The organism is Sphingomonas suaedae (assembly GCF_007833215.1).
GTDB lineage: Bacteria > Pseudomonadota > Alphaproteobacteria > Sphingomonadales > Sphingomonadaceae > Sphingomonas > Sphingomonas suaedae.
This window is the reverse complement of sequence record NZ_CP042239.1, coordinates 3,217,398-3,329,504: the sequence shown is the minus strand read 5'-3', so window position 1 is coordinate 3,329,504 and position 112,107 is coordinate 3,217,398. Positions and strand designations below refer to the sequence as shown.

The 112,107-nt window shown below is 66.7% G+C and carries 106 protein-coding genes and 3 tRNA genes (2 of these 109 running past the window's edge); 59 read left to right on the top strand and 50 right to left on the bottom strand.

Going from position 1 to position 112,107, the window contains the following annotated elements; genetic code table 11:
* The 3 genes in view from paoA to paoC are tightly spaced (at most 3 nt apart) and all read left to right on the top strand, a layout consistent with a single transcriptional unit that may run on beyond the window.
* A protein-coding gene (paoA, locus tag FPZ54_RS15845; RefSeq protein WP_145848769.1) for an aldehyde dehydrogenase iron-sulfur subunit PaoA crosses the window boundary here: on the top strand, positions 1-31 show its 3' end. 602 nt of this gene lie to the left of the window's left edge; only the last 31 of its 633 coding nucleotides appear in the window; the start codon falls outside the window, past its left edge; it ends in the stop codon at positions 29-31.
* Positions 28-978, top strand: coding sequence for an FAD binding domain-containing protein (locus tag FPZ54_RS15840; RefSeq protein ID WP_145848768.1), 951 nt, complete (start codon positions 28-30; stop codon positions 976-978). The genes paoA and FPZ54_RS15840 overlap by 4 nt, the downstream gene beginning before the upstream one ends.
* Positions 979-981: 3 nt before the next feature.
* Positions 982-3,180: an aldehyde oxidoreductase molybdenum-binding subunit PaoC gene (paoC, locus tag FPZ54_RS15835; RefSeq protein ID WP_145848766.1), complete on the top strand. Its 2,199-nt coding sequence runs from the start codon at positions 982-984 to the stop codon at positions 3,178-3,180.
* A gap of 38 nt (positions 3,181-3,218) precedes the next feature.
* Here the strand turns inward: paoC and dapF are convergent, their stop codons facing one another.
* Positions 3,219-4,157, bottom strand: a complete 939-nt coding sequence (dapF, locus tag FPZ54_RS15830) for a diaminopimelate epimerase (RefSeq protein ID WP_145848764.1) — start codon at positions 4,155-4,157, stop codon at positions 3,219-3,221.
* Between the two features lie 104 nt (positions 4,158-4,261).
* Here dapF and FPZ54_RS15825 point away from each other — a divergent pair, with 104 nt between their 5' ends.
* From FPZ54_RS15825 to FPZ54_RS15815, 3 genes are read left to right on the top strand one after another with little or no spacing between them, the layout of a single operon-like run.
* Positions 4,262-6,781: a DUF2339 domain-containing protein gene (locus FPZ54_RS15825; protein ID WP_145848762.1), complete on the top strand. Its 2,520-nt coding sequence runs from the start codon at positions 4,262-4,264 to the stop codon at positions 6,779-6,781.
* Between the two features lie 43 nt (positions 6,782-6,824).
* Positions 6,825-7,247: a hypothetical protein gene (locus FPZ54_RS15820; protein ID WP_145848760.1), complete on the top strand. Its 423-nt coding sequence runs from the start codon at positions 6,825-6,827 to the stop codon at positions 7,245-7,247.
* Positions 7,248-7,250: 3 nt separating this feature from the next.
* Positions 7,251-7,721 carry a hypothetical protein gene (locus FPZ54_RS15815; RefSeq protein ID WP_145848758.1) on the top strand — a complete coding sequence of 157 codons (471 nt, stop codon included), beginning with the start codon at positions 7,251-7,253 and terminating at the stop codon, positions 7,719-7,721.
* Between the two features lie 4 nt (positions 7,722-7,725).
* Here FPZ54_RS15815 and FPZ54_RS15810 read toward each other — a convergent pair whose 3' ends face one another.
* Entirely contained in the window at positions 7,726-8,205 is a 480-nt protein-coding gene (locus FPZ54_RS15810) for a DUF6456 domain-containing protein (RefSeq protein WP_145848756.1), read from the bottom strand.
* A 90-nt stretch (positions 8,206-8,295) separates the two neighbouring features.
* Between FPZ54_RS15810 and FPZ54_RS15805 the strand changes: the two genes are divergently transcribed.
* Together FPZ54_RS15805 and FPZ54_RS15800 are read left to right on the top strand one after the other, a co-directional pair.
* Positions 8,296-8,865 carry a helix-turn-helix domain-containing protein gene (locus FPZ54_RS15805; RefSeq protein WP_145848754.1) on the top strand — a complete coding sequence of 190 codons (570 nt, stop codon included), beginning with the start codon at positions 8,296-8,298 and terminating at the stop codon, positions 8,863-8,865.
* Positions 8,866-8,949: 84 nt separating this feature from the next.
* Entirely contained in the window at positions 8,950-9,309 is a 360-nt protein-coding gene (locus FPZ54_RS15800; RefSeq protein WP_145848753.1) for a hypothetical protein, read from the top strand.
* 12 nt (positions 9,310-9,321) lie between these two features.
* Here the strand turns inward: FPZ54_RS15800 and FPZ54_RS15795 are convergent.
* Positions 9,322-9,397, bottom strand: a tRNA-Val gene (locus tag FPZ54_RS15795).
* 95 nt (positions 9,398-9,492) lie between these two features.
* Between FPZ54_RS15795 and gltX the strand changes: the two genes are divergently transcribed.
* The 9 genes from gltX (at position 9,493) to FPZ54_RS15750 (ending at position 16,240) form a co-directional block, all read left to right on the top strand.
* Positions 9,493-10,830, top strand: a complete 1,338-nt coding sequence (gene gltX / locus FPZ54_RS15790) for a glutamate--tRNA ligase (RefSeq protein ID WP_145848751.1) — start codon at positions 9,493-9,495, stop codon at positions 10,828-10,830.
* Between the two features lie 112 nt (positions 10,831-10,942).
* A complete protein-coding gene (locus tag FPZ54_RS15785; RefSeq protein WP_145848749.1) occupies positions 10,943-11,611 on the top strand; it encodes an energy transducer TonB in 669 nt (222 codons plus the stop codon).
* Between the two features lie 144 nt (positions 11,612-11,755).
* Positions 11,756-12,112, top strand: a complete 357-nt coding sequence (locus FPZ54_RS15780; RefSeq protein ID WP_145848746.1) for a hypothetical protein — start codon at positions 11,756-11,758, stop codon at positions 12,110-12,112.
* Between the two features lie 14 nt (positions 12,113-12,126).
* Entirely contained in the window at positions 12,127-13,089 is a 963-nt protein-coding gene (gene ribD, locus FPZ54_RS15775; protein ID WP_145849938.1) for a bifunctional diaminohydroxyphosphoribosylaminopyrimidine deaminase/5-amino-6-(5-phosphoribosylamino)uracil reductase RibD, read from the top strand.
* Between the two features lie 3 nt (positions 13,090-13,092).
* Positions 13,093-13,701: a riboflavin synthase gene (locus FPZ54_RS15770; RefSeq protein ID WP_145848744.1), complete on the top strand. Its 609-nt coding sequence runs from the start codon at positions 13,093-13,095 to the stop codon at positions 13,699-13,701.
* A complete protein-coding gene (ribB, locus tag FPZ54_RS15765; protein ID WP_145848742.1) occupies positions 13,688-14,827 on the top strand; it encodes a 3,4-dihydroxy-2-butanone-4-phosphate synthase in 1,140 nt (379 codons plus the stop codon). The genes FPZ54_RS15770 and ribB overlap by 14 nt, the downstream gene beginning before the upstream one ends.
* Positions 14,827-15,243 carry a 6,7-dimethyl-8-ribityllumazine synthase gene (gene ribH, locus FPZ54_RS15760; RefSeq protein ID WP_145849936.1) on the top strand — a complete coding sequence of 139 codons (417 nt, stop codon included), beginning with the start codon at positions 14,827-14,829 and terminating at the stop codon, positions 15,241-15,243. The genes ribB and ribH overlap by 1 nt, the downstream gene beginning before the upstream one ends.
* Entirely contained in the window at positions 15,240-15,782 is a 543-nt protein-coding gene (locus FPZ54_RS15755) for a GNAT family N-acetyltransferase (protein WP_145848741.1), read from the top strand. Before ribH ends, FPZ54_RS15755 begins: the two co-directional genes overlap by 4 nt.
* On the top strand, positions 15,779-16,240 hold the full coding sequence (locus FPZ54_RS15750; RefSeq protein ID WP_145848740.1) for a hypothetical protein: 462 nt from the start codon (positions 15,779-15,781) through the stop codon (positions 16,238-16,240). Before FPZ54_RS15755 ends, FPZ54_RS15750 begins: the two co-directional genes overlap by 4 nt.
* Here FPZ54_RS15750 and FPZ54_RS15745 read toward each other — a convergent pair.
* Positions 16,225-17,316 carry an alkene reductase gene (locus FPZ54_RS15745; RefSeq protein ID WP_145848739.1) on the bottom strand — a complete coding sequence of 364 codons (1,092 nt, stop codon included), beginning with the start codon at positions 17,314-17,316 and terminating at the stop codon, positions 16,225-16,227. The genes FPZ54_RS15750 and FPZ54_RS15745 overlap by 16 nt on opposite strands.
* A 55-nt stretch (positions 17,317-17,371) precedes the next feature.
* Between FPZ54_RS15745 and FPZ54_RS15740 the strand changes: the two genes are divergently transcribed.
* Genes FPZ54_RS15740 through FPZ54_RS15725 form a run of 4 tightly spaced genes read left to right on the top strand, consistent with a single transcriptional unit; the run spans position 17,372 to position 22,222 of the window.
* A complete protein-coding gene (locus FPZ54_RS15740; RefSeq protein ID WP_145848737.1) occupies positions 17,372-18,313 on the top strand; it encodes a DMT family transporter in 942 nt (313 codons plus the stop codon).
* Positions 18,310-18,969 carry a COQ9 family protein gene (locus FPZ54_RS15735; RefSeq protein WP_145848736.1) on the top strand — a complete coding sequence of 220 codons (660 nt, stop codon included), beginning with the start codon at positions 18,310-18,312 and terminating at the stop codon, positions 18,967-18,969. Before FPZ54_RS15740 ends, FPZ54_RS15735 begins: the two co-directional genes overlap by 4 nt.
* On the top strand, positions 18,966-21,686 hold the full coding sequence (locus FPZ54_RS15730; RefSeq protein WP_145848735.1) for an ATP-dependent DNA helicase: 2,721 nt from the start codon (positions 18,966-18,968) through the stop codon (positions 21,684-21,686). The genes FPZ54_RS15735 and FPZ54_RS15730 overlap by 4 nt, the downstream gene beginning before the upstream one ends.
* Positions 21,683-22,222: a SixA phosphatase family protein gene (locus FPZ54_RS15725; RefSeq protein ID WP_145848734.1), complete on the top strand. Its 540-nt coding sequence runs from the start codon at positions 21,683-21,685 to the stop codon at positions 22,220-22,222. The genes FPZ54_RS15730 and FPZ54_RS15725 overlap by 4 nt, the downstream gene beginning before the upstream one ends.
* 7 nt (positions 22,223-22,229) lie before the next feature.
* On the opposite strand, the gene FPZ54_RS15720 is transcribed toward FPZ54_RS15725, so the two are convergent.
* The 5 genes from FPZ54_RS15720 to rpmF form a co-directional block, all read right to left on the bottom strand.
* Complete coding sequence (locus tag FPZ54_RS15720; protein ID WP_145848733.1) at positions 22,230-22,559, bottom strand: MerR family transcriptional regulator; 330 nt, start codon at positions 22,557-22,559, stop codon at positions 22,230-22,232.
* A 1-nt stretch (position 22,560) separates the two neighbouring features.
* Positions 22,561-22,860 (bottom strand): integration host factor subunit alpha, encoded by a 300-nt coding sequence (locus FPZ54_RS15715; protein ID WP_145848732.1) that lies wholly within the window; start codon positions 22,858-22,860, stop codon positions 22,561-22,563.
* Between the two features lie 97 nt (positions 22,861-22,957).
* A complete protein-coding gene (locus tag FPZ54_RS15710) occupies positions 22,958-23,953 on the bottom strand; it encodes a beta-ketoacyl-ACP synthase III (RefSeq protein ID WP_145848730.1) in 996 nt (331 codons plus the stop codon).
* A complete protein-coding gene (gene plsX, locus FPZ54_RS15705; RefSeq protein WP_145848729.1) occupies positions 23,950-24,981 on the bottom strand; it encodes a phosphate acyltransferase PlsX in 1,032 nt (343 codons plus the stop codon). Before plsX ends, FPZ54_RS15710 begins: the two co-directional genes overlap by 4 nt.
* A 41-nt stretch (positions 24,982-25,022) precedes the next feature.
* Positions 25,023-25,202 (bottom strand): 50S ribosomal protein L32, encoded by a 180-nt coding sequence (gene rpmF / locus FPZ54_RS15700; protein ID WP_145848728.1) that lies wholly within the window; start codon positions 25,200-25,202, stop codon positions 25,023-25,025.
* A gap of 209 nt (positions 25,203-25,411) precedes the next feature.
* Between rpmF and FPZ54_RS15695 the strand changes: the two genes are divergently transcribed.
* Complete coding sequence (locus tag FPZ54_RS15695) at positions 25,412-25,834, top strand: MAPEG family protein (protein WP_145848727.1); 423 nt, start codon at positions 25,412-25,414, stop codon at positions 25,832-25,834.
* Between the two features lie 106 nt (positions 25,835-25,940).
* Here the strand turns inward: FPZ54_RS15695 and FPZ54_RS15690 are convergent, their stop codons facing one another.
* The 4 genes from FPZ54_RS15690 to FPZ54_RS15675 all read right to left on the bottom strand — a co-directional run bounded on the left by FPZ54_RS15690 (position 25,941) and on the right by FPZ54_RS15675 (position 29,284).
* Positions 25,941-26,375, bottom strand: coding sequence for a protein tyrosine phosphatase family protein (locus tag FPZ54_RS15690; RefSeq protein WP_145848726.1), 435 nt, complete (start codon positions 26,373-26,375; stop codon positions 25,941-25,943).
* A 100-nt stretch (positions 26,376-26,475) separates the two neighbouring features.
* Positions 26,476-27,750, bottom strand: coding sequence for a TolC family protein (locus FPZ54_RS15685; RefSeq protein ID WP_145848725.1), 1,275 nt, complete (start codon positions 27,748-27,750; stop codon positions 26,476-26,478).
* An 8-nt stretch (positions 27,751-27,758) separates the two neighbouring features.
* Positions 27,759-27,962, bottom strand: coding sequence for a YgaP family membrane protein (locus FPZ54_RS15680; RefSeq protein ID WP_145848724.1), 204 nt, complete (start codon positions 27,960-27,962; stop codon positions 27,759-27,761).
* Positions 27,959-29,284 carry an NAD(P)/FAD-dependent oxidoreductase gene (locus FPZ54_RS15675; RefSeq protein WP_145848723.1) on the bottom strand — a complete coding sequence of 442 codons (1,326 nt, stop codon included), beginning with the start codon at positions 29,282-29,284 and terminating at the stop codon, positions 27,959-27,961. Before FPZ54_RS15675 ends, FPZ54_RS15680 begins: the two co-directional genes overlap by 4 nt.
* 243 nt (positions 29,285-29,527) lie before the next feature.
* Here FPZ54_RS15675 and FPZ54_RS15670 point away from each other — a divergent pair, with 243 nt between their 5' ends.
* Genes FPZ54_RS15670 through FPZ54_RS15660 form a run of 3 tightly spaced genes read left to right on the top strand, consistent with a single transcriptional unit; the run spans position 29,528 to position 34,072 of the window.
* Complete coding sequence (locus FPZ54_RS15670; protein ID WP_145848721.1) at positions 29,528-30,547, top strand: efflux RND transporter periplasmic adaptor subunit; 1,020 nt, start codon at positions 29,528-29,530, stop codon at positions 30,545-30,547.
* A complete protein-coding gene (locus FPZ54_RS15665) occupies positions 30,544-33,765 on the top strand; it encodes an efflux RND transporter permease subunit (RefSeq protein WP_145848720.1) in 3,222 nt (1,073 codons plus the stop codon). Before FPZ54_RS15670 ends, FPZ54_RS15665 begins: the two co-directional genes overlap by 4 nt.
* Before the next feature lie 10 nt (positions 33,766-33,775).
* Positions 33,776-34,072, top strand: a complete 297-nt coding sequence (locus FPZ54_RS15660; RefSeq protein ID WP_145848719.1) for an ArsR/SmtB family transcription factor — start codon at positions 33,776-33,778, stop codon at positions 34,070-34,072.
* A 32-nt stretch (positions 34,073-34,104) separates the two neighbouring features.
* On the opposite strand, the gene FPZ54_RS20255 is transcribed toward FPZ54_RS15660, so the two are convergent.
* The 5 genes from FPZ54_RS20255 to mutY form a co-directional block, all read right to left on the bottom strand.
* Positions 34,105-34,680, bottom strand: a complete 576-nt coding sequence (locus tag FPZ54_RS20255) for a hypothetical protein (RefSeq protein ID WP_239019602.1) — start codon at positions 34,678-34,680, stop codon at positions 34,105-34,107.
* Positions 34,653-34,727 (bottom strand) — tRNA-Thr (locus FPZ54_RS15650). Before FPZ54_RS15650 ends, FPZ54_RS20255 begins: the two co-directional genes overlap by 28 nt.
* Positions 34,728-35,004: 277 nt before the next feature.
* On the bottom strand, positions 35,005-35,916 hold the full coding sequence (gene nudC / locus FPZ54_RS15645) for an NAD(+) diphosphatase (RefSeq protein ID WP_145848718.1): 912 nt from the start codon (positions 35,914-35,916) through the stop codon (positions 35,005-35,007).
* Positions 35,916-37,223, bottom strand: a complete 1,308-nt coding sequence (locus tag FPZ54_RS15640; RefSeq protein ID WP_145848717.1) for a serine hydrolase domain-containing protein — start codon at positions 37,221-37,223, stop codon at positions 35,916-35,918. The genes nudC and FPZ54_RS15640 overlap by 1 nt, the downstream gene beginning before the upstream one ends.
* Complete coding sequence (gene mutY / locus FPZ54_RS15635; RefSeq protein ID WP_422396542.1) at positions 37,220-38,296, bottom strand: A/G-specific adenine glycosylase; 1,077 nt, start codon at positions 38,294-38,296, stop codon at positions 37,220-37,222. Before mutY ends, FPZ54_RS15640 begins: the two co-directional genes overlap by 4 nt.
* A 27-nt stretch (positions 38,297-38,323) precedes the next feature.
* Here mutY and FPZ54_RS15630 point away from each other — a divergent pair, with 27 nt between their 5' ends.
* From FPZ54_RS15630 to FPZ54_RS15610, 5 genes are all read left to right on the top strand, one after another.
* The gene (locus FPZ54_RS15630) at positions 38,324-38,836 is read left to right on the top strand and encodes a DUF721 domain-containing protein (RefSeq protein WP_145848716.1); all 513 of its coding nucleotides are present in this window, start codon (positions 38,324-38,326) and stop codon (positions 38,834-38,836) included.
* Positions 38,836-39,522 carry a DsbA family protein gene (locus FPZ54_RS15625; RefSeq protein ID WP_145848715.1) on the top strand — a complete coding sequence of 229 codons (687 nt, stop codon included), beginning with the start codon at positions 38,836-38,838 and terminating at the stop codon, positions 39,520-39,522. Before FPZ54_RS15630 ends, FPZ54_RS15625 begins: the two co-directional genes overlap by 1 nt.
* 26 nt (positions 39,523-39,548) lie before the next feature.
* Positions 39,549-40,298: a thioredoxin domain-containing protein gene (locus FPZ54_RS15620; protein ID WP_145848713.1), complete on the top strand. Its 750-nt coding sequence runs from the start codon at positions 39,549-39,551 to the stop codon at positions 40,296-40,298.
* A 27-nt stretch (positions 40,299-40,325) separates the two neighbouring features.
* Positions 40,326-43,739, top strand: coding sequence for a chromosome segregation protein SMC (gene smc, locus FPZ54_RS15615; RefSeq protein WP_145848712.1), 3,414 nt, complete (start codon positions 40,326-40,328; stop codon positions 43,737-43,739).
* An 84-nt stretch (positions 43,740-43,823) separates the two neighbouring features.
* Positions 43,824-44,093, top strand: coding sequence for a hypothetical protein (locus tag FPZ54_RS15610; protein WP_145848711.1), 270 nt, complete (start codon positions 43,824-43,826; stop codon positions 44,091-44,093).
* Positions 44,094-44,483: 390 nt separating this feature from the next.
* Here FPZ54_RS15610 and FPZ54_RS15605 read toward each other — a convergent pair whose 3' ends face one another.
* Positions 44,484-44,657 carry a DUF4169 family protein gene (locus FPZ54_RS15605; RefSeq protein WP_145848710.1) on the bottom strand — a complete coding sequence of 58 codons (174 nt, stop codon included), beginning with the start codon at positions 44,655-44,657 and terminating at the stop codon, positions 44,484-44,486.
* 35 nt (positions 44,658-44,692) lie between these two features.
* On the opposite strand from FPZ54_RS15605, the gene ssb reads away from it, so the two are divergent.
* Positions 44,693-45,238 (top strand): single-stranded DNA-binding protein, encoded by a 546-nt coding sequence (gene ssb, locus FPZ54_RS15600; RefSeq protein WP_145848709.1) that lies wholly within the window; start codon positions 44,693-44,695, stop codon positions 45,236-45,238.
* 95 nt (positions 45,239-45,333) lie between these two features.
* Here the strand turns inward: ssb and FPZ54_RS15595 are convergent, their stop codons facing one another.
* On the bottom strand, positions 45,334-46,836 hold the full coding sequence (locus FPZ54_RS15595; RefSeq protein ID WP_145848708.1) for a tryptophan halogenase family protein: 1,503 nt from the start codon (positions 46,834-46,836) through the stop codon (positions 45,334-45,336).
* A gap of 226 nt (positions 46,837-47,062) precedes the next feature.
* On the opposite strand from FPZ54_RS15595, the gene FPZ54_RS15590 reads away from it, so the two are divergent.
* Entirely contained in the window at positions 47,063-47,692 is a 630-nt protein-coding gene (locus FPZ54_RS15590; RefSeq protein WP_239019826.1) for a PilZ domain-containing protein, read from the top strand.
* 430 nt (positions 47,693-48,122) lie between these two features.
* Here the strand turns inward: FPZ54_RS15590 and FPZ54_RS15585 are convergent.
* Positions 48,123-48,209: transfer RNA gene (locus tag FPZ54_RS15585), tRNA-Leu, on the bottom strand.
* 118 nt (positions 48,210-48,327) lie between these two features.
* Here FPZ54_RS15585 and FPZ54_RS15580 point away from each other — a divergent pair.
* Complete coding sequence (locus tag FPZ54_RS15580; RefSeq protein WP_145848704.1) at positions 48,328-49,686, top strand: MATE family efflux transporter; 1,359 nt, start codon at positions 48,328-48,330, stop codon at positions 49,684-49,686.
* Here the strand turns inward: FPZ54_RS15580 and FPZ54_RS15575 are convergent.
* Positions 49,658-50,332, bottom strand: a complete 675-nt coding sequence (locus FPZ54_RS15575; RefSeq protein ID WP_145848703.1) for an MJ0042-type zinc finger domain-containing protein — start codon at positions 50,330-50,332, stop codon at positions 49,658-49,660. The genes FPZ54_RS15580 and FPZ54_RS15575 overlap by 29 nt on opposite strands.
* Before the next feature lie 164 nt (positions 50,333-50,496).
* On the opposite strand from FPZ54_RS15575, the gene ftsE reads away from it, so the two are divergent.
* From ftsE to FPZ54_RS15555, 4 genes are read left to right on the top strand one after another with little or no spacing between them, the layout of a single operon-like run.
* Positions 50,497-51,204, top strand: a complete 708-nt coding sequence (ftsE, locus tag FPZ54_RS15570) for a cell division ATP-binding protein FtsE (protein ID WP_145848701.1) — start codon at positions 50,497-50,499, stop codon at positions 51,202-51,204.
* Positions 51,201-52,094: a cell division protein FtsX gene (locus tag FPZ54_RS15565; protein ID WP_145848700.1), complete on the top strand. Its 894-nt coding sequence runs from the start codon at positions 51,201-51,203 to the stop codon at positions 52,092-52,094. Before ftsE ends, FPZ54_RS15565 begins: the two co-directional genes overlap by 4 nt.
* Positions 52,091-52,633: a YdcF family protein gene (locus FPZ54_RS15560; protein WP_239019601.1), complete on the top strand. Its 543-nt coding sequence runs from the start codon at positions 52,091-52,093 to the stop codon at positions 52,631-52,633. The genes FPZ54_RS15565 and FPZ54_RS15560 overlap by 4 nt, the downstream gene beginning before the upstream one ends.
* The gene (locus FPZ54_RS15555; RefSeq protein WP_145848699.1) at positions 52,626-53,330 is read left to right on the top strand and encodes a lysophospholipid acyltransferase family protein; all 705 of its coding nucleotides are present in this window, start codon (positions 52,626-52,628) and stop codon (positions 53,328-53,330) included. Before FPZ54_RS15560 ends, FPZ54_RS15555 begins: the two co-directional genes overlap by 8 nt.
* Here FPZ54_RS15555 and FPZ54_RS15550 read toward each other — a convergent pair.
* Entirely contained in the window at positions 53,327-54,082 is a 756-nt protein-coding gene (locus FPZ54_RS15550) for a prephenate dehydrogenase/arogenate dehydrogenase family protein (protein WP_145848697.1), read from the bottom strand. The two genes, FPZ54_RS15555 and FPZ54_RS15550, sit on opposite strands and share 4 nt — an antisense overlap.
* Positions 54,079-55,191 (bottom strand): histidinol-phosphate transaminase, encoded by a 1,113-nt coding sequence (gene hisC, locus FPZ54_RS15545; protein ID WP_145848696.1) that lies wholly within the window; start codon positions 55,189-55,191, stop codon positions 54,079-54,081. Before hisC ends, FPZ54_RS15550 begins: the two co-directional genes overlap by 4 nt.
* A 77-nt stretch (positions 55,192-55,268) precedes the next feature.
* Here hisC and FPZ54_RS15540 point away from each other — a divergent pair, with 77 nt between their 5' ends.
* The 7 genes from FPZ54_RS15540 to FPZ54_RS15510 all read left to right on the top strand — a co-directional run bounded on the left by FPZ54_RS15540 (position 55,269) and on the right by FPZ54_RS15510 (position 67,635).
* Positions 55,269-56,846 (top strand): flavin monoamine oxidase family protein, encoded by a 1,578-nt coding sequence (locus FPZ54_RS15540; RefSeq protein ID WP_145848694.1) that lies wholly within the window; start codon positions 55,269-55,271, stop codon positions 56,844-56,846.
* Between the two features lie 32 nt (positions 56,847-56,878).
* Positions 56,879-57,997 carry a homoserine O-acetyltransferase MetX gene (gene metX / locus FPZ54_RS15535; RefSeq protein ID WP_145848692.1) on the top strand — a complete coding sequence of 373 codons (1,119 nt, stop codon included), beginning with the start codon at positions 56,879-56,881 and terminating at the stop codon, positions 57,995-57,997.
* Positions 57,994-58,620: a methionine biosynthesis protein MetW gene (metW, locus tag FPZ54_RS15530; RefSeq protein ID WP_145848690.1), complete on the top strand. Its 627-nt coding sequence runs from the start codon at positions 57,994-57,996 to the stop codon at positions 58,618-58,620. The genes metX and metW overlap by 4 nt, the downstream gene beginning before the upstream one ends.
* A 79-nt stretch (positions 58,621-58,699) precedes the next feature.
* The gene (locus tag FPZ54_RS15525; RefSeq protein WP_145848688.1) at positions 58,700-61,897 is read left to right on the top strand and encodes an amidohydrolase family protein; all 3,198 of its coding nucleotides are present in this window, start codon (positions 58,700-58,702) and stop codon (positions 61,895-61,897) included.
* 183 nt (positions 61,898-62,080) lie between these two features.
* Positions 62,081-65,056: a TonB-dependent receptor gene (locus FPZ54_RS15520; protein WP_239019600.1), complete on the top strand. Its 2,976-nt coding sequence runs from the start codon at positions 62,081-62,083 to the stop codon at positions 65,054-65,056.
* A 68-nt stretch (positions 65,057-65,124) separates the two neighbouring features.
* A complete protein-coding gene (locus tag FPZ54_RS15515) occupies positions 65,125-65,799 on the top strand; it encodes a DUF6445 family protein (protein ID WP_145848685.1) in 675 nt (224 codons plus the stop codon).
* A gap of 9 nt (positions 65,800-65,808) precedes the next feature.
* Positions 65,809-67,635, top strand: a complete 1,827-nt coding sequence (locus FPZ54_RS15510) for a family 43 glycosylhydrolase (protein WP_145848683.1) — start codon at positions 65,809-65,811, stop codon at positions 67,633-67,635.
* Positions 67,636-67,677: 42 nt separating this feature from the next.
* On the opposite strand, the gene FPZ54_RS15505 is transcribed toward FPZ54_RS15510, so the two are convergent.
* Positions 67,678-69,123 carry a glucoamylase family protein gene (locus FPZ54_RS15505; protein ID WP_239019599.1) on the bottom strand — a complete coding sequence of 482 codons (1,446 nt, stop codon included), beginning with the start codon at positions 69,121-69,123 and terminating at the stop codon, positions 67,678-67,680.
* A gap of 30 nt (positions 69,124-69,153) precedes the next feature.
* Positions 69,154-70,152, bottom strand: coding sequence for a LacI family DNA-binding transcriptional regulator (locus FPZ54_RS15500; protein WP_145848681.1), 999 nt, complete (start codon positions 70,150-70,152; stop codon positions 69,154-69,156).
* A gap of 182 nt (positions 70,153-70,334) precedes the next feature.
* Here FPZ54_RS15500 and FPZ54_RS15495 point away from each other — a divergent pair, with 182 nt between their 5' ends.
* Positions 70,335-72,626, top strand: coding sequence for a glycoside hydrolase family 3 N-terminal domain-containing protein (locus FPZ54_RS15495; protein WP_145848679.1), 2,292 nt, complete (start codon positions 70,335-70,337; stop codon positions 72,624-72,626).
* A gap of 142 nt (positions 72,627-72,768) precedes the next feature.
* Here FPZ54_RS15495 and FPZ54_RS15490 read toward each other — a convergent pair whose 3' ends face one another.
* The 4 genes from FPZ54_RS15490 to FPZ54_RS15475 form a co-directional block, all read right to left on the bottom strand.
* The gene (locus FPZ54_RS15490; RefSeq protein WP_239019598.1) at positions 72,769-74,124 is read right to left on the bottom strand and encodes an MFS transporter; all 1,356 of its coding nucleotides are present in this window, start codon (positions 74,122-74,124) and stop codon (positions 72,769-72,771) included.
* A 46-nt stretch (positions 74,125-74,170) separates the two neighbouring features.
* Positions 74,171-74,560 carry a hypothetical protein gene (locus tag FPZ54_RS15485; protein WP_145848675.1) on the bottom strand — a complete coding sequence of 130 codons (390 nt, stop codon included), beginning with the start codon at positions 74,558-74,560 and terminating at the stop codon, positions 74,171-74,173.
* A 525-nt stretch (positions 74,561-75,085) separates the two neighbouring features.
* On the bottom strand, positions 75,086-76,933 hold the full coding sequence (gene feoB / locus FPZ54_RS15480) for a ferrous iron transporter B (RefSeq protein ID WP_145848673.1): 1,848 nt from the start codon (positions 76,931-76,933) through the stop codon (positions 75,086-75,088).
* Positions 76,930-77,178, bottom strand: coding sequence for a FeoA family protein (locus FPZ54_RS15475; protein ID WP_145848671.1), 249 nt, complete (start codon positions 77,176-77,178; stop codon positions 76,930-76,932). The genes feoB and FPZ54_RS15475 overlap by 4 nt, the downstream gene beginning before the upstream one ends.
* A gap of 286 nt (positions 77,179-77,464) precedes the next feature.
* On the opposite strand from FPZ54_RS15475, the gene FPZ54_RS15470 reads away from it, so the two are divergent.
* Positions 77,465-79,045: a lysine--tRNA ligase gene (locus FPZ54_RS15470; RefSeq protein WP_145848669.1), complete on the top strand. Its 1,581-nt coding sequence runs from the start codon at positions 77,465-77,467 to the stop codon at positions 79,043-79,045.
* Between the two features lie 40 nt (positions 79,046-79,085).
* Here FPZ54_RS15470 and FPZ54_RS15465 read toward each other — a convergent pair whose 3' ends face one another.
* A complete protein-coding gene (locus FPZ54_RS15465; RefSeq protein WP_145848668.1) occupies positions 79,086-80,558 on the bottom strand; it encodes a DUF389 domain-containing protein in 1,473 nt (490 codons plus the stop codon).
* Positions 80,559-80,648: 90 nt separating this feature from the next.
* Here FPZ54_RS15465 and nhaA point away from each other — a divergent pair, with 90 nt between their 5' ends.
* Both nhaA and FPZ54_RS15455 read left to right on the top strand, forming a co-directional pair.
* Complete coding sequence (nhaA, locus tag FPZ54_RS15460; RefSeq protein ID WP_145848666.1) at positions 80,649-81,902, top strand: Na+/H+ antiporter NhaA; 1,254 nt, start codon at positions 80,649-80,651, stop codon at positions 81,900-81,902.
* Positions 81,902-82,906: a histone deacetylase family protein gene (locus FPZ54_RS15455; protein ID WP_145848664.1), complete on the top strand. Its 1,005-nt coding sequence runs from the start codon at positions 81,902-81,904 to the stop codon at positions 82,904-82,906. Before nhaA ends, FPZ54_RS15455 begins: the two co-directional genes overlap by 1 nt.
* A gap of 163 nt (positions 82,907-83,069) precedes the next feature.
* Here FPZ54_RS15455 and FPZ54_RS15450 read toward each other — a convergent pair whose 3' ends face one another.
* The 4 genes from FPZ54_RS15450 to sucC form a co-directional block, all read right to left on the bottom strand.
* A complete protein-coding gene (locus tag FPZ54_RS15450) occupies positions 83,070-83,606 on the bottom strand; it encodes a hypothetical protein (protein ID WP_145848662.1) in 537 nt (178 codons plus the stop codon).
* A 109-nt stretch (positions 83,607-83,715) separates the two neighbouring features.
* Positions 83,716-84,642, bottom strand: a complete 927-nt coding sequence (locus FPZ54_RS15445; RefSeq protein WP_145848660.1) for an electron transfer flavoprotein subunit alpha/FixB family protein — start codon at positions 84,640-84,642, stop codon at positions 83,716-83,718.
* 112 nt (positions 84,643-84,754) lie between these two features.
* Positions 84,755-85,504, bottom strand: coding sequence for an electron transfer flavoprotein subunit beta/FixA family protein (locus tag FPZ54_RS15440; protein ID WP_145848658.1), 750 nt, complete (start codon positions 85,502-85,504; stop codon positions 84,755-84,757).
* A gap of 188 nt (positions 85,505-85,692) precedes the next feature.
* A complete protein-coding gene (sucC, locus tag FPZ54_RS15435; protein ID WP_145848656.1) occupies positions 85,693-86,892 on the bottom strand; it encodes an ADP-forming succinate--CoA ligase subunit beta in 1,200 nt (399 codons plus the stop codon).
* A 252-nt stretch (positions 86,893-87,144) separates the two neighbouring features.
* Between sucC and FPZ54_RS15430 the strand changes: the two genes are divergently transcribed.
* Both FPZ54_RS15430 and FPZ54_RS15425 read left to right on the top strand, forming a co-directional pair.
* On the top strand, positions 87,145-87,648 hold the full coding sequence (locus FPZ54_RS15430; RefSeq protein WP_145848655.1) for a sterol desaturase family protein: 504 nt from the start codon (positions 87,145-87,147) through the stop codon (positions 87,646-87,648).
* A 47-nt stretch (positions 87,649-87,695) separates the two neighbouring features.
* A complete protein-coding gene (locus FPZ54_RS15425) occupies positions 87,696-88,391 on the top strand; it encodes a sulfite exporter TauE/SafE family protein (protein ID WP_422396575.1) in 696 nt (231 codons plus the stop codon).
* A 300-nt stretch (positions 88,392-88,691) separates the two neighbouring features.
* Here FPZ54_RS15425 and FPZ54_RS15415 read toward each other — a convergent pair whose 3' ends face one another.
* Positions 88,692-89,627 carry a ribose-phosphate pyrophosphokinase gene (locus FPZ54_RS15415; protein WP_145848651.1) on the bottom strand — a complete coding sequence of 312 codons (936 nt, stop codon included), beginning with the start codon at positions 89,625-89,627 and terminating at the stop codon, positions 88,692-88,694.
* A 405-nt stretch (positions 89,628-90,032) separates the two neighbouring features.
* Between FPZ54_RS15415 and FPZ54_RS15410 the strand changes: the two genes are divergently transcribed.
* The 3 genes from FPZ54_RS15410 to FPZ54_RS15400 all read left to right on the top strand — a co-directional run bounded on the left by FPZ54_RS15410 (position 90,033) and on the right by FPZ54_RS15400 (position 93,833).
* A complete protein-coding gene (locus FPZ54_RS15410; RefSeq protein ID WP_145848649.1) occupies positions 90,033-91,322 on the top strand; it encodes a 3-methyl-2-oxobutanoate dehydrogenase (2-methylpropanoyl-transferring) subunit alpha in 1,290 nt (429 codons plus the stop codon).
* Positions 91,323-91,497: 175 nt separating this feature from the next.
* Positions 91,498-92,502 (top strand): alpha-ketoacid dehydrogenase subunit beta, encoded by a 1,005-nt coding sequence (locus FPZ54_RS15405; RefSeq protein ID WP_145849922.1) that lies wholly within the window; start codon positions 91,498-91,500, stop codon positions 92,500-92,502.
* Between the two features lie 5 nt (positions 92,503-92,507).
* Entirely contained in the window at positions 92,508-93,833 is a 1,326-nt protein-coding gene (locus FPZ54_RS15400) for a dihydrolipoamide acetyltransferase family protein (protein ID WP_145848647.1), read from the top strand.
* Between the two features lie 194 nt (positions 93,834-94,027).
* On the opposite strand, the gene FPZ54_RS15395 is transcribed toward FPZ54_RS15400, so the two are convergent.
* Positions 94,028-95,308, bottom strand: a complete 1,281-nt coding sequence (locus tag FPZ54_RS15395) for a spinster family MFS transporter (protein WP_145848645.1) — start codon at positions 95,306-95,308, stop codon at positions 94,028-94,030.
* Between the two features lie 88 nt (positions 95,309-95,396).
* A complete protein-coding gene (locus tag FPZ54_RS15390) occupies positions 95,397-97,625 on the bottom strand; it encodes a TonB-dependent receptor (protein WP_145848644.1) in 2,229 nt (742 codons plus the stop codon).
* Positions 97,626-97,732: 107 nt separating this feature from the next.
* Between FPZ54_RS15390 and FPZ54_RS15385 the strand changes: the two genes are divergently transcribed.
* Positions 97,733-98,401: a TetR/AcrR family transcriptional regulator gene (locus FPZ54_RS15385; protein WP_145848641.1), complete on the top strand. Its 669-nt coding sequence runs from the start codon at positions 97,733-97,735 to the stop codon at positions 98,399-98,401.
* Positions 98,402-98,524: 123 nt separating this feature from the next.
* Here FPZ54_RS15385 and aguB read toward each other — a convergent pair whose 3' ends face one another.
* The 10 genes from aguB to rpiB all read right to left on the bottom strand — a co-directional run bounded on the left by aguB (position 98,525) and on the right by rpiB (position 107,025).
* Complete coding sequence (gene aguB, locus FPZ54_RS15380; protein WP_145848639.1) at positions 98,525-99,379, bottom strand: N-carbamoylputrescine amidase; 855 nt, start codon at positions 99,377-99,379, stop codon at positions 98,525-98,527.
* 389 nt (positions 99,380-99,768) lie between these two features.
* Positions 99,769-100,737: an agmatine deiminase family protein gene (locus FPZ54_RS15375; RefSeq protein WP_145848637.1), complete on the bottom strand. Its 969-nt coding sequence runs from the start codon at positions 100,735-100,737 to the stop codon at positions 99,769-99,771.
* 4 nt (positions 100,738-100,741) lie between these two features.
* Positions 100,742-102,400 (bottom strand): M28 family metallopeptidase, encoded by a 1,659-nt coding sequence (locus FPZ54_RS15370; protein WP_145848635.1) that lies wholly within the window; start codon positions 102,398-102,400, stop codon positions 100,742-100,744.
* Positions 102,401-102,512: 112 nt separating this feature from the next.
* Positions 102,513-103,127 (bottom strand): 30S ribosomal protein S4, encoded by a 615-nt coding sequence (gene rpsD, locus FPZ54_RS15365; RefSeq protein WP_145848632.1) that lies wholly within the window; start codon positions 103,125-103,127, stop codon positions 102,513-102,515.
* Between the two features lie 168 nt (positions 103,128-103,295).
* A complete protein-coding gene (locus tag FPZ54_RS15360; protein ID WP_145848630.1) occupies positions 103,296-103,541 on the bottom strand; it encodes a hypothetical protein in 246 nt (81 codons plus the stop codon).
* 91 nt (positions 103,542-103,632) lie between these two features.
* Positions 103,633-103,872 carry a hypothetical protein gene (locus FPZ54_RS15355; protein WP_145848628.1) on the bottom strand — a complete coding sequence of 80 codons (240 nt, stop codon included), beginning with the start codon at positions 103,870-103,872 and terminating at the stop codon, positions 103,633-103,635.
* 77 nt (positions 103,873-103,949) lie between these two features.
* Entirely contained in the window at positions 103,950-104,666 is a 717-nt protein-coding gene (locus FPZ54_RS15350; protein ID WP_186456790.1) for an RNA methyltransferase, read from the bottom strand.
* Positions 104,663-105,124, bottom strand: a complete 462-nt coding sequence (gene nrdR / locus FPZ54_RS15345) for a transcriptional regulator NrdR (RefSeq protein WP_145848625.1) — start codon at positions 105,122-105,124, stop codon at positions 104,663-104,665. Before nrdR ends, FPZ54_RS15350 begins: the two co-directional genes overlap by 4 nt.
* A gap of 130 nt (positions 105,125-105,254) precedes the next feature.
* Positions 105,255-106,562, bottom strand: coding sequence for a serine hydroxymethyltransferase (gene glyA / locus FPZ54_RS15340; protein WP_145848623.1), 1,308 nt, complete (start codon positions 106,560-106,562; stop codon positions 105,255-105,257).
* A gap of 25 nt (positions 106,563-106,587) precedes the next feature.
* On the bottom strand, positions 106,588-107,025 hold the full coding sequence (rpiB, locus tag FPZ54_RS15335; protein WP_145848622.1) for a ribose 5-phosphate isomerase B: 438 nt from the start codon (positions 107,023-107,025) through the stop codon (positions 106,588-106,590).
* A gap of 106 nt (positions 107,026-107,131) precedes the next feature.
* On the opposite strand from rpiB, the gene FPZ54_RS15330 reads away from it, so the two are divergent.
* The 3 genes from FPZ54_RS15330 (at position 107,132) to FPZ54_RS15320 (ending at position 109,567) form a co-directional block, all read left to right on the top strand.
* A complete protein-coding gene (locus FPZ54_RS15330; RefSeq protein WP_145848619.1) occupies positions 107,132-107,590 on the top strand; it encodes a hypothetical protein in 459 nt (152 codons plus the stop codon).
* Positions 107,591-107,684: 94 nt separating this feature from the next.
* A complete protein-coding gene (locus FPZ54_RS15325) occupies positions 107,685-108,920 on the top strand; it encodes a BtaA family protein (RefSeq protein ID WP_145848618.1) in 1,236 nt (411 codons plus the stop codon).
* 26 nt (positions 108,921-108,946) lie between these two features.
* Positions 108,947-109,567 carry a class I SAM-dependent methyltransferase gene (locus FPZ54_RS15320; protein WP_145849917.1) on the top strand — a complete coding sequence of 207 codons (621 nt, stop codon included), beginning with the start codon at positions 108,947-108,949 and terminating at the stop codon, positions 109,565-109,567.
* On the opposite strand, the gene FPZ54_RS15315 is transcribed toward FPZ54_RS15320, so the two are convergent.
* Positions 109,564-110,058: a hypothetical protein gene (locus tag FPZ54_RS15315; RefSeq protein WP_186456789.1), complete on the bottom strand. Its 495-nt coding sequence runs from the start codon at positions 110,056-110,058 to the stop codon at positions 109,564-109,566. The two genes, FPZ54_RS15320 and FPZ54_RS15315, sit on opposite strands and share 4 nt — an antisense overlap.
* 83 nt (positions 110,059-110,141) lie before the next feature.
* Entirely contained in the window at positions 110,142-110,915 is a 774-nt protein-coding gene (locus FPZ54_RS15310) for an SDR family oxidoreductase (protein WP_145848616.1), read from the bottom strand.
* A 54-nt stretch (positions 110,916-110,969) separates the two neighbouring features.
* Between FPZ54_RS15310 and FPZ54_RS15305 the strand changes: the two genes are divergently transcribed.
* A complete protein-coding gene (locus tag FPZ54_RS15305) occupies positions 110,970-111,737 on the top strand; it encodes an ATP-binding cassette domain-containing protein (protein ID WP_145848614.1) in 768 nt (255 codons plus the stop codon).
* A protein-coding gene (locus tag FPZ54_RS15300; RefSeq protein ID WP_145848612.1) for an ABC transporter permease/substrate-binding protein crosses the window boundary here: on the top strand, positions 111,734-112,107 show its 5' portion. 1,153 nt of this gene lie beyond the right edge of the window; 374 of the gene's 1,527 nt are visible here — the first part of the coding sequence; the start codon lies at positions 111,734-111,736; its stop codon lies beyond the right edge, outside the window. Before FPZ54_RS15305 ends, FPZ54_RS15300 begins: the two co-directional genes overlap by 4 nt.

The window sequence follows — 112,107 nt, the reverse complement described above, 5'->3', positions numbered from 1 at the left end:
GATGGCCGAAGTGGCGGGAGCCAAGGCATGAAGGCGTTCACCTACGCCCGCGCCGGCTCGCCCGCAGAGGCCACGGCGATGGCGTCGCGGGTTCAGGGCGCGCGCTTCATCGCGGGCGGCACCAATCTGCTCGACCTGATGAAGCTGGAGATCGAAGCGCCGACCCAGCTGATCGATATCAACCGGCTCGGTCTCGACACGATCGAGGAGACGGACGCGGGCGGGCTGCGCATCGGTGCGATGGTCCGCAACACCGCGCTCGCCGCCGACAAGCGCGTACGGCGCGACTATGCGGTGCTCACCCGCGCGATCATGGCGGGCGCATCGGGCCAGCTGCGCAACAAGGCGACGACGGGCGGAAACCTGCTGCAGCGCACCCGCTGCCCCTATTTCTACGACCCCAACATGCCCTGCAACAAGCGCAAGCCGGGCAGCGGCTGCGCAGCGATCGGCGGTTTCTCCCGCCAGCTCGGCGTGATCGGCACCTCGGACGCCTGCATCGCCACCTATCCCGGCGACATGGCAGTCGCGCTCCGCCTACTCGATGCGGTGGTCGAGACCGTCAAGCCGGATGGCGAAACCCGGGCGATTCCGATCGCCGACTTCCACCGCCTGTGGGGCGACACGCCGCAGATCGAGACCGCGCTCGAGCCCGGCGAGCTGATCACGGCGGTGACCCTGCCCAAGCCGCTGGGCGGCGCGCATGTGTATCACAAGGTGCGCGACCGCAGCTCCTATGCCTTCGCGCTCGTGTCGGTGGCGGCCGTGCTGCACAAGGACGGGACCGGCCGGGTCGCGTTCGGCGGTGTCGCGCCGAAGCCGTGGCGGGTCGAGGCGGCCGAGCCGCTGTTACCGAAAGGCGCCAGCGCGGTCGTCGCGCGCGCCTTCGCCGATGCGCGCCCGACCGAAGAGAACAAGTTCAAGATCACGCTGGCCGAGCGGACGCTCGCCGGCGTGCTCGCCGAAGCGAGGAGCTGACCGATGGAATTCGACGCCCCCGCCGGGACCAATGTGTTCGACTCCGCCAGGATCGTCGGCAAGTCCACGCCGCGCATCGATGGCCCGCTCAAGACCACCGGCACCGCGCCCTATGCCGCCGAACGCCACGATGTCGCCGCCAACCAGGCCTATGGCTTCATCGTCGGATCGGCGATCGCCAAGGGGCGGATCGTTTCGATGGATACCGCCGCTGCCAGGGCAGCGCCCGGCGTCCTCGCGGTCGTTGCTGCGCCGGAAACAAAGCCCGTCGGCAAACCGCAATTCAACAATGCGCCGCTGTTCGGCGGCAGCGAGATTTCGCACTATCACCAGGCGATCGCCTGTGTCGTGGCCGAAACCTTCGAACAGGCGCGCGCCGCCGCAGCGCTGATCCAGACCCGCTATGAGCGCACCGACGGCGCGTTCGATCTCGCCAAGGCCGCGCCGGACGCGCCGCTCGCCAAGGGCAGCGGGGACAAGCCGGATCGCAAGACGCTGGGCGATTTCGACGCCGCCTTCGCGGCCGCGCCGGTCAAGATCGACACACGCTATCACACTGCGGACGAAAGCCATGCGATGATGGAGCCGTTCGCGACCATCGCCGCGTGGGAGGGCGAGCGGCTGACGATCTGGACCTCGAACCAGATGATCAACTGGGCCAAGCGGTCGATGAGCCAGATCCTGGGCATCCCGGCCGAGAATATCCGCGTCGATTCCCCCTATATCGGCGGAGGGTTCGGCGGAAAACTGTTCGTCCGCGCCGACGCCGTGCTCGCGGCGCTGGGCGCGAAGGCGGCCGGGCGGCCGGTCAAGATCGCGATGCAGCGCCCGCTGATGGCGAACAATGCCACCCATCGCCATGCGACGATCCAGCGGCTGCGGATCGGCGCCGGACAGGATGGTCGCATCACCGCGATCGCGCACGAAAACTGGTCGGGCAATCTCAATGGCGAGGATGGCGAGAATGGGACGCTGCAGACGCCCAAACTCTATGCCGGAGCCAACCGGCTCACCGCCAACTATATCGCGACGCTCGACCTGCCCGAGGGCAATGCGATGCGCGCGCCGGGCGAGGCACCGGGGCATCTCGCGCTCGAAGTCGCGATGGACGAACTGGCCGAACAGCTCGGCATCGATCCGATCGAACTGCGAATCCGCAACGAGCCGGACATGGTCCCGGGCGATCCGAAGAAGCGTTTTTCCGACCGCCACCTGACCCGCTGCCTGCGCGAAGGGGCCGACCGGTTCGGCTGGAGCAAGCGCAACCCGAAAGCGGGGGCGACCCGCGACGGGCGCTGGCTGGTCGGCATGGGCGTTGCGGCGGGCTATCGCGGCGCGCCGACGATGAAGTCCGCCGCGCGGATCAAGCTGGGAGCCGACGGGCGCCTCACCGTCCAGACCGATATGACCGATATCGGTACCGGCAGCTACACGATCATCGCGCAGACCGCCGCCGAGACGATGGGCGTACCGCTCGATCATGTTTCGGTGGAACTCGGTGATTCCGACTTTCCGGTCGCGGCCGGTTCTGGCGGTCAATGGGGTGCGGCAAGTTCGACGGCCGGCGTCTATGCTGCCTGCCTCGCGCTGCGCCGGGCGATCGGCGAAAAGCTCGGCTTCGACGGCGACGCCGCGCAGTTCCAGGACGGCAAGATCAGGCTCGGCAACCGCACGCTCGCGCTGACCGATGCGGGGGCAATGTCGGCCGAAGGAGACATGAGCTTCGGCGCGTTCAAGCGCGACTATGACGTGGGTACCTATGCCGCCCATTTCGCTGAGGTTGCGGTCGACGCCTATACCGGCGAGACGCGCATTCGCCGGATGCTGGCGGTGTGCGATGCGGGCCGCATCCTCAACCCGCTCTCGGCGCGCAGTCAGGTGATCGGCGCGATGGTGATGTCTGCGGGCGCCGCGCTGATGGAGGAGCTGGCGGTGGACAAGCGGTTCGGCCTGTTCGTCAACCACGACCTCGCCGGCTATGAAGTGCCGGTCCATGCCGATATTCCGCATCAGGATTGCGTGTTTCTCGATACGCTCGATCCGGTGATCTCGCCGCTCAAGGCAAAGGGCGTCGGCGAACTCGGCATCTGCGGGCCGGGCGCGGCGGTTGCCAACGCCGTGTACAATGCGACCGGTGTCCGCGTGCGCGACTATCCACTGACGCTGGACAAATATCTCGACAAGCTGCCCGCGCTTAGCTGAAGATAAAGCGAGACAGAGCGCTCTGGAGACAGGGCGCTCTAGGCGCGGGCAGCTTCCCACGCGGCGACTTCATCGTCGCGCCGCCGCACGATCCTCAACTCCCCGGCGGCGCCGGTCGCCGGGTCCAGCTCGACCACCCCGTCCCACTCGAACGTTGCATTGCCCGCGATCGTCACCGCGTCGCCGCCCACCGGTCCTTCGGCGCGCGCGCGCACCCGACCGCCGGGGTTGAATACCGTCAGCCATTGCCCGAACGGCAACCGCCCGGTCAGCCCCGCCGCATGGGCCGACGCCGCCATCGCGCTGCCGCACGCATCGGTCAGCCCCACCCCGCGCTCGAATGTCTGTACGAACAGGTCGCTGCCCCGCACCTCGACAAAGCTCACATTGGCGCGATCGACCAGCAGTTCCGGTCCCGCCTCGCACCACTGGCCCAGCGCGACCAGTTCATCGACATCGACCCGGTCGACGAACGCGATCAGATGCGGGTTGGGCATCGCCAGCGCGGTAAAGGCGCGGTCGCTCGGCACGCCCGCGATCGCCGCGTCCACCACCGGCCCCGCGACGCGCACCCCCACCGCCGCGGGGTCGATCGCCACCGGCCCCACCGTCTCCCGCACGGTATAAACGCCCTTCGCCAGATCGGCTTCGCGCGCCACCTGCGCGTCGCTGGTCTTCAACCGCACCCGCGCCGCATCCACGCCCAAAGCCTCAAAGCCGGCGCGCGCCACGCAACGCAGTCCGTTCAGACAGGTCTCCGGCTCGGACCCGTCGCTGTTGAACACCCGGAATCCAAACGCAGACAACTCATCACCGCGCGTCAGCAACAAGATGCCATCCGCTCCCACCGGCCCGGCCCGATCGCTCAATATCTGCGCGATCCGCCCCCAGCTGGCATCGTCGAGATGCAGGTCGCCGGCATCGATCAGGCAGAAGTCGTTTCCCGACCCGTGGCATTTGGTGAAGTGCAGTTCCATGTCGCCACCTCTACGCCACCGCCACCCCGGCGCAACCGCAGTTCGGCTTGGCGCGCGCAAACCCGCGCTGGCACCGCGACGGTCAACCTGCCACAAGACGCGCGATGGACGGCATTCTGTTCCTCGCCGTAGTGGCGCTCGGCATTGTCGCGATTGCGCAGGGCCAGCGGGTGCGTGCGCTGACGCGGCGAATCGAATGGCTCGAGCACAGCCCGCGCGCGCAGGTGCCGCCGGTTCGCGCGGCCGATCCGGCGCCGACTCCGGCCACCACTGTCGATCCCGGGCTGGCGACCGACCCCGCACTCGCAGCCGCCCGCGCCGCGCCTGCGCTCGGCACCCCCGCGGCCCGGCGCGCCGATGCTCCGCCCCCGGTCTCGCCTGCATCCGCCCCGAAACCCGACCGCCCCAGCCTCGAATCGCTGATCGGCGCGCGGCTGCCGGTCTGGATCGGCGCGGTCGCGCTGGTGGTCGCGGGCTTCTTCCTCGTGCGCCATTCGATCGAGATCGGCCTGCTTGGCCCTGGCGTCCGCACGCTCCTCGCCGCGCTGTTCGCCGCTGCGCTCGTCGCGGCAAGCGAGGCGGCGCGCCGCCTCCCTGCACTGCGCGATGACTCGCGTATCGGCCAGGCGCTTGCGGGCGCAGGCATCGCAAGCAGCTATGCGACGCTATACATCGCGGCGGCGATCTACCGGTTCATCGGGCCGCTGCCTGCGTTCGGTCTGATGCTCGCGGTCACCGCGCTCGGCCTTGCCCTTGCGCTCCGCCATGGCCCGCCCACCGCCATACTCGCGCTGGCCGGGGGCTTTGTTGCCCCGCTCGTCGCGGGCTATGACGCCGCCGGAATCGGCCCGCTGCTCACCTATCTCGCCTTGTTCACGGCCGCGCTGTTCCTGCTCGCAATCCACCGCCGCTGGGCCTGGCTGGCCATCGCCGCAACGGTCGCGGCGTTCGCCTGGGTCAATTTCCTGCTGTTCGCATTGGGCAGCAGCAGCCTCGCCGCCCCGGCGGCATTCGTCGTGCTCCTCGCCATCGCCGCCACCATCGCGCTTCCGCGGGCCGGAGCCACCGCGCGCTGGCTACATATCGGGCCGCTGTTCGCCGGGCTGATCCAGCTCTTCGCCTTCGCCCCCGCGCTGGCGTTCGACGCGCTCCTCTGGGGCTTCTATCTCGTCCTGGCCGCGGCGACGCTGCTCCTCGCCTGGCGCGACGCGCGCTATCTTTCGGGATCGCTCGCGGCACTCGGCCTCGCGCTCGTCCTGCTCGGCACCAGTCTGATCGCGCCGGAGCGCGGCGCAACGCTGGCCGCAGCCCCGCTGCTCGCCGCCCTGTTCGCCGTTCCCGGACTGCTCCTGCTCGATCGCGGGCGCAGCTGGGCCATCCTCGCGATCGGCGGGCTCGCCGGGCCGGTCCTGCTCGCCAATCTGTTCGCGCCGGGCCAGCTCGCTTCCTGGCAATGGGCTGTGCTCGAACTCGCCGCTGCGGCGCTCGCCGCCTGGACCAGCTGGCGCCGCCGCGCCGCGATCGACCAGCGCGATCCCGGCCTCATCGGCGGAGCGCTCGCCGCCGCCATTCTCGCAGCAACGGGGATCGGACAGCTGCTTCCGTTCGACTGGATCGCGGTCCCGCTGGCGCTGGCGACGCTCGCGCTCGGCCTGTGGGCGCGTCGCACCGGCGATCGAACCCTGTTCGCCCTCCCCGTGATCGGCGTCGCCGCGATGGTTGCCGCCGCTGTGGTGCCGCTCGGCGGCTACGTCCTGCTCATCGCCGAGTCCATCATAGGGGAAACGCTGCCCGCCCGCGCCCTCCCGGCGCTCGCCGATGCGCTGCGTACCCTGTTGCCTCCGGTTATCGCCGTCGCACTTCTCGCGCCCGACAGGCGCCAGTTCGCCCCGATGCGCGCCGCGACACTCGGGCTCGCCATCGCGATCATGCTGATGCTGGTCTATCATTTCGCCAAGCTCCCGCTTGCCGTCCTCACCGAGGCGCGGTTCCTCACCTGGGGGTTCGTTGAGCGGATGCTCGTCACCCAGGCGCTGTTCGCCGCTGCGTGGCTCCTGCGCCGCCGCACCGATCTTGTCACGCTCGCGACCGCCCTGTTCGCGCTTGCGGCTGCGCGGTTCCTCTGGTTCGACCTGGTGATCTTCAACCCGGTCTTGGTCGAGCAGCACGTCGGCAGCATCCCCCTGCTCAACGCCGCAGTGTTCCACGTCGCGCTTGCCGCCTTCTGGGCCCACGCCCTCCTCCCCCGGCCAACCGGCCCGCGCGCGGCGATGGTGCTCACCTTCCTCGCGGTACTCGCCCTGGTCCGCCAGGCCGCCCACGGCTCCCTCCTCACCGGCCCCATCGGCACCGGCGAAACCTATGGCTATTCCGCGGCCCTCCTCATTCTCGCGCTTGTCTGGCTCGCCCTCGGCATCCGGCGCGGCGGCCGTGACCTGCGCCTCGCCGGGCTCGCCCTGTTGACGGGCGTGACGCTCAAGGTCTTCCTGATCGATGCCGCCGCGCTCGACGGGCTGCTGCGCATCCTCTCCTTCCTCGGCCTTGGCATCGCGCTGATCGGGATCGGGTGGGTCTATACCCGTTTCCTCGCCGCGCGACCGAAAGCGTCAGTGGCGGGCGACTGAGCCGGCGGGCACCAACGGGACACACCGAATAGGGAGTGAGCCAATGACCCGCACCGTCCATATCGCCGACCCCGCCCAGATCGACATCGACGCCGCCCGCAACATCGCGCTGTCGGGTGAACTCGCCAGCTATGCCCGCGCCGCCGCCGATCCGCTCGCGATGATCGAGGCTGCCAAGCTGCTCGCCGCACTTCCGCGCGAAACCTTTACCCCCGGCGCCACGACCCCCGCCGCCCTTTACGCCGAAGCCCGGCTCCTCGCGCGCGGCGACCGGGCGATGCTGGGCGAGATCAACGCCGTCCAATATGGCTTCTCCCGCCCGTCGACCGGCAGCTATGCCGCCGAAAGCTGGGTCGTCGCCTATCGCGGCAACGGCATCGGCCTCACCGCTACGCCGCGTCCGCAGATGCGCTTCCGCGTCGGCGCACCGGTCTGGACCGGCCCGGTCGCCGCCAAGGTCGCCTGAACCATGCGCGCCGTGTCCCATATCCTCGCCGCCGGTCTCGTCGTCGTTGCTGCGCCCCTCGCTGCTCAGCACGCCCCGCGGCCGGTGACCGGCGCCGAAATGCGGGCGGAGGCACGCGCCATCGCCGCGGGAGATCCGAAGCTTCTGGCCGAGGTCGAAGCCGCGCAAGCCGAAGCGACACGCGGCATTCTCGGCAACGGCCCCACCTCGATCCGCCAGAGCGTTCCGGCGGGCGGCACCTGGTCGCTGCCGCTGACGCGCAGCGCCGATGCCGCGGCGACCATCGCCGTGCGTCGCATCGGCACAGCACCCGTCGCGCTTACCATCATGGACGCGGCAGGCCGCCAGCTTTGTGCCGATTCCAGCGGGAGCACGTTGCTGACCTGCCGCATCGCGCCGGGCGACGGCCCGCTCATCGCCCGGGTGGCGAACACGGGCGCGGCCGCCGCCGACATATTGCTGCTGATGAACTGAGCGGTCAGGGCAGGCGGTAGTGATCCGCCAGCCGGTCCAGCGCCAGCGTCAGCACCACGCGCCCGGCGCGTGCAGGCCAGGCCAGGCCCTTTTCGGCCACTGCCATGCTCTCCCCCGCGCAGATCACCCGCCAGGCGATATCGGACAGCCCCGGCCCCAACGCAGCCACCGCCGCGTCGAACCGACGCTTGGCGGAAATCTGCGCCAGCGTCGGATCGAGTCCCACCGGGGGCGCACCACTGCGTCGCGCCGCGGGTGCGACATCCCACCGCATCGTGACGCGCGGTCCCAGCGCCGCCACTTCGTAGTCGGCGCGCAGCCGTTCCCCCGCCTCGAACTCGCGTGCATCGATCAGGCCCCGGGAGCGTAGCCAGCCCAAGGGAGATTCGGCGTCGTTGACGCTCACCCGCCGCCCCCCGCGCCGTGCGGGCGCGTGCCGCACCACATGACCGTTCTCGATCGTCCGCTCGACCAGTTCCCGCATCCGCTTATTCTCCTGCCTACCGAATCGGGCTTGCCACAACGTCACGCTTGTAGGAAAATGATTTAACCGTATCGGTTATCAGGAGCACGCATGATTTCCGCGATTCGCGAAGTCCGCCGCGCCAAGGGATTGACGCTGGAAGAGGTGGCGGAGCGGTGTTCGCCGCCAACCACCGCGCAAACGATCGGGCGGCTGGAGACGGGAACACGCACCGTATCGGTCGCCTGGCTCAACCGTATCGCCGCCGCGCTGGGGGTCGATGCCGCCGATCTCGTCCGCTTGCCCGACCGCCCGGACATCGCGGTGGCCGCGTCGCTCGACGCCGCCGGGGCGCATCCGCTCCGCCGCCCCGCCACCATAGTGCCGCCCGTTGCCGAAGCCGATCTGGTCGCAGTCACGGTCGCTGGCAGTATCGGCGATTATCGTGCGGGCGATCAGATCTGGTGCCGACGCCTCGGCCCCGACGCCTTTGCGCACGCGCTCAATCGCGACGTGCTCATTCCCCGCCCGGCGGGCCGATTTCTGTTCGGTCGCCTGATTGCCTATGAAGGCGAAGGCGGGCGGCTCAACATCCTCCCGCTCGGTCCCGGCGCGCGGCAACAGGTGATCGCCGACCCGCCCTGGATCGCTTGCGCGACGCGCCTTATCCGGCAGCTATAGGATGCAATAGGCTATTTCCCCGTCTTGCGCCGGCGGCGGCACAGGCGCATGTTCCCGGCACGTCCTTTTTAGGGGAGGGATGCCATGCGAATTGCGATCGGCCTTGTGGCCGCGATGCTCGTTGCCGCGCCCGCGCTGGCGGAGCCCTGGGATTTCGTGCTCATCAACGAAACCGGCAAACCGATCAAACTGATCGAGGTGGCGCCGACCGGCTCGACCGACTGGAAGGCCGGGCTGGAGGAAGAGGGACGGCGCGAACCCGTGCTGAAACCCAAGGCGCGGACCACCGTGCGGCTCGATCGTCCATCCAGCCAGTGCCGCTACGATGTCCGTGCGACCTTCGAAGACGGGGGAACCGAGACATTTTCGAGCGCGAACATCTGCGACAACAGCTATGTCACGATCAAGCTGACGGGCGGGAAGCCGACACTCTCCGCCAATTGACCGGCGGGGAAATGGTGGGCGCTGACGGGCTCGAACCGCCGACCCTCTCGGTGTAAACGAGATGCTCTACCAACTGAGCTAAGCGCCCGCAGGCGCCCCGATAGTGCCAAGCGCGGCCCGCGTAAACAGGCTGTATCGCAGCCGCACTTTCCATCGCGGCTGCAAATCGGCTAGCGCGCGGGGATGAGCAGCCTGCCGTCCGTCATCACCCGCTTCGCGCCCAGCCCCACCGGGCGGCTGCATATCGGCAATATCCGCACCGCGCTTCACAACTGGATGTGGGCGCGTAAGGCGGGGGGGCGGTTTTTGTTGCGGATCGACGATACCGATGCGGAGCGGTCGAAAGAGGAACATGTCGCGGCGATCCGCGCCGATCTTGCCTGGCTGAGCCTGACATTCGACGGCGAAGCGCGGCAGTCGCAGCGATTCGATCTGTATGAGCGCCGGTTCGCCGAACTCATCGCTTCGGGCCGGGTCTATCGCGCGTATGAAAGCCAGCAGGAACTTGAACTCAGGCGCAAGGTACAGCTCGGTCGCGGGCTGCCGCCGATCTACGATCGCGCCGCACTCGCGCTGACCGATGCCGACCACGCCCGGCTGGAGGCGGACGGGATCAAGCCGCACTGGCGGTTCAAGCTCGACCATGGCGCACCGATCGAATGGAACGACCTGATCCGCGGGCCCCAGCGCTTCGATCCGGCGACGATGAGCGATCCGGTGGTGCGTCGCGCCGACGGGTCGTGGCTCTATCTGCTCCCTTCGGTGATCGACGATATCGACCTGAACATCACCCATGTGGTGCGCGGCGAGGACCATGTGTCGAACACCGCGGCCCAGCTCCAGATGTTCGATGCGCTCGGCGCCGCGCCGCCAGCGTTCGCACATGAGGCGCTGCTGACCGGGAGCGAGGGCAAGCTGTCCAAACGCATGGGCTCGCTCGGCGCGGATCATTTCCGCGATGCGGGGATCGAGCCGCAGGCGATCGTCGCCCTGCTCGCGCGGCTGGGCACCAGCGACCCGGTCGAACCGGTCGCCGACGTCGCGCCGCTGATCGAAAGCTTCGACTTTGCCCGGTTCGGCCGTGCGCCCGCCCGATTCGATGAGGGCGAGCTCGCCCAGATCAACGCCCGCATCGTCCACCAACTGCCCTTCGACGCGGTCGCCGACCGTCTGCCCTCCGGGCTGGACGCCGCCGCCTGGGAGGCGATCCGCCCCAATCTCGAGACGGTCGCCGGTGCATCCTTGTGGTGGCAGGTGATCGAAGGGCCGGTGGCGCACAACCCCGAACCGGAAGACGGCGATTTCCTGATCGCTGCTGCCACGCTCGCCGAGACGATCGACTGGTCGGCCGATCCCTGGCGCGCGCTGACCGGCGCGCTCAAGGATGCGACGGGACGCAAGGGCCGCGCCCTGTTCCTGCCGCTGCGCCGCGCGCTTACCGGTCGCGATTCGGGTCCCGACATGGCCACACTGCTTCCGCTGATCGGTCGCGAGCGGGCGATTGCGCGCCTGCGCGGCTGACTGACCCATTCCGGTCAGAGATAAGTCCTTGAACGAAACGATTTTGCACGGATTGCGTGATGGTATATCATTCTTCAAACCGGCAGAGACCGGGAAGGATGGAGAGCCTGTCATGCACACCAATCGCTATCAGCCATCCGCCCACCGCCCGGCCAGCGCCGGTGCCTCGCTGCTCGTCCTTGCCACCCTCGCCTTCGGCGCCACGCTGGTCGGTCCGAAGATCGTTCCCGATATCTTCAAGCCCGAGCCACTGATTATCACAAACTACCCGGTGCCAAAGCCGCCCCCCGAGCCGGTCGAGCCTGTTCGGGATCAAAGGCCGGTAACCGTGCGCACGAGTCCCAAGCCCCACCAGCCCGAGCAGCTGGTCAAGACGCCGAGCGACGCCGGAACCATCGCCTCGACGACCGACTTCAGTCCCATCACCCTCGACGCGCCCGCCGACCCCGGCCCGCCCAGCACCGGAGTCACGATCGACCCGCCCCGCGCCCCGGTGATGGTCGGCGCCAGCGTCGATCCGCGCTACGCCGATTCGCTCCAGCCGCCCTATCCAGGCTCCGAAATCCGCGCCCAGACCGAAGGAAAGCTGACCGCCCGGGTGCTGGTCGGCGTCGACGGACGGGTGAAGGCAATCGAAGTCACCCGGTCGCCCAGCAAGGGCCTGACCGAGGCAACCCGCCGCCACGCGCTCGCCAAATGGCGGTTCAAACCCGCGACGCGCGACGGCGTCCCCTATGAAAGCTGGATGACGATGACGCTCAATTTCCGCCTGGTGGATTAGGGTCTGTCGGCGCCGACCCGCTCCCCCGCCCGCCCCCCCGGCGACAGCATTCTCTTGGTGGCCGGATGGGGAGCGGGCCGGTGCCGTCCGCCGACGCAAAGCCGGGGCTGGCCCATGGGCGGCATAATCCCTATCTTGCCGCGCATGAGGTTCTTCAAACCCGATCGTCCGATATCGCCGGTCGGCGCTTTGGCGGATTTGCGCAACGCGCTGCGCATCCGCCATGCCTATCAATGGTGGTTCCTGCTCGCCGCTGCGATCGTCACCGGGCTGATCCTGTTCGGATTCTACCAGGATTCGGCGTTCAAGGCGCCGTACAAGCGCGAGATCATCTATTTCGAGAACTGGCGCGCCGACCGGACGCTGGACGAGATCATTGCGCAGCAGAAGATCGACGAACCGATCCGCCAGAAGCGGCTGGCCGAAGAAAAGGCCAGGGCGGAAAAGCGGCGTCAGGAATATAAGAAGATCGACGACAAGCTGAAAGAACTGGGCATTTGAATGACGGCGCGTGGATGGGCGCGGCGCTCGCGCTTGCCGAACGCGCGCGTGGTCGAACCGCGCCCAACCCCAATGTCGGCTGCGTCATCGTGCAGCCTGCCCCCGCCAAGGCGGGGGGTCGCGTCGTCGGGCGCGGCTGGACCCAGCCAGGCGGCCGCCCCCATGCCGAAGCGATGGCGCTGGCGCAGGCAGGGGAGGCCGCGCGCGGCGCGACCGCCTACACGACACTGGAACCCTGTGCGCATGAGTCGCCGCGCGGCCCGGCCTGTACCGACTCGCTGATCGCTGCCGGGGTCGCGCGCGTCGTTATCGCGCTGGGCGATCCCGATCCCCGCACCGACGGGCAGGGCATCGGTCGGCTGCGTGCAGCGGGAATCGACGTCATCACGGACATCCGCGCCGATGCAGCACGGCGCAGCATGGCGGGCTTCCTCACGCGACGTGAACAGGAGCGCCCGCATGTCACGCTCAAGCTCGCCACCTCGCTCGACGGCTGTATCGCGCTGGCCAATGGGACAAGCCGCTGGATCACCGGCCCCCGCGCACGGACCCATGCGCATGTCGAGCGGTCGCGGCATGAGGCGATCCTGGTCGGTCGCGGCACGCTCGCTGCCGACGACCCGAAACTCGATGTCCGCGTGCCGGGGCTTGAGGATCGGGCGCCACGCCGCATCCTGCTGTCCACCCGGCCCGAGCCTGGTTGGGAGCAGATCGGCGCGCCGGAAGCAATCGCGTCGCTGACGGGCGTCGACCACCTGCTGGTCGAAGGCGGCGCGCAGGCCGCCGCATCCTTCCTGCGCGCCGACTTTGTCGACCGGCTGCTGCTCTACCGCGCGCCCATCCTGCTCGGCGGCAAGCGGGGTCTCGCCGATCTCGGCCTTGCCGACCTCGATTCGGCCCATGGCCGCTGGGGCCTGATCGACGCGCGGATGCTTGGCAGCGACCAGATCGAGGTTTACGAGCGCGTCAAAGGATAAGACATGTTCACCGGAATCATCACCGATGTCGGCGCGATCGAAACGGTCGAGGACCGCGGCGACCTGCGTATCCGCATCGCCACCGCCTATGACACCGCAACCGTCGATCTGGGCGCGTCGATCGCCTGTTCGGGCGTGTGCCTGACCGTGGTCGACAAGGGGACAGGCTGGTTCGCGGTCGATGTCAGCCACGAAACCGTGTCGCGCACCGCCGACCAATGGGTCGCCGGGCGCCAGCTCAATCTCGAGCGCGCGCTCAAGGTCGGCGACGAACTGGGCGGCCATATCGTCACCGGTCATGTTGACGGTGTCGGCACCGTGCTCGGCATTTGCCCGGACGGCGACTCGAAGCGGATCGGCATCGCCGTTCCCGCCGCGCTCGCCCCGTTCATCGCCGCCAAGGGGTCGATCACTCTCGACGGCGTCTCGCTGACCGTGAACGAGGTTTCGGACCAGTCCGACGGCAGCGCGCATTTCGCGATCAACCTCATCCCGCATACCCAGGCCGTTACCACCCTGGGTGCCCTGACCCAGGGCCAGGCCGTCAATCTCGAGATCGACGTGCTCGCCCGCTATCTCCAACGCATGGAGGCCGTCCGTGGCCAAAGCTGAACTCTCCCGCCTTCCCCACGCCTTCCTCTCCTCACCCGAGGAGATCATCGACGAGGCACGCAACGGCCGCATGTTCATCCTGGTCGATGACGAGGATCGCGAGAATGAGGGCGATCTGATCATCCCGGGCCAGATGGCGACCCCCGACGCGGTCAATTTCATGGCGCGCCACGGCCGGGGGCTGATCTGCCTCGCCATCACGCAGTCGCGCGCCGACCAGCTGGGGCTGGAGCCGATGTCGCGGCGCAACGGGACGAGCATGGGCACCGCCTTCACCGTCTCGATCGAGGCGAAGGAAGGTGTCACCACCGGCATCTCCGCCGCCGATCGCGCGCGGACCATCGCCGTCGCCACCGACGCGACCAAGAGCGCCGCGGATATCGTCTCCCCCGGACATGTCTTCCCGCTTGTCGCGCGGGAGGGCGGCGTCCTCGTCCGTGCCGGTCATACCGAAGCGGCAGTGGATGTCGCGCGGCTGGCCGGGCTCAACCCGTCGGGCGTGATCTGCGAGATCATGAAGGACGACGGGACGATGGCGCGGCTCGACGACCTCGTTTCCTTCGCGCAGTTCCATAACCTGAAGATCGGCACGATCCGCGACCTGATCGCCTATCGCCGCCGCTACGACCATCTGGTCGAGCGGCGGGCGGAAACGGTGTTCCCCAGCCGCTGGGGTGGCGACTGGCGCGCGATCACCTTCTGGAACAAGGCGACCGGGACCGAGCAGATCGCCCTGCTCAAGGGGCGGATCGACCCCGCCCGGCCGACACTGGTGCGCATGCACGCGCTCTCGCCCTTTGGCGACCTGTTCGGGGAGGCGGGTGCGCGCGGACAGCTGCTCCAGCGGTCGATGGAGATCATCGGCGAGGAAGGCGCCGGCGTGGTCGTCGTGATCAACAAGCCGCGCGCGGACGCCTTCACCATGGCGGTCGAGCGCCGGGCCGGCAAGCGGACCGAGGCGGATATGGAGGAGTTGCGCGACTATGGCGTCGGCGCGATGATCCTGACCGAATTGGGGGTCGAGGAAATGGTGCTGCTTACCAACACCCACCACACGCTGGTCGGTCTCGACGGCTATGGCTTGCGCATCGTGGGCGAGCGCGCGATCGATCTGGGAGGCGAATGATGGCGCATATCCTGATCGTCGAAGCGCGGTTCTATGACCATCTGAACGACATGCTCCTCGCCGGTGCGCGCGCCGCGATCGAGGCGGCGGGGCATTCGCACGAGACGATTACCGTTCCGGGCGCGCTCGAATTGCCCGGGGCGATCGTGCTGGCCGAAGATACGCAGCGCTTCGACGCCTATGTCGCGCTGGGCGTGGTGATCCGCGGCGAGACCTACCATTTCGAGATCGTCTCGAACGAGAGCGCGCGGGGCATCATGGCGCTGACGATGGACGGCATTCCGATCGGCAACGGCGTCCTCACCACCGAGGACGAGGCGCAGGCGGTCCGCCGCGCCGATCCCGCGCAGTTCGACAAGGGTGGCGGTGCGGCGGAAGCGGCCATCGCGATGCTGGCGCTCAAGCAAAGACTATGACCCATCCGATCCTTTTCACCGAGCGGCTGATCCTGCGCCGTCCGGCGGCGGAGGATCTCGACGGCTGGGCCGGGTTCGCCGCCGATCCCGTGGCGACCGAGCATCTCGGCGGTCCCGTCGATCGCGCGACGGCGTGGCGCCAGCTGTGCACCATGGCGGGCGCGTGGGAGATCAACGGTTTCGCGATGTTCAGCGTGATCGAGCGCGCGACTGGCAAATGGGTCGGGCGGCTGGGGCCATGGCAGCCTGAGGGCTGGCCGGGGACCGAGGTCGGCTGGGGCGTCGCGGCGGAGTTCGCGGGCCGGGGCTATGCCTATGAAGGCGCGGTCGCGGCGATGGATTATGCGGTCGACGTCCTCGGCTGGGCCCGCATCATCCATACGATCGCGCCCGAAAATACGCGCTCGATCCGGCTCGCCCAGCGGCTGGGATCCACCAATGGCGGGCCAGTCCGCCTGCCCTCACCCCATGCCGACGTCACCGTCGATGCGTGGGGCCAGAGTGCGGACCAGTGGCGCGCGGGGCGGCCCTCCCGATGACCGCGATCCCGCCCAGCCGCTACAAGGTGGTCGAGCGCGGACGGCGACTGGTGGTAATCGACACGCTGACGGGGAAACCCGCCAGTCCGGAACATGGCCAGGTCGGATCGACGCTGCCGCACACGCCGAACGCGCCGCGGCGGACGACAGAGCGCCCTGTGGCGGACGCCGCACCCCGCCGGGTCGATGATCGCAGCGGCGCTGCGATCCTCACCACCTCGCCCTTCTACGACCTCAAGGCACCGCGCCAGATCGTGATGGACGACCGGTTCAACGACAGGATCGGCAAGGCGATCGGCGGGTGGTTGATCGGCCTGTTCTTCGCCATCTCGATCGCCTTTTTGTTTTTCCCCTGGCTGATCGTCCTGCCCTTCATCCTCGCCTTCCAGCCCAAGGTCCGCGCGGCGATCCGGCAATGGATCACCGCGCGGCTCGACGAGGTTCAGGCTGCCTCCTGATCGGCAAGCGCCGGATAATCCACATAGCCTTCCGGCCCCTGGCTGTACCAGGTCGCCATGTTCGACTCATTGAGCGGCGCGCCGGTGCGCAGCCGTTCGGGCAGGTCGGGATTGGCGAGGAAGGTCCGGCCGAAGCTCACCGCATCGGCGGTGTCGGCGTCAATCACGGCCTGCGCCGCGTCGCGCGTCGTATAGTCGGAATTGACGACGAGCGGGCCGTCGAAGACCGTGCGGATCGCGGGGCTCAGCCGCGGCACGTCGGTGCGGCCGAAGGTGCCGTCGGGTCCCGGTTCGCGCAGCTCCAGAAAGGCGATGCCGAGCTCGGACAGGCGCGTCGCGGCGGGCAGGAACACAGCGTGCGGATCACTGTCGTCGACGCCCTGGGTCGCGCCGTTGGGCGACAGGCGCACGCCGGTGCGGTCCGCCCCGGCGACGCCGGCGACGCGTTCGGTGACCTCGCTCAACAGACGGATGCGATTCTCTACGCTGCCACCATAGGCGTCGGTCCGCAGGTTGGCGCCGTCGCGCAGGAACTGGTCGATCAGATAGCCGTTCGCGGCGTGGATCTGGACGCCATCGAACCCGGCCTTGAGCGCGTTTTCGGTGGCGCGGGCATAGTCGTCCAAGATGCCGGGAAGCTCGTCGATGTCGAGCGCGCGCGCCTGTTCATAGGGCTGGCGACCTTCATAGGTGTGGACATGTCCGTCGGTCCGCGTCGCCGACGCGGACACCGGCTGCGCGCCGATCACCGAGCTGTGGACCTGTCGCCCCATATGCCACAGCTGCGCGACGATACGGCCACCAGCGGCGTGCACCGCCGCGGTCACCGGCTTCCATCCCGCGACCTGCGCGTCGTTCCACAGGCCGGGCGCATAGGGCCAGCCAAGCCCCTGGCGGCTGATCCCGGTCGCTTCCGAGATGATGAGACCGGCAGAAGCACGCTGCGCGTAATAGTCCGCCATGATCGGCGTCGGCACCGCGTCACGCGTCGCGCGGCCGCGAGTCAGCGGCGCCATCAGGATGCGGTTGGGCGCCGCAATCGCGCCCAGGCGGATCGGATCGAACAGGTCGGGCATGGACTTCCCCTTCAAATTGGTTGCGTTGCACAAGAGTTAGGGCGCTAAGGGCCAGATGCACGACTCCGCCGCGACAACAAAAGCTGAACCCCAGCCAAGCGGGGCTGCATTGCCCTTCGCCGCCCTCCTGCTCGGCAACCTCGCGCTCGCCTTCGGGCCGTGGTTCGTGCGCCTCGCCGATGTGGGACCGGTGGCGGCAGGCTTCTGGCGCCTGACGCTGGGCGTGCCGATCCTGTTCGCCATCCTGCTGATCGGGCGGGGCAAGCCGCTGGAGGGCACGCGCGGCCTGTGGGGCGTGCTGGTGATCGCGGGCGTCGTGTTCGCCGGCGACCTTGCCGCCTGGCATATCGGCATCCTCCAGACCAATCTCGCCAACGCAGCCTTGTTCGGCAATTCGGCGACGTTGATGTACCCGATCTGGGGATTTCTGATCGCCCGCGCCTGGCCGACCCGGCAGCAAGGGATCGCGCTCGCCCTCGCCGCGATCGGCGCAGGACTGCTGCTCGGCCGCTCCTACGAGCTCTCGCCGCAAAATCTGGTCGGCGACCTGCTCTGCCTGCTCGCGGGCGCGCTCTACACCGTCTATTTCATCATGATGGCCCGCGCCCGCGCGGCGATGGCGCCGCTGCCCGCGCTTGCCTGGTCGAGCCTTGCCGGGACCGTCCCGATGCTGCTCTTCGCCGTTGCGCTCGGCGAGCAAATCTGGCCGCAGAACTGGGGCGTGCTGGTCGGCCTGGCGCTGGCCAGTCAGGTCGTCGGGCAGGGGCTGATGATCTATGCGCTCGGCCACCTCTCCCCGCTCGTCGTCGGGATCGCGTTGCTCACCCAGCCGGTGGTCGCCGGCACCGTCGGCTGGATCGTCTATGGCGAACGGCTCGGCGCCCCCGATCTGATCGGCGCCGCGCTGGTCGCCATCGCGCTGGTACTCGTCCGCCGCGGAAGATCGCCCCCCGGGCAGGTTGCGTCGAGCGAGGCAGAGGCTAAATCGGTATCATGACCGATGTTGCCGACATGACGCTTGACGAACTGCGCGAGGCACTCGCCCCGCATCTCGCCCCCAACGCCGCATTCGATGGCTGGAGCGCAGCCGCCGTCGCAGCAGCAGCGCGCGCGATTGGCGCCGATCCCGACATTGCCCGGCTGGCGATCCCGGCAAAGCCGATCGAGATGATCGACCTGTGGTTCGCGCATATCGACCGCGAAATGGCCCGCCGCCTGCCGCCCGAACGGCTGGCGACGATGAAGATCCGCGAGAAGATCACCGCGCTGGTCGAAACCCGCCTCGACATCCTCGCCCCCGATCGCGAGGCGCTGCGCCGCGCGGTCGCGATCCTGGCCATGCCGCAGAATGCCGCGCGCGCCACCCGGCTCGGCTGGCGCTCGGCGGACGTGATGTGGCGCCTGGCCGGCGACACCGCGACCGACTACAATCATTACACCAAGCGCGCGATGCTCGCGGGCATCTATGCCGCCACGATCGCGGCGTTCCTGAACGACGAGAGTGAGGGACAGGCCGACAGCCGCGCCTTCCTCGCGCGCCGGATCGAGAACATCATGGCGTTTGAAAAGGCCAAGGCGAAGCTGGCGGCACGATCCGATCATCGCTTCAGCATGTCGCGCTTCATCGGCCGACTGCGCTACAACGCGCGGTGATCGCGCTCCCCTATCCGGCCCTCTACGCCAGTCACGGCGGCATCTGGATCGCGACCGAAGACGGTACGCGCAGCATCGGGCGCGGCGAGGCGGTGCGGATCGCGGCGGACACGCCGGTCATCCTGCTCAACGCCCCGCTCGCCGCGCAGCGGCTGGGCTATCCCGATCTGTCGGGCCTCGACCTGCTCGAACTCTTCGCCTTCCTGCGCCCGGCGCGCTTCATGGTGCCCACCCCCCGCGGCCTTGCCCGGACGCTCGGCATCGACGAGCCCGCCAGCGACGCCGAGGTGGCCCCGTTCCTGCGCAGCGCCGCGCAAGCCATGCTCGCCATCGCCGATGGGGAGTGGCCCGAGCGCGAGGGCGCCTGGCACGCCGCCCAGTCGCTCGCGCGGCTGCGCTGGAGCTGGGCGCCGATGCTTTCGCACCGGCTCAATCGCCCCGAAAAGGCCGAGCGCTGGCTGTTTTCGCGCCTGCCCGAATGGAGCGAATCCGCGCCGCGCACCGCGCCGCGCACGGTGTCGCTCGATCCCGAGGACGTCCGTGCGCAGCTCGCGTCGCTGACCGGAGCCGGGGCCGAGGAGCGCGAGGGGCAGCGCCGCTATGCCGAGGCCGCGGCGAGCGCCTTTGCACCGCGCGCGCTGCGCGATTCACCCAATCTCGTCCTCGCCGAAGCGGGGACGGGGATCGGCAAGACGCTGGGCTATCTCACCCCCGCATCGCTGTGGGCGAGCCAGGCGGATGGTGCGGTCTGGATCTCGACCTTCACCAAGGCGCTGCAACGCCAGCTGGGGCATGAAAGCGAGCGGCTGTTCGCCGACCCGGAGCAGCGCCGCAAGCGGATCGTCACGCGCAAGGGGCGGGAGAATTACCTCTGCCTGCTCAACCTGGAGGATGCGCTGCAGGGCGGCTTTGCCGGGCGCGCCGCGGTGCTGGCGCAGCTGGTGGCGCGCTGGGCCGCCTATAGCGCCGATGGCGACATGATCGGCGGCGACCTGCCCGGCTGGCTGCCCGCCCTGTTCCGCCGCAACGGATCGACCGCGCTGACCGACCGGCGCGGCGAGTGCGTCTATGCCGGGTGCCCACACTACCGCAAATGCTTCATCGAGCGCGCCGCGCGGGCCAGCGCGGAGGCCGACATCGTGATCGCCAACCATGCGCTGGTGATGGTCAATGCCGCACGCGGACGCGAAACCGGCACCCGCCCCACCCGCTACGTCTTCGACGAGGGCCATCATCTGTTCGACGCCGCCGACGCGATGTTCGGCGTGGCGCTGTCGGGGCAGGAGACGATTGAGCTCCGCCGCTGGGTCACCGGGCCGGAAAGCGGATCGCGCGGCCGCCGCCGCGGCCTCGCCGCGCGCCTGTCCGACGTTGCGAGCTATGACGACGCGGGCGCGCAGGCGATCGCCGAGGCAGTCGATGCGGCGCGTGCGCTGCCATCCGACGGCTGGTTGCAGCGCGTCGCCGAAGGGCAGCCGTTCGGCCCGATCGAGCATCTGCTCGCCGCGGTGCGTGGCCTCGTCTATGCGCGCGACGCCGACGGATCGGGCGAGGCCGGCTACGGGATCGAAACCGAACTGGTCGAGCCCGATGCGGCGTTGATCGACGCCATAGCCGGTGCCGCGGCCGCGCTCGAACAGCTGCTGCGCCCATTGATGGCGCTGGGTCGCAGGCTGGAGGCCGTGCTCGACGAGGCGCCCGACTGGATGGACAGCGCGGCGCGCGCGCGGATCGAGGGTGCCATCGCCTCGCTGGGCTGGCGCGCCGAAACGGTCGCCGCATGGCTGGCGCTGGTCGCGCGGATCGGCGGCCCGGCAAGCGCGGAGTTCGTCGACTGGCTCGCCGTCGAGCGGATCGAGGGGCGCGAGATCGATATCGGCGTGCATCGCCGCTGGCTCGACCCGACCAAGCCCTTTGCCGAAACGGTGCTCAAGCCCGCCCATGGCGCGCTCGTTACCTCGGCAACGCTGCGCGCGGGGGGCGACTGGGAGGTGGCGGAGAGCCGCAGCGGTGCCCAGCATCTGCTCCACCCGCCGATGCGGTTCGAGGCGCCATCGCCCTTCGACTATGCGGGCCGGTCGGAAGTGCTGATCGTCACCGATATCAAGCGCGGCGACATGGGTGCGCTGGCTGCCGCCTATGCGCGGCTGATCGTCGCCGCCCAGGGCGGCACGCTCGGCCTGTTCACCGCGATCCGGCGGCTCCGCGCGGTCCATGCCCGGATCGCCGATCGGCTCGCGCGTGAAGGGCTGCCGCTCTATGCCCAGCATGTCGATCCGATCGATACCGGGACGCTGGTCGATATCTTTCGCGACGATCCGCGCGCCTCGCTGATCGGGACCGATGCGCTGCGGGACGGGGTCGACGTACCCGGCCATTCGCTGCGGCTGGTGGTGATGGAGGGGGTGCCCTGGCCCAAGCCCAGCGTGCTGCACGCGGCGCGAAGGCTCGCAAACGGGGGCAGCGCCTATGACGACCGGATCGTCCGCGCGCGCTTGGCCCAGGCGTTCGGGCGGCTGATCCGCCGCGCGGACGACAGCGGCGCGTTTGTCCTCCTGTCCTCCGCCATGCCCTCGCGGCTGCTCTCCGCTTTCCCGCCCGACACGCCGGTTGCCCGGCTCCCGCTCGATGAGGCGGTAGAACGCGTGCGACGTCTTTCCTCCGTCGCATCGCTGGGGCAGAAGGCGCCCGAACATGTCGATCCGGAGGGCCGATGAAGACGCTGACGTTGCTGCGCCACGCCAAATCGAGCTGGGACGATCCCGTCGCACGCGATTTCGACCGACCGCTCAACGCGCGCGGCCAGCGGGCTGCCGCGACCGTGGGGCGGCATATGCGCGGCGAAGGGCTGCAGTTCGACCATGTCCTCGCCTCGCCCGCGGTGCGCGTCGTCGAGACGATCCAGCATCTGGAAACCGGCTATGGCAGCGAACTGGCCCCGGCATGGGACCGGCGCATCTACCTCGCCTCGGCATCGAGCCTGCTCGACGTCATTCACGAACTTCCGGCGGGCGCGGGCAGTGCGTTGCTGATCGGGCATAATCCGGGGCTGGAAGATCTTACCCTGACGCTGGTCCCCGATCGTTCGGGCGATGCCCTGCGCGACTCGGTGGAGGAGAAATTTCCCACCGCCGCGCTGGTCGAGATGCGCTTCGATACCGACGACTGGGACATGGTTCGCGCGGGTGACGCCACATTGGTCCGGTTCGTACGGCCCCGCGACCTCGACCCCGCATTGGGGCCGGACCGCTGAACCCGGCTCAGCCGTCCCCGTCCAGCGCCGCGCGGAGGCGATCACGCACTGCCTTCAAGGCATCGGAACGGGTGCGTCGCGCCCCGCGCTCGGAGTCGAGCAGCCGCTGGACGCCCCGGATCGTATAGCCTTCCTTGCCGAGCAGCGCATCGATGCGTCGCACCAGCGCCACATCGTCGGGACGATAATAGCGGCGCCCGCCCGCCCGTTGCAGCGGGCGTAACTGCGGAAAGCGCGTCTCCCAATATCTCAATATATGCTGGGGCCGCCCGATTTCCTGCGCAAGTTCGCCGATCGTCCGGAAGGCTTCGGGGCCCTTCTCGGGACCGGTGACCATGTCATCCCCCGCCGACGATCCGGTCGCGCAACATCTGGCTGGCGCGGAAGGTGAGCACGCGGCGCGGCGCAATCGGCACCTCGACGCCGGTCTTGGGGTTGCGGCCGATCCGTTCGCCCTTGTCGCGCAGGATGAAGCTGCCAAAGCCGGAAATCTTCACATTTTCGCCCCGGGCAAGCGCCTCGCACATATGGCCCAGAATCTGCTCGACGAGACGCGAAGCGTCGGCGCGCGATAGGCCAACGTCCCGATGCAGCGCATCGGCAAGATCGGCCCGTGTCAATGTCGCGGCGGTCGCCATCGCGGAAAAACCCTCCTACCCCGGCCTGTTACCGTAACACATTGAGGGTTTGACGCAAGCATCGTTGCGCTTTCGTTACGATACGTAGAAATACAGGTCAGAAGCGCACGATCGCGGCGCCCCAGGTGAATCCGCCGCCCATCGCCTCCAGTACCAGCAGGTCGCCCGGCTTGATCCGCCCGTCACGCACCGCAGTGTCGAGCGCCAGCGGCACCGATGCAGCCGAAGTGTTAGCGTGCTGATCGACCGTCACCACCACCTTCTCGGGCGCAAGCCCCAATTTGCGGGCGGTAGCATCCAGAATTCGGGCGTTCGCCTGATGCGGGACGACCCAATCGACATCCTCCGGGCCGAGACCCGCCGCCGCCAGCCCCTCGTTCATGACTGCGGCAAGATTGACCACCGCATGGCGGAACACTTCCTTGCCCTTCATCCGCAGCTTGCCGACCGTGCCGGTGGTTGAGGGGCCGCCATCGACATAGAGAAGCTGGTTGTGTCGGCCATCGGCATGGAGCTTGGTTGCGAGCACGCCGCGCCCGTCCTGGGTCGCGGTCTCCCGCGCTTCCATCACGATCGCCCCTGCGCCGTCGCCGAAGAGGACGCAGGTCGCACGATCCTCCCAGTCGAGGATGCGGCTGAACGTCTCGGCGCCGATCACCAGCGCGCGATTGGCCGAACCGGCGCGGATCATGCTCTCAGCGACCTGCACCGCGTAGAGGAAGCCCGAGCAGACGGCGGCGACGTCGAACGCCACGCAATCGTCGATGCCCAGCGCCGCCTGGACGCGGGTGGCACTGGCCGGAAAGGTCTGGTCGGGAGTCGCCGTCGCGAGCACGATCAGGTCGATGTCCCTCGCATCGGTCCCGGCTGCGGCGAGCGCCGCCCGGGCTGCATCGGTCGCCAGCGTCGACGTCGTCTCGTCGGGTCCGGCGATATGGCGAAAGCGGATGCCGGTCCGCTCGACGATCCATTCGTCCGAGGTATCGACCTGCTCGGCCAGTTCCGCGTTGGAGACGCGCCGGACGGGCAGCGCCGATCCGGTTCCGGTAATGACCGCGCGCCGCGTGGTTGCCGCGCTCGCTATGTCGCTCATGCTGCCTGGGCCTCGAAATTGCCGAGATCCTCGGCGATGCGGCGGGTGAGATCGTCGCGGACCATCTTTGCCGCGACGCCGATAGCGGTTTCGACCCCGATCTCGTTGGCGCTGCCATGGCTCTTCACGACGATGCCGTTGAGGCCGAGAAATACCGCGCCATTATGGTTGTTGGGGTCGAGGTGATGGCGCAGCAATTCGGTCGCCGGGCGCGAAATCAGGAAACCGATCTTCGAGCGGATCGAGCTCGAAAAGGCGCGTCGCAGCAGGTCGGCGACGAACCGCGCGGTCCCTTCGACCGTCTTGAGCGCGATATTGCCAGCAAATCCGTCGCACACGACCACATCGACATTGCCCCGCGACAGCGCATTGCCTTCGACGAAGCCGGTGAATTCGAGCGGCAGGTGCGTCGCGGCGCGCAATTTCTGCGCGGCCTCGCGGATGATGTCGGTGCCCTTGAGCTCTTCGGTGCCGATGTTGAGCAGCGCGACGCGCGGCGCCTTCAGATCCAGCACGGTGCGCGCATAGGCGGCGCCCATCACCGCGAACTGGATCAGGTTGCGGCTGTCGACCTCGGTATTCGCGCCGAGATCGAGCATCACCACGTCGTTGGCGCCCAGCGTCGGCATCCGCGCCGCGAGCGCCGGGCGGTCGATACCCGGCATCGTGCGCAGCGACAGCTTCGCCATCGCCATCAGCGCGCCGGTATTGCCCGAGGACACCGCAGCAGCAGCCTCGCCGCGCTTCACCAGATCGATGGCGATACCCATAGACGTCGTCTTGGCGCGGCGAATCGCCTGGCTGGGCTTGTCGTCGGCGGTGACGACTTCAGGCGCGTGGACGATTTCCGACGCGGCGGTGAGGTTCGGATGGCTCTTCAGCCCTTCGCGAATCGCATCCTCATCGCCGACCAGCACGAATCGCATACCATCATACCGGCGTCGCGCGCGTGCGACTCCAGCGAGCATCACCGCCAGCCCCTCGTCGCCGCCCATCGCATCGACGGCGATTCGCGCGCTGGAGGTCATGGCTGCCGGTCCTCGATTGTCTGGGCCCTGGTTGTTAGGGCTCAGCCCTCGACCGAGACGATTTCGCGGCCGTTATAATGGCCGCACGCACCGCACAGCACATGCGGGCGCTTGAGTTCGCCGCAATTGGGGCATTCCTGAAACGCCTGAACCTTCAGCGCGTCGTGCGACCGGCGCATCCCGCGGCGGCTCGGCGAAACTTTTCTCTTGGGGACGGCCATTTCGGCAAACCTTCTTGAAACTGTCGTCTAAAAACCTGGATCGCGATACGACCACGGCGGCAAACGGGCAAGCGCCGGGGTGTCCGGCACTCGCCGGACCGCCCTGGGCCAGTCGCGAAGCGAGCGAGGGCCTATAGCGAATTTCCGTCGAGTTGCAAGGCGGCGCGCGGCGTGGCAGCGATGCCCTTCCACAAGGGGGACTCATTTCAATGGACGCGATCATTCTGCCGGTGACCCTGGCCGCAACCGCCGCCTGCGCACTCATCAATGTGTGGCTCGCCGTCCGAATCGGCAATGTGCGCCGCGCGGAGAAAATCTCGATCGGCGATGGCGGCAACGCCCGGCTGATCGCGCGGATGCGCGCGCAGCTCAACTTCGCCGAATATGCGCCGATCGTGCTGATCCTGATCGGCCTGATCGAACTGGCGATCGGCACCGAAAGCTGGTTGTGGGCGGTCGCCGGGGCGTTCGTCCTGGCGCGCATCCTGCACCCGATCGGAATGGACGGCTGGGGTCCGGGTCGAATGGTCGGTATCGCGGTGACCCTGCTCGTCACCATCGGCCTTGCCGGATACGCCGCGAGCATCCCGCTCCTCTCCGCCGACGAAGTCGAGACGATCCTGGTCGAATAGCCAGAATGGAGGCGTCGATAGCCTTCCTGCCGCCGCCAGGGCAGACGTGAACCCGATGCGCCCGCTCGAGACGGCGCCGAGCAGATATCGAAACGGTTCGAGCCGCTCAGTCGCGCGCGCGTTTCGCCCGCGCCTCGATCTGCGGGATCAGCGGCACCAGATCATAGCCGCACGCCGAGGCCTGGCGCAGGATCGCATCGACCGGAAGCTTGCCCGCCTGCGAAAGCGCCCAGAGCGACGTCGCGCGCATCCCCGATTTGCAGAAGGCAAGCGCCGGGCCTTGGCAGCCGCCCATCGCGTCGCAGAACCGGTCGATGTCGGCATCGTCATATTGCCCGGGCGCCACCGGGATGTGGCGATAGTCGAACCCCGCCGCACGCGCCTGCGCCTCGAGCTCGGCGCTCGAAAGCTGGCCCGGTTCCTCGCGGTCGGGGCGATTGTTGATGATCGTGCGAAAGCCCGCGGCCTTCGCCGCCGCGATGCTGGCTGCATCGACCTGGCCGGACACGCCGATACCGGGAGCAAGCGTCTTGATTGGCATGATATCCTCTCGTTTCAATGGCGACGAATCGCTCGACCGGTGCGCGCGGGGGAAATGACCATATCCGCCTGGATAGGTGCATAGCCCTGATCCTTGAGCGTCACGGTTGAACTTCCCTGGTGCCAGCGTTGCCCATCAGGGCGCGAAGGCGATAGGCGGCAGCAACACGAAGCGCGCGCGCCTGCAGCGCTGCGGTGCGCGCTGCCAGGGCCTCGCGCTCGGCGTCGAGCAGGTCGATCTGCGGCTTTTGTCCGACGCGGACCTCGTCGGAGATATTGGCAGCCGCCTCGACCGCAGCCGACGCCCGATCGGCGGTTGCGACCTCGACGAGCGCGGCGGTCGAGAGCGTCGCAAAGGCGGCGGTCACGGCCTCGTTGATTCCCGCGCGCGCCTGATCGAGGCGTGCTCTCGCCGCGCGAACCCCGGCCTCTGCTTCGGAAGCCCGGCCGCGCGTGCGACCGCCATCGAAGAACTGCCAGCGCAGCCGGACCCCCACCGCGACCGAATCGCCGCGATAGCCGGGGAAGAACTGATCGCGTACGCTCGACGCATCGGCGAACGCACCAAGGGTCGGCATCCCGTTGGCGCGAGCGCCGCGCTCGGCGGCACGTGCGCCATCGAGCGCCGCCTGGGCCCGGGCGATCGCGGGATTGTTCGCATGGGCGGTCAGCAGCGCATCTTCGAGCGTCGCGGGCGTATCCGGCGGTGGCGGCAGCGGGGCGAGGGTGCCCGGCACCCGCCCGATCAGCCGCGCGAGCCGCGCGCGCGCGACCAGCGCCTGGCCATTTGCCTGCGCCAGCCCCGCGCGCGCCTCGGCCAGCCGCGCTTTGGCCTGCGAAACGTCGGTACGCGGCGCATCGCCGACGTCGAAGCGATCCTGAGCGTGGTTCAGAAGACCTTGGGTCACGGTGACGAGCTGCGCGTAGAGATGCTCCTGCTCCTCCGCGACCACTAGCCCGCCATAGGCATCGGCGACATCGGCAGCCAGACCGGCACGCACTGCGTTGAGGCCCGATGCGGCGGCCCGCTCGCCGGCGCGTGCCTGATCGACGACCGCGCCGACCCGGCCGCCGGTGAAGAGCGGTTGCTCGACACTCACCTGCGCGGCGCGTGGCGTCACATCTGCGGCGCCCAGCCCAAAGAACCCGCCCGGATCCAGGCGACCGGTCGCGAGCGATCCGCTCGCGGTAGCGGTCGGAAGACCGGCCGCCCGCGCCTGGAGTGTGCGCGCAACCGCGGCGTCCCCCTCCGCTTCGGCCTCCGCGACCATCGGCGCGTTCGCCTGCGCCTCGGTGATCGCCTGATCGAGAGTGAGCGGTGCCTCGTCGCTCTGTGGCGCGACCGCGACCGCAATCATGATGAGGGCTGCAAGCATCGCTTCGATCAGCGGAAGGCGTTGCCCGGCCTCGCGCCCAGCGCCTTGAACAGCATGGCGGCGGGGCAGAAACCGGTGAATGCAGCCTGGATCATGTTGAGCCCGGCAAAGGCACTGAGCGCGATCCACCAGGGATGGACGGTCAGCGACAGCACAATGCCGAGCAGCACGACGCAACCGGCAAAGACGAGGACGGCGCGATCGATGTTCATGGCTGGACTCCTGCGCTTTCGGTATGTTCGGTCCGGCTGGGGCGGATCTTGAGCTTGCCGACGCCGAGGAGCCGGAGCGCCGCCTTTTCGTAGAATGGCTCGGCCTGGCCGTGACGGACCTTGTAGAGGAAGAACTTCTCGAACAGCACCTTGGCCCGGTGGACCCATTTGCCTTGCGCGGCCCAGTTGACGTTGCGCGGCGGAATCTGCGGCTGTGCGACGAAGGCGACCCCGCCGTCGCCGAAATCGGCCAGACAGATCGCGTTCCAGCTCGCCTCGTGGCTCGGTTCCTTCGAGTCGAGTTGCTCGGCGATGTTCTCGACGATTGCCGCCATCATGCTCTCGATCATGAAACCGGTCTTGGGGACCCCCACGGGCACCGGAGTCGGCCCAGTCGGCGGAATCGCGACGCACACGCCGAGCGAATAGACGTTCGGAAAGGTCGGATTGCGCTGGTGCCTGTCGGCAAGGATGAAGCCGCGCGGGTTCGCAAGCCCCTCGACGCCACGCACCGCTTCGACGCCGCGAAACGCGGGCAACATCATGGAGAAGGTGAACGGCAGCGTCAGCGTCTTCGCGACCGAGCCGTCGTCGGCGATCTGCTCGACATGCATCGTGCCGTCCTCGACACGCGCGATCCGGGCGCTGGTAACCCACTTGATGTCGCGGTCACGCATCCGACTTTCGAGGAGCGACTTGGTATCGCCCACCCCGTCGAGACCGAGATGGCCGATATAGGGTTCTGCCGTGACGAAGGTCATCGGAACGCGGTCCCGGATGCGCCGACGGCGGAGTTCGGTATCGACGATCATCGCGAATTCATAGGCAGGGCCATAGCAGGACGCGCCCTGGGCGGCACCGATCACGACCGGGCCGGGCTTGGCAATGAGGCGATCGAATGCGTCGGCCGCGGCCTCGGCATGGTTCGCGGTGCAAACGGACTGGGTAAAGCCTGCCTCCGGGCCAAGGCCCTCGATCTCGTCAAAGGCGAGGTCTGGACCGGTGGCGATGACCAGATAGTCATAGTCGAGGCTGGTGCCGTCGCCCAGTTCGACCCGGTTTTCCTTCGGGATCACGCGCTTCGCGCCTGAGGCTGAAAAGGCGATGCCGAGCCGTGCGAACACCGGCGGCAGATGGACCTGAACGTCCTCGACCTCGCGCCAGCGGACCGCCACCCACGGATTGGACGGGACGAACGTGTAGGTATCGCTGTCCGAGAGCGCGAAAATCTCGGCGCGGTGGCCGAGCTTCTCGCGCAAGGCGAATGCCGTCAGCGTACCGCCCAGTCCGGCGCCCAGAACGACGATTTTCGGCTTGGCCACGATCTTCTCCTCGCTCGCTGCATACGCTTTATATTCGTATTTGCGTTATATGCGCAATCACATATATTCTCGCGTGACAGGTTCAATGGATGAGGCATGTTCGTGGAAAGGGCCCCGCACTCCCATAAGGGATTGTCCCGATTCGTCCTCGCTCTCGCCGGCGATATCCCGGGGCCTGTCTGCTGCGTTGCGCCGCTCGGTCCAGGGCCCCTGCGCCGCGCTGGCAGACAGGAGAAAGCGCCCATGGTTCGATCACTTGTGCTGCTCGCCGCGCCCCTCCTGCTTGCAAGCTGCGACGGCGGCGAACCGCAGGATGCTCCCGCGCCAGCCGCCGCGATCGGCGAGCGCCTCACCATCCGCAGCACCCCGATCGCCGCGACCAAGCCGCTCGCGGCGGAGATCGCTACCCGCGATCAGGCGGAAGCGCTGGCGCGAATTCCCGGCACGCTGGTCGAATTGACCGTGCGCGAAGGCGATCTCGTGCGCCAGGGCCAGCGGATCGGGCGGATCATCGACACGCGCATCGGCTATGAGACGCGCGCACTGGGCGCTCAGGCGGCTGCAGCTTCAGCCCAGGCCGAAGCCGCGCGCGCCGAGCTGACGCGGATCGAATATCTCTATAACCGCGGCGTCTATGCCAAGGCACGGCTGGATCAGGCCCGTGCTACCGCACGATCGGCCGAGGCGCAGGTGCGCGCCGCGCGCGACCAGCAATCCGCAAGCGCCGCCCTGGCCGGGCAGGGCACGATTCTTGCCCCGGCGACGGGGCGCGTGCTTCGGGCGGACATTCCCAGGGGATCGGTCGTCGCGCCGGGCATGTCGATCGCGACGATCACCTCGGGACCGCCTCTGCTGCGCCTCGACATACCCCAGTCGCTCGCGCGCGCGCTGAAGCTCGGGACGCGCGTGACGGTCGAGGATGCGTCAGAGCTTGGCGGCAAGACCGGCACCGTGGTCCAGCTCTATCCTGCGGTTTCCGGCGGCCGCGTGCGCGCCGATGTCGCGCTTGCCGGGCTCACCACCGATCTGGTCGGTCGGCGGGTCGGCGTGCGGGTTGCCCTGGGGAGTCGTTCCGGAATCGCGGTTCCGCAGCGTTTCGTCACGACGCGATTCGGGACCGACTATGTGCTGCTGCTCGGAAAGGACGGCCGCACGAGTTTGGTGCCGGTGCAAACCGCGCCGATCCCCGGTTCGGACTCGGTCGAAATTCTCTCCGGCGTCGCGCCTGGAGATGTCGTGGCCGCAGGAAAGTCCGGTCGATGAGCCTCGGCCTTTCGGGTGCGCTGACGCGCGCGACGATTCGCTCGCCGCTCACGCCCTTGTTCCTGCTCGCGGCGATCGCGCTTGGCTTGCTCGCCACGCTTTCGATCCCGCGAGAGGAGGAACCGCAGATCAGTGTGCCGATGGTCGACATCCGCGTCGCCGCCCCGGGTCTCAGCGCCGCCGATGCCGTCGAACTGGCGGGCAAGCCTCTCGAGACGATCGTCCGTTCGGTAGACGGCGTCGAGCATGTCTACACCCAGGCCGAGGACGATGGCGTGCTGGTCACCGCGCGTTTCCTCGTCGGGTCGGACCAGGACGATGCCGCGGTGCGCATCCATGAAAAGCTCCGCGCGAATTGGGACCGCATCCCGGTCGGAATTCCCGAACCGCTGGTGACGGTGCGGGGGATCAACGACGTTCCCATCGTCGTGCTGACCCTGTCGCCAAAGCCGCACGCGACATCCCGGTGGACACCGGCGACGCTGCGGGAGACCGCCGAGCGGCTGCGCAGCGAGATCGCCAAGGTCGACGATGTCGGGCTGACCTTCATCACGGGCGGCGCGCCGGAGGAGATCCGCATTGCGCCGGATCCTGCGCGGCTCGCGCTCCACGGCGTCCCGCTCGGCGCGCTCGCCGAGACGGTCAGCCAAGCCAACCGCGCCTCTCCGGCAGGCAGCGCGCGCGACGGCGGACAGGCCGTGTCGGTCGCGGTCGGCACGAGGCTGGCGAGCGCCGATGCGATCGGAATGCTGACCGTCACGTCAGCGAGCGGCGCGCCGGTCTATGTTCGCGATGTCGCCGACGTGACCCAGCAGCCGGGCGAGGACCAGGCAAAGGTATTGCGCTGGGTGCGGGGGGCGGACGGGTGGAACGCGGCGCCGGCGATCAGCATCGCGATCGCCAAGCGCGCCGGCGCCAATGCCGTGACGGTGTCCGAATCCGTGCTGCACCGCGCGGAGAGTCTGCGGGAAACGCTTCTTCCCGACAGCCTCGATCTCGCGGTGACCCGCAATTATGGCGAGACCGCGAACGAAAAGGCGAACGAGCTTCTCTTCCATCTGGCGCTCGCCACCGTCTCGATCGTCGTGCTGATCGGCTTCGCGATCGGCTGGCGTGAGGCCGGCGTGACCGCAATCGTGATTCCGACGACGATCCTGCTCACCCTCTTCGCGTCCAACCTGATGGGCTACACGATCAATCGGGTCAGCCTGTTCGCACTGATCTTCTCGATCGGCATCCTCGTCGACGATGCGATCGTGATGATCGAGAATATCGCACGCCACTGGGCGATGGACGACGCGCGATCGAGGGTCGATGCTGCGGTCGACGCAGTCGCAGAGGTCGGCAACCCGACCGTGATCGCAACGCTCACGGTGGTCGCGGCGCTGCTGCCGATGCTTTTCGTCTCGGGGCTGATGGGGCCGTATATGGCGCCGATTCCGGTCAACGCCTCGGCGGCGATGATCTTCTCCTTTTTCGTCGCTGTCGTGATCGCTCCCTGGCTGATGGTCCGCTTCGCGCGCAAGGCACTCGCGCACGGCCATGACGACGCGGGGGGAGGCAGGCTGGGCGCGCTCTATCGGCGGCTCGCGGCCCCCGTGATCGCGTCGCGGCGCAATGCCTGGTTGTTCCTGAGCGGCGTTGGCGTGGCGACCCTGCTGGCCTGCTCGATGTTCTATTTCGAAGCCGTCACGGTGAAGCTGCTTCCGTTCGACAACAAATCCGAAGTGCAGGTAGTGCTCGACCTGCCTGAGGGCACGAGCCTGGAGGACTCGGGGCGGATCGCCGAACAGGTGGCGGGCATCGCGCGCGGACTGCCCGAAGCCTCGGCGATGGAACTCTATGTCGGCACCTCGGCGCCGTTCAACTTCAACGGCCTGGTACGCCATTATTTCCTGCGCGACCGGCCCGAGCAGAGCGATGTGATGATCACGCTGCTCCCCAAGGGCGAGCGGAGTCGCTCGAGCCACGTCGTCGCGCTTGAGCTTCGCGAACGGTTCAAGGCGATCAAATTGCCCGCCGGCGGATCGATCAAGGTGGTCGAGACGCCGCCGGGCCCGCCCGTGCTCGCGACCCTGCTCGCCGAGATATATGGCCCCGATGCCGCGACGCGGCGGGCAACCGCGGCGGAGGTCGAGCGGCTGTTCAAGGCAGTGCCCTATATCGTCGATGTCGATACCAGCTACGGCCAGCCTCGCCCGCGACTCCGGATCGTGCCGGAGCGCGACCGGCTCGATTATTATGGCCTGTCCGAACGCGAGCTCCACGACTCGGTGGCAATGCTGCTCGGCTCGCGCACCCTCGGCTATGCGCCGCGCGGAGGTGGCCGCACACCGCTCCCGATCACGATCGAGCTGCCACAATCCGGGCGGCGCTGGAGCGAGACGCTGGCGACCACACCGGTCGCCATTGCGCGCGGCGCGGGGGCGGGGCGACTGGTCGAGCTGGGCGAGATCGCGCGGGTCGAGCGCGAGGGCGGGAGTCCCGTGATCTTCCGCCGCAACGGACGCGCCGCCGACATGGTCACCGCAGAGCTGGCTGGCGATTACGAGGCGCCAATCTACGGCATGATCGCAGTGCAGAAAGCGATCGACGCCAATGACTGGTCGGGCAAGGGATTGGTCAAGCCGCTGGTGAGCCTGCACGGCCAGCCCGAAGACGAGAGCAGGCCCACCTTGCTCTGGGACGGGGAGTGGGAGATCACCTGGGTCACGTTCCGCGACATGGGAGCGGCGTTCGGCGCGGCGCTGCTGGGTATCTATTTCCTTGTGGTAGCGCAGTTCCGCAGCTTCCGCCTGCCGCTGGTCATCCTGACGCCGATTCCCCTCACCTTGATCGGCATCGTCATCGGCCACATGATCTTCGGCGCGCCATTCACCGCGACGTCGATGATCGGCTTCATCGCGCTGGCAGGTATCATCGTGCGTAACTCGATTCTGCTCGTCGACTTCATCCGCCATGCGCAGAATAGCGGCAAACCGTTGCGCGAGGTACTGCTGGAGGCGGGTTCAATCCGCTTCAAGCCAATCCTGCTGACCGCGCTGGCAGCGATGATCGGCGCGGCGGTGATCCTGACCGATCCGATCTTCCAGGGGCTGGCGATCTCGTTGCTGTTCGGCCTGGCCTCATCGACCTTGCTGACCGTACTCGTCATTCCAGCGATCTACATCGTTCTACGCGGCGACCACGGGGTTGCGCACGACGCACAGGCTGCATAGCTCCGTAGCTATGAAGGACGATATGCTCGCCTCGATCGATCAGGCATCCGAACTGCTCAAGTCGCTCTCGGGACGCAGTCGGCTTGCGATCCTGTGTCACCTCTCGGATGGTGAAAAATCCGTGGGCGAGTTGGTGCGCCTGACCGGCGCCCGCGACACCGCCGTCTCGCAGCAACTTGCGCTGCTCCGAAAGGACGGGATCGTCAGCGCACGCCGGGACGCTCAGACGCTCTATTATTCGATTGTCCATGAAGGCGCCGGACATATTCTGGAAACGCTGCACGCCATATTCTGCGCGCCGCGCTGAATTGCCTCAGACACCTCTCCTCCTGCGCCTGCTCACGCCTCAGCGAGCGTCTCGCACTCGGTGATCCGGAAAGCATGGGGCTTCCCGTCGCGCTCAGTGATCGTGACATATTCGCCGAGACGCAGCGGATGCGTCTCTAGATGGAAGACCGGCTCGTCATCGGCCTCGCCGGGCGCGTAGGAAAAGATCCAGCGATTCCCGCGCTGGGCCAGATAGCCGCGCTGGTCGGGTTCATCGGGCCAGATGCGCAGCACCTCCGCGCGCTCGGGGTGGGCAAGAAGGGCTTGCGGGTCGGCGATCGAATGACCGTCGAGCGGCACGCGCAGTAGGTAGCCATGGGCGGCGGAACCCTGAGGAAATTCGCGGCTGCGCGCGAGCTCAAGGCGGATGAGGGTCCAAGTCATGCGAAAATCTTTGGCCAACCGCTTCCTTGCCGGAATACGCAATTGTCCGATGTCGGATATGCTGTGGCGTTGCTGACCGGGTAGGAGAATGCCTCCCGTCGACACTTCGTCAGCGGTTACCGACCGCGCACCGCGGCGCGCCTGTCGCGCACAGCGCTCGGCAGCTCGAAGAAAAATGGTGCTGCCGGTGAGGATTGAACTCACGACCTCAGCCTTACCAAGGATGCGCTCTACCACTGAGCTACGGCAGCACTCGGCGCGGGCGGCAGGGTCCGGTCCGCGCGGGGAGCGGCCCTTTTGCGCGGGAGCGGCCCATTGTCAAGGCGTGGCCATGCGGTTTATCGCCTTGTTATGACTGACCCCGGGAAAAAGGAACGGCTGGCCGCCGCACTTCGCGAGAATTTGCGCAAGCGCAAGACACAGGCGCGCGCGGTGGCGCAAAGCCCCGCTCCGACCGCCTCACAGGACAGTCAGCCGAACGACTCCGTTCAGGAGTTCCCCAAGGATTCAGCGTGATCGTGACAAGCTCTAATCGCAGCCGTCCGAGCCGACCCACGCGGTCAGCAGCGACCATGCGATGGCGTACCGCGGCGGCGCCACGAATCGGACATCGGCATCGCCCGCAAGGGCCGCTTGCACCTCGTCGCGCGTAACCCAGATCGCATCTTCGAGTTCGTGCGTGTCGAGCGTGATCCGGTCATCGTCGGCGGTCGCGACGCAGGCGATCATCAGCGACGACGGAAAGGGCCAGGGCTGGCTGGCGATGTAGCGCACGTCGCGCACCTTTATTCCCGCTTCCTCCAGCGTCTCGCGCGCCACCGCTTCCTCGATCGATTCACCGACCTCGACGAACCCCGCCAGCGCCGAATAGCGGCCAGCGGGCCAGGCCGCCTGCCGCCCGAGCAACGCGCGCCCGTCATGCTCGGCGAGCATGATGACTACCGGGTCGGTGCGCGGAAAATGCTCCGCCGCGCAGTTCGGGCAACGTCGCGCCCAGCCCGCACGGAACAACTCGGTCGCGCTCCCGCAAGCGGCGCAAAAGCCGTGCCGTTGGTGCCAGTCGACCAGGCTGCGCGCGCAGGCATAGAGGCCCGCCTGATCGTGCGGCATCAGACCCAGCATCGCGAACAGCGCGGGCGATCGAACCGCCCCGTGCCGCTCCCCCATGCGGAGCGGCACGAAATGCGGCTTGCCGCCTATATAACCGAGGTAGAGCGGCTGGCTGCCGTCGGGCAGGTCGGCTAGGCTGCCCCATACCAGCCGCCCTTCGTCATCGAGTTCGGGATCGAGTCCGTTCAGCCGTAACAGCCGCGCGCGCCAGTCGCCCAGCGCGGCGGCGAGTGCTTCCGGATCATTGCGCTCCCGGTCGGCGCGGTCGAGCGCCGCCCCGGTGAACCCGACTGGCAGGGCCTGTTTCAGCGAAGCTGAATTCAGATCCATCAGCGCGCGACTTGAGCATAAACCGCGCGAACCGCATCGGCACGCAGCGGCCATTTGTCCGACGGGAAATAGTTGACCATCACGGTGCCCCGCACCTTGTTCGCGGGATCGACCCAGGCAACCGTCCCGGCAGCGCCGCCCCAGCCATAGGTGCCCTTGCCCGGGCCGCCCGGCACGCCTTCCAGATAGACCGAGCCGCCGGCTCCATAGCCCATCTTGGGGGCGGTATCGCCACCGGTGCCGCCGGGGGCGCCGGCGAAGGTCACGCCCGCCGGAAGGATATCCGACATGGCGAGCCGCACGGTCTCGGCCTTCATCACGCGAACGCCGTCAAGCGTCCCTTCATTGACCAGCATGTGCAGGAAGCGATCATAGTCGCGCGCCGACATGACGAGCCCCGCCCCGCCATAGGGGAAGGACGGCGGCGTCGCATAGGCCGACGTCTTAGCCGGATCGAACGGCACGCGATTGTCGCCCGCCCACGCATAGTTGGTCGCGAACCGGCCGAGTTCCGACTGCGGCACCGTCCAATAGGTCGAGGACATCTTGAGCGGACCGAACATCCGCGTTTCAAGGAAGCGTTCGAACGGCATTCCCGCCGCTGCCTCGACCACCGAGGCGAGCAGATCCATGCTGATCGAATAGCTCCACTTCGTCCCCGGCTCGGCGATCAGCGGCAGCGTCGCGACGCGCTCGGCAAATTCCTTGAGGCTCGACGGGCGGAGCGGGCGCGCCTGCGCCTCGAACAGCGCGTTCACCGCGCCAGGCGTGATGCCCAGCCGCTCATATTCCTTGAGCAAAGGCCCCTTGGTGATGATCGTATAGCCAAGGCCGGCGGTGTGGGTCAGCAGGTGACGTACGGTGATCTGCGTCGTCGCCGGACGGCTGGCGAGGCTGGTGTCCGGATCGGTCAGCACCTTCATGTCGCGAAAGCCGGGGAAGAAGTCCGCGATCGGCTGGTCCAGCTTCAGCTTGCCGTCCTCGACCAGCATCATCGCCGCCATCGCGGTGATCGGCTTGGTCATCGAATAGACGCGCCACAGCGAATCGGGACCGGCGGCGAGCGCATCCGCCTCGACCGCGATCCGCCCGGCCGACGCGAAGACCGGCGCGGTATCGCCCTTGCCCCATGCGATAACGATGCCCGGGGTGCGGTCCTGCGCGACATAGTCCTTGACCAGCGTCTCGACGGGGGCGGCGCTTTGCGCGGCGGGGGTCTGGGTCGGGGCCGCCTGGCCGAACGCCGCGGATTGTGCCGTCGCCAGTACGAGCGCAGCCGCTCCGCCGATCATCCAGTAACGCTTCATGCCACGCTCTCCATCGCCTCGACCGCCTTGGCGAACAGGCGCGGCAGACCTGCCTCGCCCAGTCGCTCGATCGGCCACCATTCGCCTTCGACCGCGCCTATGTGACGCCCCAATGTTGCAGTCGCAAGCGTGCCGTGCAGTTCGAAATGGGTGAAGACATGACGGATCGTTGCGTTGCGGAGCGTCCAGTCCGCCGCGACCGGCGCCCCGTCGATCCCCGGCGGCACCGCTTCCCACGGCCCGGTCGGCAGCGCGCGCATCCCGCCCAGCAGCCCACACGGCGGGCGACGGACCAACAGCACCGCCCCCTCCCGCTCCAGCCAGAAGAACGTCCCGTGCCGCACCGGCCGGGCCGCCTTCTTCGCCTTGACGGGATAGGCGTCGGGCGTTCCCGCGCGGCGCGCGTCGCACTGGTTGGCGAGCGGACAGAGCAGACATTTGGGACTGCGCGGCGTGCAGATCGTCGCGCCGAGGTCCATCATCGCCTGTGCGAAATCGCCCGGCCGCGCATCGGGGGTGATCGAATCGGCCAGGTACCGCAGCTTTGCTCGCGCCCCCGGCAGTGGTTCGGCCAGCGCGAACAGCCGCGCCACCACCCGCTCGACATTGCCGTCAACCACCACCGCCCGCTGTCCGAAGGCGATCGCCGCCACCGCCGCAGCCGTATAGGCGCCGAATCCTGGGAGCGTGCGCAACGCGGCCTCGTCGCGGGGAAGCCGCCCGCCATGCGCGCTGGCGACGACCCGCGCGGCGGCGAGAAGGTTACGCGCCCGGGCATAATAGCCAAGCCCCGCCCAGGCGCTCATCACATCGGCATCGTCGGCCGCCGCCAATGCCGCGAAATCTGGCCAGCGCGTGGTAAAGGTCTCGAAATAGGGGATGACCGCCGCAACCTGCGTCTGTTGCAGCATCACCTCCGACAGCCAGACGCGATAGGGGTCTGGCGGCGGCAATCCCGGTGCCGCGCGCCATGGGAGGACGCGGGCATGGGCATCGTACCAGTCGAGCAGCGGCCCGGCGACGTCGCGGGCAGGCGCTTGGGGGGCGGGAACGCGAGAAACATTGTCTGGCACGCCCCGCCTATGGCATGGACGGAGCGGATGAGTAAGCCGCGCACCCCCAGCGACGAACCGCGCCGCAGCAACCGGATTCGCCCCGTGGCGGATCTGGTGCCCGATGTCGGTCGGGTCGCGTTCCGCAAGTTCGGCTTCGTGCAGAGCGCGGTGCTGAGTCGCTGGAGCGAGATTGTCGGCGAACGCTATGCCGGAGTCTCCTCGCCCGAATCGATCCGCTTTCCGCGCGGGGAGCGCTCGAACGGCGTCCTCACGCTCGTCGTCCAGGGCGCGCACGCGCCGATGATGCAGCACATCACCCCGGAAATCGCCGAGCGGGTGAACCGCTTCTTCGGCTATCCCGCCGTCGCCCGGGTCGCGATCCGCCAGGGCGAGGTGGCTCGTCCACCCAAGCCCGTGGTCCCCGCCGAACCCGCTCCCGTCCCTGCCGAAATCGGCGACAGCCTGCGCGCGATCGTCGATCCGGAGCTGCGCGCGGTGCTGGAAGGGCTGGCGGGCGGCATTGCCGCCCCACCCGTGAAGCTGGGAAGGATCGACTGATGCGCGTGCTGCGCCTGCTCCTCGCCATGGTCGCCGCAAGCCTGTTCGCGGTCGGCGCGCCCGCACAGGGGCCTGCGCGCGACTGGCGTACCCATGTCGTGCAGGCCCCGTCGGGCGCGTTCCTGATCGGCAATCCGGCGGCGAAGGTGAAGCTGGTCGAATATCTCAGCTACACCTGTCCACATTGCGCGCATTTCGTGGAGGAATCGAAAGGGCCGCTGCACGACGATCTGGTGAAGCGCGGGCAGGTGCGGGTCGAGTTCCGCCATGCGATTCGCGACCCGCTCGACATGACCGCCGCACTGCTCGCGCGCTGTTCCGGTCCGCGCGGATTCGTCGGCGCGAGCGAGGCGCTCTTCGCCGCGCAGTCGACCTGGTATCAACAGGGCGCGCAATGGTGGCAGGCGAACGCCGCGACGATCGAGAGCCAGCCGCCGCTTGTCCGGTTCAAGGCGCTCGCGAACGGATCGGGGCTTGCCCAGCTGATGCGAAAACGCGGCATGACCGCCGCCCGGATCAACCAGTGCTTCGCCACCGACACCGATCTCGACAAGCTGACCGCGATGACCGACGCCGCCTGGAAGACGATAAGCGGCACCCCCAGCTTCGTCGTCAACGGCAAGGCCGGCGGTGGCGGACATTGGCACACGCTGGAACCCGAACTGCGCGCCGCAGGGGCGCGCTGACCTTTCCCCGACTCTGGAGACGTGACTTGAAGCGAATTGCAATCGGCCTGGTATCGGCACTGGCACTGGCACTGGCGAGCTGCGGTGGCGGCGAAGAGGTCGGCAACGGCACTGCCCCGGCGCCCGCAGCCTCGCCTGCGGCGGGCGCTGCCGCTCCGGCAGGAACCCAGTGGGTCGATACCGTCGTCAAGACGCCGGAAGGCGGGTTCCGCATGGGCAACCCCGATGCGCCGATCAAGCTGATCGAATACGGCTCGCGCACCTGCGGCCATTGCGCCGCCTTCGCGGTTGCCGCGATGGAGCCGATCAAGCCCTATATCGCCAGCGGCAAGGTAAGCTTCGAATTCCGCGACTTCCTGCTCAACGAAATCGATGTGGGCGCGGCGCTCCTCGGCCAGTGCGGCGGCCCCGGCCCCTTCTTCCCGATCATGGACCAGATGTACGAACAGCAGAGTGCATTGCTATCCAGCGGCCCCAAGCAGGGTGATCCCTCTCTGGAGCAGGCCCAATCGATGACGCCGCAGCAGCGCATCGCTTTTGCTGCCGAAAAGTTCGGCTATCTCGCCTTCGTCCAGCAGCGCGGCATTCCAGAGGCGCAGGCGCGCCAGTGCCTGGCCGACACCGCCGCGACCGAGGCGCTGGTCAAGGCAAACGAGGCAGCGGTAAAGCAATATAGCATCCCCGGCACGCCGACCTTCATCCTGAACGGAAAGGTACTGGAAAATACCGGCACCTGGCCGCAGGTCGAAGCGGCGCTGAAGTCCGCGGGCGCCTGACCCGGATAGCGGGGCGGGGCCGCTGACATGCAGATCAAGCGGCTCCGCCTGACCGGGTTCAAGAGCTTCGTCGACCCCGCCGACCTGCGCATCGAACCCGGGCTGACGGGGATCGTCGGCCCCAATGGTTGCGGCAAGTCCAACCTGCTCGAAGCACTGCGCTGGGCGATGGGCGAGAACAGCGCCAAGTCGATGCGCGGCGCGGGGATGGAGGACGTGATCTTCGCGGGCACCGCCAGCCGCCCGCAGCGCGATTTTGCCGAAGTATCGATCCTCGCCGAACAGGCGGGCGGACCCGATGAGGGCGAACTGGAGGTTGTCCGTCGGATTGAGCGTGGCGCGGGTTCGGCCTATCGCATCAACGGTCGCGACGTGCGCGCCAAGGATGTCGGGCTGCTCTTCGCCGATTCGGCGACGGGGGCGCATTCGCCCGCTCTGGTCAGCCAGGGACGGATCGGTGCGATCATCCAGGCGAAACCAGGCGAGCGGCGCCAGATGCTGGAGGAAGCGGCGGGTATTTCCGGCCTGCACGTCCGCCGCAAGGACGCCGAACAGAAACTGCGCGCGACCGAGACCAACCTGACCCGGCTCGACGAGATGATCTCGGACCAGGAGGCACGCGCCGCCGCGTTGAAGCGCCAGGCGCGGCAGGCCGAACGCTATCGCGAACTTTCGGACCGCATCCGCGTCGCCGAGGCCCGAATGATCTTCGCCCGCTGGCGCGACGCTGCTGCGGCCGCGGACGAAGCGAAGACGGAAGCCGCCGCGGCCGAGGCGGTCGTCGCCGAGCGGACTGCGGCCCAAGAGGAAGCGCTGGCCGCGCAACAGGAGGCCGCGACCGCGCTGGCCGGGGTGCGCGCCGCCGCGCTCAGCGTCCGCGACCGCGCGAGCGAGGCGATGCACCGACTCGCCACGCTGCGCAGCGAGCGCGCCACGGTGGATCGCCGGATCGCCGAGCTGCGCGACGCCGCCGAGCGGCTGGAACAGGACAAGGCACGTGAGGGTGCGCTGGCGCGCGACGCGGCCGATGCGCTCGCCCGGCTCGACGCCGAGGCGGAAACGCTGGAGGCACGCATCGCCGACGGAGCTGCGCAGATGCCCGCGCTCGACACCGCACTCGCCGATGCGGAACGCGCCGCACGCGATGCCGAGGTCGCGCTCGCCCAGGCGCTCGCCGCACAGGCCGCCGAAGCCGCCGAAGCGCGCGTCGCCGAAGCTGCGCTCGCCGCCGCCCGCACCCGCGCCGAACGCGCCGAACGCGACTCTGCCCGTGCGGATGCGGAACTGCGCGCGCTGGGCGACCCCGCTCCGCTCGCCGCCGAGCGCCAGCGCGCCGCCGATGCGCGCGCGCAGGCCGCGCGTCAGGCGGAGGCCGCCCGCACCGGCCTTGCCCGTGCCGACGCCGCCGAGCGTGCGGCGATCGACTCGCGCAGCCGCGCGCAATCAGTGCGGGCCGAGGCACATGCCGAACTCGCCCAGATCGACAGCGAATCGGCTGCGCTGGCCAAGGCGACGCGGCCAAGCGGCAAGGACCGGCTGCTCGACCGGCTCAAGGTCGATCCCGGCTATGAACGTGCGCTCGCCGCCGCGCTGGGCGACGATCTGGAGGCGGGACTCGATCCGGCCGGCGAGCGGTACTGGGCCGGCGCCGACCCATTGCCCGCCGATCCCGATGCGCCCGGCGGAACCACCCCGCTCGCCGCGCATGTCGTCGCCCCCGCCGCGCTCGCCCGGCGGCTGGCGCAGGTGCTGGTGGCTGAGACCGACATGGGCCAGCCGCTCGCCGTCGGCCAGCGGCTGGTGACGCTCGCGGGCGCGCTGCGCCGTTGGGACGGTTATGTCGCGCGATCGGGCGGTGCGGCGGCAGCAGAGCGGCTGGAGCGGGTCAACCGGCTTCATGCGCTCGAAAAGGCACGCCCCGCCGCCGTGCGTGCAGTGGACGCCGCCGATGCCGATCTCGCGCGGATCGAGGAGGATATCGCCGAAGCGAAACGCGCCGCCGCCGATTGCCGCCGCCTGCTCGACCATAGCGATAGTGCGGGGCGCGAGGCCGCGCGCGCGGAGGACCGCGCCGCCGCCGCAATCGAACGGCTGGAGGCGCAGCGCATCGACCTGGAGGGTCGGCGCGCCCGCACGTCAGCCGAGCAGCAAGAAGCGGCGAGCGAGGTTGCCCGCGCCCAGACTGCTCGCGCAGCGCTTCCCGATGGCAGCGACACACGCGCGCGGGTTGCGACCCTGACCACCGATGCGGAAGCGCGCCGCAATGCCGCCGCCAGCGCCCGCGCCGAACGCGGCACGCTGGAGCGCGACATCGCCGCCGCACGTGAACGGCTGGCCGCTGCGCAGGCCGAGCGTCGCAGCTGGACCTCCCGCGCAGGAGAAGCCGCACGCCGGGCGGCGGAGATGGATGCGCGCGCCACCGAATTGGCGGAGAGCGGCGCGGCGCTGGCCGAAAAGCCCGCCGAGCTCGACGCCGCCGTTGCACAGGCCGAATCCGCCAGCGAAGAAGCGCGGATCGAAAGCGCAGCCGCCCAGCTCGCCGAACGCGAGGCCGAAGCGGCCCTGCGCGGGACCGAGGGCGCAGTGCGGACAGCCGGAGACGCACTCGGCGAGGCGCGCGAGCATCGCGCAGGCGCCGCCGCACGGGCCGAGAATCAGGAAAGCCGCCGGATCGAGATGGGCCGGCTGTCGGGCGAACGGTTCGAATGCCCCCCACCCCTGCTGCCCGAACGCGTCGGGTTTGAGGCGGACAGCGTGCGCGGCCCACAGGACGAATCCTCCGCACACGACCGGCTGATCGCCGAGCGCGAGCGGATCGGCCCGGTCAACCTCGTCGCCGAAACCGAACTCGCCGAGCTGACCACCGCCGCCCAGACCGCCGCCGCCGAACGCGACGAGCTGATCCAGGCGGTCCATCGGCTGCGCGGCAGCATCGGCACGCTCAACCGCGAAGGGCGCCAGCGCCTGCTCGCCGCGTTCGAGGCGGTCGACCAGCATTTCCGGCGGCTGTTCACCACCTTGTTCAACGGCGGCCAGGCGCATCTCGAGCTCATCGATTCGGACGATCCGCTCGAGGCGGGGCTCGAGATCATGGCCCAGCCTCCGGGCAAGAAGCTCCAGTCGCTGACCCTGTTGTCGGGCGGCGAGCAGGCGCTTACCGCGGTGGCACTGATCTTTGCGCTGTTCCTGACCAATCCCGCGCCGATCTGCGTGCTCGACGAGGTCGACGCGCCGCTCGACGACGCCAATATCGAGCGTTTCTGCGACCTGCTCGACGCGATGACGCGCGAGACTGCGACCCGCTACCTGATCGTCACCCATAATGCCGCAACGATGAGCCGGATGCACCGCCTGTTCGGCGTGACGATGGTCGAGCGCGGCGTCAGCCGACTGGTGTCCGTCGACCTGGGCGGCGCCGAATCGCTGTTGGCGGCGGAGTGAGCGCCATAGCCGTCTGTTCATAAAACCGGCCGGTCGGCTTCCGACCCCTTTGCTGGCTCCAGAGGCGACGACTAGGATACCGGAATGCTGCTCAGTCTCCTCGCCCTTTCGTCAGCGCTGGCCATGCAACCCGTCGGCTACCCCATCTTTGTGCGAAAAGCAGAGGGTGGTTGTGAGTTCCTGATCCAAGACATGATCATGTTACGTCGCTCGGACGTCCGTGAATGGATGGAAGGCCTATCTGACAAAACACGGCAAGTATACTTAATTTGGCTTCGCGTGAAGACCAAGGCTGTTTACGGATTGCCAAATCCATTGTTCTCAAGTCAGGATTTACCAGGGTCATCACCGTAAGGAAGACCGTAAAGAGAGACTATCCTTCGGTTCTGCCGCTTGAGTGAGCGCAGGGGACCGGCAGTTTCCCACCCACGCTGCGACATTGCGCCGCTCAATCAGGCGGGCAGAAACCGGACATTCGGTAAAGGTCGACATTTGCCCACGCGTCCTTGTCGTTCCGGGACTTACGCCTGGAGAAAAGCGACACCCCAAACCGGACCGATGGCGCGCAAACCCGCGACATATTCGCTTCGCCAAATCCGCAGCGCCGTCCCAAGCGATCGGATTCGGCGCGGCCAGTTTCGCGATTGCTTATTAAATTACTGATCCCACGTGAGAATATCGAACATGTTTCCCACATGTTCTCATTCTGCTATGCTCTGACCATGGCCAGGCCAAAGTCGAACCTCACTCCCGCCGCGCGCCCTCCAGATTTTCCGAAATCCGGCCAGGCTCTGCTGCGTCCGCCGCTTTCTGCGCCTTGGTGCGCCCGAATTTGGCGCGGTTCTCCACAGCCTTTGCGGTCGCCTGCGCCTTAGCGCGTGCCTTTCGCGCCTTGTTGAGGTTAAGGATATCGGCCATTCGTCTCTCGATATCGAATTAGCATCGGAGTTTCCATGGCGGGCAGCGTCAACAAGGTCATCCTGGTCGGCAATCTCGGGCGCGATCCCGAAAGCCGGTCCTTTTCCAACGGCGGCAAGGTGGTCGAACTGCGCGTCGCCACCTCGGAAAGCTGGAAGGACCGCAATTCGGGCGAGCGCAAGGAGCGCACCGAATGGCACACGGTCAAGCTCTTTTCCGAGGGACTTGCCAATGTCGCCGAACGCTATCTGCGCAAAGGCTCGAAAGTCTATCTCGAAGGCCAGCTCCAGACCCGCAAATGGCAGGACCAGCAGGGCAATGACCGCTATTCAACCGAGATCGTGCTGCAGGGCTTCGATGCCAAGCTGGTGATGCTCGACGGTCCCGGCGGCGGTCAGGGCGGCGGTGGCGGGGGCGGCAGCCGGGGTGCCGACGACTGGGGCGGCGGCGATGACGCATTTGCCGGCCAGTCGAGCAATCGTGGCGGCGGGGGCGGCTATGGCGGCGGCGCCAGCCGCGGCGGTGGCAGCAGCTCGGGCGGCGGCTTTCCCGACGATCTCGACGACGACGTGCCGTTCTGAGCCCACGCTGCTCTCCTGCGAAAGCAGGAGCCCAGGGTCACCAAGCATGAACCCGTGCGACTCTGGGCCCCTGCTTGCGCAGGGGAACAGGCAAATCAGGCCAGGCTCGGCGCCCGGCAGTGCCGCTCGATGAACGCCTCATGCGTCGGCATCGCCGCGGCGACCTCTGCATTGGTCTCGGCGATGTCGTTCATGAATTCGACTACGTCTTCCTCGGGAAACATGTCGACCATCGGGTCATAGGTCATGTCCATGCCCTGTCCCAGCAGGACCTGGACCCAGCTTTCCTCGCGGAACAGCTCGGCCTTGCCATGCACGAAGAAGCGGGCGGAGGCGCGGAACAGCTCGAGCCGTTCGGCCAGGCTGTCCGGCACGTCCATGGTGCGAACATGGTCCCAGAAGGGCGTGCCCGACCGCTGGGTGACCTTGTAGTGCGCGATGATGAAGTCGCGGACATCGTCGAACTCGAAATGATGCTGGCGGTTATATTCGGCGATATCCGCATCGTCGAACCCGCGCCCCGGGAACAGCGCGACGAGGCGCAGAATCGCGGTCTGGATCAGGTGGATGCTGGTCGATTCGAGCGGTTCGAGGAACCCGCTCGACAGGCCGATCCCGACGACATTCTTCTCCCATGCCTTGTGCCGCTTGCCCGGTCGGAAGCTGACCGGACGCGGATCGCCGAGCGGGCGGCCGTCGAGATTGTCGATCAGCGTTCGCGCGGCGGTATCGTCGTCGATCAGCGCGCTGGCATAGACATGGCCATTTCCGGTCCGATGCTGGAGCGGAATACGCCACTGCCAGCCCGCATCGTGCGCGGTCGAGCGGGTATAGGGGGTGAGCGGCGCCACCCGCTCGCACGGTACGGCAAGCGCGCGGTCGCACAGCAGCCAGCGGCTCCAGTCCTCATAGCCTACGCCCAATGTCTGCCCGAGCAGCAGCGCGCGCATCCCCGAACAATCGACGAACAGGTCGCCCGCGATCGTCCGCCCGTCGGCCAGAACGACATGGTCGACAAATCCGTCCTCGGGCCGCTGCTTCACCGCGACGATCCGCCCCTCAATGCGGGCGACGCCCTGCGCCTCCGCCCGGCTGCGCAGAAACCGGGCATAGAGCGATGCATCGAAATGATAGGCATAGTCGATATGCCCGATCGGCGATCCGGGATTGCGCGGGTCGGGGAAGCAGAATTTGTTCTGCCGCGCGGCCAGGCAATTGAGCGCATAATCGTCGAAATGCCGCGCCTTGCCCATCGCCTTCAGCTTCAGCCACAGCTGGTGCGGGTGCAGCCACATCAGGTCGGTGCCGATCTTCCCGAAGCCATGGATGTAGCTCGACCCCGGCGCGCGCCAGTCGACGAATTCGATGCCCAGCTTGAACGTCGCCTGGGTCGCGCGGATCATCTCGGTCAGGTCGATGCCCGCCAGCCGGTTATAGTCCTTGATCCCAGGGATCGTCGCCTCGCCCACGCCGATCGTGCCAATCTCTTCGGATTCGACCAGCGTGACGGAATGGCCGCGAAAGAACAGCTTGGACAGCAGCGCCGCGGTCATCCAGCCGGCGGTACCGCCGCCGACGATCACGATGTTGAACTCCATTCCCGTTCCCCGACCGCGCGGACACACCGCTCGCCTGCTCGTAGCGCGCGACCGAGACCGGCGCCACCGCCGTGCAGATGGTCAATGAAGATTATCCGTACCCGATAACCTTTTCGAATGGATGATATGAGTAGCGATTACGGTTGGGGCTGGGGCCGGAGCTGGAGCTGCGAGCACTCTTTCTGCCGGACACATACTGCTCGCGGGGAGGACGCCCGTGAATGGAATGGAGCCGCTTGAAGATTTTGCGCCTGCCAACGAGGATCGCCGGGTAGACGAGCGCTACACCACCTTGTTTCAGGTCGCCCGTATTCTGACCGAACAGGGCGAGCAGCATCTCTGCCTCATCCGCAATATCGGCTCGGGCGGCATGATGCTCGAAGTGTACGCGCCGCTGGAACCGGACACGCGGGTGCGGATCGAGCCCAAGCTGTGCGATCCGCTGTGCGGTGTGGTCCGCTGGTCGCAAGACCGGCAGGCTGGAATCGCATTTGATAGCCCGATCGATGTGCCCTCCTATCTCAGCGTGCACAATGTGCGTTCGCCCGATCACATGCCGCGGGGTCCGCGGATCGTGCTCGACAGCCGCAGCCGCGTGCGCATCGGCTCGATCTGGCACCTCGTGCCGTTGCGCGATTTGTCGCAGGGCGGTGCCAAGATCGAGACGGACCTGCCGGTAGAGATCGGCGAAGCGGTGGAGATCGACATCGAGGGGGTCGGCATCAAACATGCGCGTGTCCGCTGGGTGAGAGGCGAGCGGGTGGGAATGACCTTCTCCCGCCCGTTGCGCGTCGCGCAGGTAGCCCGGTGGATTGCGGCGAACCAACCAGGGGTTCGCGCTGAGCGTGCGGCGTGAAGCCGATAACGGCCAACGCATCAAGGTTCCGACTCTGGACACCGCGTCGACCGGGCGCATCACCCGCCGAGTGTCATCGCGCGCGCGCCTATGAGGAGGAAGTCCGTGCGCGGTTGGCCTCCTCCGCTGCGGCCCGTGTCGTGCATATACGGCTCGCAGAACTTCATCGGGCCGCCTCGAAGCACCATGCGTCGTTATCGCCCACCGACGAACAACGGACGACAACGCAAGGGCCGCCCCTCGTCGCGCGCGCCGTTCCATTTGTCGCGTCGGAGCGCGACGCCGCAACGGCGATCATCGTGCCGTAATCGCCCGTTGATATGGCAGCACCCGTTACGCGACCAGCGTTCACCGAACCGCGTCAGAAACCCCGTGCAGGGGGCGATGCCCACAATATCATCTGATTGAGGACCCCAAGGTCCAGCGAATTTGGTGCGGCCAAGAAGACTCGAACTTCCACGGGCTTTCGCCCACAACGACCTCAACGTTGCGCGTCTACCAATTCCGCCATGGCCGCACGGATATCGCACGCCGGATCGACCGGCGGCTGGTAAGGCAGCGGCCCCTAGCAAAGCGATGCGGGCCGCGCAACCTCCCTTTCAACTCTTCCGATCGGCGGTTAAAGGAGCGCCCCCATGCCCCTTCCCGCCGATACCCGCGCCGAGATGCGCCGCATCCTCGCGCTGGCCTGGCCGGTCGTGCTCACTAGTCTCAACTGGACGATCCTGCACGTCACCGACGTGGTCGTCGTCGGGCTGGTCAGCACGCACGAAGTCGCGGCGCTCGGCGCCAGTCGCACGCTGACCTTTATCGGGATCGTCGTCGCGCTGGGCTGGCTCACTGGCGTGCTGGTCTTCGCCTCGCGCGCCGACGGGGCGAAGGATCTACCCGCGACCGGCGCCGTGCTGCGCCAGGGGTTGGTGCTCGGCACGATCCTCGGCCTCGCCAGCGGGGGCGTGCTCTATGCCTTTGCGTTGCCGATGCTGCACGGGGTCGGCGTGGAGGCGGGGATCGCGGCGGATGCAGCGCGCGTGGTTCGGGTGATGGCGATCGCCTATCCGTTTCAGCTGCTGATCGTCGCCGCCAGCTTCTTCCTGGAAGGCGTCAGCCGCCCGCGCCGCGTGATGGCGGTCAACCTCTCGATCCTGCCGCTCAACGCCGTTCTCGCCTGGGTGCTGGCAACCGGGCAGTTCGGCCTGCCGGCACTGGGCGCGGTCGGCGCCGCCAGCGCCACGGTGGCGGCGACGGTGATCGGCGCGATCGCCATGGTCGTCGCCGCCCTCACCCTTCCGCGTGCGCAGGAGCGGGGCGTGCGCGACTGGAGCGACTTCGGGTCGCGCGCGATGCGGCAGGGCGTGGGGCGCCTGCTCGCCTTCGGCATTGTCCCGGCGGTCGCGTCGGGGCTGGAGCTTGCAGGCTTCTCGATCCTGATCGCGCTGTCGACCCAGTTGGGGGAGCAGGTGACCCACGCCTTCCAGATCGTGTTCTCGGTCCACAACGTCACTTTCGCGTTCGCGCTCGGCCTCGGCTCGGCGGCGGGAGTGCGTGCGGGCAATGCGGTGGGGGAGGGCGTTCCGGCGGAGGCGGGGCCGCGCACGGCGATCGCTGCGGGGCTGGCGGCGGGCGTGCTGGGCCTGCTGGCGCTCCCGCTGATCCTCATCCCCGGCTGGGTCGTGTCGGGCTTTCCCGCGACGCCGGAGGTGGGCGCGCTGGCAGCAATGATGCTCGCCTTCTGGGCGCCGTTCATCCTGTTCGACGGAGTCCAGGTGGTGTTCGTCTATGCGCTGCGCTCGCTCGGCGATCAGGTGGTAGCGGGATTGAACGGCATCGCCGCCTTCTTCCTGCTCACCGGCGCGATCGGACTTTGGACGGTCCATCACGGCTGGGGCGCGATGGGGCTGGTCTGGGCGTCGGGCAGCGGCATGATCGCTGCGGCCGTGCTCAACGGCGGACGGCTCTGGTGGATCAGCCGCCGGCTTCGCCTGAAAAGCTGAACTGGATCGTCTTGCCGGTCTGCGGCACGTCGAGCTTGCCGCTGTTGAACTCAAGGCTGCCGCCCGGAGGCAGCGCGCGCGGGTCCGGCGTGATCGTCCAGCTATAGACGATCGTGTTGTTGCCGTCGCGCAGTTCGGCGAGGATGTTGGGGACGCGCTGGCGCTCCTTCGTCGGGTTCATCACCTGTCCGCTGACCACGAACAGTTCGCCGCCATTGAGGCGTGGCTTGCGCTCGACCGACTGGGCGGTGAAGATCAAGGGGGTGCGCGCCGCCCCGATTGGCAGGCCAAGCTGCGCGGCGATTCCCGGCGCGCCGGTCCAGACGATCGCCACCGCGCCCGCCGTCATCGACAGGCCTGCAATGACCGCCGCGGCGGTCCAGCGTTTCTCAGGGTTGCGGCGCGGCTTGAAGGGCGGCTCATGCGCAAAGGGATCGTAATCGCGCCCACGCTCCTGCGCCGGGGCGGGTTTGGAATAGGCGTCGGCGCGCACCACGTCCGGGGCGGGCGCGGTCGGTGCCGCTCCGGCGGGCCGTTGGTGCCAGCTATGCTTGCAGCTGGCGCAGCGCACCGTCCGGCCGTCCGCGCCGATCGCGGAATCGGGGACCAGGTATCGGGTGCGGCATTCGGGGCATTCAAGGATCATGGCGGCACGTCTTGCTCGGCAACGACAACAGCTTGCCGATCGCGAATCTAAACACCCCTGCCGCCCGAATGGCAAGGCCCGAGTCGCACCGCTTGAGCCAGCCTTGCGGCTGTGCGATGGCTGGCGGCGGGGTAGAAGGATCAGGAGCGGCCGCGCGCCGACACATGGCGAATATCGTTCAGTTCGAGAATGTCGGCCTGCGCTACGGCACCGGGGCCGAGACGCTGAGCGATGTCAGCTTCACGCTGAGCGCTGGCGCCTTCTATTTTCTCACCGGCGCGTCGGGCGCGGGCAAGACCTCGCTGCTCAAATTGCTCTATCTCGCCCAGCGGCCGACGCGCGGCGTGGTGCGGCTGTTCGGCGAGGATGCGGGCGCCTTGCCCCGCAAGCGCCTGCCCGGCTTTCGCCGCCGCATCGGCGTGGTGTTTCAGGATTTCCGCCTGCTTCCGCACCTTTCCGCCTATGACAATATCGCGCTGCCGCTGCGCGTCGCCGGAATGCCGGAAGGGGAGATCGAGGCGCCGGTGCGCGAGATGCTCGCCTGGGTCGGGCTGACCGACCGCGGCCGTGCCAAGCCGCCCACGCTGTCGGGCGGCGAGCAACAGCGCATCGCGATCGCACGGGCGGTTATCACCCGCCCCGAAATGCTGGTCGCCGATGAGCCGACCGGCAACGTCGATCCCGACATGGCCGAACGGCTGCTGCATCTGTTCGATTCGCTCAACCGGCTGGGCACCACCGTGGTGGTCGCAACGCATGATTTCCACCTGCTCAACCGCATTCCCAACGCGCGGATGATGCGGATCGAAAAGGGGCGCCTGCTCGATCCGACCGGCGCGTTGCGCTTTCCGCCGGGGGGTGACGAGGGATGAAGCTGCCCTTCAGCCGTCCCCGACCCGAACGCCGACTGCTCGATGAGGGGCAGCGGACGCGGGCGATGATCTGGATTATGGCGATCATGCTGTTCCTGACGGTGCTGGCGGGGGCGCTCGGCTTCGGCATGGCGGGGGCGGGGCGTTCGCTGGAGCGTCAGCTCGCCGGGCGGCTGACCGTCCAGCTGGTCGAGGCGGATGCGGGCAAGCGTGACGCCAATGCCCGCGCGATCCTGGAGCGGGTGCGCGCAATCCCCGGGGTCGAGCGGGTTGAGGAGGTCGATCGTGCCCGGCTCGCCGAATTGCTGCGCCCCTGGCTGGGCGATGCAGGGCTGGATCCCGAACTGCCGATGCCCGCGATGATTGATATCGATCTTTCGAGCGGTGATCCGGCGCTGATCGAACGCGTGCGCCAGACCGCACGCGCGGTATCGCCCGCAGCGCGCGTGGATCAGCACGCGCAATGGCTGTCCCCTGTCGCGTCCTTCATCGCCACGCTCACCTGGTTTGCGGGTGGACTCGTCCTGCTGATGGCAAGCGCGACCGCCGCCGTGGTGTTGCTCGCCGCGCGGGCGGGGCTGGACACGCATCGCGACACGATCGCGGTGCTGCACATGCTCGGCTCCACCGATACCCAGGTCGCCCGGCTGTTCCAGCGCCGCATCGCGCTCGATACGCTGATCGGCGGCGTGCTCGGGACCGCTGCCGCACTCGGCATCGTTGCGCTGCTCGGGCGCCAGAGTGCGACGCTGGGGTCGGAACTGATGAGCGGGATCGGGCTGGCACAGGCGGACTGGATCCTGCTCGCGACCATGCCGCTCCTGTTCGCGCTGCTCGCCATGGCGGCTGCGCGGGTCGCGGTGCTCCGCACGCTGGGGAGGACGCTGTGATCTGGCGCATCCCGCTGCTCCTGCTCCTCGCCTGGGCGCTCGGCTTCGGGCTGTTCATGCTGTCGCTGGGCAAGCCGCTCGGCGACGAGGTCAAGACCGACGCGATCGTCGTGCCGACCGGCGGGCCGGGGCGGATCGACCGCGGAATCCAGCTGCTCCAGGCCAAGACGGCGAAGCGGATGCTTATCACCGGCACCGATCCGACGGTGCGTCCGATCGAACTGGCCGTCGAATATGACGCGCCCGCGCGGCTGTTCCGCTGCTGCATCGACCTGGGGCATGAGGCTGTGGATACCCGCTCCAACGCGGATGAGACCGCCGCCTGGGTCGCGCGTCATGGCTATAAGTCGGTGCGCCTCGTCACCGCCGACTGGCATATGGCACGCGCGAAGCTGGAGCTGGCCAATGCGCTGGGGCCGGAAATCGAGATTCGCGGCGATGGCGTGCCGACCACGCCCGCGCTCTCGATGCTGCTGCGCGAATATCATAAATATCTGGTGCGACGGTTCGCTCTGCTGCTTGGGATCGGCGATGGCTGACCGCGCCCGCACCCTGTTATTCTCGGCCATCTTCTATGGCCTGTCGGTCCCGATCGTGCTCGCCGCGCCGATCGCGGCGCTGTTCGGGACGCGCGCGATCCGTCGCTATTCGACCGCCTGGGCCGGCCTCGGCCTGTTGCTGGCGCACCAGATATTGGGCATTCGCGTGACGATCGAGGGATGCCACGCCGACGGCCCGGCGCTCTATGCGGTCAAGCACCAGTCGATGTTCGAGACGCTGGCGATGGCGACGCTGCTGGATGCGCCTGCGATTGTGATGAAGCAGGAACTGGCGCGCATTCCGATCTGGGGCTGGGTCGCGCGGCGTTACGGCGTGATCGTGATCGACCGCGCCGGATCGGCCAAGGCGCTGCGGGCAATGATGAAGGAAGCGCGCGCAGCGGTGGCCGCGGGGCGATCGGTCGTGATCTTTCCAGAGGGCACGCGCGTCGCGCCGGGCGAGATGCCGCCATTGCGTTCAGGCTTTGCGGGCCTTTACCGCGCAATCCATCTGCCGGTGGTCCCCGTCGCGTGCGAGACCGGCCGGGTCTGGTCGCGCAACGGGCCGAAGCGCCCGGGTGTCGTCACCTTCCGCTTCGGTGAGCCGATCCCCGCCCGGCTGCCGCGCGAGGAGGTCGAGGCCGCCGTCCATCGCGGCATCAACGCCTTCGAACTCGGACCGGCCGACCGCTCCTAATTCCGCGCGGGGGCACTCCGGTTCCCGGCCTTGAGGCTGCGGTCGAGCAGCCCGTTCGCCTGGCCGATGAATTGTTGGGTGATTTCCTGTGCGAACGGATTGAGGTTCTGGATCGCGAAGAACAGTTCCTCGCTATCGTCGCCGATCAGCGCGCACAGCTCGAGCAGATGCTGGTAGCTGTCCGTCTTCAGTTCCTCGTCGGGGATGCGGATATTGACCAGGGTGCGGCCGATCAGGTGCGTCAGCGCCTGGACATAGGCCATTTCGCGATCATGTTCCTCGGGCGTGGTGATCGAGACCTTGAGGCCCAGCGTGCGGCCGAATTCGGCCACTCGGTGATGCGCCTCACCGCGCACCGGACAGATCACCAGAGGCTGCCCCTCCAGCCCCCGCCGCGCGCTTTGCGGGCCGAACAGCGGGTGGGTGGCGACGATGTCCACGCTCTCAGGCAGCGCTTCGGCCATCCAGCGCGCCGGGAGCATCTTGACCGAAGCGACGTCGACCACAAGCGCGCCGGGACGGACATGGGGTGCGATCTCCGCCAGCATTTGCTCCAGCGCCTGGACCGGGACCGCGAGCATCACGGTGTCACAGCCCGCGATCTCCGCCAGCGATCCGGTGCGCACGCCGATCCGCCCGGCGTCTTCGACGGGGTCGTGCGCGTCGCAGACGACCACGTCGAAATGGTCGCGCAGATGGCGAGCGGCAAGCTGTCCGAACCGGCCGAAGCCAATGATGCCGAAGCGCTTCATCCCGCGTCGCGCTGCGCGTCGGTCACCAGCTGTTGCAGGATCGCGGCGACGGCGCGCGTCTCCTCCTCGTTGCCGATGGTGATGCGCAGGCCGTGGGGCAATCCCTGGCCGGGCAACCAGCGAACGATATAGCCCGCCTCCATCAGCCCCTTATAGGCCGCCTCGCCGGTCAGCTTGCCCTCGAACAGCACCAGCACGAAATTCGCCTGGCTCGGCACCGCACGTAGCCCTGCATTGCCCAGCTTGCCGATCTCGTCGCTGAACCAGCGGCGCCATTTCGCATTCTCGCTCTTGCAGCGCGCGACGAAATCATCGTCGTTCAGCGCGGCAATCGCGGCGGCGGTACCGGCGATGGTGATGCTGAAGGGAAGGCGGATGCGGTGCATCGCCTCGATGATTTCCGCCGACCCATAACCCCAGCCGATCCGCTCGGCGGCGAGGCCGTACATTTTGGAGAAGGTACGGGTGACGAGGACATTCGGCGCGGATTTTGCCAGTTCCATCCCGCCATCGTCGATATCGCCCTCGATATATTCGGCATAGGCATGGTCGAGCACGAGCAGGATGTCGTCGCGCAGCCCGGCATGGAGCCGCGCGATCTCTTCGCGACTGGCATAGGTGCCGGTCGGATTGTTGGGATTGGCGACGAACACGATGCGGGTGCGATCGGTGACGCTCGCGAGGATCGCGTCGACATCGGTCGCATAGTCGCGGTCGGGCGCCACCACCGGCGTCGCGCCGACCCGTCGCGTGGCGATGGGATAGACGGTGAAGCCGTAATTCACATAGATGATCTCGTCGCCCGGCCCGGCGAACGCGCCCGCGGCAAGATGCAGCACCTCGTCCGATCCATTGCCATAGATGATCCGCGCGGGATCGAGCCCGTGCTTGTCTGCCAGCGCCTCGCGCAATTCGGTGCCGCTGGCGTCGGGATAGCGTTCGAGGCTGTTCGCGGCGGTCGCAAAGGCCGCGCGCGCGGCGGGCGAGGTGCCGAGCGGATTTTCGTTGGACGACAGTTTCACCGCCTTGCGCCCGTCGTCGGTCTTCGACTTGCCCGGCACATAGGGGGCGATTTCCATGATCCACGGCTTGGGGGTCGGTCCGGTCATGGCCGTCCCCTTTGCCGAACGGTTACGCAATAGCAAGGTCATGGCTTTATCCCCCGCCCAACGGGTTTGGGGACGGGATGCGAAGCGGGGGCTTTTTCTGGCACGCACTGGCGGCGGCGCGGCGGCATAATCTCGCCGCGGCGGGCGAAGCTGCGCCGGCCCCGGCGAGCCCCGCCGCGACGCGCCGCGCCTTGCTCAAGGGCTTCGCCGCGGGCGGTGTCGCCGCAGCGATCCCCACCGCCGCGCCCGCACGTCCGAACGGCGGCCGGGTCGCGATCATCGGCGGCGGAATCGCGGGGCTGAGCGCGCTCCATCACCTGCGCGAGGCCGGGGTCGATGCGCGGCTGTACGAGGCGCGCGGGCGACTTGGCGGACGGATCTTCACGCTGAAATCCAGCAACGGCCCGGTGTTTGAGATGGGCGCTCAGCTGGTCAATAGCGATCACAACGACATCCATGCGCTCGCCCGCCGGTTCGGCATCGCTCTGGTAGATCGCAAGGCACAGGCGCATCGCAGCATCGTTCTGGCGAATGGCCGCGCCATATCCGATGCGGCGCTGGCGGAAGCGCTGCGGCCGATCGCCGCACAGATCGGTCGGGATGCCGACCGGATCGACGGCGACCCGCAGGCGCTGGCGGCGCTCGATGCGATTTCGGTCGCCGATTATCTCGACCGCCACGCCGCGCTGCTGCCGCAACCCTGGGTCCGGCGCCTGCTCGAAGCGACGGGGCGAACCGAATATGGCGCGGAACCCGACGCCACTTCGGCGCTGTCGCTGATCTTCAACCTTCCGACCGTTAATGGCGCGCGCGCCGATGTGCTGGGCGGATCGGACGAGCGCTACATGATCGACGGCGGCAGCGGCGCGCTGATCGACGCCCTCGCCGCCCGCCACGCCGCGCAGATCGAGACCGGGAGACCGCTGCGACGCATCGAGCGTGCGACCGGCGGCGTGCGCCTCGTCTTTGCCGATGCCAGCGCGATCCGGGCGGACAGCGTGATCGTTGCCGTGCCCGGGCCCGTCACCCGCCGCATCGACTTCGCCGTACCGCTCCCCATGGTCTGGCGTGAGTTCATCGGGGCGATGGCGCTGGGGCGGAACGAGAAGATCCTCGCCGCCGCTGCCGATCCGCGCTGGCAAGAGGCGATCGGCGCGGGGGGCGATGTGTGGCAGACCGGCGGAGACGCGCCCGGCTGGGCGAGCGGCTGGGCGAGCGGCTGGGACAGCAGCGTGCGGGGTGCCGGGGGGCCGCCGGTCTGGACCTGGTATCTGGGCGGGGATGCCGTCGCGGACCCGACCCCGGCCCGCGCGCTGGCGGCGCGCTATGCCGCCGACACGGGCGAGGTTCTCGGCGACATGGCCGCAGCGTGCGGCGACGCGCCGGTGCGCCGCACCACATGGCATCGCGACCCGTGGATCGGCGGCGCCTATGGCAGCTCGCCGCCCGGCTATCTCACCCGCTTTGGACGCATGTTGTGGATGGAGGGGGAGGACGGCACCGCGATCGGGTCCGCGCCCGCTCTCGGTCGGGTGATCTTCGCGGGCGAGCACCTCTCGGACGCCTATCCCGGCTATATGAATGGCGGCGCGCAGACCGGACGGCTGGCGGCGCAGGCGATTATCGGGCGGGCGGTCCCGATTGTATCCGCTTGAACGGACCGGGCGCGGCTTCTACGCACGCGCGCATGTCCGACGACCAGCGCTTTGGCCTCGATCGCCGCGTGACGCTGCCGGGGCCGCTGCGCCTCGACGGCGGGGTGCTGCTCTCGCCCGTCGAGATCGCCTATGAAACCTATGGTGAACTGGCCGCGGATGGCGGCAATGCGATCCTGATCTGCCATGCGCTGACTGGCGATCAGCATGTCGCGTCGAACCACCCGGTTACCGGCAAGCCTGGCTGGTGGACGCGGATGGTCGGCCCCGGCAAGCCGATCGATCCCGCGCGGCATTTCGTGATCTGCGCCAATGTGCTGGGCAGTTGCATGGGCAGTTCCGGCCCGGCGACGGTCAACCCGGCGACCGGCGCGCCCTGGGGCATGGGCTTTCCGGTCATCACCATCCGCGACATGGTGCGTGCGCAGGCGATGCTGCTCGACCATCTCGGCGTTGCTCGGCTCAAGGCCGTGGTCGGCGGGTCGATGGGCGGGATGCAGGCGCTCAGCTGGCCCGCGACCTTCCCGGATCGGGTCGAGGCGGCGGTGGTGATCGCCTCGACCGCGCGGCATTCGGCGCAGAATATCGCGTTCCATGAAGTCGGGCGGCAGGCGGTGATGGCCGATCCGCGCTGGAACGGAGGCGCCTATTATGACGGTGAACCGCCCGCATCGGGCCTCGCGGTGGCGCGGATGGCGGCGCATATCACCTATCTGTCCGAAGCAGGGCTGACCGAGAAATTCGGACGGCGGCTCCAGGCGCGCGAGGCCAAGTCGTTCGGCTTCGACGCCGACTTTCAGGTCGAAAGCTATCTGCGCCATCAGGGGCTTAGCTTCGTCGATCGTTTCGACGCCAACGCCTATCTCTACATCACCCGCGCGATGGACTATTTCGACCTGGCGGAGGAGCATGGCGGGGTGCTGGCGAATGCCTTCCGCGAAACGCGGGCGCGCTTCTGTCTCGTCAGCTTCGATACCGACTGGCTCTACCCGACCCGTGACTCTCGCGCGATCGTCCATGCGCTCAATGCCGCCGGTGCGCCGGTCAGCTTCGTTGAGCTGAGCTCTCCCTATGGCCACGACGCCTTTCTGCTCGATGCGCCGGAGTTGAATCGGGTCGTTGAGGGTTTCTTGGGGGCAGGGCAAGCATGAAGGTCAGCGGTTCCAACGTTCTTACGCCCGCAGCACCCAACCTGCGTCCGGACCTCAACGTCATTTTCCGGAACATTGATCGCGGTAGCAGAATCCTTGATGTCGGTTGCGGCGATGGGCGCCTGATGGCCGCGCTCCGAAACTATCGAGATTGCGATGCGCGGGGGCTGGAGATCGATCCGCACAATGTCGCTACTGCAGTTTCCTACGGTTTGTCGGTGATTCAGGGCGACGCCGACACCGATCTCGCCGACTATCCCGACGCCAGCTTCGACTATGCGATCCTCAGCCAGACGCTGCAGACGACGATGCGACCCCATGTCGTGCTCGATCACCTGCTGCGGATCGGCGAGCGTGCGGTCGTCTCCTTCCCCAATTTCGCGCATTGGCGGGTGCGGTTGTCGTTATTGTGGGGCGGACGGATGCCGGTGACGCGGCTGCTGCCCGTCGCCTGGTACGAAACGCCGAACATCCACCATGTCACGATCGACGATTTCCGCGCCTATGTCCGCGAACAGGGGATCACAGTCGAACAGGCGTGGTTCCTGTCGGGCGACCAACTGACCAGTTCGGCGGCAGCCAATTTTCGCGCCGAACACGCCGTCTTCCTGCTGAAGAGATAGTTTTCGGTCGAGCGCAGATGACGCGGGCGGTTTCGCCCGTTACGATTTGCTCCAGAAGAATTTCAGGGAGCATCATCATATGCGTCAGTCGGTCGCCGGCGTCCTCGCCGCGCTGTTCGTCATGGGTCAGGCTCATGCGCAGGACAAGCCCGCCGAAAAGCCCAAATGGGACGTCAACGCGCCACAGGGGGCGACGTTGAAACAGGCGAAGATCGACACGGATGAGGGCACCTGGATCGATGTCGATGTCAGCCCGGATGGCAAGAGCGTCGCTTTCGCCTTGCTCGGCGACATCTACACCATGCCGATTACAGGCGGCACGCCGACGCGGATCGCGGAGGGCATGGCGTGGGAGGTGCATCCGCGCTTCTCGCCCGACGGCCGCCGCATCGCCTTCACCTCCGACCGGGGCGGCGGCGACAATATCTGGATCATGAACGCCGATGGCAGCGACAAGAAGCAGCTGACCAAGGAGGATTTCCGCCTTCTCAATCAGCCGAGCTGGTCGCCCGACGGCCAATATATCGTTGCCAAGAAGCATTTCACCACCGGCCGCTCGCTCGGAACCGGCGAGGTGTGGCTGTACCATGTCTCGGGCGGCGCGGGCGTCCAGCTGGTCAAGCGGGTGAGCGAGCGCCACCAGAAGGAGCTGGGCGAGCCGGTCTATTCGGCCGATGGCAAGGGCGTCTATTTCACCCGCAACATCACCCCCGGCCCGATCTTCGAATATGCGCAGGATTCGAACAGCAACCTGTTCAACATCGAGCGCTACGACCTCGAAACCGGTGAGACGACCACCGCCGTCTCCGGCCTTGGCGGATCGGTACGTCCGACTCCGTCGCCTGACGGCAAGAAGATCGCCTTTGTCCGGCGGGAGGCGGGCAAGTCCAAGCTCTGGGTCAAGGACATCGAAAGCGGCGTCGAGCGAATGATCTACGATGCGCTCGATCAGGACGTACAAGAGACGTGGGCGGTCACCGGCGTCTATCCCAATATGGACTGGACCCCCGATGGCGAATCGATCGTCTTCTGGGCGGGCGGCAAGATCCGCCGGGTGGATGCCGACGGATCGAACGCGGCCGTCATCCCGTTCCGGGTCGCCGACACCCGCGCGGTCTCCGATGCGCCGCATCCGCAGATTGCCGTCGCGCCGGACAGCTTCACGACGAAAATGCCGCGTTTCGCCACCGTGTCGCCCGATGGCGGTCGGGTGGTGTTCGAGAGTCTGGGCAAGCTGTGGATCAAGCCCGTTACGGGCGGCGCAGCCAAGCGGCTGACCGGCCTCGCCGAGAATGCCGGGTTCGAGCTGTTCCCGTCCTGGTCGCGCGATGGGCGCAGCATCGTCTTCGTCGAATGGAATGACGAAACGCTCGGCAAGCTGCGCATCATCTCCGCATCGGGCGGCTCGGCGCGCGACGTGACGGGGCAGCGCGGTCATTATGCGCGCCCCAAATTCTCCCCCGACGGCCGGACCATCGTCTTCGAAAAGGGCGGGAGCGACGGGATCGTCGACCCCGAATGGTCCGAAAATCCGGGCGTCTATCGCGTCGCTGCGGCGGGCGGGACGCCGGTCCTGGTCTCGCGTGACTATAGCCGTCCGCAATATGGCGCGTCGAACGATCGCATCTTCATGCTCGAACGCGGCGAGAAGCTCCAGCTCGTCAGCACCGATCTCAACGGTCAGGACAAGCGCGTCCATGCCAATGGCGAGCTCGCCAGCGACTTCATCGTCGCGCCCGACGGCAAGAGCGTCGCCTTCCGCCAGAATTATCAGGTGTTCGCAATGCCGCTGATGCCGGGCGGGCAGCAGGTGGCGGTCGCGCCCAAGGCGAACGCACTGCCGGTCGTCCGGGTGAGTGAGGATGGCGGCGACTATATCGGCTGGTCCGGCGACGGCGCGCAGCTCCACTGGAGCCTAGGGCCGACGCTCAAGACGGTGGATCGCGCTGCCTTCTTCGCGTCGGCGCCCGATGCCCCCAAGGCGGCTTTGACCCCGCGCACGACTTCGCTCGCCATGGAAGTGAAGGCGGCGAAACCAGGCGGCACGATCGCGCTGACCGGCGCCCGCATCGTGACCATGGCAGGCGCCGATGGCGGGATCATCGAGAATGGCACGATCCTGATCGAAGGCGACCGGATCGTCACCGTCGCGCCAACCGCAGCGATTCAGCTGCCCGCAGGGACAAAGATGGTCGATGTGACGGGGCGGACGATCATCCCGGGTCTGGTCGATGCGCACGCGCACGGCCCCTATGGCGATGGCGAGCTGGTGCCCCAGCAGAACTGGTCGCTGATCCAGAATCTCGCGCTCGGCTCGACGACAATCCACGATCCGTCCTCGGGCGCGCGCGTCGTGTTCCCGGCGCAGGAGATGCAGCGCGCGGGCAAGATCCTGGGTCCGCGCATCTTCTCGACCGGGGAGATCATCTATGGTGCGAAGAACGCCAGCGTCTATGCGCAAATCGACACTTACGAGGACGCGCTCAATCATGTCCGGCGGCTGAAGGCGCAGGGCGCGCATTCGGTGAAGAACTATAACCAGCCCCGGCGCGAGCAGCGCCAGATGGTCGTCGCCGCCGCGCGGGCGGAGGGGATGCAGGTGGTGGCCGAGGGCGGGTCGCTGTTCGGGATGGACATGAACCTGATCGCCGACGGCAATTCGACGCTGGAGCACAATGTCCCGGTCGATATCTTCTACAAGGACGTCCTCCAGTTCTTCGGCCAGAGCGATACCAACTACACGCCCACGCTGGTGGTCACCTATGGCGGTCTGGCGGGCGATCCCTATTGGCGGCAGGCGACCAATGTCTGGGAAAACCCATTGATGATCCACACGCCGCCTGCACAGCTGCGCGCGGCGACGATGCGGGTGACCAAGGCGCCCGAAAGCAATTTCGTCGATGACGACAATGCACGCGAGGCGAAGAAGGTGATGGAAGCGGGCAAGCTGGTCGCGATCGGCGCGCACGGGCAACAGGCGGGAATCGGTGTGCATTGGGAGCTGTGGTCCTTCGTGCGCGGCGGGATGACCCCGGTCGAGGCGCTGCGCACCGGTACGATCGATTCGGCGCGTTCGCTCGGCTTTGCAAAGGATGTCGGCTCGCTCGAACCGGGCAAGCTCGCCGATCTGCTGGTGCTCGACGCCGATCCGACGGCGGATATCCGCAACAGCGACAATATCCATCGCGTCATGCTGGGCGGCCGGATGTACGACCCGCGCACGATGAACGAGGTCGAGACGGGGGCTTCGAAACGCCGCCCCTATTGGTGGGAATGATTGGATCGCAGCCGGGGCGGATCCGCCCCGGCTATCTGAAACCGTCAAATCCCCGTTGACAACGTAGTCACAAAGGCGTTTGAAGACGCTGCGTTAGGCGATGTAAAAAGCGTTGAAAACGCTGTAACCGGTTACATTTCCGCAGCGAAGCTGTGGGATTCCGGTGTTTAGGGGAGCAGATTGATGATGAATTTCCGCAGCAAGCGTTCCGCCCTGATTCGCGGGGCTTCGGCAGGGGCCTTTGCCATTGCCCTGATGGCGAGCACCGCCGCCCTCGCCCAGACCACCGGTACGCTTCAGGGCCGCGTCGAAGGCGCGACAGCCGGCACTACCGTGACCGTTACCGACACCGTGACGGGCCGCAGCACCACCGCGACGGTCGGCCCTGACGGTCGCTTCACCATCGTCGGTCTGCGCCCCAGCACCTACCGCGTCGAGGCCGAAGGGCAGGAGACGCAGGACGTGTCCCTCCCGGTCGGCGAAACGGTCAATGTCGAACTCGCGCCCCCGGCCCAGGTCGCCGCAGGCGAGGAAGTCGTCATTACCGGCTCGCGCAGCCGCGCCGAGGTGCGAACCGCGACGATCGGCACCAGCGTCAGCCAGGCGCAGATCGAAAGCCTGCCCCAGAGCAGCCGCAACTTCCTCAACTTCGCCGCGCTCGCGCCCGGCGTCACCCTATCGGCGGACGAGAACAACAAGCGCATCCAGGCGGGCGGTGTCAGCTCGAACAACGTCAACGTTTTTGTCGACGGTACCAGCCAGAAGAACCAGGTCGGGTTCGGCGGCGTCGCGGGCCAGAATTTCAGTCAGGGTAATCCCTTCCCGCAATCGGCGATCCAGGAATTCCGCGTTGAGACGCAGAACTTCAAGGCCGAATATGAGAATGCTGGTTCGGCGATCATCACCGCGATCACCAAGACGGGTGGCGAGCAGTTCAGCGGCGGTGCGTTCGGGAAGTTCATCCCGAAATCCTTCTACGGTCGCCCGTTCTTCGATCGCCCCGGCGAAGCGAACAATCCCAATGGCGATCGCGAAAAGCCGGACTATAAGCGGTGGGAATTCGGCGCCGATCTGGGTGGCCCGATCATCCCCGGCGTGCTTCATTTCTTCGCCACCTATGAAGGTCAGCGCAAGACTCAGCCGGGCCTCGCGGTCAACCTGACCGATCCAAGCATCCCCGCCGATCTGGTGTCCGCGAACAGCGGCAGCTTCCCGGCCGATTTCAAGCAGGACCTGTATTTCGGCAAGCTGACGCTGTTCGCGTCCGACCGCGACACGCTCAATGCCAGCTATTTCCTGCGCCAGGAATCGGACGTCCGCGACTATGGCGGCACGCGTCTGCGCGAGGGCGGTCGCGATCTGGGCACGGAAAGCAAGACCGCGCAGTTCGAGTGGTCGCACCGTGGCGAGGGTTTCCTCAACGAACTGTCACTGAGCTATTTCAAGAGCTTCACCGGCACCCCGACGATCAGCGAAGGGCCGGAATACAAGCTGCTCAACCCGTCGGGCGGCGAAGTGCTGATCGGCGGCGCCAATTCGTTCCAGCAGGCGAACGATCAGGAAAGCTACACGTTCAAGAACAACTTCACCTATACCGGCTGGGATCGGCACGTTGTGAAGGCGGGTTTGAAGGTGTCGATGAACACCCTCACCCGTGTCGAGGACGCCTTCGCCAACGGCTCCTACAGCTTCAACGCGGTGGGCTTTACCGGCTTCGATTCGAGCACGCCGGTTCGAGCGACCATCTCGCTTCTGCCGCCGACGCCGATGGAGGCGGACAATGTCCAGGTGGGACTGTTCGTCCAGGACGACTGGACGATCGACGATCACTGGACCGTCAATCTCGGTCTGCGCTGGGATTATGAAACCAACAATTTCAATAACAACTATCACACGCCCGAAAAGGTCGCGACCGCGCTGCGCAACTATCAGCCTTGGCAGGCGGCGGGTATCAATCCGGAGGATTACATCACCGACGGGACCCGGCGTAAGCCGTTCACGGGTGCCTTCCAGCCGCGCATTGGCGTCTCCTATGACGTCAATGGCGACCGGGATCTGGTGTTGTTCGCGGGTGCGGGCCGCTATTATGACCGCAACATCTTCTACCTCGCCTCGCTCGAAACGCTGTTCAACAACATTCGCAGCGATGCGACGGTGAATTTTTGCGGCGCGACGGGATTGCCGACCTGTAATGGCACGGCAGGACAGCTTCAGTGGGATCCCTCCTATCGCGACCCCAATGCGTTGCGCGCCGCGGTCGGGCAGACGGGGCTGAGCGGAGACATCTGGGTCATCAACAACGACGCCAAGGTGCCCTACACCGATCAGTTCACGCTGGGCGTTCGCAAGCGGCTGGGCGATATCCAGCTTTCGGCGGCCGTTGCGCACAACCGCTCGCACGACGCCTTCATCTTCGTGCGCGGCAATCGTCAGCCCGATGGCAACTACACTCCGGACGGTGATGGCTGGATCCGCGACAACTTCCCGGCCGATGGCCGTCCGGCGGGCTATACCGGTCGCCTCAACATCGGCTCGAGCGAGGGTGAGGCGCGCTACACCGCGCTCTACCTGACCGCGGACAAGACCTATACCAAGGCATCGGGCTGGGGCGCGACCGCATCGCTCACCATCTCCGACGCCAAGTCGAACCAGGCGATCGGTTTCGACGAGGGTCAGATGTTCAACGCGGGTCGGCAGGATGCGTTCGGCTGGCAACCGACCCGCGGGCTCGAGCGCTGGCGTTTTGTCGCAAGCGGGATCGGCGATTTGCCCTGGGGATTCCAGATTGCGGGGACCTTGACGCTCGGTTCGGGCCCACGCTTCGGCAATGTCGATTTCAGCCGGACGCCGTCACCCAACTGCGTACAGGCCGATGGCGTGACGCCCGGCGGCTGCGTCTATTACAACGATGCCGGCGTGTTCAGTCCGAAGGACGACATCGCCTACAAGAATCTCGACCTGCGCATCGCCAAGACCTTCAAGGTGCCGGGCATCGGCGGCGAACTGACCGCCGATTTCGAGGTCTTCAACGTCTTCGACTGGGTCAACCGCAACTACTCGACCTGGGGTGCGGGCAGCGGGGCGAACCCGCCGCTCGAGGAGAATTCGACTGTCGGATACGCCCGCACCTTCCAGGCGGGCCTCAAATACCGCTTCTAAGTCGAGGTGGGATTTTCGGGGAGGGAGGCGCTACGCTTCCCTCCCCATTTCCCTCCGGAGACCTGTCGATGACGCCTGTGCTGCACCGTTTCGGAACTGCCGATGTGCCCGTGGTGGTCGTGGACGGGATCAGTGGCGATCCGGAATCGGCGACCGATATCGCCGCAGCACTCGCGCCCTTTCCGGTCAGCAACACCTATTATCCCGGCGTGCGCCGGATTCTCACCGCGCAGGATCGCGACGCGGTCGCCTATGTCGACCGGTTGCTGGAAGCTTCGGCGCCGTTCATCGCCGGCGCCTTCGACACCGGCGCCTTCGACCTGACGGAGGCGAGCTTCTCGATCGTCACCACCCCCGCCGCGGCGCTCAACCTCCCCCAGCGCATCCCCCATTTCGACTCGACCGATCCCGCCTATCTCGCCATCCTCCATTATTTGTCGGACGCGCCCGGCAGCGGCACCGCCTTTTACCGCCAGCGCGCGACCGGGATCGAGGTGGTGAGCGAGGAGAACCGGCCCGGCTTCATCGCCGCCGCGCGCGCGGCGAGCGTCGATCTGTCCGGTTATCTCAACGCCAGCAATGCGCATTTCGAACAGATCGGCCGCGTCGATGCGGTGCGCGACCGGATCGTCATCTATCCCAGCAACCTGCTGCATTCCGGCATCATTCCGGCCGACCTTCCGCTTGACGCCGATCCCCGTCGCGGTCGCCTGACCGCCAATATTTTCGTCCGTATCAAATAGGAATTCGCCATGCGCAGCCTCGCCCTTCTCGCCGCCGCCACCGCTCTCGTCGCGACCGGCAGTGCCGCGCAGCAGGCCAAGCGCAGCTACGCCAACCCGATCGACATCGATTACCGCTATAATTTCGAGCAGATCAACGAGGGCATCTCCTATCGCACCGGCGCCGATCCGGTGATCGTGCGGCACAAGAGCGCCTTCTACCTCTTCCAGACGCTCGCCGATGGCTATTGGCGCTCGACCAACCTCGTCGACTGGCAGTTCATCACGCCGAGCCGGTGGGAGAATGACAGCTTCGTCGCGCCTGCCGCCTGGTCGGACGGTGAGCGGCTATACCTGATGCCATCGATGATGGAGCCGGGCGCCATCTATGTCTCCGACGCGCCGGAGACCGGCAAGCTCGACTATTTCGTGCGCAAGATGCCCCGCCTGCCGGGTCAGGTGCGCCCGGGCGAAGAGGAGAAGATGAAGCTGGGCGAGATCCCGCCCGGCCCATGGGACCCGGCGCTGTTCCTCGACGATGACGGCAAATGGTATCTCTATTGGGGCTCGTCCAACGTCTTTCCGCTCTATGGCATGGAGATCGAATTCACCGACGGAAAGCTGATCTACAAGGGTCGGGCGAAGGAGATGTTCAAGCTCCACCCCGAACGCCATGGCTGGGAACGGTTCGGCCAGGATCATTCGGGCGGCCTGCCCGACGGAACGGCGATCAAACCGTTCATGGAGGGCGCCTGGATGACGAAGGTCGCCGGGACCTATTATCTCCAGTATGGCGCGCCCGGCACCGAGTACAATGCCTATGCCAATGGCACCTACACCTCGAAATCGCCGCTGGGACCGTGGGAGTACGCGCCGTGGAACCCGGTCGCCTACAAGCCCGGCGGGTTCGTCGAGGGCGCGGGCCATGGCTCGACGGTGCAGGACAATCACGGCAATTGGTGGAACACCGGCACGCCGTGGCTTGGCGCCAACTGGACGTTTGAGCGGCGCATCAACATGTTCCCGACCCGGTTCGAGGCGGACGGGCAGATGTGGTCCTCATCGCGCTTCGGCGATTTCCCGCACTGGATGCCGGAAGGGCCGGTCGAGGATATCGAGAAGCTGTTCACCGGATGGATGCTGCTCTCCTATCGCAAGCAGCTGATCGCCTCCTCGACGCTCGGCGAATATGATGCCAGCCGCGCCGCGGACGAGAATCCGCGCACCTTCTGGGTCGCGAAGAGCAAGGCGCCGGGCGAGACGCTGACGATGGACCTGGGCGCGGTGAAGACCGTGCGCGCAATCCAGGTCAATTTCGCGGATTACAAGGCGGGGCGCTACGCCGACGCGCCCGATATCTATACCGAATTCGTGCTGGAAGGCTCGGTGGACGGCAAGCGCTGGACGAAGCTCGCCGAGACCGAAAAGCCCCGCCGCGACCGGCCCAATGCCTATTTCCAGCTCAAGGCACCGGCAAAGGTCCGCTACGTCCGCTACGTCCATGGCCATATCGGCGGGGCACATCTGGCGATCAACGACCTGCGCGTGTTCGGCAATGCCGATGGCACGGCGCCTGCGATGCCCGGCGCGGTGAAAGCGCTGCGGGAGAAGGACGCGCGCAATGCGCAGGTGACGTGGCGCAAGGTGCGCGGCGCGACCGGCTACAATGTCATGTGGGGCGTGCGGCCGGACCGGTTGACGCTGACCTATCAGGTCTTTGCCGACGAACTGGGCGGCGGGAGCGACGCGAAGCTCGACCTGCGCGCGCTCAATGTCGGCGTCGGCTATTATGCGGCGGTCGAGGCGTTCAACGAAACCGGCGTTTCGGCCCGCAGCGCCCCGGTCGCGATCCGGTGATTCCGGCCGCCCCCGCCGCTCGGTGGCGGGGGCGGCAATCGGTCATCCCTGGGCCAGCCACCCGCCGGTGAACCCGGCGCGCTCCAGCCCCAGTCGAATCTCGGGCGACCGGCGCATGTGGCGCCAGACGAAGTCATCGCGGTAGTTGGCCGCTTGCGTCAGGATGGGCCCCTGGTCGATGCCGAGATAATCGGTACCGAGCCAGCCATGCTCGCCATTGATCCTGCCCACCTCCAGCTTCTTGTCAGACCAGGTGAAGCTGGGGTTGATCGCATCGAGAAAGCCGTAGCGATCGTACAGGCCGGGCCATTGGCGCAGCGCATTGGCGGCGGGGATCACGATCTCCGGCGCGAAGGGCAATGAGCCGAGCGCGGCGGTCGGTGCGATCGTCCCGTCGTCGCGCTCGTCGGGCTGGCCCAGCGGGCCGCGTGCGGAATAGCCATAAAAGGTCCGGGTCTGGCCCTTGAAGGGCAGCTGGTAATTGCCCGGTCCGTCGCACGCGGTGAGGCCCCAGATGTCGCGCGAATAGCCGGTCCAGCCCATCGGATTGGCCATGCAATAGGCGCGGTTGGCATAGGTGGCGCGGCGGCTGTTCTCGAAATAGTCCATGTTCTCGGCGCGCATCACCGCATCCTGAATGCCGCGGAAATCGATCCAGATATGGCTGTACTGGTGTCCGAACAGCGGCGCGAAGGCGAGATGGCGAGTTTCGCCCGATCCGCGCCAGAAGTTGGGATAGGGCGCGGTCCACGCCTGCCAGCTGTCCGCCGGAACCGGGTGGGTCGGCGATGCGAGCGCGAGGATGTAGACGAACATCCCCTCGTTGTAGCCGTCCCAGTTGCGCGCGATCAGGCCCGTCTCCGGGTGCCAGCCCATCGAAATCTGCGCGCGCCCGTCGGCGCGGAAGAAATTCCAGTCGGCGCGGGCATAAAGATTGGCGGCGAGCTTACGGATCTCGGCCTCGACCGGATTGTCGCCATCATAATATTCGGCGGCGAACAGCACGCCCATGAACAGGATGGTCGTATCGACGCTCGACAGTTCGACCTGCCGGAACCGCAGTCCGCGCTCCATATCGATGAAATGATAGAAAAATCCCTTATGGCCCGCCGTGCCGGTCGCGGCGGCGCCCTGGGGCGCATTCCAGAAGAAGCGCAGCGTCGTGCGGGTGAGTTCGGCCGCGTCGGCGCGGCTGCACCACCCGCGCTCGACCCCGATCGGGTAGCACGTCAGCGCATAGCCGACCGAGGCGATCGAGCAAAAGGCCGGGGTTGGCCAGCGATCGGGCACCAGCCCGTTGCTGCGATTCACCCGCTCCCAGAAAAAGTCGAAGGTCCGCTTCTCAAGATCGGCATACCAGTCGGGCAGCGCGGGCTTCGCCGCCCCGCCCCCCGAGGCGAGGGTGGAGGCACAGCCGGGCAGGAGCGTGGCGGCGCCTGCCAGTGCGGGAGCCGCGAGCATCGTGCGGCGGGTGATCGGGTTACGCATAACTTCCTCTCCTGTCGGGGGCGGCGCGCGTCAGGTTGCGCGCGCTCCAGTCGTCGATCGCACCACCAGTTCGGCCTGATGGCGTTCGGCGGCGTCATCGGCGCCCTTGCCTTCCAAAATATCGATCAGCCTGGTGATCGCGCGCGCGCCCATCTCGGCGATCCGCACGCGCATCGTGGTCAGCCCGAGATAACGGGCGAGCGGTACGTCATCGAACCCCGCCACCGCGATCCGCCCCGGTACATCGACTCCGGCGGAGCGGAGTGCCTGAAGGCAGCCGAGCGCCATCATGTCGTTCGCGGCGAATACCGCGTCGCAATCGATCTGCCCGGCGATGATCGCCCGCGCTGTGGCTTCGCCGCCCTCTTCGCTGAAATCACCCGCGACGATGACTGGGTCGGCGTCGGGCAGATGGCGCGCCATGCTGGCGCGAAATGCCGCAACGCGCTCGCGGGCGTCGACATTGCCCTCCGGACCGGCGATGTGCGCGATCCGCCGCCGTCCGGTGGCGACGAGATGCGCGATCATCGCTTCGACGGCAGCATCATTGTCGAGCCGGACGGTGGGACCATCCTCCATCCCCTCCGGACCGTTGATGAGCAACGAGGGCAGCCCGGCGGGAAGCGAACGCCGTAGCATCGCCTCGCTCAGATGCGGCGCCATCACGATCAGGCCATCGACACGTCCGCGCATCGCCCGCAGTGCCGCCGCAGCCTGCTCGCTCTCGTCATGGATGTTGGACAGCAGCATCACATAGCCGCGCCGTCCCGCCTCGCGATCCATGCCGCGCACGAATTCACTGAAGAACTCGCCATGCAGGTCGGGCAGCACGACGCCGATCGCATGAGCGCGGGCAAGGCTCAGGCTGCGCGCGCCGGCATGGGGCACATAGCCGAGCTCGGAAGCGGCAGCGAGCACGCGGTCGCGGGTCTCGGCGCGGACGTTGTCCAGCCCGTTGAGCGCGCGGCTGACCGATGCGATCGACACCTGCGCGCGTCGCGCCACATCCCGAATCGTCGCCTCGCTCATCGATCCTCTCTCCCCATTGCCGAAGAATCCTTCTCGGCCGGGTCATTGGCGATTGCAAATTGCGTCGCCGGGCGGCATGTAACCGGTTACGGAACGCCGCGACAAGCCCCAAATCGGGCGTGGCCATCCATCGCATTTCCCCCGTGCCGCTCGCGGCGCGATGCGTTCAGGAGAGGAAGAAAATGCTCGACACCCGGATTTCCCGCCGCGCGGCACTGATGGGCGCTGGCGCGATCGCGGCGTGGCTGCACAGCCCGGCACGCGCGCTGATGACGCAGGCGGCGCAGGTTCCGGTCCCGGGGTTCGTCGACGCGCTCGTTTCCAAGATGACGCTGGCCGAAAAGGCTGGTCAGCTCAGCCTGATGGCATCGGCCTGGGGCGGCAGCACGGCGATCAACCCGGCCAGCGGGTCGAACGCCAATTTCGACGAGCAGGTCGAGGAAGTCCGCAAGGGCATGATCACCGGCGTGTTCAACGGCAGCGGCACCAACATGTGCCGCGTCATGCAGACTGCCGCGGTCAAGGACTCGCGGCTCAAGATCCCGCTGATCTTCGCCGCGGACATCATCCACGGCCACCGCACCATTTTCCCGGTCCCGGTGGGCGAGGCGGCGAGCTTCGAACCGGCGCTGGCCGAAAAGACCGCGCGTGCGGCATCCTATGAAGCCGCAGCCGCAGGCGTCGACTGGACTTTCGCGCCGATGGTCGACATCTCGCGCGACCAGCGCTGGGGCCGCACGATGGAAGGTGCGGGCGAGGACGTGTTGCTCGGCAACCTCTTCGCCGCCGCGCGTGTGCGCGGCTTCCAGGGCAATGACCTCAAGGCGATCGACGCGATGATGGCGTGCGCCAAGCATTTCGCCGCCTATGGCGCGGCCGAGGCGGGGCTCGACTACAACACGGTCGACGTGTCCGAGCGCACCCTGCGCGAAGTCTATTTCCCCCCCTTCCAGGCGGCGTTCGACGCGGGCGCCCCATCGGTGATGGCGGCGTTCAACGAGATTTCGGGCGTGCCGGCGACCGGCAATGAATGGCTGATGCGCACCGTGCTGCGCGACGAGTGGAAATATCAGGGCTTCGTCGTGTCCGACTATACCGGCGACATGGAGATGATCGCGCACGGCTTTGCCGCCGATGCGCGCGAGGCGACCAAGCTCGCCTTCATGGCCGGGGTCGATATGAGCATGACCAGCGGTTTCTATCGCGACCATCTCCCCGACCTGGTCGAGAAGGGCGAGGTGCCGATGGAGCGGCTCGACGCGTCGGTGCGCAAGGTGCTGGCGATCAAGGCGAAGCTGGGGCTGTTCGAGGACCCGTTCCGCCGCATCGACGAAAAGCGCGAAGTCGCGCGCAGCCGAAACAAGGCGACCATCGCGCTGTCGCGCGAGATGGCGAAGAAGTCGATCGTCCTGCTCAAGAACGACGGCGACATCCTCCCGCTGCGCAAAGGCGGGCAGAAGATCGCGGTCATCGGTCCGTTCGCAGCCGGGCAGCACGACCTGAACGGCCCGTGGTGCGTCTATGGCGACAACAAGCTGGCGATCGATCTGGAGACCGGCATCCGCAACGCGCTCGGCAAGAACGCCGACATTACCGTAGTCGAAGGGTCGGAGGTCGAGGCGCCGTTACCCGGTGGGATCGAGGCGGCGGTCGCTGCGGCACACGCCGCCGACGTCGTGCTGCTCGCGATCGGCGAAAGCGAGCGCATGTCGGGCGAGGCGCAGTCGCGCACCAGCATCACCGTGCCCGCCCCGCAACAGGCGCTGGCCGAAGCGGTCGCGGCGGCCGGCAAGCCGGTGATCGTCATCCTAAAAAACGGACGCGCGCTGGCGCTGGAGGGCGCGGTCAAGAACGCGCCTGCGATCCTCGTCACCTGGTTCCTGGGGTCGGAGAGCGGCAATGCGATTGCCGATGTGCTGTTCGGCGACTACAGCCCCTCGGGCCGCCTTCCGATCAGCTTCCCGCGTGAGCCGGGGCAGCAGCCCTTCTATTACAGCCACAAGCCGACCGGGCGTCCCAACCCCAGCGACGACACGCTGGAGGAGTACAAGACCCATTACCGGACGATCCCCAATTCGGCGCTCTATCCGTTCGGCCATGGCCTGACCTATGGAAAGATCGAATATGCGGGCCTCGCGCCGCAACAAGGCACGCTGGCCTGGGATGGTGAGATCGCCTTCACCGCGACGGTGACCAATCGCGGCACCCGCGCCGCCGAGGAAGTGGTCCAGCTCTATATCCGCGACCGTGCGGCGAGCATTACCCGGCCGGTGCGCGAGCTGAAGGCATTTGCCAAGGTCGCGCTGGCGCCCGGCGCGTCGGAAACGGTGCGCTTCGTCCTGCGTCGAAAGGATCTGATGTTCATCGGCCAGAAACTGGAGCCGACGGTGGAGCCGGGTCTGTTCGACGTGTGGATCGCCCCGTCGGCGCAGGCGCAGGGGGTGCATTCGACCTTCACCCTCGCCGCCGCCTGATCCGCGCGCAACACTGATCCCCGGCAACGTCCGGGGGGTCCGGCACCGCTTCGCCTCCCCCTCCTCCCCGGGGCGGTGCCGGACGCTTTTTTGTCGAGACGGACCGACCCGCTCCCGCAGCTTGGCGCCCCAGCCCGCCTTCTTATCGATCCAGGTCCTTCAGGATCCGGGCATGTGCGCCCCGACCCAGCGGGTTGAGCGCCATCATCACGCAGGACAACGCAAGGAATCCCAGCGGCACCAATGCGATCGTCAACCGCATCGCCAGCAGCGTCGAATCGCTCTGGGCGACATTGGCGACATAGCCCGCCGAATCGAACCCGAAGCCGAGGATCGCGGTGGCGACGCCGATCGCGACCCGCTGGAGCAGGGCCGCCATGCCGAACACCGCACCCTCGACGCGCAGGCCACCGTGCCGCTCGCCATATTCGATCGTGTTGGGCAGCATTGCCCAGAAAACGAAATTGAGTCCGACGATCATCGCCTGCATCGCCATCAGATAAGCCTGCATCACCCCGGCGCGGTGGATGTCGAACAGCGCGAACGCGGCCAGGCCCGCCATCGCCAGCGCAGAAGCCAGGAACCAGAGCGCCCGCGCACCCAGGCTCCGGCGAAGCCACATCCATAACGGCACCGATACCGCGCTGACCACGCTCATCGATGCGAGCGCAAGCTGGCCTCCGCCCTCGTCGTCGAGGAAATATTTGAAATAATAAAGCACAGACTTGTTGAGGATCGTCACCGCGACGATCACCGCCATCATCGCAAGGTTGAGCGTGACGAAGGCGCGGTTGGCGGCGATCGCGCGTAAGGCGGCGATCACCGGGACAGGCGCACGCCGCTCCGGCACATCCGCCTCACGATAGGTCAGCCCCACCCAGGCAAGGATCGCCGCTCCGACCACAGCAAACAGCAACGCGGCGCCGATATAGGCGTCGGCGGCGCTCTTGGCGCCCAGCAATGCCGTCCCGAGGGGCACGGTGCCAAGCGCCACCACCACGGCGGCAAGCGTGCCGGACAGCATTCGCATTCCCGCGACAAAGGCGCGGTCGTTGCTGTCGGCGCTGACCCGCGCGCTCATCGCCAGATAGGGGACGTTGATAAAGGCATAGGCGGTGCGAAATAGGATATGGCCGACGCACACCCCCGCCAGACCCCAGATGCCGGGTACCAGCGGCGGTAGATAGGCCAGCACGAACCCCGCACCGAGCGGGATGCCGCCGATCGCCACCAGCCGCCCCAGCCCGTCGCGCGGCTCGCGCCGGTCGGCGAGCAGCCCCGCGGCGAAGTTCGCGACGCCGTCCCACACCGAAGCCGCCATGAAGATCGCCGCCGCCACACCGACCGGCAGGCCCAGCGCGTCGGTGTAGTAGAAGAGCAGGAAGAGCATCGCGCTCTGCCAGTAGAGGTTGAAGGCGAAGTCCCCGAAGGCGAACAGCGCGAGGCGCGGTCGCGTCGGGCGCGGCGTGGCGGCCGTCATACCAGGTCGTGAACTCATGAATGGCCGCTTTCGGGATGCTGGCCTAACGGCTGGATTTGGGTGGTTAGCTGCCGTTGGATGCTGGGGTGTCGTATCCGCCAAATGGCCCGAACACTGATCGGTATTCAGCCATTCTGTCGTAAAACTCCGCTTGGCTCGGCAGCTCCGCGCGTTGATCCGGCCACTGTGACGAAACGAAGGAATCATAGTCGGCGGCTGGCATCTGGTTCACCGTCTTCGGATTTTCTGAAACGGAATAACCCATAGCTTCAACGGCTTGAATCGCGGCCCATGCCGCTGTTGTGGGATCGTCAGCACGGCAGAAAACCTGAACATAGGCACCGATTAGAGGCGGCGGAAGCTGCTCCAAACCCGCTCGAACGTGCAGTGGCACAATCCATACTGGCGTTTCTGCCAGCGGATGTTGCTGTTCCTTTCTGCCAAATAGCCGCATCACTCCTCCTTATCATCACTCGTAGCTGCGCTACGCGAACGACCGCGATGGGGTCGTTTTGCGGTCGGGCCGTTTCTGGAGTCGCGCCTGGAGCGCGGGAGCCGCTGAAATTGGGTGGGAAGCCGCCGGTGCAATGTGTCCGTTACTCAACCGTCCCAAGCTTCCCACGACCGGAAGCGCACCACCGCCTGTTTTCCAGCTCGAACAATTTCATGATCGACCTTGAACGCCTCATAGTAGGAGGCCGCAGCCAACGCAGTCCTTCATCCAAGTCCACTGGTTCCCAGCCCGGTATCTCAACAAGGACGCTAGCGGCATCTCCGAGGTCTGCGGCCAAGCGGTCGCGATGTTCTAACCAACGCAGTTCGGCCGACAATCCCATCAGTGACTAGCGCTCCTTAATGCGCCACCAGCATGTCACCCAAGACCAATGTCCGCAATGGGGTCGCGTCCGGAAAGGTAGCTTTCAGAAACCGAATGATTGTTAGCTGTCCCGCTCGAAGCGGTGGCACTTCTCCCGCCCGCCTAAAGCCCCAACCCCTTCGCCCCCCAATAGGTGAGCCCCGCCGCCGCATAGGCCGCCGCGAACAGATAGACGATCATCACGATCGGCCATTTCCAGCCATTGGTCTCGCGCCGGGCGACGGCGATGGTCGAGAGGCATTGCGGGGCGAAGACGAACCAGGCGAGGAAGGCCAGTGCGGTGGGGAGCGGCCAACTGTCGGCGAGGCGGTCGCCGAGCGCCGCTGCGCCGGTTTCCTCATCGGGCGCGTCGATCGCGTAGACGGTCTGGAGCGCCGAGACCGCGACTTCGCGCGCGGCCATGGCGGGGATCACCGCGAGGCTCATTTCGTGGTTGAAGCCGATCGGGGCGAGGACGACTTCGAGGCCCGATGCGATGCGGCCGGCGACCGAATATTCGCTCTGCTTCACGCCCTCCGGCGCGACGGGATAGGAGGCGAGCAGCCAGAGGGCCACGGTGACCCCCATGATGATCGTCCCCGCGCGGCGCAGGAAGACATAGGCGCGCTGCCAAAGCCCGATCAGCAGATCGCGGATCGAGGGAAGCTGGTAGCGCGGCATTTCCATCATGAAGCCGCCGCTCTTGCCGCGCGTCGCGGTCAGGCGCAGGACAAAGGCGGCGAGGATCGCGCCGACAATGCCGAAGACATAGAGGCCGAACAGGACCAGCCCCTGAAGCCCGATGCCGGGCGCAACGTCGCGCGCGGGGATGAAGGCGCCGATGATCAGCATATAGACCGGCAGTCGCGCGGAGCAGGTCATCAGCGGGGCGATCAGGATCGTGGTCAGCCGCTCTTTCGGATCGTCGATCGAGCGCGCGGCCATGATGCCGGGAATCGCGCAGGCGAAGGATGAGAGCAACGGAATGAAGGCGCGGCCCGACAGGCCGACCAGCGACATCAGCCGGTCCATCAGGAAGGCGGCGCGGACCATATAGCCGGTCGCTTCGAGCAGCAGGATGAAGAAGAACAGGATCAGGATCTGGGGCAGGAACACCACCACCGATCCGACGCCGGCGATAATCCCCTGAACTACCAGGTCGCCGATGAAGCCGCTGGGGAGGTTTTCCTGCGCGTGCGCGCCGAGCCATTCCTGTGTCCCCTCGATCCAGCCGATTGGCGCCTCCGACCAGCTGTACACCGCCTGGAACATGACGAAGAACAGCGCGAGCAGGATCAGCCAGCCCGCTACGGGGTGGAGGACGACGTTATCGACCGCGCGGGTGAAGGCGCGGCTGCGCGGTTGATCGGTGATGGCGAGCGCGGCGATGCGGCGGGCGTCGCGCTGAAAATAAGTGATATCGGATTCGGGGGCTTCGGGGGCGGCGGGTCGGCTGCCCAGCAGCACGCCGCCCAGCGCCGCGCGGAGTTCGTCCAGGCCGCGCTTGCGCACCGCTACGGTGGTGACGACGGGGACGCCGAGCTCCGCCGACAGTGCATCGGCGTCGATGGTCATGCCGTCGCGCGTCGCCATGTCGATCATGTTGAGCGCCACGACCATCGGGCGGCCGAGCTGACGCAGCTGAAGCACGAAGCGCAGATGGTTTTCGAGATTGGAGGCGTCGGCGACGACGATCAGCGCGTCGGGGAGGCGCTCTCCCGCTTGTTTCCCCAGCACAACGTCGCGGGTGACCGCTTCGTCGGGACTGGAGGGATCGAGGCTGTAGGTGCCGGGCAGGTCGACCAGCTCGACCGGGCGGCCATCGTCGAGCGCGAGGCGGCCCGAATGCCGCTCGACCGTGACGCCGGGATAATTGCCGACCTTTTGCCGCGCACCGGTGAGCGCGTTGAACAGGGCGGTCTTGCCGGCATTGGGATTGCCGACCAGGGCAACGAGCGGGGCGGGGTTCATTCGGCCGGGACCACGATCCGGATCGCTTCCGCCACATGACGGCGCAGCGCGACGGTCATCCGCCCGATCCGCACCGCCGCCGGGCCGCCCATCCAGCCGCCGGGCTTGATCAGTTCGACCTCGACCCCCTCGTCCAGCCCGAATTCGCGCAGCCGCCGCGCTTCATGCGGGGCAAGGGCGTCCCAGTCGATCGACGCAACGGTTCCGGGAACATTGCGCACAGCGCGGGCCAGCGAGTCACTCATGTTGCGAGCGATTATCAAGTGCGACGGGGAAAAGCCAGCGGGAATGACGAATCCATTCCTCCCCTGCCGCGCAGGGGAGGTGGCATCGCGCAGCGATGACGGAGGGGCGGCCGCGCAGACGGCCGTGGGCAGCTCGGCAAAATTCCGCCCTCTGCGGGGCGGCCCCTCCACCACCGCCTGCGGCGGCGGTCCCCCTCCCCCAGCAAGCTGGGGGAGGAATGGGTGGGTTGCAAATCTTGTCGCCATCGCGCACCCGCAGGCTTTGCCTCCAGATAGACTGACACCGATGACCGACACCGCTTTCCGCGACGCCGCCCTCACCTCCAAGGCCTGGCCCTATGAAGAGGCCCGCAAGCTGCTCAAGCGCTATCCGGAGGGGAAACCGGGCGGGAAGCCGGTGCTGTTCGAAACCGGATATGGTCCCTCGGGCCTGCCGCATATCGGCACGTTCAACGAGGTGCTGCGCACGACGATGGTCCGTCATGCGTTCGAGACGTTGTCGGACACGCCGACCCGGCTGATCGCGTTTAGCGACGATATGGACGGACTGCGCAAGGTGCCGGACAATGTGCCGAACAAGGGGATGCTGGCCGCGCATCTCGGCAAGCCGCTGACGCAGGTGCCCGATCCGTTCGGACAGTATGAGAGCTTTGCGCATCACAACAATGCCAAGCTGCGCGAATTTCTCGACCGGTTCGGCTTCGATTACGAGTTCGCCTCCTCCACCGATTATTATACCGACGGGACGTTCGACGACGCGCTCAGGGGCGTGCTGCGCCACTATCAGGGCATCATGGACGTGATGCTGCCGACGCTGCGCGCCGAGCGCCAGGCGACCTATTCGCCGGTGCTTCCGATCAGCCCGAAGAGCGGCATCGTCCTTCAGGTCCCGATCGAGGTGCTGGACGCCGAAACGGGGATGATCGCCTTTACCGATAGCGATGGCGAGCGGATCGAGCAGTCGATCCTGCGCGGCAAGGCCAAGCTGCAATGGAAGGTCGACTGGGCGATGCGCTGGGTGGCGCTCGGCGTCGACTATGAAATGGCAGGCAAGGATCTGATCGATTCGGTGATCCAGTCGAGCAAGATCGCACGCGTGCTGGGCGGGCGTCCGCCCGAGGGCTTCAATTACGAGATGTTCCTCGACGAAAAGGGCGAGAAGATCTCCAAGTCCAAGGGCAATGGGCTGAGCCTGGATCAATGGCTGACCTATGGCACCGACGAGAGCCTCGCCTTCTACATCTATCGCGAGCCCAAAAAGGCCAAGGCGCTGCACATGGGGGTGATCCCGCGCGCGATCGACGATTACTGGCAATTCCGCGCCAATTATGCGGGCCAGCCGGTCGAACAGAAGCTGGGCAACCCGGTCCACCATATCCATAATGGCGATGTGCCGGAGGAAAGCCTGCCGGTGACGTTCGGCCTGTTGCTGAACCTGGTCGGGGTGATGGGCGAGGCGAGCAAGGAACAGGTGTGGGGCTATCTCGCCAATTATGTTCCCGATGCGTCTCCTGAGAAGCATCCGGCGCTCGACGCGCTGATCGGCTATGCGCTGGCCTATGGCCGCGACTTCATCGCACCGACATTGAAGCGTCGTGCGCCCGAAGGCGTGGAGGTGGCGGCGTTGGAGGATCTCGACCGGCTGCTTGCGGCGATGCCCCGCGACGCTGCCGCCGACGCGATCCAGGACGCGGTCTATGAAGTCGGCAAGGCGCGGTTCGGCAAGGAGGCGCTGCGCGACTGGTTCAAGGCGCTGTACGAGACGCTGCTGGGATCAAGCCAGGGACCGCGCATGGGCAGCTTCATTGCGCTCTATGGGATCGCCAATTCGCGCAAGCTGATCGGCGAAGCGCTGGCAAAGGTTTGAGGCGCAACCCGCCCCCGCCTAGGGGAGGAATTGGGAGCCGTTACTCCGTCGCTTCGGGCGCCAGCCAGCGGAGCCGGGCGGCGCCATTGCCGTTGCCGGTGACGCGCGCGTCCACCCCGGCGTCACTCAGCGCATCGACCACGACCTCTGCATCGGCGCCCGATACGCCGATTGGCAGCTTGATCCGGCGCGCGGCCCAGATCGCGGTGGCGAGCGCATCGGCATCGGGCTTGTCCTCGACCACCGCAATATCGGGCAGCGCGGTAGCGGGCGGGACCAGCGTGACGCTCCAGCCCTGCACCCCGGTCGCGACCCGCGCCTCCAGCGCGCGATAGGCGGCGAGATTGGCACCGGGCAGCGGCGCGGCGTTGACCACCGCGCGGCGATTGTCGCGGTCGAGCAGCACCGCATCCGGCTTGACCCCCGCGATCAACGCAAGCTGTTCCTGCGCGCGTAAAGCGACGCGGTTGGCCGCCGATGCGCTGGATGCCTGCGCCGCCGCGACCTGCGCCGCTTCGGCCTGCGCGCCGGTGCCGACGCGAATCTGTTCCAGCTCGATCGCGACCTTGCGACCGATCAGCTGGGTCAGCGTCGCGGCGGCCCGCCGGTCGACATCGGTGCGCACCCGCGGGGTCAGCACCGTGGCGCTCACCCGGATCGGATCGCGCTGATAATCGATATCGACCTGGCTGAGGCGCGCCGCGCCTTCGAACTCGGCGCCGATGACCTCACGGATCTGGCGTGAGGCATTGGCTTCCCAGCCGAGCTGAACCAGCACCAAGCCCAGCGGGATTGCAAAGGCCGACAGCGTCACGGTGACCACGATCGTCTGGAGCATCGTATGCTGGGGCGAGAGGTGCGAGCCGAAGCCATAAAGCCGCGCGACGACTGCGGCGGCGACCGCGATGGTGATGAGGTTGGTCAGGAACAGCAGCAGCGAGCCGGCGAACACCGTCCAGTTCCAGGTCGCGAGACCGAAGCCCACCACCGCGATCGGCGGCATCAATGCGGTGGCGATGGCGACGCCGACGACGGTGCCCGCCCGGCCGCGGATCATCGCATAGGCACCCGCCAGCGCGGAGAAGAGCGCGACCAGCAGGTCGAACAGATTGGGCCGGGTGCGCGCGGCGATCTCTGCCGTCACATTCTGGATCGGCGAGACCAGCACCAGCAGCGCAGTGAACAGCACCGCGATCACCACGCCGAGCGCGAGCGAGATGCAGGCGGTGCGAATCTCGTCCCAGTCGAAGGTGGCGAGTCCGAAGCCGAGGCCGATGATCGGCCCCATCAGCGGCGAGATCAGCATCGCGCCGATCACGACTGCAGGCGAGGACAGCAACAGGCCGAGCACCGCGATGCCCGCCGACATCAGCGTCATGAACGCATAGCGGCCGGTGAATCCGGCTTCGTCGCGGACCTTTTCGACGACCTCGACATGATCGACCGACGCGATCACCCGCGCCCTCCACCAGGCGACGACCGGATTGTCGGGCTTCAACAAGGTGATGCTCATCGGCGGGGCTGTAAGGGGTTTGCCCCGGCGCCGCCAGCGGTTAGGCAGGGGGCGAGCCACGTACATCAGGGCTGGAAATCAGGGGACGTCATGGCAGCCAAGAACGATCGAGTCGCACGCTCTGCACTGCGCGATTTCCTGCAGAGCGAAGCTGCGGGCGGCATCATCCTGATGGCGGCAGCGGCACTGGCGATGATCGTCGCCAATCTGCCCGGCCTGTCCGAGGGATATTTCCACTTCCTGCACGCCGATACCGGCCCGGTGATCAGCCCCAAATACGGGTCGATGACCGTGCATTTGTGGATCAACGATGCGCTGATGGCGATTTTCTTCCTGTTCGTGGGGCTCGAGATCAAGCGCGAGTTCGTCGACGGGCGGCTGGCGACATGGGAGCATCGCCGCCTGCCGATCGTCGCCGCGGCAGCGGGGATGGTGGGTCCCGCGCTGGTCTATCTGTTCATCGCGGGCTGGAGCGGGCCGCTGGTCAATGGCTGGGCGATCCCTGCGGCGACCGACATCGCGTTCGCGATCGGCGTGCTGGCGCTGCTCGGAAGCCGGGCGCCCGCCTCGCTCAAACTGTTCCTGACCACCGTCGCGATCGTCGATGATATGGGCGCGGTGGCGATCATCGCCATTGCCTATACCGCGGAACTGTCGACGCTGTACCTGGCGCTGGGCGCGCTGTTAATGGCGACGATGTATGTGCTGAACCGCAGCGGGGTGAAAAAGCTGACCCCCTATCTGCTGCTTGGCGCGGCTTTGTGGTATTTTGTGTTCATGTCGGGCGTCCATGCGACGATCGCGGGCGTGCTGACCGCGATGATGGTGCCGATCACCGCGAGCCCGGGTGTGCGCGACGATGCCGAATCGCCGCTGCACCGGCTGGAGCACGCGCTCGCGCCCTGGGTCGCCTATCTGATCGTCCCGGTGTTCGGCTTTGCCAATGCAGGCGTCAGCCTGGCGGGCATGTCGCCTGCGATCCTGCTCGAGCCGCTACCGCTCGGCATCGCGGCGGGCCTGTTCATCGGCAAGCAGGTCGGCATCTTCGGAAGCGTGTGGGCGGCGGCGAAGACCGGCTTTGCCTCGCCGCCGGGCGGCGCGACCTGGCTGCAACTCTATGGCGTCGCGATGCTGTGTGGAATCGGCTTTACGATGAGCCTGTTCATCGGCGGGCTCGCCTTCCCGGGCAATGAATTGCTGGTGGACGAGGTGAAGATCGGCGTGCTGACCGGATCGATATTGTCGGCGGTGGTCGGCTTCCTCATCCTGCGGTTCTCTCCCCGGTGGAACGACGGTCGGCGCGGCGATGCCGATTGCGATGCCAGCGTGACGCAGGCAGTCTGATGCGCTGCTTTCACGATCCGGGGCAGCTCGCCCATGCGCCCGCTACGGAGCTGCATAATGGCGAATTCGTCCCCTATGCCGAAAAGCCCGGTCGCGCTGCCGGGATCGCCGCAACATTGGGCAGCACCGAACTGCCGCAGGATCGCGGCGAGGCGCCGATCCGCGCCGTGCATGACGCTGACTATATCGAGTTCCTCAAGACCGCGCCCGCGCGTTGGGCAGAGGCGGGGCGGCCGGGCGATGTCATCGGCTATATCTGGCCGACGGTGCGCAAGCGCGCACTGAAGCTCGACCGCATCGACGCGCTGGCGGGGCAGTACAGCATCGACGCATCGACCCCGCTGACCGCGCAGACATGGGACGCCGCCTATCGCAGCGTGCAGAGCGCGCTGGGGGCGACGCACGCGGTATTGGAAGGCGAGCGCGCGGCATTCGCGCTGTCGCGGCCGCCGGGGCATCATGCGGGCGCGGATTATCTGGGCGGATATTGCTACCTCAACCATGTCGCGGTCGCGGCGCAGGCGGCGCGCGATGCGGGGGTAGAGCGGGTCGCGATCCTCGATATCGACTATCATCACGGCAACGGGACGCAGGATATCTTTTGGGAGCGCGGGGACGTGTTCTTCGCCTCGATCCATGCCGATCCGGCGACCGATTTCCCCTTTTACTGGGGCCATGCGGATGAGCGGGGCGAGGGCGCCGGCGAAGGCGCGACGCTCAACCTGCCTCTGCCGCGCGGGACCGGGATCGATGCCTTCCGGAGGGCGCAGGAACAGGCGCTGGCGGCAATTGAGGGGTTCGGGGCGGAGCTGTTGCTGGTGAGCTTTGGCGCGGACACCTATGTCGGCGATCCGATCTCGCAATTCGCGCTGGAGACCGCCGACTATGCGGTGCTGGGCGCCGACCTCTCCGCAGCTGGCCTGCCGACGGCGATCGTGATGGAAGGCGGCTATGCGGTCGACGCGCTTGGGGCAAATGTCGCGAGCTTTTTGAGCGGGTTCTGAGGCGCGAGAATTTTTTCGCGGCGGGTGGAACCAATCGCGTCCGGCGGACGTTGTTACCTAGCTTGATCGAGAGAAAGAGCATTTAGACGACCCGAACCCATGTGGAACGGATCGTCCAGGGAGCCCCGCCGCGAAAGCGACGGGGCTTACTTGTTTGTGGTGTTCAGCCGCCGAGCTTCAGATCGGTGAACAGGAATTCCCCGCCCGAGCAGATGATTGATGCGTCCACTTTTCCGGATGCCGGCACGGTGACGGGCGCGCTATATCGACCCAGCGTCGCAGTCCCGCCACCGGCACCGAGCGTCAGCGCGATCGGATAGGTTTGTCCTTTCACGAACGCGCCAACCTCGCCGAGGATCTTGGGGGGGTCTTCGACCCCGTTGCGCGTGACTTCGAGCGTTCCGATGACGGTCGTCTGCTTGCCCGAAGGCAGCACAACGATGCCAAGGCGCGCGCGCCAACTGCCATCCTCCGGCTCGAACTGCACCACGCCGAGCGTGAGGTATTTTTTGACCGCGAAAGTCTCGCGTAGCGAGATGTTGCCCGTCACCCGATAATCGGGGCCGCTCTGGACCGCCTTGAGCACCGAGAAATGTTCGGCCTGCGTGTCGCAGTCATATTCCAGCGTTTGCGCGGTAGCTGTCCCGAGGCCCGAGAGGGTGAGCGCGGCAACCGCGCAGAGCGTCTTCACGAGTTTCATAACCCCCCTTCCAAACAGATGCTTCGTGTTTAGCGACGCGCCCGGTCCACGCAAAAGAAAAGGGCGGCGCACCGAAGATGCGTCGCCCTTTTCTCCGGTTCGAATTTGCTCAGAGTTTCTCGGTCAGCTCCGGGACGACCTTGAACAGGTCGCCGACCAGGCCGAGGTCCGCGACCTGGAAGATCGGGGCGTCTTCGTCCTTGTTGATCGCGATGATCGTCTTGCTGTCCTTCATGCCAGCCAGATGCTGGATCGCGCCGGAGATGCCGATGGCGACATAGACTTCCGGGGCGACGATCTTGCCGGTTTGGCCGACCTGATAGTCGTTGGGGACATAGCCCGCATCGACCGCCGCGCGGCTGGCGCCGACTGCGGCGCCGAGCTTGTCGGCGAGCGGTTCGATGATGCTGTGGAAATTCTCACCGCTCTGCAGCGCGCGGCCGCCCGAGACGATCACCTTCGCGCTCGTCAGTTCGGGACGCTCGCTCTTGGCGATTTCCGCGCCGACGAAGCGCGACAGGCCCTTGTCACCCATGCCGGAGACGGTTTCGACGCTGGCGCTGCCCCCTTCGGTCGCTGCCTTGTCGAAGGCCGTTCCGCGGATCGTCAGCACCTTCTTCGCATCCGACGAGGTGACCGTCGCGATCGCGTTGCCTGCGTAGATCGGGCGCGTGAACTGGTCGCCCTCGATCGAGAGAACCTCGCTGAGCTGCATCACGTCGAGCAGGGCAGCGACGCGCGGTGCGATATTCTTGCCGGTGGTGGTGGCGGGCGCGACGAAGGCGTCATAGTCGCTCATCAGATCGACGATCAGCGGCGCGACATTTTCGGCCAGCGCGTGGCCATAGGCCGCATCATCGGCGAGCAGCACCTTCGACACGCCGGCGATCTTCGCGGCGGCGTCGGCAGCACCCTGTGCGCCCTGCCCCGCGACCAAAGCGACCACGTCGCCCAGCTTGCCCGCGGCGGTGACCGCGGCGAGCGTCGCGTCCTTCACCGACGCATTGTCGTGTTCGACCCAGACCAGAACGGTCATCTCATGTTCCTCTCAATCCGTTTGGGCTGACCCCGGGTCAGATCCGGGACTCGCCCTATCCTTGATGGCACGCATCGCCCTTCGACACGCTCAGGGCAAACGGAGGTTGGCCCTATTTTGCAACGCCCATCGCCTTGAGCTTCATCACCAGCTCATCCACATCCGCGACCTTGACGCCCGCGGTGCGCTTGGCCGGCTCAGCGACCTTCACCACGGTGAGGCGGGGGGTAACATCGACGCCGTAATCCGCCGGAGTCTTCTGCGCGAGCGGCTTGCTCTTTGCCTTCATGATGTTGGGCAGCGAGGCGTAGCGCGGCTCGTTGAGGCGAAGATCGGTGGTGACGATCGCCGGGATGTTGAGCTTGACCGTCTCGAGACCGCCATCGACTTCGCGGGTGACCTCGACGCTGTCGCCCGACACCTCGACCTTTGACGCGAAGGTGCCCTGGCCCCAGCCGAGCAGTGCGCCGAGCATCTGGCCGGTCTGGTTGTTGTCGTCGTCGATCGCCTGCTTGCCGAGGATGACCAGGCCGGGCTGCTCCTCCTCAGCGACCTTGGCGAGCAATTTCGCGACGCCGAGCGGCTCGACGCGGTCCTCGCTGACGATCAGGATCGCACGATCCGCGCCCATCGCCAGCGCGGTGCGCAGCGTTTCCTGCGCCTTTTGCTCGCCGATCGAGACGACGATAATCTCGGTCGCCACGCCCTTTTCCTTGAGGCGAATCGCTTCCTCGACCGCGATCTCGTCGAAGGGGTTCATGCTCATCTTGACGTTGGCGAGATCCACGCCCGTCCCGTCCGCCTTCACGCGGGGCTTTACGTTATAGTCAAGCACACGCTTGACCGGCACCAGCACTTTCATCGCGTCCTCCGCTCCAATCGCGTCGTTTTAAAGGTTCGAGTCTGTCGTTCCCTAGTAGGGTTCTGGCCGTTTTCGCAAGTCCGGTATGGAATCGACCGATTGCCGTAGCGTCACCCGCGCAAACGAAAAGGGGTCCGGCACGCGAACCGCGCCGGACCCCCCTTCAATGGGCGTTCAGGTGGCCGCGATCAAGCAGCCGCCTTGACCTCCGCCACGATCTTCTTCGCCGCATCGCCCAGATCGTTCGCGGGAACGATCGGGAGGCCGGAATTGGCGAGGATGTCCTTGCCCTGCTGGACATTGGTGCCTTCGAGGCGAACGACCAGCGGGACCGACAGGTTCACTTCCTTCGCCGCGGCGACAATGCCTTCGGCGATAATGTCGCACTTCATGATCCCGCCGAAGATGTTGACGAGGATGCCTTTCACCGCCGGATCGGCGAGAATGATCTTGAACGCGGCGGTGACCTTTTCCTTGTTCGCGCCGCCGCCGACGTCGAGGAAGTTGGCCGGGAACATGCCGTTGAGCTTGATGATGTCCATCGTCGCCATGGCGAGGCCCGCGCCGTTGACCATGCAGCCGATATCGCCGTCGAGCTTGATGTAGGCGAGGTCGTATTTCGACGCCTCGAGCTCCATCGGATCCTCTTCGGTGGTGTCGCGCAGTTCCATCAGATCCTTGTGGCGGAACATGGCGTTGCCGTCGAAGCCGACCTTGGCGTCGAGGACGAGCAGATTGCCCTGCTCGGTCAGCGCGAGCGGGTTGATCTCGATCTGCTCGGCATCGGTGGCGAGGAACGCGGCGTAGAGCGAGGCTGCTACCTTCGCTGCCTGTTTCGCCTGGTCGCCGGTCAGACCGAGCGCGGCAGCAACGGTGCGACCGTGATGCGGCATGAAGCCGGTCGCCGGATCGACCGAGAAGCTGCGGATCTTTTCAGGCGTCGAATGCGCGACCTCCTCAATGTCCATGCCGCCTTCGGTCGAGACGACGAAGGCGACGCGGCTGGTGGCGCGATCGACGAGGAGCGCGAGGTAGAATTCCTTGGCGATGTCGGCGCCGTCGGTGACATAGAGGCGGTTGACCTGCTTGCCCGCTTCGCCGGTCTGGATCGTCACCAGCGTGTTGCCGAGCATGTCCCTGGCGTGCGACTCGACTTCATCGAGGCTGAAGGCGAGGCGGACGCCGCCCTTGGCTTCGGGGGCCAGTTCCTTGAACTTGCCCTTGCCGCGGCCGCCGGCATGGATCTGCGACTTCACGACATAGAGCGGTCCGGGGAGCTTCTTGGCGGCTTCGACCGCTTCCTCGACGGTGAAGGCGGCGTGGCCGGCCGCGATCGGCGCGCCGTACTTCGCCAGCAGTTCCTTGGCCTGATATTCGTGAATGTTCATGAGGCAGCCCTTCGCGTTCGCAGCAAATCGGCGCCGCTTAAGCACAGGGGCGCGGCGGAATCAAATCCGGAAAAACTGGAAGTGCGACGCAGTTGCAATAATGGCATTGGATCGGCGCGGGGTCGGGTATTGCGAACCTGTCACCGGGCGGCTTGGCCTAGCGCCTCTCGCAAGCGACGGATGCAGCGAGTCGCCGCAATCGGGGAAATCACCTGGCTCGCAACGGACATGGCGCCGCGCTATATCAGCCGCATGAATCCCGCGCTTGGCATCCTGCTCTTCTTCGTCACCATCATTCTGATGGAGGGGTTCGCCTATGTCGCGCACCGCTGGGTGATGCACGGGCCGGGCTGGTTCCTGCACAAGAGCCACCACTCGCCGCGGACCGGGAACTGGGAGCTGAACGACCTGTATGCGGTGATCTTTGCCGTGCCGTCGTTCGTGTTGCTGCTGGGCGGGGTGCATCTGGGGTGGTGGCAGGGATATGCGTGGATCGGCGCGGGGATCGCCGCCTATGGTGCGATCTATTTCGGATTCCACGACGTGATCGTGCACAAGCGGCTCGACACCCGCTACATCCCCAAGTCGAATTACATGAAGCGGATCATCCAGGCGCACCGGCTGCACCATGTGGTCGAGACCAAGCAGGGCACGGTCAGCTTCGGCTTTCTGTGGGCGCCCGCACCCGAGACGCTCAAGGCGCAGCTCAAGGCGCGCGGCAACGCCGGAATACGCGAGCCGGTTGGCCGGTTCTGATCGTCGATCCGCTCTTTTACGCGCTGGCGGTGCCGGCGGTCGTCCTGATGGGGCTGGGCAAGGGTGGCTTTGCCGGGGCCGGGTCACTCTCGCTGCCGATGGTCGCCTTTGCCACCGACCCGGTCCAGGCCGCCGCGATCCTGCTGCCGATCCTGATCGTGCAGGACGCAGTGAGCGTCTGGGCGTTCCGCCGCAGCATCGACTGGTATGTGATGGGCTGGACGCTGGCGGGGGCGATCGTCGGCATCGCCATCGGCTATCTCTTCGCGGCGAGCGTGTCGCCGGACATGGTGCTGGCAATGGTCGGGGCGATCTCGATCCTGTTCGGCGCCTATCAGCTGCGGCGCGACCGGCTGGGCGCGACCACGGCATCCGATTCGCCCGGCTGGGTAGGGTCGCTGTTCGGGGTCGCGTCGGGCTTCACCAGCCAGATCGCCCATGCCGGCGCGCCCCCCTGGCAGCTATGGGTAATGCCGCGCCGGCTTGCGCCCGCCTATCTGGTCGGGACGACCGCAGTCTATTTCGCAGCGGTGAACTGGATCAAGGTGCCCGCATATCTCGCGCTGGGGCAGTTCACGCGGGCGAATCTGACGACTGCGGCGGCGTTGATGCCGGTGGCGATCGCCTCGACCTTTGCCGGGGTATGGCTGGTACGGCGGGTTTCGCCGGAGCGATTCTATACCGCGATCTACTGGCTGATGATCGGGGTGGGCGTGGTGCTGGTGGGGAAAGCGTTGGGCTGACGCGCCCTACGGCTTCACGTCGAGGTGTTCACGGGTCGCCAGGACGTCCTTGAGATCGGTATAGGCGCGGCGCCAGGCGGGATCGGTCTTGAACAGGATCATATGACTTGCGCTCGCCCGCTCCTCCTCCAGGAGGTCGCTAGATTCGGGGCTGTCCTCGCACCATCGCAGTCGCTTGAGCCGGGCCAGAAGCGCGCCGGTCGGCATGGATTCCAGGTCGGCGCGCGCCACAAGCGGCAAGGCGCGCCGAAGACCATGCCCCTTTTTCATCGCACGGGCAGACGCGGCTTCACGCGACCCTCAATCGAACAGGCTCGACACCGAGCTTTCGTCCGCGATGCGGCGGATTGCTTCGGCGATCAGCGGGGCGATGGTGAGGTGGCGGATGCGCTCGGCCTGGCCGACCACGGCGTGGTTGCCGATCGTGTCGGTAATGACCAGCTCACGCAGCGCCGAGCCGTCGACCCGCGCGACCGCGCCGCCCGACAGCACGCCATGGGTGCAATAGGCGACGACATCCTCGGCGCCGGCTTCCTTGAGCGCGGCGGCCGCGTTGCACAGCGTGCCGGCCGAATCGACGATGTCGTCGATCAGGACGCAGAAGCGGCCCTCGACCTCGCCGATGATGTTCATCACTTCCGATTCGCCGGCCTTTTCACGGCGCTTGTCGACGATCGCGAGCGGCGCGTTGTCGAGGCGTTTGGCGAGCGCACGGGCGCGGACCACGCCACCGACATCGGGCGACACGACCATCAGATTCTTGTCGGAAAAGCGCGCCTTGATATCCTCGCTCATCACCGGGGCGGCGAAGAGATTGTCGGTGGGAATGTCGAAAAAGCCCTGGATCTGCCCGGCGTGGAGATCGACCGACAGGACGCGGTTGGCGCCCGCAGTGGTGATCAGATTGGCGACCAGCTTGGCCGAGATCGGGGTGCGCGGGCCGGGTTTGCGATCCTGGCGAGCATAGCCGAAATAGGGGAGGACGGCGGTGATCCGCTTGGCCGATGCGCGGCGCAGCGCATCGATCATGATCAGCAATTCCATCAGGTTGTCGTTGGCCGGATAGGCGGTCGACTGGAGCACGAACACATCCTCGCCCCGGACATTTTCGAGAATCTCGACGAAGATTTCCTCGTCGGCGAAGCGCCGGACATTGGCCTGGGTCAGCGGAATCTCGAGATAGGAGGCGATCGCCTGAGCGAGCGGCAGGTTCGAGTTGCCAGCCATCAGTTTCATATGCGCGCCGCTCCCCAGCGAGTGTCATGGAATTGTCTCCCCCTTAGGGGCCGGACCCATAGTCGGCAATGGTCGGGACGGAGCGAAAATTGGCGCATGGGTAGGAGCGAGGAGGGAGCGATGGCTATCCCTCGTGACCGCAGAGCGACGCCCTCCATGCGCCAATTTTCGCCCGCCGCTTCGCGGTTGCCGACTATGGGTCCGGCCCCTTGTGTGGATCGCTCGCGAAAAGAGGGCGTTTGGTTTAGAGTGCGCGCTGGCAGCCCGACGCGCGGGAACGGCCTATTTCAGGACAGTGATGCTGTCCCATCTCGACTCGCGCGTTGAAACAATATAATCAGGCGCTGAAATACTATTCCGCACGCCGCCAGGCGATGTGGAGGCCCTTTAGACGCTGGAGAGAGCATGACGGCGGACGCCCTGCGCCCCAATCTTCCCCCGCTCAGCCTGCATGTGCCGGAGCCGCGCTTCCGGCCCGGCGATGCGGTCGATTTCGCGAGCGTAGAGGTGCCCCCCGCCGGCGCCCAACCCCGCCCCGACACCGCCGCCGATCCGGCGAGCTTCCATGACCTTGCCTATACGCTGGTTCGCGTGCTCGACGATGAGGGGCGCGCGGTCGGCCCGTGGGATCCGCGACTCGACCCCGACACGTTGCGTGCGATGCTGCGCGACATGGCGCTCGTTCGCGCATTCGACGAGCGGATGTTCCGCGCGCAGCGGCAGGGCAAGACCAGCTTCTACATGAAGTGCACCGGCGAAGAGGCGGTGGCGATCGCCGCCACCCATGCGCTGAGCCGCGACGATATGTGCTTCCCGAGCTATCGCCAGCAGGGCATCCTGATCGCGCGCGATTACAGCCTGGTTCAGATGATGAACCAGATCTATTCGAACAGCGGCGACAATCTGCAGGGCAAGCAGCTGCCGATCATGTATTCGTCCAAGGAGGACGGTTTCTTCTCGATCTCAGGCAACCTCGCCACGCAATATCCGCAGGCGGTGGGCTGGGCGATGGCAAGCGCGGCCAAGGGCGATACGCGTATCGCGGCGGTGTGGTGCGGCGAGGGATCGACGGCCGAAGGCGACTTCCACTCGGCGATGACCTTCGCGACAGTGTACAAGGCGCCGGTCATCCTCAACGTCGTCAACAACCAATGGGCGATTTCGAGCTTTTCGGGCTTTGCCGGGGCCGAGGCGACGACCTTTGCCGCGCGGGCGATCGGATATGGCATGGCCGGGCTGCGCATCGACGGCAATGACGCGCTGGCGGTCTATGCGGCGACGCAATGGGCGGCGGAGCGCGCGCGGACCAATCAGGGCCCGACGCTGATCGAGCATTTCACCTATCGCGCCGAGGGCCATTCGACCTCCGACGATCCAGGCCAATATCGCAGCGCGGGCGAGCCGGGCGCGTGGCCGCTGGGCGACCCGATCGCGCGGCTCAAGGCGCATCTGATCGCGATCGGCGAGTGGGACGAGGAGCGCCACGCCGCACAGGACCGCGAGGTCGCCGAACGGGTCAAGGCGGCGCAGAAGGAAGCCGAGAAGAACGGCATCCTGGGCCATGGCCTGCACCAGCCACTCGACACGCTGTTCGACGGGGTGTTCGAGGAGATGCCCTGGCATCTGCGCGAGCAGCGCCAGCAGATGCTGGACGAGGAAGAGGCAAGCGGCCGTCCATGGGCGAGGAAATCGTGATGCCCTATCATTCTTTGATCGTCACCCCCGCGAAAGCGGGGGCCCATCTCCGCGCCGCGCGGCAGGGTGGACAGTGCGGGAGGTGGGTCCCCGCTTTCGCGGGGATGACGGAGGTTTTGCCGTGAACGAAGTCGTAGAAACCTCTCAGACCGGCGAAGCGGGCGAGACCGTCCGCATGAACATGATCCAGGCGATCAACTCCGCGATGGCGGTGATGATGGAACGCGATCCGAACGTGATCGTGATGGGCGAGGATGTCGGCTATTTTGGCGGCGTGTTCCGCGCGACCGCGGGGCTGCAGGAGAAGTTCGGCAAGACTCGCGTGTTCGACACGCCGATCACCGAATGCGGCATCATCGGCGTGGCGATCGGCATGGGCGCCTACGGCCTGCGCCCGGTGCCGGAGATCCAGTTCGCCGACTATATCTATCCCGCGCTCGACCAGCTGGTGAGCGAGGCGGCGCGGTTGCGCTATCGCTCGGCCGGGCAGTTCACCGCGCCGCTGACCGTACGCTCGCCGTTCGGCGGCGGCATTTTCGGCGGACAGACGCACAGCCAGAGCCCCGAGGGCATCTTCACCCATGTGTCGGGCGTGAAGACGGTGATCCCGTCGACGCCATACGACGCCAAGGGGCTGTTGATCGCGTCGATCGAGGACAATGATCCCGTCATCTTCTTCGAGCCCAAGCGCATCTATAACGGCCCGTTCAACGGCCATTGGGACCGCCCGGCGGAGAACTGGTCGAAGCATCCCGCTGGCGCTGTGCCCGAGGGTTATTACCGGATCGAGCTGGGCAAGGCGGCGATCGTGCGGCCGGGCAATGCGCTGACGATCCTGGCCTATGGCACGATGGTGCATGTCGCCAAGGCCACGGTCGAGGACATGGCGATCGATGCCGAGATCATCGATCTGCGCACGCTGGTTCCGCTCGACATCGAGACGATCGAGGAGTCGGTCAAGAAGACCGGACGGTGCATGGTGGTGCATGAGGCGACGCGGACCGGCGGGTTCGGCGCGGAACTGTCGGCGTTGGTGCAGGAGCGGTGCTTCTATCACCTCGAGGCGCCGATCGAGCGCGTCACCGGGTTCGACACGCCTTATCCCCATTCGCTCGAATGGGCCTATTTCCCCGGGCCGGTCCGCATCGGACAGGCACTCAAGAAACTCCTGAAGGACTGATCGGCATGGCGCGCTTTACGTTTCGTCTTCCGGATATTGGCGAAGGCATTGCCGAAGCCGAGATCGTCGCTTGGCACGTCAAGGTCGGCGACCGGATCGAGGAGGATCAGCAAGTCGCCGATATGATGACCGACAAGGCGACCGTCGAAATGGAATCGCCGGTGTCGGGCGTGGTGGTCGAGCTGGCCGGCGAGGTCGGCGATCAGGTGGCGATCGGCGCGTCGCTGATGGTGGTGGAGACCGAGGACGCGGTTGCCGAGGAGGCTCCGGCTGCGGTAGCAGATGCGCCGGTTGCTGAGGACGTCGAGGAGCAGGTCGAGGCGGAGACGCCGGGGGTTCCGGAGGTGGTCGATGAAAAGCCCTCTCCCCTTGAGGGGAGAGGGTTGGGAGAGGGGGACTCTCCTGAAGCGCCGCCGCCTGTGGATATGCCCCTCTCCCCGACCCTCTCCCCTGAAGGGGAGAGGGAGAGCAGGCACGTCCTCGCCTCCCCCGCCGTGCGCGCGCGCGCCAAAGATCTGGGCGTCGACTTGGCCGATGTGAAGCATGACGGGCAGCATATCCGCCATTCCGATCTCGACGCCTATCTGCGCTATGGCAGTGGGCAGGGCTATCACGCCCCGCACGCCAGCCGCGCGCGGGAGGACGAGGCGGTCAAGGTCATCGGGATGCGTCGCCGCATCGCCGAGAATATGGCGGCGGCGAAGCGCGCGATCCCGCATTTCACCTATGTCGACGAGATCGACGTCACCGCGCTGGAGGCGATGCGCGCCGACCTCAACGCCAATCGCGGAACGCGGCCCAAGCTGACGATGCTGCCGTTCCTGATCGTCGCGATCTGCCGCACCCTGCCCGACTTCCCGATGCTCAATGCGCGCTATGACGATGAGGGCGGCGTGGTGACGCGCCATGGCCGCGTCCACATGGGTATGGCGACGCAGACCGATTCGGGCCTGACCGTCCCCGTGATCCGCGACGCGCAGGACATGAATGTGTGGCAGCTGGCGAGCGAGATCGGTCGCCTCGCCGAGGCGGCGCGCACCGGCAAGATCAAGTCGGAAGAACTGCAGGGCGGGACGATCACGATTACGTCGCTTGGACCTTTGGGCGGCATCGCGACGACGCCGGTGATCAACCGGCCCGAGGTGGCGATCATCGGCCCGAACAAGATTGTCGAGCGCCCGATCTTCGTCGGCGACGACATCGTCCGCGCCAAGCTGATGAACCTGTCGATCAGCTGCGACCACCGCGTCGTCGATGGCTGGGACGCGGCGAGCTATGTCCAGGCGCTGCGCAAGCTGCTCGAGACGCCGGTCTTGTTGTTCGCGGATTGAATATGATTCCTCCCCCGCCAGGGGGAGTGAAGCGTCGAACCCCAAATCTGGACCACCCCAACCCGTCTGCCCTGAGCTTGTCGAAGGGTAAGCCCTGGTCATTGTCGAAGGCTGCCTCCCGTCATCACCGAGCGCATGAGTGGTGCTTCGACAAGCTCAGCACAAACGGGTCAAATCAAGCGCAGCCTGGTCAATCACTCCACCCAGTCCTTGCGCAGCGTGCGGACGGCGAAGAGCATCAGCACCGCCGCGATCAGGTAGAAGGACAGCGCCGTTACCGCGGAATAGCGCAGCGCTTCGTTGCCATAGCTTGCGGTCATCGCGTCCGACATCGCGCCCATCACCCACGATCCTGCGCCCAAGCCGATCAGGTTGTTGATCAGCAGGAAGCTCGCGCTCGCGGTGGCGCGCATATGCGGCGGGACGAGATTCTGGACCGCGGTCGTCACCGGGCCGAGCCAGAGGATGTTCAGCCCATTCGGGATCAGGAACAGGAACCAGGCGAGTACCACATTGTTCGTCAGGAAACCGCCGGCGAACAAGGGCACGCAGATCAGCCACGCAAAGGCCGGCAGCTTGGCATAGACGCCGCGATCGCCGCCGCCGAGCCGGTCCGCCAGAACCCCGCCCATGAACACGCCGATCGTGCCGCCCACCAGCAGGATCGACCCGAAGAAATAGCTGGTCGTGGCGAGATCGAAGCCGAAGCTGCGCACGAAGAAGGTCGGTGCCCAGAAAGCGAGGCCATAGCCGCACATCGAACTGAACCCTGCGCCGATCGCCATCAGCCAGAAACTGGGCTTTTTCGCGAGGATGGCGAACACCCGGCCGAGCGGAACGCGCTGATGCTCTGCGCTGACCGCCGGACGCGGCGGCTCCTTGACGACCATCCGAAAGAAGGGCGCAATGATCACCCCGGCCAGCCCGACGACGATGAACGCCATGCGCCAATCGACGCTCGCCGCGATCCATGCGCCCAGCAACGTGCCCGAAGCGAGGCCGATCGGGATGCCGAGCGAATAGATGGCGAGCGCGCGGGCGCGCTGATGCGGGGGGAAATAATCGGCAATGATCGCATAGGACGGCGCAACGCCCCCTGCCTCGCCGACGCCGACGCCGATGCGATAGAGAAACAGGGTCCAGAAACTGTTGGCGAGGCCGCAAAGCGCGGTGAAACCGCTCCACACGGTGAGCGAAATCGTCACGACCCAGGTGCGGCTCGTCCGGTCGGCCAGCAGCGCGAGCGGAACGCCGAGTGTGGAATAGAGAAAGGCAAAGGCGATGCCGCCAAGCGCGCCGAGCTGGGTATCGGTGAGCCCCAGATCCGCCTTGATCGGCACCGCAAGGATGCCGAGGATCTGCCGGTCGAGAAAGTTGAAGGTATAGACCAGCAGCAGCATCGCCAGAACGGCGGCGCGATAGCCCGGCGTGCCATGGCCCTGCACAGTCGGTGCCGCCCCGTTGGTGGCGCTCATCCGTACCCTCCCCTTCAAAAAAATGGGCCGGACGCCCCCTTTCGACGCCCGGCCCGGTCAGTCTGGCAAACTCAAAGCCCGAAAGCGATCAGAACTTGATCTCGAACGTCCCCGTGACGGTGCGCGGCGGGCCGTAATAGCCGATCACCGAATTGCCGAGCAGCGCGCCCGGGAAATTGTAGCCGCCGACGCGATAGCGCGCGTCGGTCAGGTTGCGCGCGGCAACGCCGACCCGGTAGCGGCCATCGCCCGAGGTCCAGTTGAGCGCGGCGTCGACCAGCGCATACCCGTCCTGGTCGAGCGCCGGGGTCGCCAGTTCGAACATCTGCGTATCGCTGCGGAACGAGATTGCGGGGGTGAAGGCGAGAACCCCGCCCGCGACGTCGTTCGACCAGGTGAAGGACGCGTTGGCGGTCCATTCGGGCGTATTCTGGAACGCCCGCTGGTCCGACACGTCGACGGGCGTGGTACCGCCGCCGATGAACGTCAGGAACTCCTTATAGTCGGCATGGGTGTAGCCGACCACGACGCTTGCCTGGAAGTGACGTGAGGGCACCATCCGCGTCTCGAGCTCGAAGCCGTAGATCTCGCCCTTGCCCGCATTGTCGACGAAGCTGGCGATACCGCTGGGCAGCGCCGGAACCTGGATGGTGACCTGCTGATCCTTATAGTCCGAATAGAAGCCGGCGAGGTTCACGAACAATTTGCGATCGAGGAAGGCGCCCTTCATGCCGATCTCATAGCTGTCGATCGTTTCGGGGTTGTAGCCATTGACCGTAGTCGGGGTCAGCACGACGTCGCCGCGCATGTCGAACCCGCCCGATTTGAAGCCCTTTCCATAGCTCGCATAGAGGTTGAGGTCCGAATGCGGCTGGTAGCTGAGGCTCAGGCGGGGGGTCAGCTTTTCGAAATCGCGGCTGTTGGTATAGTCCGAGCGGATCAGGCCGGGAACCGCGGTCGCGTTGCCGAACCACGGGCTGCGGATGCCGGTGAAGTTCTGACGATAGACACTGCCGGTCTTTTCGTCGCGCGTGTAGCGCAGCCCTGCCGAAATCTTGAACTGGTCGGTCAGGTCGAAGCTGAAATCGCCGAATGCGGCGTAGCTCTTGGTGAAGACCTCGCCCGCGGTCAGCGTGGTGGTGTTGAGCAGGCCCACGACGGTATCGAACGCGCCGCTTGCGCGGCCGTTGAGGTAGTAGACGCCAAACACGCCCTGAATGCGGTCGCCTTCATAGAGCAGCTGCAGTTCCTGGGTGAACTGGCGATCGGAATATTCCGCCGGGATGTCGAGCGTCGGCTGGATGGTGTTGTCGAAATCGATCAGCGTATCGGTGCTGCCGTCGCGCCAGGCGGTGATCGTCTTGAACGTCAGCATGTCGGACAGGCCGATCTCACCCGTGATCGACAGGCCGCGCGTCTCGACGCGGTTGTCGTCGCCGATTCCGGCACGCGTGTCATAGACGCTGTCGGTCGGCGCGTAGATGGGGTCGGCGCCGTTGGGGAGCAGGCGCGTGCCGTGACGCGGGTTCGACCGGTCGAGCGTGCGGTCGCCAGCGACGCGGACGAAGATGTTGTCGGTCGGGGTGAACTCCGCCGAAACGCGCGCGGCGAGCACGTCCTTGTCGTAATGCTCGGCGCCGGTGGTGAGGTTAGTGCCGTAGCCGTCGCGCCAATATTGCGCGACCGCAGCGCCGAGCGAGAGCGTGTCGCCCAGCGGCACGACCACCTGCCCGACCAGATCGATCTGGTTATAGGAGCCATAGGAGCCGCGGAACGATGCCTTGTAATCATTGCCCAGACGCCGGGTGACGTATTTGACGGCGCCGCCGATGGTGTTGCGGCCATAGAGCGTTCCCTGCGGCCCGCGCAGCACCTCGACCCGCTCGACATCGAAAATGTCGAGCACTGCGCCCTGGGGCCGTGCGACATAGACATCGTCGATATAGAGGGCGACGCCGGGTTCGAAGCCCCAGAGCGGGTCCTGCTGACCGACGCCGCGGCTGAAGGCGATCAGCGTCGAGTTGGAACCGCGCGCGATCTGGAGCGTGAGGTTCGGGGTCTTGTCCTGAAGCGCGGTGATGTCCGCCGCGCCGCTGGCGACGAGCGAATCGCCGGTAACGACCGACATCGAGATCGGCACGTCGATCAGGCTTTCCTCGCGGCGGCGGGCGGTGACGACGATTTCACCCTCGGTCGCTTCTTCGACGGCGGCCGCCTCGACGGGCGCATCCTGTGCGAGCGCAGGGGTGGCGGCGAGCGCGCCCAGCGCGGCGCCGGTAACGAGAATCGAGCGGACAGATGGACTCAGGCGGTGCATGGTTTCCTCCCCAGATATGGCCGGGCGCACCCCGGCTTGTAAGACGTTGCAGATGCCTATAGTGAAACCTGAACCGGGTTTCAACTTCCGGATGAGGGAGGGGATGAATGACGCAAAAACGTGGCTCTGATGCCACACTCGCCCCAGTTCATTCGGGCGCTCTTCATTCGGGTGAAGGGGCCGCGAGCGAAGGCAAGGAACCGCGCACCGCACGCGGTCGCCGTACGCTGCGCGCGATCCTCGACGCGGCAGCAGCGGAGTTTGGCGAGAAGGGCTTTCACGAGGGATCGGTGAGCGGAATCACCCGGCGCGCGGGCGTGGCACTGGGCAGCTTCTACACCTATTTCGATTCGAAGGACGCGGTGTTCCGCGCGCTGGTCCGCGACATGAGCGACCAGGTGCGCGAACATGTCGCCCCCGCAATCCGCGCCGCGCCGGAACAGATCGCCGCCGAGCGCGCGGGGCTCGAGCAGTTCATCGGCTTCGTGCGCAAGCACAAGGAAATCTACCGAATCATCGACGAGGCCGAATTCGTCGATCCCGAGAGCTTCCGCCTCCACTATCAGACCACCGCCGAGCGGATCGAGAAGCGGCTCAAGGCGGCCGCCGAGCGCGGCGAGGTGCGCAGCGACGTGTCCGATGTCCACGCCTGGGCGATCATGGGGATGAACGTGTTCCTGGGCCTGCGCTACGGCGTGTGGAGCGAGGACGCCGAGGCCAGTGCGGTCGCGGATACGGTTGCGGAGATGCTGGCGCGAGGATTGAGCGCGAAATAGCGGGCGCTTAAGTTTACGGCACCGGCCCGCTCCCCCACCCGGCCACCCACCTTAGGGCATCTTCGATGGGGGGCCGGGTGTGGGAGCGGCCGGTGCCGCGATTCAGCGCAGCTGAACCCGACTCTAAACGTCCTCGACCATTCGCTTGTACAGTTCGGGCCGGCGGTCGCGGAAGAAGCCCATGCCGGCGCGGTGCTTGCGCGCGCGGTCCAGGTCGAGCGTGGCGGTGAGGACGCCGGTTTCCTCTGCGCCGAATTCGGCGAGGATGTCGCCCCATTCGTCGCAGATGAAGCTGTGGCCATAGAAACGCTGGTCGCCCTCGGTCCCGATGCGGTTCGACGCGATGACGGGGACGACGTTGGACACGGCATGGCCGATCATCGCGCGGCGCCACATGCGGCTGGTGTCGAGATCGGCATCATAGGGTTCCGACCCGATCGCGGTCGGGTAGAACAGCAATTGCGCGCCCATCAGCATCATCGTGCGCGCGGTTTCGGGATACCATTGGTCCCAGCAGATGCCGACGCCGAGCGCCGCGTCGGCGGCCGGGCCGTCCCACACCTTGAAGCCGGTATTGCCGGGGCGGAAATAATATTTCTCTTCATAGCCGGGCCCGTCGGGAATGTGGCTCTTGCGATAGACCCCCGCAACCTGGCCGTCGGGGCCGATCATCGCGAGGCTGTTGTAGAAATGCGGCCCGTCCGCCTCGAAGAAGCTGGTCGGGATGTGAATCTGAAGCTCCGCCGCGAGCGCCTGCATCGCGGTGACGGCGGGGTGGCTGGCGAGCGGCCTGGCGGTCGCGAACAGCGCCTCATCCTCGACCCGGCAGAAATATTCGCCTTCGAACAATTCGGGGGGGAGGACGACCTGTGCGCCCTTCCCCGCCGCCTCGCGCACGAGATCGGTGACGTTGGCGATGTTCTGCGCCGTGTCGGTGGTGAAGGCGAGCTGGAGTGCGGCGACGGTGATCTGGGTCATGCGGGGGTATTTAGGGGGTGGGGTTCCCTTCGTCACCCCGGACTTGTTCCGGGGTCCACGGGGCAGCGGGCGTAGCGGCTTGTTGGTGAGCGCTGCGCTGGCGGCGGGGTAGACCCCGGCACGGGGGCCGGTGTGACGATTGTTGTTAGATGGTGCGCTTTTCGTAAGCCCCCTCCCCTTCACCGGAGGGGTTGGGGTGGGGCCTATCCTCTGGGCGATGGTCTCGGTGAGACTGAAACGCCCCACCCCCATCCACTCCCCTGAAGGGGAGGGGCTAGGATTGTGAAGCGGCGCTTGGCGCTTCGTGGGCGGGGCGGGTTGTTTCTGTCAGTGCGAGAAAGGAGAAGACCCTCCCAACCCCTCGCGCAAGCGGGAGGGGCCAGGGGGCGTCACTTCGGAATCTGCTGCGAGATGCAGTGGAAGCTGCCGCCGCCGGTCAGGATATGGTCCGCGCGCAACCCCACCGCCTCGCGACCGGGGAAGAGCGCGCCGATCGTTTCCACCGCCTTGCGGTCATTAGGCTGGCCGTAGACCGGGACGACCACGGCGGCGTTGCCGATGTAGAAGTTCATGTAGCTTGCCGGCACCACCTCGTCGCCATGGATGACGCGGCCGGGCGAGGGAATGGGCACCACTTCGACCCCGAACGCTTCGGCGCGGCGTCTGGCGTCGGCATAGACCAGCCAGTTGGGGTCGTTTTCCTCCGGCACCGGGATCGCCAGCCGATTTTCTCCGACGAAGCGGGCGAGGTTGTCGACATGGCCGTCGGTGTGGTCGTGCGCGAGGCCGTTGCCGAGCCACAGGACGCGATCGAAGCCGAGATCCGCGCGCAGCCGCCGCTCTGCCTCACCCTGCGACAGGCCGGGATTGCGGTTGCGGTTGAGCAGGCATTGTTCGGTCGTGACGACCAGGCCGGTGCCGTCCCAGTCGATCGATCCGCCCTCGAGAATCCAGTCATGCTCGACCGTATCCATCCGCTTCTTTGCGGCGAGGCGGCGGCCGATATCCGCGTCGCCGTCATATTCGTACTTCCCGCCCCAGCCGTTGAAGCCGAAGGCGTGGCCGAGCCCCGTGTCGTCGACGATCACCCCGGTGTCGCGCAGCCAGATATCGCCGAACGGGGCGACCACCACCTTGGCCGTATCGCCGACCAGCAGCGCCGCCGCGCCGGCCGCTTCGTCATCGGCGGCGACCAGCAGCACCGGTTCGCCCGCGCCATCGGCATGGACAGCGCGCGCGAACGCCGCCACCTCGGCACGCGCGGCGCCGAGCGAGTCCCACAATTCGGGATGGCTGGGAAAGCCGATCCAGACTGCCTTGTGCGGCGCCCATTCGGGGGGGAGGTGCGGGGTGGTCACGGGCTTACTTGGCTCCTGCGCGGGATTTATCGCGGGCGGCGCGGAATTCGTCGCCCTCGACCCAATTGGGCCAGGCGGTCGTCATCGCGAGCATACGACCGACCGCGTAATAGACCTGAAGATCCTTCTCCGCGCCCGCCCAGTTCCAGCTGGGATCGAACTCGTCCTTCGGGCCGTGATATTTGTTCTTCTCATAATCCGCAGCGGCGGCGCGGCCGGCATCGCGGCCACCCTCGACCAGGTCGTCGCCGGCGTCGAAATAGAGCATCGGCACGCCGTGCTTCGCCAGCATGAAATGGTCCGAACGGTAGTAGAAGCCCTTTTCGGGGGTCGGTTCGGCGTTGGCCATGCGGTTCTGCTTGGCGAGCGCGGCCTTGAGGTAACTGTCGAGCTCCGACTTGCCCATGCCGACGACGACGACATTCCTGGCCGGGGGCGTCAGGTTCATCGCGTCGATGTTCACGCCACCCACGGTCTTGGCGAGCGGATAGACCGGGTTGTCGCCATAATATTTGGAGCCGAGCAGCCCCGATTCCTCGGCGGTGACGGCGAGGAAGACGAGGCTGCGGTCGGGCGCGCCGGCATCCTTGTTCGCCTTCGCAATCGCGATCAGCGCCGCGGTGCCGGTGGCGTTGTCGACCGCGCCGTTGCAGATATTGTCGCCATCGCTCGCCGCCTGGCAGCGACCGAGATGATCCCAATGCGCGGTGTAGAGGACAACTTCGTCGGGGCGTTTGGCACCGGGGAGGATGCCGATGACATTCTTCGACGCGTGCTTGCGGATGACATTGTCGAAGCTGACCGATGCCTTGACGTCGCCGAGCGGCACCGCCTTGAACCCCTTCACCTTGGCGGCGGCGGCGAGCTTGTCGAAATCCTGACCCGCGCTGGCGAACAGCGCCTTGGCCTTGTCGAGCTGAATCCAGCCGTTGGCGGCGGTCTGGTCCATATGGCCGTTGGCGGCGTCGGCGACCTGCTGCTCGCCGGTCCAGCTCGATTCGACGACGTTCCAGCCATAGGCGGCGGGCTGGGTATCGTGGACGATGATCGCGGCGGCGGCGCCCTGACGTGCTGCCTCTTCGTACTTGTAGGTCCAGCGGCCATAATAGGTCATCGCCTGGCCGTTGAACTCGCCCTGAAGGCCCGCGGTCTCCCAGTCGGGGTCGTTGACGAGGATGACGACGGTCTTCCCCTTCACGTCCACCCCGGCATAGTCGTTCCAGCCTTTTTCGGGGGCGTTGATGCCATAGCCCACAAAGACGACCGGGCTGTCCTTGACCGCGATCTTGGGGGTCACGCGATAGGTGCCGACGACCATTTCGGGGCCGTACTTCAGGCTCATCGCCTGGGTGCCGCCGGTGAAGGTCAGCGGCGAGACATTCTGCGCCGTGATCGCGACGAGCGGTACGTCCTGGAACCAGCTGCCTTCATTGCCGGGCTGAAGCCCCGCCTTCTGGAACTGCTCGACCAGATAGGCGAGCGTCTTTTCCTCACCCGGCGTGCCGGGCGCGCGGCCCTCAAATTCATCCGAGGAGAGGGTTCGCGTTGCCTCCTTCATCAGGTCCATGGGCATGGCGGGCAATGCGACATCCGGTACCGCGGCGGTGTCGGAAGCGGTCGAGCAGGCGGCAAGGCCCAAAAGGGCGAGCAGCGCGAAGCGCATGGGTTGGTCTCCCGGGATACTTCAGATGGCGCGACTTGTGACAGCGGGCAGGCCAAATGAAAAGGGCGGCCCCGCAGGGACCGCCCTTTCGCATTTGGACCAGAAACCGGACTTAGCGCGAATAGAATTCGACGACCAGGTTCGGCTCCATCTTCACCGGGTACGGCACTTCGTCGAGGGTCGGCACGCGGGTGAAGGTGATCTTCGACGCACCATCGGGGGCGACGTAATCGGGGATGTCGCGCTCGGCCAGCGCCTGCGCTTCCATCACCAGCGCCATTTCCTGCGCTTTCGAGCCCAGCTCGACCGTCTCGCCCGGCTTGATGCGGCGCGAACCGATGTTGCACTTCTCGCCATTGACCTTGACGTGGCCGTGGTTGACCAGCTGGCGCGCGGCAAAGATCGTCGGCGCGAACTTGGCGCGATAGACGATCATGTCGAGGCGCTGCTCGAGCAGGCCGATCAGGTTCTGGCCGGTATCGCCCTTCATGCGCGACGCATCTTCATAAGCGCGCTTGAACTGCTTCTCAGTCACGTCGCCATAATAGCCCTTGAGCTTCTGCTTGGCGCGCAGCTGGATGCCGAAGTCCGACATCTTGCCCTTGCGGCGCTGGCCGTGCTGGCCGGGGCCGTATTCGCGCTTGTTGACGGGCGACTTGGGACGACCCCAGATGTTCTCGCCCATCCGGCGGTCGAGCTTGTACTTGGCGCTGGAGCGCTTCGACATGTAAAATTCCTACCAATTGCTACGACGTTGACCCGGCGGAGACCACCTGATCGCGATTCCGGTATCGCCTGTGCGCAAGCACAGGGCCGCCGCTTCACCGGAGTGCGGAGCCAATTGCGAAGGCGCGCGCCTAGACGGGGACGCCCGTCGAGTCAAGCAATGCCCGACTTAGTTGCCGCTGTAGCGATTCTGGGTATTGTCCTGAATCTCGCGGGCATCCTGAACCGCCTGCTTCTGGATCGCGTCCCATTCGGCGGCGGTGCGACAGATCTTGCGGCGGGCGAGGCGTGTTCCGGTCGCCGCTTCCGCCTTGCAGATTTTCTTTTCCTTCACTGGCGCGGCGACGACATTGTCATCCCCGCTCGGCGCGGCAGAAGCGAGTGCGATGGCAAAACCGAAAGCGGCGACAAGCATGGACCAACCCTTCCAAGACCAAATATTTAGCGGCGATATGAACCAGTTGTGCGCGGCGCGCAACGCGCCATTACCATCGCCGCCCGCCTGATTACTGGGGCTTTGGAGCCGTGCTCACCTGCTCCGCCGTGCGCGGAAGCGGCGCACCGGCGGCGAGCGCGGCGTCCTCCTCCTCATATTTTCCTTCCCACTCCGCGCGGGTCTTGCAGATTTTGGGGCCGCGCATCTTGGTGCGGCGGTCAATCTTCGACCGGCAGACGATGTCGTCCGGGCTTTTTTCGATCAATACGGGCGAGACGGAAAGCGAGAGCGCGAAAGCGGCAAGCAACATGAGGACCCCCTAAAGTCGTCAAACCCGTATCTCGCCATACTTTGTTGCATCGCACAAGAAAAAAATAACGTTGAATTTCAATGTGGAGGGCGCTTTTTGCCTTCCAATGCCGAGAGCACACCCCGCAATGTACGGATTTCCTGCGCGTTCCATCCGGGCTTGGTCAACACGCTGCGCAGGGTGAGGCGCGTCGTCGGCACGCGATCGGGGGGATAATAGAAGCCGCTGCGCTCCAGCAGCATGTCCAGATGGCCGATCAGCCCTTCCAGTTCCGCCTGCGGTGCGGGCGGATCGAGATCGGTGCGCGGCGGCTGGGCCAGCCCCTGCCCCTTCGACCATTCATAGGCGACGAGGATGACCGCCTGGGCGAGATTGAGCGAGCCGAATTCGGGATTAATCGGCACGGTGAGGATCGCGCGGGCGAGCGCGACATCCTCGGTCGCAAGGCCGGAACGCTCGGGACCGAACAGGATCGCGCTGCGCCCCGGCGCGGTGTGAATCTCGGCCGCGGCCTCGACCGGGGTGACGACCGGCTTGGTCACGCCACGCTTGCGCACGGTGGTGGCATAGACATGTTCGCAATCGGCGACGGCGTCCGCGACGCTCTCGAAGACCTGCGCCTGCTCAAGCACGATGTCGGCGCCGCTCGCGGCCGGACCCGCCGAAGGATTGGGCCAGCCATCGCGCGGTGTCACCAGGCGCATCTGCGTCAGCCCGAAATTGAGCATCGCGCGCGCCGCCTTGCCGATATTCTCGCCCAGCTGTGGTCGAACCAGAACGATGACCGGGTTCACTGCTTCCCGACCTCGCTGATATTGCTCGCAAATTCCTCGAAATCCTTTGCCTCGCGGAAATCGCGATAGACGCTGGCGAAGCGGATATAGGCGACCGAATCGAGGTGTTTCAGTCCCTCCATCACCATTTCGCCGATCCGTTTGGTCGGAATCTCGGTTTCGCCCAGCGTTTCCAGCTGACGCTGGATTCCGGAAACGAGCTTTTCGACCTGATTGGCGTCGATCGGCCGCTTGCGACAGGCGAGCGAGACCGATCGGATCAGCTTGTCGCGGTCGAACGGCTCGCGCTTGTCTTCGGACTTGAGGACGATCAGTTCGCGCAGCTGGATGCGCTCGAACGTGGTGAAGCGCGCGGCGCACGCCTCGCACTGGCGCCGACGACGGATCGCCGCGCCGTCCTCGGTGGGGCGGCTGTCTTTTACCTGGCTGGCTTCATGGCCGCAGAAGGGGCAGCGCATTATCCCCTCTCCCCTTCAGGGGAGAGGGTGGCAGCGCGAAGCGAGGTCGGGAGAGGGGCAGAGAGGTCGGAGCTTGGTTCAGGCCCCTCTCCCCGGCCCTCTCCCCTGAAGGGGAGAGGGAGAAGGCGCATCAACCCTCCGGATAGATCGGGAAGCGTTCGCACAGCGCGCGGACGCGCTGGCGGACATTGGCTTCGACCTCGGGGTCGCCGCCCTCGCCCTTGCTGCGCAGCCCTTCGAGCACATCGGCGACCATGTTGCCGATCTCGCGGAATTCGGCCGGGCCGAAGCCGCGGGTGGTGCCGGCGGGTGAACCAACGCGGATGCCGCTGGTCTTGACCGGGGGCAAAGGATCGTTGGGAATGCCGTTCTTGTTGCAGGTAATCGCCGCACGCTCGAGCGCCTCGTCGGCGTCCTTGCCGGTGACGCCCAGAGGGGTCAGGTCGATCAGCGCGAGGTGGGTGTCGGTGCCGCCCGAGACGACCGCCGCGCCCCGCTCGGTCAGCGTCGCGGCAAGCACCTTGGCATTTTCGACCACCGCAGCGGCATAGCTTCTGAACTCGGGGCGCAGCGCTTCGCCGAACGCGACGGCCTTGGCGGCGATGACGTGCATCAGCGGGCCGCCCTGCAGGCCGGGGAACACCGCCGAGTTGATCTTCTTCGCGATGGCTTCGTCATCGGTCATGATCATGCCGCCACGCGGACCGCGCAGCGTCTTGTGCGTGGTGGTGGTGACGACATGCGCGTGGCCGAATGGCGTGGGGTGGACGCCGCCCGCGACGAGGCCGGCGAAATGCGCCATGTCGACCATGAACAGCGCGCCGACCTCATCCGCGATCGCGCGGAACTTCGCGAAATCGATATGGCGCGGATAGGCCGAGCCGCCGGCGATGATCAGCTTGGGCTGATGCTCGCGCGCCTTGGCCGCGACCTCGTCGAAATCGATCAGGTGCGTGACCGGGTCGACACCATACTGGACCGCATTGAACCACTTGCCCGACATCGCCGCCTTGGCCCCGTGGGTCAGGTGGCCGCCCGAATCGAGGCTGAGGCCCATGATCGTGTCGCCGGGCTTGGTCAGCGCCAGCATCACTGCGCCGTTCGCCTGGGCGCCCGAATGCGGCTGGACGTTGGCGAAGCCGCAGCCGAACAGCTGTTTGGCGCGGTCGATCGCAAGGCTCTCGACCTCGTCCGAGGGGTGGCAGCCCTGATAATAGCGCTTGCCGGGATAACCCTCGGCATATTTGTTGGTGAAGACGCTGCCCTGCGCTTCCAGCACCGCCTTCGACACGATGTTTTCGCTGGCGATCAGCTCGATCTGAAACTGCTCGCGCTCCAGTTCGTGCGCGACGCCCGCGAACACGGCGGGGTCTGCGTCGGCGAGCGTGGTGGTGAAGAAGCCGTCCGACCGGATGGCGCTGATGGGGTTGGTGCTCATAAGTCTGTCCTTCAGAAAGCCGGGCCTAGAACGTGGGCTGAGTCAGCTTGTCCACGCGGCGCTGGTGCCGGTCGCCGCCGAATTCGGTGGCGAGGAATGCGGTGATGCAGGCCTTTGCCATCTCGATCCCGATCAGCCGGGCGCCCATGGCGATGACGTTCGCATCATTATGCTCGCGCGCGAGAGTGGCGGAGAGCGGCTCCGACACCAGGGCACAGCGCGCGGCCGGATTGCGGTTGACCGCGATCGAGATGCCGATGCCGCTGCCGCACAGCGCGATTCCGCGCTCGGCGCTCCCGGCCGCGATGGCGGCGGCGAGCTTGTATCCGTAATCGGGATAATCGACGCTGGCGGCGCTGTCCGGTCCCAGATCGGCGACGTCATGGCCCGCGCCGCGCAACCAGTCGGCAAGCGCCGCCTTGAGGTCGATGGCGGCGTGGTCCGAAGCAATGGCGATACGCATGGGAAGAGCGGTTCGACCCCTGAGCTGAATGGATGACGCGCTCTCTAGGCGTTCGCCGCGGCGATGGCTACACCGGATCGCACTATTCGACCGGTGGAGATGTAGCGTGCGGATTTTGCTGTGGATGGGTGCTGTTGCGTTGCTGTCCGGCTGCGGCGGAGATCTGAGCAATGAGCAACAGGCGGCTTTGGTCGAGAACGCAATCGCCAATGCCGAGGCGATGGCGCAGAATGTGACGCGCGAGGCACGGCGCGAGCGGCTGGCCGAGCGCGCGCCCGAGCGGGATGCCTGGATCGGCAAATGGGTGGGAGTCGAGGGACTGGTTCTGGAGATTGCCAAGGGCGACGCACCGGGCCGCTATCGCATCACCAACACCTGGAGCGTAGATGCGGGCGATACCGGAACCTTTAACGGCAGGGCGAGCGCGCGCGGCATCGTCTTTCGCCGCGGGGAGGAGCGCGTCCGGCTGGTCGCGGGCGATGGTGCGGCGACGGGCCTCAAATGGCTGGCGGACAAGAAGGACTGCCTGATCGTTGCGCCGGGCGAAGGCTATTGCCGGGATTGATCCGTGACGGTTCCATGACGGCCACGGTCACGCGACTGACATGGAACCGCCATAAGCGCGCCCCGGGGAGCGATTTCCCCCGGGAGCCGATTTGATGGGTTCGAACGCCAGCCAGCCGCGCAACGGGGCTGTCCGCAACGCCGTCCACCGCCATGACCATCTGAGCAAGGAAGGGCTGCTGGAGCGCGCTTTCACCTTCGCCTTTCGCGGCCTGGTCTATGCGCAGATATGGGAAGACCCGCAGGTCGATATGGAGGCGCTGGCGATCACGCCCGATTGCCATATCGTGACGATCGCGAGCGGCGGGTGCAACGTCCTGTCCTATCTGACCGCGAACCCGGCGAAGATCACTGCGGTGGACCTAAACACCGCGCATATCGCGCTCAACAAGCTCAAGCGCGCAGCAGCCCAGCATCTGCCCGACTATGCCGCGTTTCACCGCTTCTTTGCCCAGGCAAACCGGCCGGAGAATGTCGCGGCCTACAAGGAGTGGCTGCGCCCGCAGCTCGACGATGCCACCCGCCGTTACTGGGAAGGCCGCGATCTCGCCGGGCGGCGGCGGATCAAGGGTTTTGCCGGGGGCTTCTACAAGCGCGGGCTGCTCGGCGGATTCATCGGCGCGGCGCACCTGCTTGCCAAACTCTATCGCATCGACCCGCGCGAATTGCTCGCAGCGAAGAGCGTGGAAGAGCAGCGCGCGATCTTCGAAACGCGGCTTGCACCGGTGTTCGACAAAAAGTTCGTGCGCTGGCTGATCGACCAGCCAGCATCGCTGTTCGGCCTGGGCATTCCGCCGGCGCAATATGAGGCGCTGGCCGGCGACGATCCGCGTGGGATCGGCGCGGTGCTGCGGCGACGACTGGAGAAGCTGGCCTGCGATTTTGACCTGTCGGACAATTACTTCGCCTGGCAGGCATTCGGGCGCGGCTATGGCGAAGGCGCCGACGCGCCGCTTCCGCCCTATCTGCAGGCGGGCAATTACGATGTGGTGCGCGACCGTGCCGAGCGGGTCGAGGTGCGCCACCAGAATTTCGTCGAATATCTCGAATCGATGCCCGACGGCTCACTCGACCGCTACATCCTGCTCGACGCGCAGGACTGGATGACCGATGCGCAGCTGACCCGGTTGTGGGGTGCGATTACGCGGACCGCGAAGCCGGGTGCGCGCGTGCTGTTCCGTACCGCCGCCGCGCCGACCCTGTTGCCCGGCCGTGTGCCCGACGCGATCCTCTCGCGCTGGGACTATGCCGAAGCCGAGTCGCTGGACTTTACCGCGCGGGACCGTTCGGCCATTTATGGCGGCGTGCATCTCTACCGCCTCAAGCCGTGACCGCAGACGCCGGACATGCCGGGCGCATGGACGCCGTCTATGCGGCGCAGCGGCACATCTATGACGTCACCCGCAAATATTATCTGCTGGGGCGCGACCGGCTGATCGAGGAACTGGCACCGCCACCGGGCGGCAGCGTGCTGGAGGTCGGCTGCGGCACTGCGCGCAATCTGATCGCGGCGGCGCGGCGCTGGCCCGACGCGCGCTTTTTCGGCGTCGATATCTCCGAAGCGATGCTGGCGACGGCGCGGGCGAAGGTCGCGAAGGCCGGACTGTCCGACCGGATCATGCTGGCACAGGGCGATGCGACCGCGTTCGACCCCCAGACGCTGTTCGGCGTCGCGGCGTTCGACCGGGTGTTCGCAAGCTATACGCTGTCGATGATCCCCGACTGGCTGGGCGCGATCGCACAGGCGGCGCAGGTACTGGCGCCGGGCGGGGTGCTGCACATCGTCGATTTCGGGCAGCAGGAGCGGATGCCGCGCTGGTGGCGGACGATGCTGTTCGCCTGGCTCGCGCACTTCCACGTGACCCCCCGGCGCGAACTGCCCGTCGCGCTGCGCCATGTCAGCCGCACCAATGACCAGACCTTCGGGTTCGAGACGCTGCTGCGCGGCTATGCCTGGGCCGGGACGATAAGGGCCTAGTCGGTCCAGCCCCAGGGCATGGGTGGCGGCGCCACCGGCGTGGTGAGGTCGAACTCGACGCGGAAATGGCGGTTGGCGCGGCGCAGTTCATAGGCGAAGCGGATCGGCGTCACTTCCATCGCCCAGATATTGGTGACCGATACGGCGGCATCGTTCGCCTTGAACAGCGCGATCGATTCGGCATCGACCGGAAAGTCCTGACGTTCGGCGGTTCCGGGCGTGGCGGTGTCGCCGCCATACATTGTCAACACGTCGCTCGTCCCGTCCCGGTGCCGGTGATCGTGCTTGAGGCGGATGCCCGTCGCGGTGCGGGTGAGCACCCAGGTGCGCGAGCGGTCTTCCCCGACATGGAAGGGGATATGGACGCGGTCGGACCCACATGCCGCGACGTGCATCATCAATGGCTTGCTGGCAAAGGCCGCATCAGCGGCATCGGTCGTGACGACGCGTCCGGCATAAGCCTTGCCGCAGTGCGCGGCGATCTGACGCATGAACGCATCCTGCGGGTCGGGTGTAGCGGAGGTCCCGGCGCATCCCGCACAGGCGAACGCGGTCGTAACCGCGAATAACGCCCTCATTTGCCGCCCCGCGCCTGTTTGCGCATCGACCCGCGCATGAAGCGCGACGCGAACCACATCCGCCGCGCGGTCTTGCCGACCAGAGTGTGCAACTGGTCGCCGTGCACGGCTTCCCAGGCGAGCCGTGCCGCCTCTTCGACGGGCGTGAACTCCAGCCGCGCGGCGCGCACCCGCTCGCGCATCGTCGCATTGCTGCCCACCGGCAGCCCGTCGAGAATCGCGGTGTCGATAAAGCTCGGCAGCAGCGCACGCACGCGAATGCCGTCGGCGACCCATTCGCCGTCGAGCGATTCGGTGAAGCCGCGCACCGCAAATTTGGTCGCCGAATAGATCGCGACCCCGCCGGTGCCGTAAATGCCGGCCGCCGATGCCGTATTGAGCAGGCAACCCTGCGATGCCTTGAGATATTTATGGCCCGCATGGGCACCCCAGACGACGCCCATCAGGTTGATATCGACGCAGCGTTGCAGCTCATCCACCGGCGTATCGGCGAACACCCCGCCGACGCCGATCCCGGCATTGTTGAACAATACGTCCAGCCGCCCGCCGCTCGCTGTGGTGAAGTCCGCCAGCGCACCGTCCCATGCCGCGCGGTCGCGCACGTCGAGGATATGGGTGGTCACCGGGGCATCGCCGAGCATTGACGCGGTTTCCGCCATCCCGGCCTCGCTGATATCGGCCAAGCCGACGCGCCAGCCCTGCGCCGCGAAATGCTTCGCAACCGCGCGACCGATGCCCGAACCGCCGCCGGTGATGAAGATCGCCTGCATACCACCCCTCCCAATCTTTGACCTTGGCGCGATCATTCCCCATCATGCGAAACGATGCCAGCGCAAACCGGCCCTTCGGTCGTCCTTGAGGGCGTGACCAAAAGCTATGGCGCGACGCGGGCGCTGGACGGCGTGTCGCTGGAGATCGCGGCGGGCAGCTTCGTCGCACTGGTGGGGCAGTCGGGGTCGGGCAAATCGACTCTGCTCAAGACGATCAACCGGCTGGTCGAACCCGATGCCGGAACCGTGCGGATCGGCGATGCCGATGTGCGCGGCGGTCCGTCCCATGCGCTGCGGCGCCGGATCGGCTATGTGTTTCAGGGTATCGGCTTGTTTCCGCATATGAGCGTGGCGGAGAATATCGCCGTCGGCCTGCGCATCACCGGGGAGCGCGACAATACGGCACGGGTGGCGGATCTGCTGGCGCTGGTCGATCTTCCCGGCGATGCCGCCGCGCGGATGCCGGATCAGCTGTCGGGCGGACAGCGGCAGCGCGTCGGCGTGGCTCGGGCGCTGGCGACGCAGCCTCGCCTGATGTTGATGGACGAACCGTTCGGTGCGCTCGATCCAGTGACTCGCGACGATCTCGGTCGCGCGGTGCGCGCGCTGCACGACCGGTTGGGTCTGACGACGATCCTGGTGACGCACGACATGGCGGAGGCGCTGTTGCTGGCCGATCGCGTGCTGGTGATGAAGGCCGGGGGGATCGTTGCCGATGCGACGCCCGCCGAATTGGCGCGGGGCGGCGGCGGGCCGGAGGCACAGGCGCTGATCGCGGTACCGATGGCACAGGCCGACGCGCTCGAGGCGCTGAAGGCATGACCGCCGCATTCACCCGCGTGCCCGAATTGATGGCGAGCCATTTGCTGCTGGCGATGGCGGCATTGGCATTGGGGATTGCGATCAGCCTGCCCTTGGGCGTCGCGGCGGCGCGGCATCCCCGCTTGGGCCGGGCGGTACTGGGTGCGGCGAGCCTGGTCCAGACGATCCCCTCGCTGGCGCTGCTCGCGCTCTTCTATCCTGTGCTGCTGGCCCTGCGCGGCGTGGTGGGCGACTGGCTACCGGCGCTCGGCTTTCTCCCCGCGCTGCTCGCGCTGACCCTCTACGCGATCCTCCCTGTGCTGCGGAACACTACCACCGCGCTGACGACACTCGATCCCGCGCTGCGTGAGGCGGCGGATGGTGTGGGAAT

Bases quoted from the DNA above. Each gene is read 5' to 3' on its own strand.
- FPZ54_RS15425 (WP_422396575.1), top strand. From the start codon at position 87,696: ATGGGGCTGGGCAAGGGTGGCTTTGCCGGGGCCGGGTCACTCTCGCTG.
- FPZ54_RS15540 (WP_145848694.1), top strand. From the start codon at position 55,269: ATGCGAAGCGGGGGCTTTTTCTGGCACGCACTGGCGGCGGCGCGGCGG.
- ribD (WP_145849938.1), top strand. From the start codon at position 12,127: ATGGGCGCGGCGCTCGCGCTTGCCGAACGCGCGCGTGGTCGAACCGCG.
- FPZ54_RS15515 (WP_145848685.1), top strand. From the start codon at position 65,125: ATGACGCCTGTGCTGCACCGTTTCGGAACTGCCGATGTGCCCGTGGTG.
- FPZ54_RS15665 (WP_145848720.1), top strand. From the start codon at position 30,544: ATGAGCCTCGGCCTTTCGGGTGCGCTGACGCGCGCGACGATTCGCTCG.
- gltX (WP_145848751.1), top strand. From the start codon at position 9,493: ATGAGCAGCCTGCCGTCCGTCATCACCCGCTTCGCGCCCAGCCCCACC.
- FPZ54_RS15820 (WP_145848760.1), top strand. From the start codon at position 6,825: ATGACCCGCACCGTCCATATCGCCGACCCCGCCCAGATCGACATCGAC.
- nudC (WP_145848718.1), bottom strand. From the start codon at position 35,916: ATGGATCTGAATTCAGCTTCGCTGAAACAGGCCCTGCCAGTCGGGTTC.
- FPZ54_RS15640 (WP_145848717.1), bottom strand. From the start codon at position 37,223: ATGAAGCGTTACTGGATGATCGGCGGAGCGGCTGCGCTCGTACTGGCG.
- FPZ54_RS15825 (WP_145848762.1), top strand. From the start codon at position 4,262: ATGGACGGCATTCTGTTCCTCGCCGTAGTGGCGCTCGGCATTGTCGCG.
- FPZ54_RS15565 (WP_145848700.1), top strand. From the start codon at position 51,201: ATGAAGCTGCCCTTCAGCCGTCCCCGACCCGAACGCCGACTGCTCGAT.
- FPZ54_RS15680 (WP_145848724.1), bottom strand. From the start codon at position 27,962: ATGAACATCGATCGCGCCGTCCTCGTCTTTGCCGGTTGCGTCGTGCTG.
- FPZ54_RS15595 (WP_145848708.1), bottom strand. From the start codon at position 46,836: ATGGAGTTCAACATCGTGATCGTCGGCGGCGGTACCGCCGGCTGGATG.
- FPZ54_RS15800 (WP_145848753.1), top strand. From the start codon at position 8,950: ATGCGAATTGCGATCGGCCTTGTGGCCGCGATGCTCGTTGCCGCGCCC.
- FPZ54_RS15510 (WP_145848683.1), top strand. From the start codon at position 65,809: ATGCGCAGCCTCGCCCTTCTCGCCGCCGCCACCGCTCTCGTCGCGACC.
- FPZ54_RS15725 (WP_145848734.1), top strand. From the start codon at position 21,683: ATGAAGACGCTGACGTTGCTGCGCCACGCCAAATCGAGCTGGGACGAT.
- FPZ54_RS15385 (WP_145848641.1), top strand. From the start codon at position 97,733: ATGACGCAAAAACGTGGCTCTGATGCCACACTCGCCCCAGTTCATTCG.
- FPZ54_RS15720 (WP_145848733.1), bottom strand. From the start codon at position 22,559: ATGGTCACCGGTCCCGAGAAGGGCCCCGAAGCCTTCCGGACGATCGGC.
- FPZ54_RS15805 (WP_145848754.1), top strand. From the start codon at position 8,296: ATGATTTCCGCGATTCGCGAAGTCCGCCGCGCCAAGGGATTGACGCTG.
- FPZ54_RS15470 (WP_145848669.1), top strand. From the start codon at position 77,465: ATGACCGACACCGCTTTCCGCGACGCCGCCCTCACCTCCAAGGCCTGG.
- metX (WP_145848692.1), top strand. From the start codon at position 56,879: ATGTCCGACGACCAGCGCTTTGGCCTCGATCGCCGCGTGACGCTGCCG.
- FPZ54_RS15525 (WP_145848688.1), top strand. From the start codon at position 58,700: ATGCGTCAGTCGGTCGCCGGCGTCCTCGCCGCGCTGTTCGTCATGGGT.
- FPZ54_RS15685 (WP_145848725.1), bottom strand. From the start codon at position 27,750: ATGCTTGCAGCCCTCATCATGATTGCGGTCGCGGTCGCGCCACAGAGC.
- FPZ54_RS15395 (WP_145848645.1), bottom strand. From the start codon at position 95,308: ATGAGCGCCACCAACGGGGCGGCACCGACTGTGCAGGGCCATGGCACG.
- FPZ54_RS15495 (WP_145848679.1), top strand. From the start codon at position 70,335: ATGCTCGACACCCGGATTTCCCGCCGCGCGGCACTGATGGGCGCTGGC.
- glyA (WP_145848623.1), bottom strand. From the start codon at position 106,562: ATGAGCACCAACCCCATCAGCGCCATCCGGTCGGACGGCTTCTTCACC.
- FPZ54_RS15310 (WP_145848616.1), bottom strand. From the start codon at position 110,915: ATGCAGGCGATCTTCATCACCGGCGGCGGTTCGGGCATCGGTCGCGCG.
- FPZ54_RS15440 (WP_145848658.1), bottom strand. From the start codon at position 85,504: ATGAAAGTGCTGGTGCCGGTCAAGCGTGTGCTTGACTATAACGTAAAG.
- FPZ54_RS15715 (WP_145848732.1), bottom strand. From the start codon at position 22,860: ATGGCGACCGCCGCGACATTGACACGGGCCGATCTTGCCGATGCGCTG.
- paoC (WP_145848766.1), top strand. From the start codon at position 982: ATGGAATTCGACGCCCCCGCCGGGACCAATGTGTTCGACTCCGCCAGG.
- FPZ54_RS15445 (WP_145848660.1), bottom strand. From the start codon at position 84,642: ATGACCGTTCTGGTCTGGGTCGAACACGACAATGCGTCGGTGAAGGAC.
- metW (WP_145848690.1), top strand. From the start codon at position 57,994: ATGAAGGTCAGCGGTTCCAACGTTCTTACGCCCGCAGCACCCAACCTG.
- FPZ54_RS15605 (WP_145848710.1), bottom strand. From the start codon at position 44,657: ATGGCCGATATCCTTAACCTCAACAAGGCGCGAAAGGCACGCGCTAAG.
- FPZ54_RS15355 (WP_145848628.1), bottom strand. From the start codon at position 103,872: ATGTTGCTTGCCGCTTTCGCGCTCTCGCTTTCCGTCTCGCCCGTATTG.
- FPZ54_RS15710 (WP_145848730.1), bottom strand. From the start codon at position 23,953: ATGAGCGACATAGCGAGCGCGGCAACCACGCGGCGCGCGGTCATTACC.
- FPZ54_RS15780 (WP_145848746.1), top strand. From the start codon at position 11,756: ATGAGGTTCTTCAAACCCGATCGTCCGATATCGCCGGTCGGCGCTTTG.
- FPZ54_RS15505 (WP_239019599.1), bottom strand. From the start codon at position 69,123: ATGCGTAACCCGATCACCCGCCGCACGATGCTCGCGGCTCCCGCACTG.
- FPZ54_RS15400 (WP_145848647.1), top strand. From the start codon at position 92,508: ATGGCGCGCTTTACGTTTCGTCTTCCGGATATTGGCGAAGGCATTGCC.
- FPZ54_RS15320 (WP_145849917.1), top strand. From the start codon at position 108,947: ATGGACGCCGTCTATGCGGCGCAGCGGCACATCTATGACGTCACCCGC.
- FPZ54_RS15810 (WP_145848756.1), bottom strand. From the start codon at position 8,205: ATGCGGGAACTGGTCGAGCGGACGATCGAGAACGGTCATGTGGTGCGG.
- FPZ54_RS15550 (WP_145848697.1), bottom strand. From the start codon at position 54,082: ATGAAGCGCTTCGGCATCATTGGCTTCGGCCGGTTCGGACAGCTTGCC.
- FPZ54_RS15670 (WP_145848721.1), top strand. From the start codon at position 29,528: ATGGTTCGATCACTTGTGCTGCTCGCCGCGCCCCTCCTGCTTGCAAGC.
- FPZ54_RS15695 (WP_145848727.1), top strand. From the start codon at position 25,412: ATGGACGCGATCATTCTGCCGGTGACCCTGGCCGCAACCGCCGCCTGC.
- FPZ54_RS15785 (WP_145848749.1), top strand. From the start codon at position 10,943: ATGCACACCAATCGCTATCAGCCATCCGCCCACCGCCCGGCCAGCGCC.
- FPZ54_RS15740 (WP_145848737.1), top strand. From the start codon at position 17,372: ATGCACGACTCCGCCGCGACAACAAAAGCTGAACCCCAGCCAAGCGGG.
- FPZ54_RS15410 (WP_145848649.1), top strand. From the start codon at position 90,033: ATGACGGCGGACGCCCTGCGCCCCAATCTTCCCCCGCTCAGCCTGCAT.
- FPZ54_RS15455 (WP_145848664.1), top strand. From the start codon at position 81,902: ATGCGCTGCTTTCACGATCCGGGGCAGCTCGCCCATGCGCCCGCTACG.
- FPZ54_RS15370 (WP_145848635.1), bottom strand. From the start codon at position 102,400: ATGCGCTTCGCGCTGCTCGCCCTTTTGGGCCTTGCCGCCTGCTCGACC.
- aguB (WP_145848639.1), bottom strand. From the start codon at position 99,379: ATGACCCAGATCACCGTCGCCGCACTCCAGCTCGCCTTCACCACCGAC.
- FPZ54_RS15660 (WP_145848719.1), top strand. From the start codon at position 33,776: ATGAAGGACGATATGCTCGCCTCGATCGATCAGGCATCCGAACTGCTC.
- FPZ54_RS15815 (WP_145848758.1), top strand. From the start codon at position 7,251: ATGCGCGCCGTGTCCCATATCCTCGCCGCCGGTCTCGTCGTCGTTGCT.
- rpmF (WP_145848728.1), bottom strand. From the start codon at position 25,202: ATGGCCGTCCCCAAGAGAAAAGTTTCGCCGAGCCGCCGCGGGATGCGC.
- FPZ54_RS15500 (WP_145848681.1), bottom strand. From the start codon at position 70,152: ATGAGCGAGGCGACGATTCGGGATGTGGCGCGACGCGCGCAGGTGTCG.
- FPZ54_RS15325 (WP_145848618.1), top strand. From the start codon at position 107,685: ATGGGTTCGAACGCCAGCCAGCCGCGCAACGGGGCTGTCCGCAACGCC.
- FPZ54_RS15745 (WP_145848739.1), bottom strand. From the start codon at position 17,316: ATGCCCGACCTGTTCGATCCGATCCGCCTGGGCGCGATTGCGGCGCCC.
- rpsD (WP_145848632.1), bottom strand. From the start codon at position 103,127: ATGTCGAAGCGCTCCAGCGCCAAGTACAAGCTCGACCGCCGGATGGGC.
- FPZ54_RS15590 (WP_239019826.1), top strand. From the start codon at position 47,063: ATGGAGCCGCTTGAAGATTTTGCGCCTGCCAACGAGGATCGCCGGGTA.
- FPZ54_RS15755 (WP_145848741.1), top strand. From the start codon at position 15,240: ATGACCCATCCGATCCTTTTCACCGAGCGGCTGATCCTGCGCCGTCCG.
- plsX (WP_145848729.1), bottom strand. From the start codon at position 24,981: ATGACCTCCAGCGCGCGAATCGCCGTCGATGCGATGGGCGGCGACGAG.
- FPZ54_RS15405 (WP_145849922.1), top strand. From the start codon at position 91,498: ATGAACATGATCCAGGCGATCAACTCCGCGATGGCGGTGATGATGGAA.
- ssb (WP_145848709.1), top strand. From the start codon at position 44,693: ATGGCGGGCAGCGTCAACAAGGTCATCCTGGTCGGCAATCTCGGGCGC.
- FPZ54_RS15390 (WP_145848644.1), bottom strand. From the start codon at position 97,625: ATGCACCGCCTGAGTCCATCTGTCCGCTCGATTCTCGTTACCGGCGCC.
- FPZ54_RS15690 (WP_145848726.1), bottom strand. From the start codon at position 26,375: ATGCCAATCAAGACGCTTGCTCCCGGTATCGGCGTGTCCGGCCAGGTC.
- hisC (WP_145848696.1), bottom strand. From the start codon at position 55,191: ATGACCGGACCGACCCCCAAGCCGTGGATCATGGAAATCGCCCCCTAT.
- ribH (WP_145849936.1), top strand. From the start codon at position 14,827: ATGGCGCATATCCTGATCGTCGAAGCGCGGTTCTATGACCATCTGAAC.
- FPZ54_RS15750 (WP_145848740.1), top strand. From the start codon at position 15,779: ATGACCGCGATCCCGCCCAGCCGCTACAAGGTGGTCGAGCGCGGACGG.
- nrdR (WP_145848625.1), bottom strand. From the start codon at position 105,124: ATGCGCTGCCCCTTCTGCGGCCATGAAGCCAGCCAGGTAAAAGACAGC.
- FPZ54_RS15415 (WP_145848651.1), bottom strand. From the start codon at position 89,627: ATGAAACTGATGGCTGGCAACTCGAACCTGCCGCTCGCTCAGGCGATC.
- FPZ54_RS15575 (WP_145848703.1), bottom strand. From the start codon at position 50,332: ATGATCCTTGAATGCCCCGAATGCCGCACCCGATACCTGGTCCCCGAT.
- FPZ54_RS15450 (WP_145848662.1), bottom strand. From the start codon at position 83,606: ATGAAACTCGTGAAGACGCTCTGCGCGGTTGCCGCGCTCACCCTCTCG.
- nhaA (WP_145848666.1), top strand. From the start codon at position 80,649: ATGGCAGCCAAGAACGATCGAGTCGCACGCTCTGCACTGCGCGATTTC.
- feoB (WP_145848673.1), bottom strand. From the start codon at position 76,933: ATGAACCCCGCCCCGCTCGTTGCCCTGGTCGGCAATCCCAATGCCGGC.
- FPZ54_RS15465 (WP_145848668.1), bottom strand. From the start codon at position 80,558: ATGAGCATCACCTTGTTGAAGCCCGACAATCCGGTCGTCGCCTGGTGG.
- dapF (WP_145848764.1), bottom strand. From the start codon at position 4,157: ATGGAACTGCACTTCACCAAATGCCACGGGTCGGGAAACGACTTCTGC.
- FPZ54_RS15555 (WP_145848699.1), top strand. From the start codon at position 52,626: ATGGCTGACCGCGCCCGCACCCTGTTATTCTCGGCCATCTTCTATGGC.
- FPZ54_RS15490 (WP_239019598.1), bottom strand. From the start codon at position 74,124: ATGAGTTCACGACCTGGTATGACGGCCGCCACGCCGCGCCCGACGCGA.
- FPZ54_RS15475 (WP_145848671.1), bottom strand. From the start codon at position 77,178: ATGAGTGACTCGCTGGCCCGCGCTGTGCGCAATGTTCCCGGAACCGTT.
- FPZ54_RS15625 (WP_145848715.1), top strand. From the start codon at position 38,836: ATGCGCGTGCTGCGCCTGCTCCTCGCCATGGTCGCCGCAAGCCTGTTC.
- FPZ54_RS15580 (WP_145848704.1), top strand. From the start codon at position 48,328: ATGCCCCTTCCCGCCGATACCCGCGCCGAGATGCGCCGCATCCTCGCG.
- FPZ54_RS15610 (WP_145848711.1), top strand. From the start codon at position 43,824: ATGCTGCTCAGTCTCCTCGCCCTTTCGTCAGCGCTGGCCATGCAACCC.
- sucC (WP_145848656.1), bottom strand. From the start codon at position 86,892: ATGAACATTCACGAATATCAGGCCAAGGAACTGCTGGCGAAGTACGGC.
- FPZ54_RS15520 (WP_239019600.1), top strand. From the start codon at position 62,081: ATGATGAATTTCCGCAGCAAGCGTTCCGCCCTGATTCGCGGGGCTTCG.
- FPZ54_RS15315 (WP_186456789.1), bottom strand. From the start codon at position 110,058: ATGCGTCAGATCGCCGCGCACTGCGGCAAGGCTTATGCCGGACGCGTC.
- rpiB (WP_145848622.1), bottom strand. From the start codon at position 107,025: ATGCGTATCGCCATTGCTTCGGACCACGCCGCCATCGACCTCAAGGCG.
- FPZ54_RS15485 (WP_145848675.1), bottom strand. From the start codon at position 74,560: ATGCGGCTATTTGGCAGAAAGGAACAGCAACATCCGCTGGCAGAAACG.
- FPZ54_RS15430 (WP_145848655.1), top strand. From the start codon at position 87,145: ATGAATCCCGCGCTTGGCATCCTGCTCTTCTTCGTCACCATCATTCTG.
- FPZ54_RS15770 (WP_145848744.1), top strand. From the start codon at position 13,093: ATGTTCACCGGAATCATCACCGATGTCGGCGCGATCGAAACGGTCGAG.
- FPZ54_RS15360 (WP_145848630.1), bottom strand. From the start codon at position 103,541: ATGCTTGTCGCCGCTTTCGGTTTTGCCATCGCACTCGCTTCTGCCGCG.
- ftsE (WP_145848701.1), top strand. From the start codon at position 50,497: ATGGCGAATATCGTTCAGTTCGAGAATGTCGGCCTGCGCTACGGCACC.
- FPZ54_RS15305 (WP_145848614.1), top strand. From the start codon at position 110,970: ATGCCAGCGCAAACCGGCCCTTCGGTCGTCCTTGAGGGCGTGACCAAA.
- FPZ54_RS15630 (WP_145848716.1), top strand. From the start codon at position 38,324: ATGAGTAAGCCGCGCACCCCCAGCGACGAACCGCGCCGCAGCAACCGG.
- FPZ54_RS15735 (WP_145848736.1), top strand. From the start codon at position 18,310: ATGACCGATGTTGCCGACATGACGCTTGACGAACTGCGCGAGGCACTC.
- smc (WP_145848712.1), top strand. From the start codon at position 40,326: ATGCAGATCAAGCGGCTCCGCCTGACCGGGTTCAAGAGCTTCGTCGAC.
- FPZ54_RS15840 (WP_145848768.1), top strand. From the start codon at position 28: ATGAAGGCGTTCACCTACGCCCGCGCCGGCTCGCCCGCAGAGGCCACG.